Consider the following 112,956-nt stretch of genomic DNA (forward strand, 5'->3'; position numbering starts at 1 on the left):
CCCCGCCGCGGTCGACCTCAAACCCGATGTAGGAATCATACGCTCGTTGAATCGCGTGTTTTCCGATAAACAGCAGCGACGCCCAGTCGCGGGCATGAACAGTTTTGGACAGATCGATGAACAGCTCCGTCGTCATCGGTCCGGTCAGGATCCACACAAGCAACATAGCGAAAAAACTGACCTTTTTCGTTTCCAACAGCAGTGCGATGATGACGCCGTACAGGACGGTGAGCACGAGCGGTCCAAACTGATAGACGGCGAGAAACCGAAGCAGCGACAAATACAGATCCGAAGGCTCCACCCCAACGAAGAGATACACGATTGAAAAAACGCCGCAGCTCATCATCAGCATGATCCCTTGGTACAGCGCATGAACCGCAAGCAAGGCGCTCATTTTCTCCAGCAAAATCCGGTAGCCGTCGGCGAACCATGACGAAACGCCGTAACGAAGTTCGTTGGAGTAGAGAAGGTAGAACCACACGATGTAAAAGAGCGAAACGATTTGAACAAGCATGAACACTTCATGAGGGATATCCCCATAACTCTCCATATTGTACGGATCGGTAAAAAATAGTGTAAACCGTACGGCCAGCAAAAGAAAAAACGAGAAACTAGCACCAATGTATAACTTGCTTTTCAACAATCGTTTCCAATAAAAAACAAACAGCCATTTCCACCTCATCGCCGATCAACCGCTTTCTTTCCAAGAAGTTGACAAAAGAAAAAATGCGGTCAGGGACCGCTTTATTTTTTACGCGTATCCCTGACTCCTTTATCATCCGGATTCGGCATCGTTATTTGACCGTAATGGTCACGTATCCTCTTGAACCAACCGTTTGACCAACAATTTGGCCATAATATTTATCGCCTTCTTGTTGTGTAAAATTGCGCGTTTCTTCTTGCCTAGGATTGAGCCAGTTGGTGGAGGCGACGACGCTGTCGGGCCACCAATCAATCGATTTGTAAGCATAGCCTCTCGTTTGGGTATTGGCACCATTATTTACAGCATGAATATTCCCTGTACCATTTGTATTTGCTCTAATAGTTTTTGTATTGCTGTAAGTACTTGACCCATCTAAAAAGGCTGTTGCGGATTCTGCTCCCGCTGCACCGGCAGTGGCTATTACTGCTGCTGCAAGCGATAAAGATGCCCATTTTGATTTCCATTTCTTTTTTCGGTTCACGATCATGTTATCCCTTCTCCTCTCCAAATATTATATCGCTTGTTCTCGTCTTTACTGCGGTTCCAGTTCCATTTCGTAAGAGGCTATGGAACCAATAACGATGTTGGCTAGAATGATGGATTGGGAAGGAAGATTGACGGAACAATGATGCAAAATCAGTTGGCGACGGTGCTTGAGGGTCACATTTTTCAATTCCATCATTTGTCTCCTTTCCCCCTTTCTTGCGCTAGTTGAATCAATATGTTTTCTTTTTCTTTCATCGATAATGCCATGTAGTGCTCCCGAGCTGTTGAGTCGATGGAGGATTTTTCCGCTATCCTGTTTCCATATCCGATAGATGGAATATGTAGTTTTTCCATTAAATACAAGCCGGCGAAGAGACCGATCCGTTCGTTTTCGAACAATCGGTATGGGATGAAAAACGCAGCCAACTCCTGAATATGTTTGGTTGCCGGGCTGCCATTGACGTCCAAGAACGGATCAATGTAAAACGTGTAGTTTCCGTCAGCCACCGTGCTGTCATACAGCGAAAGATTTATTGTGTTGATGCTTTTCGGGATGATCGAGACGCTCTTGACTTCTTTTGTGCAGTAATCTATGTTTGCAAGATCCGGAAATACGTGACATAGCTCATTGCGGATGGAAACGAGTTGATGCTTCAATTCCATATAATTTCTTGCTGTGGTGAGAAACGGTTTATAAACAAGGAAACGAGTATGTTGCACTTGAATTTGTTTGTAAGGACCGTTGATCATGGAGAGACAAAGGGGATGGTCCCCACGCCAACGGTACTTTTCCTTTCCGACAATCATTTTGACTCGTGTACATGTTTTCGTTTCCACATTTGAATGAAGCGTTCCGGATGAGTCGATATAGTAAAGCTTTGAATCCACTGGCTGCGGATACCAGTTGGCTTCAAATGGCAACAACGTGACGCCCGATGTCAACGGATAAAAGGTTGAGCCGAACGTATGCCGATAATAGATCGTCATGGATGGCGCACCGTTGGTCTCCACCTGAACAACGTTTCCTTGTTGTTGAAAGGGTAAACGCTTCCCTCCGCCTTGGATGTGATCGATTTGAAATTGCTCGTTGATCGAAAAACGAACGGTGTGTTCTTTCGGATGCAGAGAGAGTGTGGCTTTGATCGGATACGTGGATTTCGGATTCACCTCGATCTCCTTGATTTTCCAATATCCATGCAACGGGATGTTCTTGGGCTGAGCCTGATGTTTAATTTGTTGATAGAGTTTGACGTCGTTTGCCAACAGAATGTCATCCAACTGGAATTTTGATTGTGCATGTTGAAGGAAACTTGTTGCGACAGTAAGGAAAATCGCACTAGCCGCAAGCCCCGCGAAGGATCGCCGCATGCTTCGAAAAACGCCATAAACGGCGATGGAAGAAAGGATATACGCCAACTTGATCAGCATGCGTTCTTTTTGAAAGGTTAAGCTGAATAACGGGTCAATGTAAGGCCAACGATGGTTTCCCCACAAGGAGAAGGATGGGTTGCGATATTCCAAAGAAAACAGCACGATGATCCACAAAACAAACACACCAACGAGCAACATCGCTTTTTTCGAAGAATGATAGGCGTAAACAGCGCCTGTGGACAATCCAATCATCCACGCCCATAGAAATGGAAGAAGAAAATGGATCACATATAGTGGAAACAGAAAAGCGAAAAGATCCCAACCCGCTGAATAGTTGATCACCACCGCACCGGCGATGATCCCGGCCAAGGCCAGTTGCAAAACGAAAAAACAAACAAACGCGATCAAAGCTTGGCAGAAGACAATCTTTTGTGGGTTTCGAATGATGTCGTTCATCGCGATCCAGTGAATCGGCATTGAGGCGAACAAGGAAAGGTGCAAACGAAAGCTGAAAAGCAGCCAGACCGCCATTCCAATCGGAACCAAGTATTTCGTATATAAGATCCATTCCGCTGGATTGATGGTATGGGGATTGAGGCAATCAAACATCAAAGCCCCGGAAAATACCAATATGAAAATGGCTTCTGCTTTTAAGCGGGACGCCATTCTTGAAATGAACACCCATTTCATATGGAATGCCCTCTCTAATCATGAATTTGAAATGTTTGTAAAATTCAATGGCATTATAAAAAAAAAAAAAGAAGATGTCAACCTTTTACATGGAAATTCACAGTATATTAACAAATAATAGGAAAATTGCGCTATAAACCTTATAATTTTAAGCAAACGTGTGGTCGAAGATAATGGAGTAAATGCGACGGAGGCTCATGAGACACGGAGTTTGACAGAATTCGTTCAACTATAGAATTGATTCAACTACACAACTATATACATGCAACATGAAGAGTTAACCTCTCCGTTATCCTGCACACCCTAAGCGCTGCATCATTTCCTCTAAAAATCTTGTAGGCTCAACCCGCAGGCTGCGCCATGGGGGAGGAAGCTCGTTGCAGGAGAAGTCAAATGTTAAGTTTTCAATGAGCATGTATATAAATTTATACACTGCAACATTCTGCACTTTTTCTTGACAACCCCCCTGATCCCTTTGCGCTTTTTACACCATCGTTTTGGTTTTTTCCTCCACCAAAAGCAAGCGGCAAGGCCGCCAGGAAGGCAGCCTTGCCGCTTTTCGTTATGCGGAATAATGTTCGTTCACAATGTGCGCGCAGCGCGGGCAAAGCGTCGGGTGGGACGGATCTTGTCCGACAGCTGGAGTCACCGTCCAGCACCGCTCGCACGTCTCGCCTTCCGCCGGGCGGACGAGGACGGCCACGTGGTCGAGCCGCTCGGCTTCGGCCGGCGCGGCGTCATACGGCTCATCGGCGATCGAAAAGGCGGAAACGATGAGAAGCTGGCGCAAGTCGGCATCAAGCGACGCCAATAGCTTCCGCGCCTCGTCTTTCGGGTAGACGATGACGCTGGCCGTCAGCGATTTGCCGATCACTTTTTCATTGCGCGCATTCTCGAGCGCTTTTAACATGTCATCGCGCACGTCCATAAACGCATCCCATTTCGCCAAGAGCGCTTCCTCGCCATCGATGGCGATCGGCTCCGGCATGTCGGTGAGCTGGACGCTTTCGACCGGCTCTTTCCGGTTCGGGATATGCTCCCACACTTCATCGGCTGTGTGCGGCAAAATCGGCGCGATGAGCTTCGCCAATGCGACGACCGTTTCATACAATACGGTCTGCACGGCGCGGCGGGCGCGAGAATTGGCCGCTTCGATGTACAAAATGTCTTTCGCCATATCCAAGTAAAATGCGCTCAGCTCGACGGTGCAGAAATGGTTCATCTCATGGTAAACCGCGGCGAAATCGTAGCGGTCGTAGGCCTTTTTCACTTTGGCGATCAGCTTGTTCAACTTCGCCAGCATGTAGCGGTCGACTTCGCCCAGCTCCCCGACCGGCACGGCGTTTTCGCTCGGGTCAAAATCGAATAAGTTGCCGAGCATAAACCGGAACGTGTTGCGGATTTTTCGGTACACTTCCGACACTTGTTTTAAAATATGGTCGGAGATGCGCACGTCCGCTTGGTAGTCGACCGACGCGACCCAAAGGCGCAAAATGTCGGCGCCGAACTGTTCCATTACTTTCGCCGGCACGACGACGTTGCCGAGCGACTTGCTCATTTTCCGCCCTTCGCCGTCCAAGACAAAGCCGTGGCTCAACACGCCTTTATACGGCGCTTTGCCGGTGACGGCAACGGCGGTGGACAGCGATGAGTTGAACCAGCCGCGGTATTGGTCGGACCCTTCCAAGTACAGATCAGCCGGACGCACGAGATCGTCGCGTTCGACCAACACGGCTTGGTGCGACGAACCGGAGTCAAACCAGACGTCCATAATGTCCGTTTCTTTCGTAAAGATGCCGTTCGGGCTCGACGGATGGGTGAATCCTTCCGGCAGCAAGTCTTTCGCCTCGCGTTCAAACCAGACGTTCGACCCGTATTGGCGGAACAGGTTCGACACATGCTCAATCGTCTCATCGGTGATGATCGGTTCACCGTTTTCGCCGTAAAAGACCGGAATCGGCACCCCCCAGGCGCGTTGGCGGGAAATGCACCAGTCGCCGCGGTCGCGCACCATGTTGTGGATGCGGATTTCCCCCCACTCCGGAATCCATTTCGTTTCCTTAATCGCTTGAAGCAGCTCGTTGCGGATTTTATCGATCGATGCAAACCATTGCGTTGTCGCCCGGAAAATCGTCGGCTGCTTTGTCCGCCAGTCGTGCGGATACGAGTGGGTGATAAACCCAAGCTTCAACAAAGCGCCGACTTCCTCAAGCTTCTGTGTAATCGCCTTGTTGGCGTCTTCGTAAAACATCCCGGCAAATCCCGGCGCTTCCTCGGTCATGTAGCCGCGTTCATCAACCGGACAAAGGACCGGAAGCCCATATTTTTGCCCAACGAGAAAGTCGTCTTCCCCGTGGCCCGGCGCCGTATGGACGCAGCCCGTGCCGGCGTCGGTCGTGACGTGTTCGCCGCAGACGACAAGCGAGTCGCGCTCATAAAACGGATGTCTCGCCACGACGTATTCAAGCTCTTTTCCTTTGACCGTTTTGACGACCGACCATGCGTCCCAACCGATTTCTTTCGCCACCGACTCCGCCAAGGCGGCAGCGACGACATACCGTTTTCCACTGACATCGACAACATGGTAATCCAAATCCGGATGAACCGCGATCGCCAAGTTCGCCGGAATCGTCCACGGCGTCGTCGTCCAAATGACGATTCGCTCATCGCCCTCAAGCACGCCTTTGCCGTTTTTCACCGGGAAGGCGACATAAATCGACGGCGAGCGCTTGTCTTTATATTCGATTTCCGCTTCGGCGAGCGCCGATTCGCTTGACGGCGACCAATAGACCGGCTTCAACCCTTTGTAGATGAGCCCTTTTTTCGCCATTTCGCCAAACACTTTAATTTGCTGGGCTTCGTACTCCGGTTTGAGCGTAATGTATGGGTTGTCCCAGTCGCCGCGCACACCGAGCCGCTTGAATTGCCGGCGCTGGTTGTCGATTTGTTCATACGCATATTGCTCGCACCGCTTGCGGAACTCGGCGACGCTCATCGATTTGCGGTCAACTCCTTGCTTGGCAAGGGCCGTTTCGATCGGCAAGCCGTGCGTATCCCAGCCCGGCACGTATGGGGCGCAATAGCCGCTCATGGATTTGTAGCGGACGATGATATCTTTTAAAATTTTGTTCAGCGCATGACCCATATGAATGTCGCCGTTGGCATACGGCGGGCCGTCATGCAGAACAAACAGCGGCCGTCCTTTCGTCCGCTCCTGCACTTTCCGGTAAATGTCCATTTCCTCCCATTTTTTTTGCATTTCCGGCTCCCGCTTCGGCAAGTTGCCGCGCATCGGGAAGTCGGTCTTCGGCATGAGCAGCGTTTCTTTGTAATCCATCCTTGCTCCTCCTTCGAACGATAGATTCCAAATAAAAAACCGTTCTCCCCCCGGCAAGGGACGAGAACGGTCTCGCGGTACCACCCTTCTTGGCCATGCAAACGACGCACAGCCCTCTTTTCATTCGTAACGGGAATGACGCGCCATGGCCTACTTGATGTTCGGCATGGAACTCCAGGGTGATGTTCACTCTTGCGCCGATGCCAGGCTTCCACCATCCCCGGCTCGCTGCGACCGGTCGTACAAGAGCTACTGTCCCTTTCATCGTCGATGGCTATTTCGCTATTCATCCTGAAAAAAGCCAACCGCCTCCCACGGCGGCTGATGCGGCGATTTTTGCCAATTATTATAACCGAAACGTCTTCGGTTCGTCAAGGCTGTGACAGCGGTTCTCTCGCCCCTTCTTCCAAATCCGGCGCCTCATACTCCATCAACTCGTCCCAATCGCGGCTGTTGATCATATCGAGCTGGGCCTCGACAAGCATGCGGAAACGGGCGCGGAACACTTTCGACTGCCGCTTCAGCTCCTCGATCTCGAGGGCGATTTTCCGCGATTTCGCTAATGCATCGCTGATGATGCGCTCGGCGTTTTTTTCCGCCTCTTTAATGATCAGCTTCGCCTCTTTTTGCGCATTCCGCTTCACTTCTTCCGCTGCTTCCTGTGCAACAAGAATCGACTTATTGAGCGTCTCTTCAATGTTCGCAAAGTAGTTCAGCTTTTCCGTCAGTTCGGCCACTTTTTCTTCCAGCTGCTTTTTTTCACGGATGAGCATTTCATAGTCTTTAATGACTTGATCGAGAAACTCGTTCACTTCGTCTTCATCGTACCCACGAAACCCGCGGCTGAATTCCTTGTTGTGAATATCCAATGGCGTCAACGGCACAACGGCCACCTCCGTCTCCATCATTCCTTTTCTTCACTTTCATTCGACATGGTTTGCCGATTTCCTGCCGTCATTTGCTTATTTTTGTCGGCCAATCTGAACGAGCCAGCGCTCTTTTTTCGTCGGCCCTTCCACCGAAAACAGCTTGCAGCGGCCAAAACCGCGCGCCGACAGGACATCGCCCGGTCCGCAGAGGAAATCCGGCTTGTCCACCACCTTCCAGTTGACTTTGACAAGCCCGCTTTCAACAAGCGCACGCGCTTTCTCGCGCGCAAGGCGAAACGCCTGAGCGAGCACAGCATCGAGCCTTAGAGAAGACACCGTGACCGTTCCTTCCTCCCACGTTTCGGCAAGCGGCATGGCTGCCGACAACGGAAGCGGCTCAAGCGCAACCGGAGCTTTGCCGATCGTTTCGACATGCAAGCGGACGTAGTCGGCGACTTCAGCAGCAACAAAAAACTGAATTTCCCCATCCCGAATGAGAATATCGCCAAACTTGCCGCGCCGCAAGCCAAGCGACATCAGCGCCCCCAACACATCGCGATGTTCAAGGGAAACGAATTTCGCCGGATAGCGGACGGCAAACAGTACAATGCCATAATCCTCTTCCTCAGGGTCGATATACGGCGGAGCGAGAAACACCCGCTTCCGCTCGACAAACGGGGCGCCGCCGAAAAAGAACGCGCGCACATCTTCCGCACCGCCGGCGATGCTTTGCACGATTTGCTGCTCGCGCGGATCGAGAAAATCGGTCAGCTTCGGAGCGTACTGACGGCTCACCATCTCCTTCCACTCGAGCACTTGATCAATGAACGGATGTTCCTCTTTGCGAAAATGCTGATACAGCTCCACTCGACGTCACCTTGCTTTCATGGAAGAAAGGAACCCACAACGGATTCCTCTCTGCGAGTTTCGCCCTTCCGCCTTTTTGCCTGCCGGGCGGAGAGCGGCGGCGCCGTGCGCGCAAAACGAAGTTAAAACTGCGACTGAAGAATGTCGAACAGGGCGTGAAGCCCTCTCGTCGCGAATTCAAGAACGATAAACGCGACGATTGGGGAGACGTCAATGATGCCAAGCGGCGGAATGACCCGCCGAAACGGCTCTAAATACGGCTCGCAAATAGCGGCCAACATCTGTCCGAACCGCGTTTCGCGCGCATTGGGAAACCATGACATTAAAATATAAATGATCAGCGCATACGAGTACACTTGAATCACTGTCGTCAAAAACGTGAGTACATAATCCAACAGCTACCACCTCTTCATCGGTCTGTCATCCTCGCCGTCGAGCGAAATCGAGCCGCTGACGTCGACGTTTTCCGGGGTGCATAAAAAAATTTTTGTGCCGACTTGCTGAATGTCGCCGCCAATGGCGTACACCGTGCCGCTTAAAAAGTCGACGATCCGCTTCGCCTGCTCATGCTGGATGCGCTGCAAGTTGACGATGACCGCGCGCCGGCTTTTCAAATGGTCGGCGATCTCCTGCGCCTCCGCATACACCCTCGGCTCAGCAAGCACGACTTTCGCCGATTTTTGCACGCTTTGCAGGCTGACGACGTTCGCCTTGCCTGCCGTCTTCGGCAGCGCCTCTTCTTCCGGCTGTGGCGCCTCATATTCTTCTTCATAGTCTTCGTAGTCTTCTTCTAAAAAATAATCACGGAATTTTTTCATCAATCCCATCCGGTTTCACCTCCTACAATGATCCAACAAGCGCGCTGCCTATGCGCACAAACGTCGCTCCTTCCTCAATAGCGATCGTGTAATCGTTTGACATGCCCATTGACAGTTCGGTGCATGGCGCATGGGCCATTCCCATCGCCTGAACGTGTTCCTTCAGCACTCGCAATCGGCGGAAGCAAGCGCGCAATACCGCTTCGTCGTCCGTGTGCGGCGCCATCGTCATCAATCCGACGACTTCGATGCGCGAAAAGGCGCGAAGTTGTTCAATAAACGGAATCGTTTCTTCGGGGGCGAGCCCGTGTTTGGTCACTTCCCCCGACACGTTCACTTGCACAAAACATTTTACTGGCCGCACCGCCCGTTTTTCAATTTCTTTCGCGAGCGACAAGCGGTCGAGTGAATGAATGTAATCGACTTTATCAATAATGTCTTTGACTTTGCGCGACTGAAGCGTCCCAATGAAATGCCACGTCGCTTGATTTCCGATCCGTGCATGCTTTTCAATCAATTGGTCGGAGCGGTTTTCGCCGAGGTCGGCAATGCCGGCGTCAAGCACCTCCATCGCCCGCTCGGCATCGACATATTTAGTGACCGCCACGATGCGCACGCCGGCCGGATCGCGGCCGACGCGAGCGCAGGCCGCCTCGATTTCTCGGCGAATGGCCGCCAAGTTGTCGCGCACCGTCATGCCGTCTCCTCCCTTCGGCCGATAAACGCCAACATCCTTCCAGTCGTTCCGCGGTCGCGGCGATGGGAAAAAAACAACGCTTCCTCACAGCTTGTACAGCGTTCTGACACATAAATATGGCTGTTCGGAACGCCAGCCGCGATCAACTGAAGCCGATTGGCTTCCTTTAAGTCGAGCGCATATTGCCCTGGGCTTGTTTCCCGCCATGGCAACGGGCTTTCCGGAGGAAGCGTCGGGCGCAGACTGTCCACGACACGGTCGTCAACCGTATAACAGCACGGACCGATGGCAGGTCCGATGGCAACATAGATGTCGCTCGGCGCGATGTGTTCGCGCGTTTGCCAAAGCCGCACCATGTGACCAGCGATGCCGCCCGCCGTTCCCCGCCACCCGGCATGAGCAAGGCCGACTAACCCAGCAGATGGCGCCACAAAATAAATGGGCACACAATCGGCAAAACAAAGCGCGAGCAACACCTCCGCTTCGTCTGTATACAACCCGTCGACCCCTGGAACCGCCGTGGCGAAATCTTGCGCTCCGTTCCCCCGTTCGTTTTTCGTCACCTTCCGAATGTCGGCGCCATGCACTTGTTCACAACATACCCATCGCTCAAGCGGGAATGAGAGCCATTGCGCCAAACGCCCGCGGTTGGCGACAACAACCGTGCGATCGTCGCCGACGTGCAGCCCCATATTCAGCGAAGCGAACGGCCCTTTGCTCTCCCCGCCATGTTTCGTCGTCAATCCAGCGACGGCTCCAGCAAACGGAGGCGCACCGCAGCGGAGCCAGCCGCGGGCTTCTTGTTGAAAAATGTCCGGCATTCGCGTCAACCTCACGCTGTTTTTTGTAGTTTTTTATCACTTTTTTTCCTATTTTATCATAGTTTGTTTGTCCATGATAACCTTTATTTATGATTTTGTCGAAACATTGCCGCAGAAATTGTCCAACCCTTATTGCCGCCCGAAAACCGCGCTGGCGGCATAGCCGATCTGCCCACGAAAAGCGGAAAGGTCTGCAACATCGTCCTGCCGCGTTGCAAGCGACGGGGCCAATCGTTGCACCAGCCGTTTAATCGGAATCATGAAGGCGGACTAAAATAACATCGGCTCCGATTTTGACGATGTTCTGCCATGGAATGACGACCGCCTCTTCGCGGCCGAACAGCCCGAGCATCTTTCCGGCGCCTAAAATAATGAGCGAGCGGATTTTTCCAGTATCTAAATCAATATCAATGTCCCCAATATTGCCAAGCTTCTTCCCATTGGCTACATTGACGACATCTTTCGTCTGAAATTCGGAAATTCTCATCACGGTTTTTCTCCCCGCCTTTCCTCTCTCCCTCTTTTTCATCTATATGAAGCCAAATGTGCAGTTATGTGCCAAAGAAAAAGGCTGCACCTGCAGCCTGTCATACTTGGATGTTTTTATTCATTTGCCGGATCGCCGCTTTTTCGAGCCTCGACACTTGCGCTTGGGAAATGCCGATTTCCTCGGCCACTTCCATTTGCGTCTTTCCTTGGAAAAAGCGTTTACGGATGATCATTTTTTCCCGCTCATTCAACCGCCGAAGCCCTTCCTTCAAGGCGATTTCTTCGATCCATTGGCTGTCACGGTTGCGCTCATCGCTCAGCTGGTCCATCACATAAATCGGGTCGCCGCCGTCGTTGTAAATCGGCTCAAACAACGAAACAGGATCTTGAATGGCATCGAGGGCAAAAACCACTTCCTCATGGGCGACGCCGAGTTCTTTGGCAATTTCCTCGGTTGACGGTTCTTTCGCCGTCTCGCTCATGAGCCGCTCTCGCACTTGCAACGCTTTGTAGGCGATGTCGCGCAGCGAGCGCGAAACGCGGATCGGGTTGTTGTCGCGCAAATAGCGGCGGATTTCGCCGATGATCATCGGCACGGCGTAAGTGGAAAACTTCACGTTTTGATTGAGGTCAAAATTATCAATCGATTTCATAAGTCCGATGCAGCCGACTTGAAACAAATCATCGACAAATTCGCCTCGGTTGTTGAAGCGCTGAATGACGCTCAACACGAGGCGCAAGTTGCCGTTTACTAATTTTTCTCTTGCCTCCAAATCCCCCTCATGCATCCGTCGAAACAGTTCACGCATTTCCTCATTTTTGAGGACGGGAAGCTTCGAAGTGTCTACGCCGCAAATCTCGACTTTGTTCCTCGTCAAGTTGTTCCCTCCCATCAGGAGATGCTAAGTCGTCAATTTTCAGTATCTCCTTGGAAGGGAAAAATATGCACAGCCTGTCCGACGCGGAAAAAGGCGGCGGAATTTCGCTCCCGCCGCCCGCTACATCATTTTATTGAATTCTTTGCGCAACCGTTTAATGATCCGCTTCTCGAGCCGCGATATGTACGATTGCGAAATACCGAGCAAATCAGCGACGTCTTTTTGCGTCTTTTCTTCGCCGCCGGAGAGGCCAAAACGCAATTCCATAATTTGCTTCTCGCGGTCGCTCAGCTGGCGCAAGGCGTTTAAGAGCAAGCGCCGGTCGACATCCGCTTCCAAATCTTTCGTAATCACGTCGTCATCCGTTCCCAACACGTCGGAAAGCAACAGCTCGTTGCCATCCCAGTCGATATTGAGCGGTTCATCAAACGACACTTCCGCCCGCACTTTGTTGTTGCGGCGCAAATACATTAAAATTTCGTTTTCAATGCAGCGCGACGCGTATGTCGCCAGCTTGATCTTCTTCTCTGGGTTGAACGTGTTGACCGCCTTAATGAGGCCGATCGTTCCAATGCTGATCAAATCTTCAATGTGAATGCCGGTGTTTTCAAACTTGCGCGCAATGTAGACGACAAGACGCAAATTGCGTTCGATCAAAAGCGATCTTGCCGTGTCATCACCGGCGGCGAGCCTGGCAATCAGCTGCTCCTCTTCTTCCTTTGTCAGCGGCGGCGGGAGGGCTTCGCTGCCTCCGATATAATAAATTTCATCCGCCTTCAGGCCAAGCTTGGCCAAAAGCTTATACAGCCAGTTCATGAAGCGAAGTTTCCATTTTCTCATGAAAATCCCCCTTCTAAACGGATCAAAAGTGAGTATGATATACTAACAAAACCTACGAAGCGGTCAGCTTTCTTCCCGCCTGCACCATTTTCGGATGGACGATGCAGTCGTACTCCCCATCCGTCGACAGCGGATCAGCGCTTAGCGCCACAAGCCCTTGCGCTACTTCCAACCATTCGTTTTCGTACCGCAGCATAATGCGGTCTGGCTTAACCGCCGCCATCATTTGTGGACCGCTGCCGACCGCACGGTACGGAATGAGACGGAGGCGATGGACCCACCGCTCCGGCGGGGAAGCCAGCATCATGGGAGAGCTGAGACAACCCAGTAGCTCCTCAGGAAGCACGGCCTTTGCTTTTTCCTGTTCGACTACCATCACCGGCGTTTTTGTCAACGGATCGACGAGCTGGTTGCCGCTGTCAATCAAGCCGCGCAGCATAAGCGGCCGCCCGTCCCATACGATCTTGACCTCAATGATATATTCAAACCGCAGTTTTTTTTCGCGAATCGCCTCCACCCTTCGGCGAGAAAAAAGCCATAAAACCGGAAACCCGATGACAACAAACAGCCAACTGACCGGATCGCCCGCTCCGGGATGATGCATGAGAAGCATTCCTTGGCGGACGGACAGTTGGTGCGCGAAAACATAATGAACCGCCAGCATGCCGCCGCCGACGGCGAACGTGGCAAAGTAAAACGCCAGCATATTCTCAAGCAAATAGCGCGGGCGCTTAAACCCGAAGGCGGCCCACACGATCAACACGGAAACAGCTACTTTTACCAACGGGTGCTGGGCGATGGCGGAAAACGGGGTAAACAGCAATATGACAAGCAGCGAACCGATCAACGCCCCAGCCAACAGACGCCACCAGACGATCGGCCGCTTGAGCATGAGCGCCGTCAGCCAAAGAAGCAACGCGTCAAAACAGACGTTCAACAGCCAAATCACATCGAGATAGACGACCAACCGTCAAGCCCCTCCCCCGCCCATATCGGCTTTGTCTGAAACAAGTATATAGCACCTTGCGAGGGAAAGTCTGTCAATCGGTGGCGGTGAAAAAGGAGATGTTTTGTCAAAACAGGGGGAACCACGGCGGATCAAATCGGCCGGCACGAAAGCCTAGCCCGCCTTCTCTTTTTCGCCCTTTCGTTGCGAGAGAGCGGGCGGCCAACGCGAGAAGTTTTTGGTCCTAATCGGAAAAGCGAGGCTGTCTCAAAAGATCGTCTTTCTTTAAGAGAGATACAATATATTGTTTCACCAAAGTGCTTCGTGCACGTTCGTGCATGCATCTTGTGATGAAGAAAGGGTGTCCCGTTGCTTTTGGGACACCCTCGTTTCGCCATCTAGCGGCGGCGGTTGCGGTTGCGCAAGAAAGCGGGAATGTCAAGCGGATCTTCTGCTTGCCCCGAGCGGAGCGCCGCATAGTCTTGTATCGGCTCTTCGCGCTTCTCCCGCTTTGGCGCCGGCGCCGCTTTCGGCACAGTGCCGATGCCAATGCGCGGCGGCCGCGGCTGCGAAGCGACGTTTTCGTTGAATCCGGTCGCAATGACCGTCACGATGATCTCGTCCTTTAAGTTCTCATTAATAACGGAGCCGAAGATCATGTTCACTTCTTGGTCGGCCGCCGAAGCGACGATGTCGGCAGCCTCCTGCACTTCGTACAAACTTAAGTTCATGCCGCCGGTGATGTTCATGAGCACCCCTTGCGCGCCGTCGATCGACGTCTCCAACAGCGGGCTGGAAATGGCTTTTTTTGCTGCCTCAGCAGCTCGGTTTTCGCCGCTGGCGATGCCAATCCCCATCAATGCCGAACCTTTATTCGACATGATCGTCTTCACATCAGCGAAGTCAAGGTTGATCAACCCCGGCACGGCGATCAAATCGGAAATGCCTTGCACCCCTTGGCGCAATACGTTATCCGCTTCACGGAACGCCTCAAGCATCGGCGTATTTTTGTCGACAATCTCAAGCAATCGATCGTTCGGAATGACGATGAGCGTATCGACCGCCTCTTTCATGGCGGCGATGCCGCTTGCGGCCTGCGTCGCCCGCTTGCGCCCCTCAAACGTAAACGGGCGCGTAACAACGCCGACCGTAAGCGCCCCTAACTCGCGCGCAATTTGGGCGATGACCGGGGCAGCGCCAGTTCCCGTGCCGCCGCCCATGCCAGCGGTGACAAACACCATATCGGCGCCGCGAAGCGCTTCTTCAATTTGCTCTTTGCTCTCCTCAGCTGCTTTTTTTCCAACTTCTGGGTTTGCTCCCGCGCCCAAGCCGCGTGTCAGCTTCGCCCCGATTTGCAGCTTGATCGGCGCCTTCGACAAGTTGAGCGCCTGTGCATCCGTATTGACCGCAATAAACTCTACACCTTGCACCCCATGCTCAATCATCCGATTGACGGCGTTGTTGCCGCCGCCCCCGACTCCAATCACCTTGATCGTTGCCAACTGATCGACTGTTGTCTCAAACTCCAACATGGCCAAATCCTCCTAAAATTTCAATCTCTATTCAAAGAAAGAACCAAAAAATCTCTTGACCTTCTTCCCAAAATGGTCTTCTTTCTTTTTCGGTTTCGACTGCTGTTTTGGCGAGGAGCGCTCGACCGGCTCCACCGCAACGGCAACCGGGACCGTTTTCCCTTGCAGCTGCGCCTGCCGGTAGGCGAACTTGAGCAAGCCAACGCCGATCGTATACTGCGGGTCGCGCACACCGATATAATCCGGCATGGCAATGCGGACGCTCGTCCCTAAAACGACGTGGGCCAGCTCAAGCAACCCTGGCATATTGGCGACGCCGCCGGTCAGCACATAGCCGCCGGGGAGATCGCGAAACCCGAGACGACGCACTTCCTGCTGAACCATTTGCAAAATTTCTTCCAGTCTCGCCTCAATAATATCGGCGATCTCCAGCTGGCTGAACTGCTGGTGTTGATCGGTGCCCATGATCGGCACGCTGAACACTTCTTCCTCCGAAGCGTAGTCGTAAAATGCATGTCCGTGCTTCAGTTTGATTTTTTCGGCATCGTCCGTTGTCGTCCGCAATCCGATGGCCAAGTCTTTCGTAATGTGCTCCCCGCCGACCGGCAGCGAAGAGACAGCTTGCAACGTCCCTTGCTCAAAGACAGCGACCGTTGTCGAGCCGCCTCCCAGGTCAACGAGCGCCGCCCCCAAATGCCGTTCGTCATCGGACAGCACGAGCGAACCGGCCGCCAGCGGCTGAAGACAAATATCGCTGATTTCCAAGCCTGCCCGCTCCACACAGCGAAGAAGATTATGTAATACCGTCTTCGCACCAGTCACCATAGTGCCTTCCATTTCCAAGCGAACGCCGAGCATGCCGCGCGGATCATGAATGCCGTCCAACCCGTCGACGATAAACTGGCGCGGAACGACGCCGATGATTTCCCGATCGGGAGGAATAGAGACAACTTGCGCGGCATCGATGACGCGGGCGACATCTTCATCGCTGATTTCCCGGTTTTCGCTCGCGACGGCGACAATGCCGTGGCAGTCATGGAGCTGAATATGGCTGCCGGCCACCCCGACGATCACACGGCGGATCGATAAACCGACCATCCGCTCCGCTTGCTCGACGGCCCGTCTGATCGACTGCACCGTTTTATCTATATCAACAATCGCCCCTTTTTTGAGCCCTTCCGCTTTGACATTGCCCACCCCGATAATATTGATGGAGCTGCCTAGCATTTCCCCGATGATGACTTTCACGCTCGATGTTCCGACATCCAGGCTAACGACGATCTCATTGCTGCTCATTTTTTGGCATCTGCCTACTAAAAACGCGCCGGTGCCGGCCGGCGTTTCAGTAAGCAGCGACACCTCCTTTTTCGGCTGAAATTTCCCATCTCTTTGTCTATTGGTCTATGTCTAGTTTGCGAGTTTCGCAACAACACTATATTTTGTTTTACCCTATATAATTCAACACGCGAAAACACTTTCCCTGTCTTTTGCCTAACTTTTTTCGCGATTGTACCGCCGCTTGGCCCACTCAGCAAGCCAAAGGCGGCGGATGATGGCAATGTTTTGAAACAAGCGGACGCCGAAGGCGAACACAGCCGCTAAATACAAGTCTACACCAAGATGCACCCCAAGAAAAGTTAAAGTTGCGGCCAGAACAATGTTGAAAAAAAACCCGGTTATAAATACGGTTTCGTCGTACGTCCGCTGCAGGTGGGCGCGCCATCCTCCGATTAATGTATCAAAGGCGGCCAAAATGGCAATCGACAAATAATTGGAATATTCATCGGGAACTTCCCAGCCGGCGAAAACGCCGATGGCAAACCCAAGAAGCAATCCGAGAAGCGGAAGCCACATGCTATTTCTCCTCCTTGCCGCCGTTTTCTGTCTCCATGTATTTCACATCAGGGCGGCTAGCCGCGGGCGGAATGACAACGAGCGGCTGGGGCTTGGATATTGACAGCTCCAAGTTTTCCACGGCGAAATCATCGCGGATCGGCGAAACGGCGAGCCCGCTGTACAGCTTGTCCGCATCATCGGCGATTGCTCTCACTTCGACTGGCAGCCTCACTGAGCGGCTCCCGACTTTCGTTGCGCCATTGACATCGCGAATGGCCGTCCGGTTCGTCAGTCGCTCACCGTCGATGGCGATTTCTTTCGCCCCGTATTTGTTCAACTCATTCACTAACCGTTGCAATAGCTCGGGCGATACGGCGGCAACGGCCGGACCAACGTAGCCGGCCGCCGAAAGCGGCGCGATCGTCAACACGAGACCGCTTCCTCTCACTTCTGTCAGCCCGGCTTCTTCCCTCAGCTTCGCGACTGTCGCTTCAAGCTCTGTCGCGCCGCCCGCCTCGTGTTCCCGCCGGTAGCGGCGCAATGTTTCCTCGTAACTCTCTAGCTCCTCAAGCAGCCGTTGTTCAAGCTTCTGCTCTTTTGTCAAATCGGCGCGCAACTCCCAAATGTCGCGCGTGTCGCGTCCTTCCGGATGCAGCGTCGTCCGAAGCCCGACGGCCAGCATCACACCGAATATGGCAGCTACGCCGGCAAAATAGAATCGATTTTTCCGTTCCAATGCGCTTCACCGCCCCTTTCCGCCCGTTTTACGGCTCGGGCGCAAACACCGGATCCAACACGATCGCTCCTTGCTTTTCCACTTTTACGTCGATATGGTCTTCGACAAGTTCGTCGACGATGCCGCCGGGAAGCTCTAGAGCGGACATGAGCACGTCCGGATTGCCAATGGCCGAAATGACAAACGGAGCGGCATGCTGCGTTCCATCGACCTCAATGACTGGGCCGTTGCAGACGATGTATGAACGGTGGGAAATGCGCTGCCCATTAATAGCGACCGCTTCGGCGCCGGAAATGAGCAACTCGTGAACAACTTTCCATACGTGCTGTTCATGAACGATATAATTGGTAGCGCTCGCTTCAGAGGGGATATAAGAGGAATCGGAAAGGGTGACTGCTACACCTTTCCCTTTCACCCTCGCTTTTCCGACATGCATGCGCAGCTGTTCCGCTTCTTTTGCCAATCCGGCCTCGTTCTCCTGCTCCTCGGCCAGCTTCTTCTCCCACGCAGCCAGCTCCTCCTGCTTTTTGACAAGCTGCTGCTTGAGCGACCGGTTTTCTTTTTGCAAAGCAAGAAGCGCCGAGCGATATTCGTACTCTTTTTTCCACTCGCTGTCGCTCCATTCGCGGCGGGATGCTTCGTTTTTCGCATGTTGGTACGAGAACCCGAGCATGGCGCCGAAGATCAAGCAGATCAACGTCAGCAGGAGGCGGCTACGGGCTTGTCGTTTCATCGCCATCCTCCTTTTTCGGGGGGGAGTAAGGAACAAAATAGCTGCCGACTTCCAAATGAATGACTCCTTTGACGTTTCGGTCAAGCGCGGCGGCAATCGCAGGATAATGCGACAGCTTGTCCGCAAATTGCCGGATTGTCGCGCTTACTTCATAACCGTCATTCATGTAGACGATGACGCGGTCTTCATATTCCCTCGTCGGCTTGTAGTGAATTTCCGACATGGCGCCCAGCACGGCCGCGGGCAGTTCGGCGAGCTGCCCCGTCATTTCAGCAATGGCGTCGCCGTCTTTCCAGCCGACAAGCACCGGCGCATCGCTTGGCGCCGTCTTCGTCCCTTCTTGCTTTAACAGCCGCCCGTTTTCAAGCAATGGAAAAAACGTTTGCCGGTCATACACATAAGCGATTCGCCGCCATTCGCGGACGTGGATGGCGATCGTGTTCGGCAGCTGTTTTTCCACTGTGGCCTCCTTAATTTCTGGATGGCGAGTGAGCTTTTTTTCCACGTTTTGTTCATTCACTTTCCAAAAGCTTGTCCGCTTCGTAATGCCGCTTAAGCTGATGATGCGCTCCGCTGTGAGATGACGGTTGCCGCTCACTTCCACATGCCCGACAGCGCCAAGCGGCGACTGGAAGTAAAGGACGCACAAAATAAATAGAAAAAAGAAAGATAAGTACGCAATGAGCCGGCGGTTCGCTTTCTGGCGGCGCCGCTCCTTCAGTTTCGGCACGCGGTCCTCCAAGACGACGACTTTTCCCTTTTCCATCGCATTCCCCGCTTTCTTCTTCAAAGCCCGCGCTGAAACGACCGGTATAAAAACAAACGGCATCCGCTGCCGTTTCTTTGTTTTTGCACTTATTTTCATTATATCACAAATGAATGCAAGAGAGAGCCTGTTTTTATCGCATTTGCCGGCACCGTTCGACGATGGGCTGCGTTCGAGAGACGCCAAAAAAACGGCGGACATCCGCCGCTTGCCTAATACCGGGCATGCCTGCTGATATTAAGCAGCACGCCGATGGCCATCAACATCAACGTCAGCGACGATCCGCCGTAGCTTAAAAACGGGAGCGTGATGCCGGTAACGGGCATCAGTCCCGTCACAACGCCGATATTGATCATCACTTGAATCGCGATCATCGAAATAATGCCAAGCGCCAAAAAACTTCCGTACAAGTCAGGGGCGCCAAGGGCAATGCGCACACCGCGCCAAAGAAGAAGAGCAAAGAGCAGGAGAACGAGTGAACCACCGATAAAGCCGAGCTCTTCAGCTAAAATGGCGAAAATAAAGTCGGTTTGCGGCTCCGGCAAGTAAAAAAACTTTTGTCTGCTCTGCCCGAGCCCAAGGCCGAACAAGCCGCCCGGCCCAATGGCGTACAGCGACTGGATGATTTGAAATCCGCTTCCAAGTGGATCTTCCCATGGGTTTAAAAACGATGTAATCCGCTTGATTCGATATGGAGCCGACAGGATGAGGGCGGCAAGCCCAGCGAGCCCCAAAACGCCAAGCCCGGCAAAATGGCTGAGACGGGCGCCGGCGACGAAAATCATCGTCACGCACGTACCAACCATAACGGTGCCCGTTCCTAAGTCCGGCTGCAGCATAATCATGCCGAACGCGGCAAACACAAGCAAAAGCGCCGGCAACAGTCCTTGTTTAAATGACGTAATTTTTTTTTGGTTTTCCGATAAATATTTGGCCAAAAAAGCGATCATAGCCAGCTTCATAAACTCGGACGGCTGGATCGAAAACGCCCCGACGCCGATCCAGCTGCGCGACCCGTTGCGAACCATGCCGATGCCGGGAATGAGCACAAGAACGAGCAGCACAAAACAGACGCCAAGCAGCACTTTCGACCAGTCGCGCCACACCCAATAATCGATGTTCATGACAAAAAACATAGCGATAATGCCGACGCCCGCAAACAATAGCTGGCGCTTGGCGAAGAAAAACGAATCGTTGAATTTGTATTCCGCCCAAATGGCGCTCGCGCTGTACACCATAATAAGTCCGATGGCCAAGAGCGAAAACGTCAAAAGAATGAGCAAAAAATCCGGCGCAGACTTTTTCCGCGGCAATGCCCAACACCTCTATTTTTGTAAACTAGAGGGGAAGGGCTGTCCCTTTCCCTCTATTTCAACTTATGCACGGCATTGATAAAAATGTCCCCTCTCTCCTCGAAAGTTTTGTATTGATCCCAGCTGGCGCATGCTGGAGAGAGCAAAATGACGTCGCCCGGTTCGGAAAGCTCGAAAGCAACCGGGACGGCTTTTTCCACATTATCGACATATCGGATCGTTTCTATTCCCGCTTTTTGGGCGATGCGGCCGATTTTATCCGCCGTCTGGCCGAACAGTACGACCGCCTTCACCTGTTGCAAATACGGGAGAAGATCATCAAACTCATTGCCGCGGTCAAGCCCGCCAGCGAGCAAAATGACCGGCTCGCCGGCAAACGCTGAAAGCGCCTTTTGCGTCGCTAAGATGTTCGTCGCTTTCGAGTCGTTGTAAAACCGCCGGCCGTCAATTTCCGCCACATACTGAAGCCGATGTTTCACGCCGGAAAACGTCGCCAGCACCTGGCGGATCGCCTCATCACTGGCGCCGGCCAGCTTGGCGGCCGCCACCGCCGCTAAAATGTTTTCCAAATTGTGCTGTCCAGGAAGAACGATGTCAGCGATTCTGATAACTGGATCACCGTTCCAATAGATGGCGCCATCTTGAACGTACGCCCCTTCGCCAAGAAGCTTCGTCGCCGAAAACAGCACTTTTTGCGATCGAACCGAGGAGGCAATGTTCATCACGAGCGGATCGTCGGCATTGACGACGGCATAATCGCGCTCCGTTTGATTGCGGAAAATGTTCGCCTTTGCCGCTGCATACGCCTCTTTCGTTCCGTGGTAGTCCAAGTGGGCGTCGAAAATATTGAGCAAAACCGCAATGGCTGGGCGAAACTTGTCAATGCCGGCAAGCTGGAACGAAGACAGTTCCGTGACAAGCCATTGCCCCGGCTTCGCTTCCCTCGCCACCTCGCAGGCGACAAGGCCGATGTTGCCGGCAAGCAGCGGATCTTGGCCGTCCGCTTTTAACATTTCGTAAATGAGCGTCGTCGTCGTCGTTTTTCCGTTGGACCCGGTGATGCCGATAAACGGCCCTTCGGAAATGTGATAAGCAAGCTCCACTTCGGTCACAACCGGAAGCCCCTTCTCAAGCGCCTTTTTCACCATCGGGTTCGTGTACGGAATGCCCGGGTTTTTCACGACAAGGTCAAACGGCTCATCAAGCAGTTCAAGCGGATGACCGCCGCAAACGACGCGAATGCCCAGCGGTTCAAGCTGCTTGGCCTCCATGTTTTCCGAAAGCGGCTTTTGATCATTGACGACGACCTTAGCGCCTAACTCCGCAAGAAGCCGAGCTGCCGCCGCTCCGCTTTTCGCCAATCCAATGACAAGCACACGACGATGTTGATAAAAACGAGTCGGTTTCAATTACATCCACACCTCGATATAAATTCCTAGCATCGCAAATAAAAGGCCGACGGCCCAAAACGTCACAACGATCCGCCATTCTGACCAGCCGACAAGCTCATAATGATGATGAAGCGGACTCATGCGGAACACGCGCCGTCCCGTCGTTTTGAACGAAGCCACTTGAATGATGACCGACAGCGTCTCGATGACAAACACACCGCCGATGATGACAAGCAACAGCTCAAGCTTCGTCAGGACAGCGACAGCGGCGATCGCCCCGCCAAGTGCGAGCGAGCCGGTGTCGCCCATAAACACTTTCGCTGGGTGGGCGTTAAACACTAAAAAGCCAAGCACGGCGCCAACAACAGCGACGCAAAATACAGCGACATCGTACTGGCCTTGATTCCAAGCCAAGACGGCATAAGCGCCAAAGGCGATCGCCGCCGTTCCGGCAAGCAGCCCGTCAAGCCCGTCGGTCAAGTTGACAGCGTTCGAACCGCCGACAAGCATGAACAACAAGAGCACGCCGTACGCCCATCCGAGGTCGACCGACCAATCGGCGCCGGGAATATGTAACACCGTCGAAAAGCCGCTTTGGCGGTAGACGGCAAAAAAGATGGCTGCGATAAGGAGCTGGCCGATAAATTTTTGCCGGCTCGTCAAGCCAAGATTTCGCTTCATCACGACTTTGATCATATCGTCGAGGAAGCCGAGCACCCCATAGCCGACGGTGACCAACAACAGCAAATACGTCCTCGTCGACAAGCCGGCGATTTTTGGTGTGATCCATAAGGTCGTTGCCACAATCGCCAACAAAATCATGATGCCGCCCATCGTCGGCGTGCCTGATTTTTTTTGATGCGACTTCGGCCCTTCCTCGCGGATGCTTTGTCCGAATTTCAACCGCCGCAAAAACGGGATGAACAGCGGCGACAAAACGACAGTGATGAGAAAGGAAACCGCCATGGCAATCACGATCGCTTGTTCTGGCATGCATCGTCACATCCTTTAAACGGCCGAGCGTCCAGCCATCGCTTCTCCAATTCCGCCAGTCGGCGGCGCACAGCCTCGCCAGCAAGGGGGCTGTCTTCAGGAAGAGCGAAGAAAAACTGCACACCCTCTGCACGGTCTTGCTCCAAGTATCGCTCGAACAATGCCGCTGCCGCCTCGAGCGGCGACGGAACGAAAAAGATCGGAAATTGATTTGGAATGTAGCGCGGCAACGGCTCTCCCAGACGCCAAAATGAAGCGATCGCTCCGTGTTCAATCGCCGTTTTCAATGTTTCCGCCCCGTTTTCGAGCGGAACGAACAACCCTTTTTTCACTTGTTTGGCTGGGTTGACGAACACGGCGTGAAAGCGGATCGTTTCATCAACAATGCCGCGCGCCTCCACCGCCATCGATTGCACCGTCCTGTATGCGATCATGGTCATCCTCTCTCCTTCACTGCCGCTCGGGCAACAGCGCGATCGTCAAACTCAATCACATCGTTGCCAATGATTTGATACGTTTCATGCCCTTTGCCGGCAATCAACACAACATCGCCTTCCTGCGCCTGGCCAATGGCGTAGCGGATCGCCTCTTCACGGTCAGGAATCGTCACATGCTTTCCGATCTCAGCGCTTACTCCCGCTTCCATGTCGCGCAAAATTTGCTTCGGGTCTTCCGAACGCGGATTGTCGGAGGTAAAAATAGCGACATCCGCATACCGCACCGCCACCTGCGCCATGAGCGGCCGTTTCGACCGGTCGCGGTCGCCGCCGCAGCCGATGACGACATACACGTTTCGCTTCGCCAATTGGCGCACCGTTTTTAAGGCATTTTCTAAACTGTCCGGCGTGTGGGCGTAATCGACGATGATCGTAAAGTTTTGCCCTTCATCAACCGTTTCAAACCGCCCCGGCACCGGCTCGACATCCGCAAGCGCCGCGGCGATCGTTTCAAGCGAAAAGCCAGAGGCAAGGCAGGCAGCGGCAGCGGCGAGAATGTTATAGACATTGAACGAGCCGACAAGTTTCGTTTCGACCGCCGCCGATCCGTGCGGCGTGCAAAGCCGAAACGCCATGCCGCCTGCGGTCATGCGGATCTGTTCCGCCATCACATCGCTTTTTTCCCTCATCCCGTATGTGACGATCGGCGCGGCCGTCATATGTTTATAATACTGCGAAACCGGATCGTCATGATTGAGAACGGCAAATTTCGGCCGCCGTTCGTCGTAGCGGTTGCCGAGCTGGGCAAACAAAAGCCCTTTGGCGTTCCGATATTCTTCCATTGTCCCGTGATAATCCAAATGGTCTTGCGTTAAGTTCGTAAAGACGGCCACATCGTAATCGCAGCCATGCACCCGCCCTTGGTGCAGCGCGTGCGACGACACTTCCATGGCGACAAACTCCACTCCTTCATCGACCATCTGTTTAAACGTGCGCTGCAAAATGAGCGACTCCGGCGTCGTATTGGCCGCCGGATAGGAGCGGTCGCCGACCTTGATGTGAACCGTGCCAATGAGCCCTGTTTTCTTGCCGGTTTTTCTCGCGATTTGTTCGATGATCGACGTTGTCGTCGTCTTGCCGTTTGTGCCTGTCACTCCGATTAAATGAAGGCGGTGGGTCGGCCGCCCGTAAAACGCGTCCGCTAAAATCGCCATCGCCCGCCGGCTGTCCGACACAAGAACGACGGGAACATCAACGGAAAGCGGCCGCTCGGCCACGATCGCCGCCGCTCCGCGCGCCACCGCTTCCTCGGCAAAGTCGTGTCCGTCTACTGTAAACCCTTTAAGGCAAAAAAAGAGAGAACCGGGGGCAACGCGGCGCGAGTCCATTTCGAGCGCCACGATATCGGGATTGCCTCCATGGTGCACCCAAAAACCGGGCAAGTGTGACAGCAGCGTCAGCAGTTTCATATTTCGTTCATCCCTTTCGCTTCGAAATCGTCCGCTCCGTTAGGCAGACAGCGGAAAAAGGGGCACAACCAACCCGATGTGTCATCGCATCGGTCGCCCCTTGCACGTTCGTCTTACCGTTCTTCTACCGCTTCGCGTTTCGCCAAATAAATGCGGACCGTTGAGCCTTCTTTCACTTTCGCCCCTGGCTTCGGGGATTGTTCAACAACGACATCTCCCTCGCCACTAACATCTAATTTTAAGTCAAAAAGCTGCTCTTGCAAATCATTTTTTGTCATTCCGATCAAGTTTGGCACTTCAATGACTTTCGGCTCGTTCCAGTCGCGCTCCTTCTCGAGCTGGTCTTTGCGGGGCTTCACGCCCAACGTGCGCAAACTATCTTCCATAATTTTTCCTACAATCGGGGCAGCGACCGTGCCGCCGAACTGAACCGTTCCTTTCGGGTTGTCGACGGCGACGTACACGACAAGCTTCGGGTCATCCGCCGGAGCGAAGCCGATGAACGAAACGATATGGTTGTTTTGCAAATAGCGGCCGCCTTGCGCCTTTTGCGCCGTTCCCGTTTTGCCGCCGACGCGGTACCCTTCGACATACGCCTTTTTCCCTGTTCCTTGAGCGACGACGCTCTCAAGTGCGTAACGGACTTGTTTCGATGTTTCCTCGGAAATGACGCGCCGTTTCGCTTTTGGCGTGTTGCGGCGGACGATCTCTCCTGTTTCCGGGTCGACCCACTGCTTGGCAATGTACGGAGTGTACAAAATGCCGCCATTGATTGCCGCCGACACGGCAGCGACTTGCTGGATCGGCGTCACCGACACTCCTTGGCCAAACGCCGTCGTTGCCAGTTCCACCGGCCCGACCCGTTTCAAATCAAACAAAATGCCTGTTCCTTCGCCTTGCAAGTCGATGCCCGTTTTCTCACCAAAACCGAATTGCTTAATGTAACGAAACAACGTCTCCTTTCCAAGCCGCTCGCCAAGCTCGACAAACCCCGGGTTGCACGAGTTTTGCACGACTTCCAAAAACGTCTGATCTCCGTGGCCGCCTTTTTTCCAGCAGCGAAGCGTAGCGCCGGCTACTTTGGCGTAGCCCGGGTCAAAGAAATGGTCTTTCAGCAAATTCACCTTATGTTCCTCAAGCGCTGCGGCCAGCGTAATGATTTTAAACGTCGATCCCGGTTCGTACGTGCTCCAAATCGGCAAGTTGCGGTTGTAAATTTCCGGAGGAACGCTCCGGTAATCCGCTGGATTGAACGTCGGCCGGCTCGCCATCGCCAAAATTTCACCGGTGTTCGGGTCCATGGCGATCGCGATGATGCCGTCCGGATTGTATTTCGCCTCCGCGATGTCAAGTTCGCGCTCAATGATCGTCTGAATGCGCGAATCGATCGTCAACACCAAATTCAAGCCGTCAGTCGGCGGCGTATAGTCATCAGCGATATCGGGCATGCGCCGCCCTTTCGCATCGGAATAAAACTGCACGGAGCCGCGCTCGCCCCTCAGTTCCTTGTCATAATACAGCTCCAACCCGGTGAGCCCTTGGTTGTCAATGCCGGTGAAGCCGAGCACGTGCGACAAATAGCTGCCAAACGGATAGTAGCGCTTCGTATCTTCCGCGATATACACCCCATCCAAGTCGAGGGAGCGCACATTCGCCGCTTTTTCATCGGAAATTTTCCGCCCTTCTTTCAGGCGGACGATCGACGTTTTTTGCGTGATTTGTTTATAGATGGATTCGATCGAACCACCCAGCACCCCGGCCAGCTTTTTCGCCGCCTCTGCCGGGTTTTTGACTTGCCGCGGAATGACATACACCGTCGGCGCGCTCATGTTCGTCGCCAGCGGGACGCCGTTGCGGTCCAAAATTTCGCCTCGCTTCGGCTCAAACGGAATGTTCCGGCCCCATAGCCCTTTCGCCCGTTCCGCTAATAGATCGCCGAGCCAAAATTGGACGTAGCCGAGACGGAGATCGATAATGGCAAAGATCAAAATCCCGATCAAAAACACGATCGTCAACCGCTTGCGCACGGTAACGTACGATACGCGCATATGGCGGAACCTCCTTCATGGTGGGCTCGTTCCACTATATGCTTGTACGCCCCGTTATAGAACGGCAAAAATCATTCATGCGGCTCGGCTTCTTTCCGTAAAGCCGCCTCTTTCTCCTTCTCCGCCGCCTCTTTCTCCCATTGGCGCGGCGGAGCCAATTCAACAATTAAATAATCGCCTTTGCGCACCTCCGCTCCCGGACGAATGTTTTGGCTGACGACATAGCCGGTCCCTTTCGTGCTCGGCCGCAAGCCGAGTATATGAGCCACTTTCATAGCGTCGCGCAGCGAGAAGCCGCGCAAATCCGGCATCGTTGCCGCCCCGTCCGTTTTCAACACGACCCGTTCGCCCAAAAGAACGTGATCGCCGCCTTGCGGAAGCTGCTGCTCAACATATTTGCCGCGGCCGATCACGACCGGCACATATCCCTTTTCCTTCAGCTGCTCTGCTGCCGAAGCCGCCGGCTGGCCGATCCATGAATCAAGCGCCTGCGGTTGGGCAGTCTTTGCTTTCATTCGTTTTTCCCCGTTCGGTTCAATATGCAAATATTGCAAACTGCTTTTCATCACCGTTGTAAAAATTTGCGAAACAGGCGCCGCTCCGGTTTCCGTCACATCCAACCGCGGCTGCTGAACAGCTACATACATGAGAAGGCGCGGATCATCCGTCGGCGCCATGCCTAAAAACGAGAAAATATAATTTTCCCGTCCGGTCAAATAGCCGCCGGAAGCGGATGGAATTTGCGCCGTCCCCGTTTTGCCGGCGACGCGGTAGCCGTCAATTTGGTACGGGCGGCCGGTGCCGTGCTCGGACGTGACGACCGTCTCTAAAATGGCGCGCACTTTGCGCGCGGTTTCCGCCGTAATCGGCTCGCCGACCACGGTCGGCCCATGATCGAGCACGACTTTGCCGCTGTCTGGGTCGACGACTTTCTCGATGACATACGGCTTCATCATTTTCCCATCGTTGGCGATCGCCGTCGCCGCTTGGATTTGCTGGATTGGCGTCACCGATGTCCCTTGGCCGAATCCGGTCGTAATTCGTTCAATCGGGTAGCGATAGCGGATTTGTCCGACCGCTTCGTTCGGCAAATCGATGCCCGTTTTCCGGTCAAAATGGAAACGATGCAAATACTGCAAAAACCGGTCTTCCCCGAGCTTTTCTTTCACCAAAATGGAAAAAGCGACGTTCGAAGAGCGCTGCACCCCTTCATTGAACGTAATCGTCCCCCAACCGACATCGTTATGGTCGCGGATGGTGTTCGGCCCCACTTTGTAGGAACCGGAGCGATACGTTTCGTTGCCGTTATACACTCCTTCGTTGATGGCCGCCGCGAGCGTGAACACTTTCATCGTCGATCCCGGCTCATACGGATAGGAAATGGCGTCATTTAAAAAGTTCGTAATATCACGCTTGTTTGGGTCAAAGCTCGGACGCGTCGCCATCGCCAAAATTTTCCCTGTTTTTGGATCAGCGACGATGGCGATCATTTTTTTCGGCTTGTATTGCTTCTCGACGCTGTTCATCGCATCTTCCAAAAACGATTGAATCTTTCCGTCAATCGTCAAATAGACGTTTGCCCCATTGTCCGGCTTGACAATGCGCTCTTTCCCCCCGGGGAGGCGGAAGCCGTTTATGTCGCCGGCAAACGACACATAGCCGTCTTCTTCACGCAAATACCGGTCAAGCTCTTTTTCCACTCCCATTTTGCCGACCGTTTCGTTGGCTGCATTTTTTTGCGCATAGCCGATGACGTGCGACGCAAACATGCCGTTCGGATAAAACCGGCTCGTGTCGCGGATGAAAGCGATGCCTGGCAAATGGAGCGCTTCGATTTTTCGCTTCAGCTCAAAACTGATGTTGCGGCCGTAGGCCCCAAACTCGACTTGCTTCGCTTTTTTGGTCAAAATGCGTTCCATCGCCTCGACGTCCATGCCAAGCAACGGGGCGAGTTGTTCCGCTGTTTTTTTCGGATCGACCACATGGTGCGGATGATCTGGATCGGTTGTCATCTTCGGATCCAAAATGGCCACAACCGTATACGACGGTACATCTTCAGCCAAAATGGCGCCGTTGCGGTCGAAAATCGTTCCGCGCTTCGCCTTGATCGTCCGCGTTTGTTGATGCTGCCGCTCCGCGATCACAGCCAGCGTTTGGCCGTCCGCTTTGCCGGTCCATTCAAGCTGCACAAAGCGGGCGAACAACAGAGAAAAGAGAAAGCCGAACAGGCAAAACAGGATGAACGCTCCCTGATGGGTGTTGCGATGCTTTCTTGCCTCCATCGCCGATCATTCCTGCACAACTTTCACATGGTTTTCGTTGAGCGACAAACCGAGCTCTTTTGCCTTTTGCAAAATGCGTTCGTACGCGCTCAGCCGTTGCACCTCGACATATAGGTCATTGTTCTCCTTTTTCTGCTCGTCAATCGACGCCTCGAGCTTTTGCACCCCTTTGTTCAATTCGTAAATGCGCACTTGGTTCGAGACGATATGAACCGCCGCATAGAAGACAAACAAGAAAAACAACACAAATAGCATCTTTTCAGCCAGCGACAGGCGAAAGCGCTGCTTCCGCCGCGTCTTCGGGCTTGGCGGTGCCGCCGGATGTCGTTGTTCACGCGCGACTTTGACTGCTGCATCGTTCACATTTTTCCCCTCCTGTTTCTCCATGCATTCGTTTTTCGCCGCAATGGGCGGCGCCCACATTGAAATTGGTTGTGTTTCCCCGCTATTTTCGTCATCTACAGCTTTTCGGCAATGCGGAGTTTGGCCGAACGGGCGCGGTGGTTTCGTTCGAGCTCTTCCTCGGAAGGAACGATCGGTTTTTTTGTAATGATTTTCAGCACGGGGCGGTAGTCGTCGGGGAGAACCGGAAGCCCCGGAGGCAATGGCGGACTTTCGCTCGCCTTTTTAAACGTTTCTTTGCAAATGCGATCTTCAAGCGAATGAAACGTAATGACGCTCACCCGTCCACCGGGTGCAAGCAGTTCGATCGCCTGCTCGAGCGCCTCGCGAAACGCCTCAAGTTCGTCGTTGACCGCGATGCGGAGCGCCTGAAAAATGCGTTTGGCCGGGTGTCCGCCGCTGCGGCGAGCCGGGGCGGGAATCGCCGCCTTGATCACATCAACGAGCTCCCCCGTCGTTTTAATCGGCCTCGTGCGGCGCACTTCCTCGATTTTGCGCGCCACTTGCTTCGAAAACCTCTCTTCGCCGTAACGGAAAAAGATGCGGACGAGCTCCTCGTATGGCCAGCAGTTGACAATCTCCGCCGCCGTCAGCCGCTGCTTGCGGTTCATCCGCATATCAAGCGGCGCATCGTGCTGATAACTGAAGCCGCGCTCGGGTTCGTCAAGCTGCGGTGAAGAAACACCCAAATCAAACAAGACGCCGTCGACGGACTTGACGCCAAGCGCCGAAAGCTCCTCTTGCAAAAACCGGAAGTTCCGGTGCACAAACTGCACTTGCCGGCCGTAGCGGGCGAGCCGTTCGCGCGCATGCATGATGGCGGCTTCGTCTTGGTCAAAGGCAAACAGCTTCCCATGTTCCGACAAACGGGAGAGCAAATATTCGCTATGGCCGCCGCTGCCCAGCGTACAATCGACGTAAATGCCGTCAGGGCGGATGTTCAGCCCATCGACTGCCTCTTTCAGCAACACTGTTGTATGTTGAAACACATGTCCACCACCTTCGTTGCGTAAAGCCACACTCACATCGGCCAGTGGCCGCCTCCTTATTATATCGCAAAGATGGACAAAATTTTAGCTTTTTTTGTAAAAAAACGTCCTTTTTTGTTTCTTTTTGTCGGACGGGCCAATCACAGCCATCCTGGCGGCTTCACCCCTTTACTTTTATTTCCATTTAATGAATGTTGTTTTTTTACAATTCATTTCACAAAAAAGAAAATCCTGCTCAAAGCAGGATGTTTCTTTTCGACTTTTTCTTTGAAAAAGCCTCACATATATACAATTTTATGCATTCCATTGCCAGGACTGCGAATGGCCAAAAGTTTTTCTACAAAATCAAATCCGTAGCGGTTGATGTAATAAAACACGTTCCAAACCCGCTCCTGGAGCGCGCCGTTCGGCCGAAGCGACGTCTCGATGCGCCAAAATTTCCGCCACTCCGTCTCATGTTTGCGCAACAGCGCCCGCTCGAGCGCGTGCTGAAGAAACTCGATTTGCGCCTGAAGGATGGCGGCATTTTTCGCCACCAATCCCTCCAATCCGCGGTCAATCGCCACCCCAAGCTCACGAAGCGGCCGGTGCGCCGCGTCAATGTCCGCCTTCGCTTTGGCAAACGCCGAAGCAAGCGGCGCTTGAGCGGTCGCCTCCCGCCACTCCCGCTTTGCTTCATCGAGCCGCCCAGTCAATACATCAGCCACCTCAAGGCCGATATCGGACAGGTCGGTTTGCAGCGAACGGCTGACAATCGTCGCCTGCAGACGCGGCACGACTGGAGGCATTTCTAGGTCGAAAAGCGGGAACGCCTCTTTCAATTCCGCCCAATAAGCGATCTCCCCCGGTCCGGCAACGAAAGCGAGCGTCGGCAGCAAATGCTCTTGCATGAGCGGACGGGTGACGACATTGTTGCTTAAACGGGCCGGATTCGTTTCGGCAAGCTCAAGCAGCTCTTCTCTTGTCCAAACGAGAGTTCCCGCTTTATTGTGAAACAGGCCGCGTTCCTCATCATACTGCAAAAGCGAACGTTCACGGCCGTCGTAATAAAACAAGTTGGCCGCGTCACGACCGATTTCAATCAGCGGCGCATATCCGAGCGTGCGCAACGCCTCTTGCTGAGCGAGCACCGCGGCCGTCACATCGCGATGGCGTTCAATGAGCGCAGCGAAAAAGCGGCGCTCAAGCGGCCGCACCGCCGCATCGCCAGCGTTCAAAACAACTAAACCGTGATCAGCGAACAACCGGAGCACAATGGCGGCAAAAAAGTCGACAAACGTGCGCGCCTCATCAAGACACGATGACAAAAAGAAGAGCAGCTCATTCGTCACGTCCGTTTCCCCATATGTTTTGACGACGCGCTCGATCCACTCTTTCGCAGCCATCCGGTCCAGCAGCACATCGGCGGCCATCCGTTTTTCGTTCGTTTTGTGTGGGTACGCTGCTTTTTTTACTTCTCCTTCCTCAACGACATAGACATGATCGATTTCCGCGATGTCATGATCTTCGCCGGCGATCCAAAACAGCGGCACGACCGGCACGCCCAATTTTCGTTCCTGCTCTTTGGCAAGCTGGATGATGGTGATGATCTTATAAATCGTATACAGCGGCCCAGTCAACAGCCCGGCTTGCTGCCCGCCGACAATGACGACGCTTCGCTCATTGCGCAGTTTCTCAATGTTTGCCATCGTAGCCACACTCGCCGAGAAGCGCCGGTGATAAGCACGCAAATAGTCGGCAAGCCCTTCTCGGTCATAGGTTCTTCCTTGCAAATAGGCCAACCGCCGACAAAACGCTTCATCGTCCGCCTGGGCATAAGCGAAGCCGCTCTCTGCTGGAAACGCGCCGGTTATGTAATCAGCCGCCAATTTCGTCGCTGCTGGCAACGGAATTTCGCGAACTTCCATGGCTAAAAACTCCCTTTCTTATGTATTCTTTCATGAGTATAGCACGTTTATTGCCAAGAGAAAAAAGGCTTGCTCGGCCACACTAAAGGCTCATCGCAACGCGAATGGCCATTCCGTATACAAGCAGCCCGGCGTAAAGGGAGGCAAAAATGAGAAAACTCGCCCGCCAAAAGACGCGGAACACCGTCCGCAACCGAAAGTCCGCCTTTTTCCGCCAATAGCCAAGCGCGATCGCCGCGTGCAGACCAAACAAAAAGAGAAGAAGAGGAACGAAGTACGATTTCCCAAACAGCACTGTCAGCAAAAAATAGACAGCGGCGATGAAAAAAACAGTCGCAGCGTTGACCGCGGCGTAAAACGCTGCCCGCCTCCGCCTGCCGACCAAGCGTGCTCCGAAGTAGACGAGCAAAAACAGCAGAAGCGGCGCGGTCACAAACGTCGCCAGCGTTGAAGCGAGCCAATCACCCATCCGTCTCTCTCCCTTCCTTCCCTTTCACCGCGCAAAAGACAAAGCGGACGACCGGCAGCATAGCGCCGCGCGCCTCCCCTTGTTTCAACACATAGCCCAAAATGGCGTCAATCTCCGTCCGGCGCCCGTTCGCCAAGTCCATATACATCGACGAATAGTTGTCCGCTGTTTTTTGGCATATGCGGACGACGCGCTCCCACGCCCGATTGGCGTCTTCAAGCGGCAGCACGTTCCGCACCTCATCAAACAGCTGCCTCATCATATCGCGGTACGGAGCCGTTTCTAGCAGCGCCCCGTTTTTCACTTGCAATAGAGCGGTGAGCGGATTGATGACGGCGTTGACGACAAGCTTGTCCACAAGAATGCGCTCCCAATCATCGGCCCATTCGATCGGAAAGCCGCGCTCCCCTTCCCGAAGCTCCCGGGCGTCGCCAAGTGAACCGTAGCGGGAAGCAAGTGTCAGCTTTCCGGCGCCCGTATGCGCCACCGTCCGGTCATCTAGCTTCATTGCGCCATGCTCCACGACGCCGACGAGGACATTTTTGTCGGCAAACATCGTCAACTGCTCGAGATGTCCCATGCCGTTTTGCAAAAAAACGAGCGTGCGAACGCGGCGAAACGCGTCGATTTGCGCACAGACGGAAGCGAGATCGTACTGTTTGACGGTCACAAACACGAGCGGCTCGTCCAGCTCCGCTCCAGCAAACGGCTGCGCGCGCACCGCCACGACCGATGTCTCGCCATCTTTTTTTAGCGCCACACCATGCTCGGCAAGCTGCCTTGCTTGGGACGGACGCCTCGTATAGACCGTCACCCCATGGCGCCGCCCAAGATAAGCGGCGAGCAGCAATCCGACTGCTCCGCCGCCGACAATCCCAATGTTCAATCCTTCTCCCCCGCTTTCTTGCAACATGGCGTTAGCCTTATTTTAGCAGAGATCTTCTTCTTCCGTTAAGAAAAAAAGCCGGCGAAAAGCCAGCCTTTACCCTTCGTCGACGCCTTCAGCCACTGCATTCGGCGCCGGTTTCCCGCTGTCTGTCACCATTTTGCGCGCCCGCTCCATAATGGAAAGCAGCGTTTTATACTCCTCCTGGATCGCAGCTAGTTGTTTTTGCAGCGATTCTTTTTCCATTTGCAACTTCGTTACCATTTGCTGCAGCTGCTCCATATCGTTTTTGAGCGCCCGGTTTTCATCGGCCGTCCGTCGAGCGTCGCGCGCCTTTTGCTCCTCAGCTTGCAAAAAGGCCAGCACTTCCGCCCATGACAAATGGCTTTTGACTGCCGCTTCCACCTTCTCCTGCCCCTCGCTTTCCTTTGTTGATGGGGTTTCTTTTTTTCGCATCTTCCGTTCTTGCTTGGCTTGCTCGATCTCCTCCTTGTACTGCTTGCGAACGCACGAATTCCAGCGAAATCCGCACGCTGCCGCCGTCCGCGACAAGCGCCGCCCGACTTCGGCAAACGCCTCCAGCTGGGTGCCGCCTTCGCGAATATACTGAAGCACAACATTCGCCAACAACTCATCCTCTTCTTTCGTCCATGCATCTTGACGTACTCCCGTCATCCCCTTCCCCCCTTATCGCCGCTTTGTCATTATATGTATGCGGCTAGTAGAAACGGTAGAAGGAAAAAATTACTTCTTACACAAAAAAGGACGCAATGCCTGTTCATGTTCAGCCGACCCCCACAGCTCGGCGCAACGGGCGATCTCGGCGAAAAACCGCTCTCGAAACCAAGCTGTTCGCCATTTTTCGCCGGCTGCGGCCTTATATGCCTGCAAGACGGAAAGCGACCGCTCCGCATAAGGCGCCAGCCGTTCACGCCATTGTTCGTGCCAATGTTCGGCTGGTAGGATGGCGTCAACCCAACCGCACGCTTCCATCGCCTCCGCCGTCATCGGCTCGGCGCGCAGCAATACATCAAGCGCCCGCCCGTACGGAAGTTTGGCAAACAGCATCGAAGCTCCTCCCCAGCCGGTCGTAATGCCAAGTCGACCTTGCACAAATCCGATCCGGCTTCCTTCTTTGGCAAAGCGAAAATCGCAAGCGGTCGCCAGCTCGCAGCCGCCCCCCATCGCTGTTCCGTTGACAAGGGCGGCCGTCGGCTTCGGAAACGTCAGCAGCCTGTACAGCAGCTCTCCCATGCGCATGAGCATCTGTCTTGCCTCCGTGCCGCGCAAATGCCCAAACTCACTTAAATCGCCGCCGGAGCAAAACGCCTCGCTGCCGGCGCCGGTAATGGCGAACACTTTCACCTGTGGATCAGCCGCCGCCTGTTCCATCGCCTCCTCAAGCGCCCCCATCACGGCAAAATTGATCGCATTCCGTTTCTCTGGACGGCAAATCGTAAACAGTGCAATGCCGTCATGATGCTCCAACATTGCTTCCATCAGCACGTCTCTCCTTTCTTCATCACATCAATGAATTGGGTGCGTTCTCTTCAATTTCCTGCCTCACGACGAAAAAAACTGCCGCCTAGACGAACAGCGTTGATTTTTTGCAGACAATCAAAAAGGCTGTCCTCTTTTCGGACAGCCTGTCGTTCGATGTCGGCCATTATTTGTTGACGACATCTCTTCCTTTGTATGTTCCGCATGCTTTGCAGACGCGGTGCGCCAATTTCCATTCTCCGCAGTTCGGGCATTGCACCATGCCTGGCACTTGCAGTTTAAAGTGTGTGCGGCGCAGCCGTTTTCTCGTTTTCGATGTTCTTCTAAAAGGTACTGCCATCATTCCCACCTCCTTGTCGGGCGCATTTTGGCATATCCATGCCGGCGAATCAGTCAACCTCGAGGCCGCCATCCGCCGGCACACAAGGCGGCTGCCGGACGGTGCGCAATATTCGGCGCCATCGGCCGGCAACGCCGACTCACGATCATTCCTCTCGTTTTTCCTCGAAAAACTTGGCCAGCCCTGCAAGGCGAGGATCTACTTTCTTTTCCCGCTCTTGCATCGCTTTCTCCCATTCTTCTTCCGACAGAACGTCCCATCCTTCCCCATGTTGCGGCGCTCCGCCGGCAACCGGTCCTTCGGCGATCAGCTGCAACGGGATTTCAAGCAAAATCAACTCGCGGATGATGGGATTCAAATCAATCGTGTCCCCCGCCACCATATGGGTGTCCTCATCGGTCTTCACGATGCCGCTGCCATCCGCAAAAAACGTCTCCGTCGTCTGAATGGAAAACGGATACGTCACATCGACAAGCGTCCGCGAACAAGGCAACACCATCGTTCCGGACAACGTCAAATGAAACGTGAATTTTGTCGACCCGACATCCGCTTTTCCTCGGACGTGCACCGGTGAAATATCGCGGATCAACGTGTCAATTTGTTTTAAATCGGACACATCGACCGTCTCATCAATCGCCATTTCCTTATGTTGAAAACGGCGAAGCTGTTGGACCGTCCATTTCATATCATCACCTCAAGGCAACGAATAAAATTATACGTTTCGTTTCTAGTTTTGTCAATGTTTTTTCTTTACAACCACTCATTCCTTGGGAAAAGAACGGCATACTCCCATCATTTCCAAATGCCATTTTGAACATGCACGGTCGGCGCGCGGACATCGGAAAACGGTCGACCGCTTCGTTTCTTTTGCTGTCCTCACCGCATGTTGCCGTTGATCTTCGCCGCTTTCTATTCCATACTAAGTTCAGATAGAATAGACAGCCATTTCGTTGCGGCCAAGCCGCGCGAATCGCCATGAAAGGAGCGAAAAAAGGTGAAAGCCGTCGGCGTGATCGTGGAATACAACCCGTTTCACAACGGTCATTTCCACCATTTGAACGAAACGAGACAAAAGACAGATGCGGACTGTTTGATCGCCGTCATGAGCGGAAACTTCTTGCAGCGCGGTGAGCCGGCCATCGTCTCCAAATGGGCGCGGGCAAAAATGGCGCTCGCCGCCGGCGTAGATGTGGTCATCGAGCTGCCGTACGCCTTCGCTGTGCAAGCGGCTGAACAGTTCGCACATGGGGCGGTGCAGCTGCTTGCGGCGATCGGCTGCCAAGAGCTTTGCTTTGGCAGCGAATCGGGGGAAATTTCCGCTTTTTTATCCGCGGCCAAAACATGGCTTGAACAGAAGGAAACGTTCGATTCCCTCATCCGCACCGGGCTGGCGCGCGGACAAAGCTTTCCGAAAGCCGCCGCTGAAGCGTGGCAAACGTTCGGCGCCGCTCCGCTTGATTTGTCCAAGCCAAACAACGTGCTTGGTTTTGCGTATGTGAAAGCCATTTGGCAAAACAAGCTGGCGATGATGCCGCGCACGATTCCGCGGCTGGCCGCCGGCTATCATGACGAATCATTTTCCCACCCGTCGATTGCGAGCGCCACCAGCCTGCGGAAAACATTGCGACAAACCGGTCGTCTCGAGTCGATCGCGGCGTACGTTCCGCCCGCTACGCTCGAACAACTCCGCCAATATCGGGAGACATACGGGCGCTTTCACGATTGGGAAGTGTATTTTCCGCTCCTAAAATATCGGCTGTTGACCGCCACAGAGGCCGACTTGCGCCGCATCGCCGGCGTGGAGGAAGGGATCGAACACCGGCTGAAGCAACACATCGCCCACGCCGAAACGTTTGCCGCCTTCATTGCCGCCGTCAAAACGAAGCGATACACCTGGACAAGGCTGCAACGCCTATGTGCGCATGTGTTGACAAATTTCACAAAGGAGGAGCAAGCCAAAGCGGCCAACCCGACCTATATCCGGCTGCTCGGCATGAGTGAAGCCGGCCGCCGCTACTTAAAGCAGGTGAAAAAAAGCGCTGCGCTCCCGCTCGTCGCCAGAGCATCCAAACTCAACGGCGACTCTCTTTATGAGCAAGAAAAAAGAGCGGCAGCTGTGTACGCCGCCGCTTTTCCGGAGCCGCTCTACAGCGCCGCGCTGAAAGAAGAATACGCCACGGCGCCGATTTACGCTTCCGGCATCGAACGCAAATAACGAACTGCCTCGTCGAACGTATCGACCGGGACGATTTTCATATGCGTCCCGATTTTTTTCGCCGTCCGCACCGCCTCGCGATAGTTCGACGTCGGCGCACCATGTTCGTTCGGGGCGAAAAACACCTCGGCTCCTTCGCGGTCAGCGGCCACGACTTTTTGCGAAACACCGCCGATCGGCCCGACGTTTCCGTCAAGATCAATCGTTCCGGTGCCAGCGATTTTATGACCTTTTGTAATATCTTCATCGACAAGTTGGTTGTAAATTTCAAGTGAAAACATGAGCCCAGCCGACGGTCCGCCGATTTGTTCCGACTCCACGTCAACCGGCGGGTCGGTGCGGACGTCATAATCGGTCATGAGTGTCACCCCAAGGCCGACTTGGTTCGGGTGCTGTCGAAACGGCTTCAGCTCGAGCTCTGTTTCCTGCCGCTTCCGGCCGCGAATGAATGCGACGCGGACGCGATCACCCGCTTGTTTTCCGCGAATGTAGTTGACCATCTGCTCCGATGTGCCGAGCGGCTTTCCGTCGATCGCGACGATGCGATCGCCGGTCTCTAGACGGCCGGCGGCCGGCATATCAGGGAGGACGCTCATGACATAAACGCCATGAGGTTCATACGACACCGGCTTTCCGGCGTGGCGATAAGCGACGACGATCGCCGCTTCCTTCGACTGTTCCATGAGCTCAAGCTGGCGCATCGTATATTCCTTGTCGCTCTCCCCTTCCTGCTTGATTTCCTCGACCGGATGAAGCTCATAAAAAGGGCGGATATGGGCAAACAAATACGCTATCACATTCGCCCGCCCCATCCGCACCGTCGTAAGCATAAACGTTCCCTTATCGCGGTCGCCGTTTTCCACGTGAACGAGCGGCTTTAAACTTTGCGCGCTTCCCGGCATCGTCACATAATACGGCAGCTTCATAAAAATAAGCAGAAAGGTGAGGGCGGCGCCAAAGAAAAACAGGGCAATATACGTCCGTTTTTTCATTCGTGTGATGGCTCCTTCCACTGTTCGATCGCTTGACGGATCGCTCCCACTTGCTTCCGCGCCTCCTCTTCCCCGCGAGCGATGATTTCCTCAATATCCTTGAACGCCCGCGAGCTATACTGTTCGACTCGCGGCCGGATCATAACGTCTGAGGCGAGCTGACGGTGAGCTACCAGTTCCGCTTGCAAAATATCGAGACTCTGCCAAATGACATCGGCGATCGACGCAATTTCCGCCTTTGTGTTGAGCGGAGAGACATCGACGGCGATGACAATATCCGCTCCCATCGCTCGGACGACCGACACTGGCACCCGGTCAACGACGCCGCCGTCGACAAGCAGTCTGCCATTCACCTCCGCCGGCACAAAAATGCCAGGAATCGAGATGCTCGCCCGCACCGCCTGGGCTGCTTCCCCTTGCCGAAACACGACTTTCTCCCCTGTCTGCAAATCAGCGGCGACAACAGCCACAGGCGGGGACATCTCCTCGATTCGTTTCCCTTTCGTCAACAAGCGAATAAACTGCGTGATGCGCTCGCCAGCGATCAGTCCCATTTTCGGCACCGTCCAGTCAAGAAAATCGTTGCGTCGAAACGATTGAGCCAACCGATAGAGACGATGGAGGCCATGGCCGCTTGCGTAAAGGACGGCGACGAGCGCGCCGATGCTGCTGCCGGCCAAATAGGAAATCGGAATATGCTCCTCCTCGAGCACTTTCAATACCCCAAGATGGGCGAACCCGCGCGCTCCTCCCGACCCGAGCGCCAATCCGACTTTTGGCGGCACGCCTCCTCCCCCCTTTGTCGCAGCGCTATCCGCTTTCATCTTATGGTCTAAAACGCCCCCCTATGCTCGTATATTAGGTTATATGAGGTTGTACTACAAGAAACCGCACGGCAAAAAAAGGGGGGGGAAAAGTGAAACAAAATTGGGGGGCGAAATGGAAAACCGTATTGCTCGCTTCCGCCGCCACCTTGTTTGCGTTTTCGCTCATTTGCTATCCAAAACAGTCGCTTGAAGCGTCCATTCGCGGTTTAAATATGTGGTGGGAGGTCGTCTTTCCATCGCTTTTGCCGTTTTTTATCGTCTCGGAGCTGCTCATCAGCTTCGGCGTCGTCAGCTTCCTTGGCGTCTTGCTCGAGCCGCTCATGCGCCCGTTGTTTCGCGTCCCGGGCGTCGGCGGATTCGCCTGGGCCATGGGAATGGCGTCCGGCTACCCGTCTGGAGCCAAGCTGACCGCCCGCCTGTACCAGGAAAAACAGCTGACGACGATTGAAGCCGAACGGCTCTCGTCGTTCACCAATTCATCCAACCCACTTTTTATTTTTGGAGCTGTATCAGCGGGATTTTTCAACAACCCGCAACTCGGCCTTGTGCTGGCCGTTTCCCACTATTTAGGAAACATTAGCGTTGGGCTGATCATGCGCTTTCACGGCATCCGAAAAGAACGGAGGCAATCGAAGCGGCAGCCACGCTCATTTTCGCTCCCGTATGCGCTGCGCACACTGCACCGCACGCGACTGAAAAACGAACAGCCGCTTGGCAAACTTCTTGGCGACGCCGTGCGCTCTTCTGTCCAAACACTGTTAATGATCGGCGGTTTTATTATTCTCTTTTCGGTTATGAATAAACTTCTGTATATGATGCATTTGACCGAACAGCTTGCCCCATTGCTGCGCCATCTGCTCCGCCTTGCCCAGCTGCCGGAGCAGCTTGACATCCCAGTGTTTTCCGGCTTGTTTGAAATTACACTCGGCAGCCAAATGATCAGTCAGACCGATGAGGCGATGCTGATGGAAAAAGCAGTGGCAACAAGCTTCGTCCTCGCTTTTGGCGGTTTTTCCGTCCAAGCGCAAGTCGCCAGCATTCTCGCCGAAGCGAACATCCGCTTTCAGCCGTTTTTCATCGCGCGCTTGCTGCACGGAGTGTTTGCCGCTTCCTTTACATACTTGCTTTGGAAACCGTTGTACATCAAAACAGCCGGCGGGATGCCGACCCACATCCCAGCGTTTCTTCACGCCGCAAAAGACAGCGCTTGGAATGAAGGCTGGCGGTTGCTGCAGCAATACGGGCCGCTCCTGACACTGTTGTTCCTTTGCCTTTATATATGGCTCGTCATCAAGGCGGTCAGTAAATCGCGCGGGCGCTCATAAGACGCTTGAGCGCCCAGCTTTTTGGCAGCAAAAAGCCATCGGGGCGGTTCGCGTCGTCTCAGCCGTGAGCCGCCCTTGACGGCAAAACCGGGCCGGCGCCGACTGCAATGTTCGCTTAAGCGGCTTTCATAAGGAAGCGTCAATCAGCGGCCGTGGACGCAAATTTCCGCTTCAGCGCCTGCTCAACAACCGGGGGCACGAGCTCGGAAATATCGCCGTTGTATTTCGCCACTTCTTTGACGATGCTCGAGCTTAAAAACGCATACTGGCTGTTCGTCATCATAAAAAACGTTTCAATGTTTTCATCAAGAACGCGGTTCATCGACGTAATTTGCATTTCGTATTCGAAATCGGACACAGCGCGCAAGCCGCGCAAAATGGCATTCGCTTTTTTGCTGCGGGCGTAATCAACAAGCAGGCCGTGAAACGCTTCGACATGGACGTTCGGAAGCGTCCGCGTCACCTCACGAAGCAGCTCGATCCGCTCCTCGACAGTAAACAGCGGCTTTTTCGACGAGTTGTTCAACACCGCCACATACACTTGATCAAACACTTTCGCCCCTCGTTTAATAATATCCAAATGCCCGTACGTCACAGGGTCAAAGCTCCCGGGGCAAACCGCAATGCTCGCCATCGCTTCCATCCCCTTCCCATCTATAAATCGTCACACCGGTGATACCGTATGTTTCCCGCTTCCATCGTGTCAGGCCGCCGACCTCCTCCGGCAGCTCCGCCTCCGCCGAGTGTTCAGCGACGACGACGCCGTGCGGTTCCAGCAACTGACGCCCGGCGATCGACGACAGCAACGTCGGCCACTGTTTCTCTTTGTACGGCGGATCAAGGAAAATAACCGCAAAGCGGAGGCCGCGCTTCGCTACCGCCTTCAGCGCCCGCTCGGCGTCGTTGCAGTAAATTTCCGCCCGCTTCTCAAGCCCGCAGGCCGCCACGTTTTTTCGGACCGTCTGCACCGCTTTCCTGTCTTGATCGACGAAAATGACGCGCTCGATTCCTCGGCTGAGCGCCTCGATGCCCAAGCCGCCGCTGCCAGCAAACAAATCAAGACCGTTGCCGCCTGAGAAATATGGCCCGATCATATTAAATATCGCTTCTTTGACTTTATCGGTCGTCGGCCGCGTCGACATCCCTGGAACCGCTTGCAGACGCCGTCCTTTGCATGTCCCGGAAATGACTCTCATCGCCTTCACCCAATTCACCGTTTCAAGGTGGCCTTGTCATCCATTTGATTCGTTGTTTTCATGGTAATCTTACCATAAAGTTGATGATCGTCAAACTACGGAATTTTTTCGCCATTCATGTATAGAAATCGGCAAACGGTCCATAATGAGTAATGGCAACACGCTTGACGCGTTGTTGCCAGTGACGGAGAAGACTTACGTTTCCCCATAAGTTCTTCCTCCGGTTTCTCCTCTCCCTTTTCTTTATTCTTTCCGATCCTTGTTCCGCCCTGCGCGGAGGCAAGGAACTGGAAAGGGCCTTGCGGGTTCATTTCCGCAAGGTTTTTTTTGATTGCAATTCGCGAGGATGGCCGGTAAAGTTAAGGGTGGACGATGCTTGCAAGGGGGAACGATTCATGATCCAACGATTTATCGAACTTGGCGAAGGATATTCCGATATATATGAGCTGATTGCATTGGCGAAGGCCAACCGCCATCGTTTGTCCGGATTCTTTGTCTTTCATACGGTGAAAAAAGGCCAGGCGGTCGTCTCCTTGGCCGTTGTCCTTCATCCGACGGATCCCGGCGATTTCCAACCACTTTACATTTGCCGTGAAGGCATTCCCGATCCGTCCGTCAAGCCAAACAAACGGTACGAACTATTTATGGAAACCGCAAAGGAGCTGGGCATGGACGTCATTCACCTTGATGTTAAGCCATCGACGATGTTCGCTGAACCCGATTTATATTACCAACATTTGATCGGCATTATGCGGATGAATCGCTTCATCCCGCCGTTGCAGTAAACAAAGAAACAGCGGGTCGAAAAGCCGGTGCCGGCTTTTTTTCGACCCGCTGTTTTCCTTCATCCAAGCGGATACGGGGAGTCTTTTTCCTTCTCCCCTTTCGATTCAAATTCCAGTTTTAAAAATGGGCGGTACGACGGCTCGACCCGCTTGACGAACGGAAGCGAGGCGAGCTTTTTCATTACATGGTCGACTTGCTCCATATCACAATACAGAACAGCATACTTCAGCCGTTTGGAAATGTAATGAATGTTGCCGAACTTGCGCAACTGTTTCCCATATTTCAGCGAATGAAGCCAAACGATAATCCCTTGCCGTTTTGGAAACATAGTCCCTTCCCCTTTTTTATGTGCGGCAGCCGCAGCTTCCGCCCGCCCCGCAGCCACCGGAACAGCCCGCCGACAAAAAGTACGGATTTCCGGTCGGCACTTTCACATGTTCGGACACCGCTTTGCCGATCAGCACGCTGATCTCATCAAGCAACTCTTGCATCGCCTTCTCCGCCTCCTTAAAGGCGGCGACCGTCTCATGCAAATCGAGCTCCCGCTTCGCTTCGCGCACTTCTTTCATCACGTCGCGGTAATCAGGATGGTATTTTCCGAAGCGCTGCACTTCTTCGTAGCGCTCCTTCAGCTTGACAAAGCGAGCGATCAGCTGCTGGGCGCGGCGGTCTTGCTTCAGCCGCCAAAAGGCGCGGCGGTATTCGTCCGCCACGTCCGACTCGACAATCATTTTGGCCAACGCTTCTGCTTTATCTAAAATCTCGATGCGCTCGAGAGTCGCAATCTTCACCAAATGGCACCTCCATTATCCATCATACCATGAACGAAAAGAAAATGAAAAGGAAAGAGATAGCAAAGAAGCAAACAAAAAAGGCGATCCAGACTGTGCCGAATCGCCTCTGTTCGCCTTTTAAACGATCGTCGTCATCTCTATCGGATGGCGACGTCAAATTCGTGCGTCATGCCGGTTGCTTTCCCATCATTGTAGACGAGCTCAAGACGGATGGTATGTTTCCCGCTCGGCAAACCGCGCACGATAAAGGCGGCCGTGTATACTTCCGTCATTTTTTGCCCGTTGACATAGACATTAATGTGTCCGCCGCCGCTCCCTTTGCGGAACGGAAAGTGGACGGCAACACATTCAATGAATACGTCGCTTCCTTTCACTTCATGCTTCACCTGAAGCGGACCGCCCACTGCTTCGGCGTGAGCGGAGGACGACGGCGCCGGCTCAAAGAAGGCATACGCCGCAAGCAATATGACAACCGCAAACCATGCAAACCACTTTGGCAAAGACATCACTCCCTTTCGAAACTAGTCTTTGCCATTGGCCGCCCGATTAGTCGCGCATGGCTTTAAACATTTGCCACATAAGCGACGCCATTTGCAACGATTGGGAGATTCTTTCCACTTTGTCAGGGATCGTCAGCTCATAGTGGCGCAAGGCGGCCAATTGGAACGTCGACAGTTCATGCGGACGGCGGGCAAGGAGCCGGTACCAGCGCGGCTGTTCGCGCAAAAACGCGCGCAACATCGGTGTTCCTTGCACATATTGCCATACATCTTTCCTCATCGCCACCACCCTTTAATCTTTGCGGAACGAAAACGGATGCGCTTCTTTGTTTCTTTGTTCTTGACCGGCCCCTTGAAATTCGGAAAGAATGCTTTGGATCGCCGCGATCGCCTGCTGGACGTTCGCCAAATGTTTTTGCACATCGGCTGCATCGATCTGTCCAAGCATAGACGCGAGCTTATCGAGCCATTTGTTCGTTCCTTTTTCCTCCTCTTTTGCCGCACCGTTTGTTTCCCGATACGGCTCCCATATGTCATCGTCTTCCCCGAACAAATACCAATCCTCATACACTTGTTTCCACGTCTTTTTGCCACTGCGCACCTCTTGGATGATTTTTGGATGTTTTTTCACAAACTGTTTAAACTGTTCAACGGAAGGATGCAGAGGCTTGACCATGGCGGTTCTCATCCCTTTCGTCCACTCATGCCTATCTGCCATATCATATCGCATCCAACAAAGAGAGGTGCGCCCAATTTTTAGAGCGGCGTAAAGAAGTTTTGCGTATAGTAATCGGCGTAGACGCCAACGCCCAAGCGGGTGAACTCTTCGTTCAACATAATTTTCCGATGGTTTTGGCTGTTCAGCCATCCGATGGTCGCCTCAACGCCATCGACTTGATGGGCGGCGATATTTTCCCCGGCAAGCTGGAACGGAATGTGAAGCGCGCCAAGCCGCTTCGATAAATCGCCATACTGCGGCGACTCGTGGGAGAAAAACCGGTGATCATGCATATCTCGGCTATGTTTTTCCGCAGCGGCAGCGGCCTTGTCATCCCACATGAGAGAGGAAAGCCCATGGCGACGGCGGATCAAATTCGTCCAGTCAAAAATTTGCTTCGCGTTGGCCGCATCAACAGCCTGTCGCTTTTCTTCCGACAGCGGCGCGGCCGCCGGCAGGCTGCCGCGGTAAACGAGCTCGTACGGCCGCAACTTGACGAACGTTTCTGCATCCATCAGGCGGATCGCCGCCACCTCGCCGGTAAAGCGGTCAACATACAGCTGAGCGTAGACGCTGCCAACTTTGACAACCGGCCTTGATGAGTAATCTTGTTCAGACAGCTCAAACCGGTATGTCCCGTTGCCTAGCTTAATCTCAATGTTCGATAGCACCGGCATCGTTTGAAAAATCGTCTGCAACCGCTGGCCGACCGCAAACGGTTCAACGTTCACCTTCTCTCCGCCGACAAGGGCGGTGACGACGCGACCGCGCAAGATGCCAATCTGCACGTACGACTCGGGTCGACGGCTGTACACCCACCAGTCATATCCGTAAGCTGACGGGTCGATTCGGTCTGGGGCGCCAAACAGTTTTTTCGCCTCTTGCGCCGATTGCCCGATCAACGCAACGATGCCGGCCGTCGCCTTCGGCTCTTTCAACATGTATCGATTCGTCTCTGGCTGCTCCGGGGGGCTCGGGGGCGGCGGACTCGGCACAAAATAATACAATCCAATCAAGAAAAACAAAAAAAGGAAAAACCATTTCACACGGCAACTCCCGCTTTCTGCGCAATCTCCTTATTGCCATTATAGCCGTTTTTTAGAGGCAAAAAAAAGAGGACACCCAAAAAGAGCGCTCCTCCTCGAAAGAAGCCGTGTCCGTTGCATTTGTCAATGGATGGCGTCTTGTTCGGAAATCTCGCTTAACGCACGACCCGCGCGTTCATCAGAATAGCGGTTCGTCGCCAAATCGCCGAGCGAGATGATGCCGACCAAACGCCCGTTTTCTACGACCGGGAGGCGGCGAATTTGGTGACGTGCCATCATATCTGCTGCCTTTTGCACCGAATCGTCCGGAGAAAGCGTGACGAGATCGCGGCTCATCACTTCCGTCACCGCAGTCGAACCAGGACGTTTTTCAGCCATGCCGCGCACGACAATATCGCGGTCGGTAATCATTCCGACAAGGCGGCCGTCATCGACAATCGGAATCGCCCCGACGTTGAAATCGCGCATTTTTACCGCCGCTTCGTAGAGATTGTCAAGGGGGGTGCAATATTGCACATCCGTTGACATGACGTCCCGTACCGTTTGCATTCTTCGTCTCTCCTTTCTACCCGTATTGTGCGCCGGATCACACAAAAAAATGCGAGCGAAACGGAAACAACGGCAAACAATTCGTTGAAAAGCAAACCGTTTTCGTACTATTATAAATGAGGGGATGATTTCCTGTTTGGCGCTTTTACATACTGTGTTGTTAGGAGGAAGAAGGATGAAGTTTGAAAATACCGGACTGGAAAATCAGACGGTCGAACTATCCCGCCTTGATGACATTATGGAGCGCCTCGGCTTTGTACGCGCGGCGCAATGGGATTATGAACGGGTCACATACGACCGGAAATACGTCGTGAAAGAAGGCACCTACTATTTGCGCGTTCAAGGATACGCCATTGAGGGAAACGTCGATTCGCGCTATGCACTCATTAAGCTGCTCACGCCGATTTTAGGGAAACATTACTATCCACACGGCGTCGAATACGGCGATGATGAGCATTTTCCGTCCTCTCTTGTCAGCCAATGCCAAAACGTGTTGGCGCAGGTCAAAAGCGAGCTTGAAAAAATCAAAGAATAATCAAAGAATAATCAAAAAACGCATGAGAGCGCGGTTCTCATGCGTTTTTTTCCGGCATGACAAGCCGTTTGACAACAATGTCGACCGCCTCGGCGACATATGGCGTCATCGCGGCGATCTCCTCGGCAATATGCTGTTGCAGCTGGCGGCAAACTTCCATCACCGGCGCCCCATATCGAATGGACATCTTTACCGTGACGCGGCACCGCCCGCCTTGAGCAACGGTGATGAACACCTCACAATCGTCAAGGGCGACCTCCGTCTGGCCGCGCACACACATCATGACAATTGTCAATAGCGTCGCCTCTACGGCGCTCCGTTTCCGATAGCGAAACGTGTTCACCGCCTTCCCCCCCCCCCGCTGCACAAAATCACGTCTATATAGGCGTGTTGTATTCTATGCTATGCAACCGCCGCTGCCCTTGCTCCTTGCCCGCCGGTTAAAAACCGAGCACCGCCTTGATGAGCGACGTCGTTTGGCCCCCTGGATAGAGGACATAAAGCAGCCAATAGACGACGACCCCGGTTGAGGCGCTGCCAAACCAAATGATGCTGGTGATCGGCCCAAGCCGACGATGGCGGGCCCTCTTGTCTTTCAATCCCGTCCAAATCGTGACAAGGCCAAATACGGCGCCAACTGTCGCCAGCACAATATGGAAAATAAGAAACAGCGTATAGTACACTTTGACGTTCTCCGGCCCGCCAAAGCTCGTATTGCCGATAAACAACGTCCGCGACATGTAAATGGTGAAAAACAGCAAAGCAAACACCGCTGCCGTCAGCATCACCTTTTTATGCGCTTCGATCCGCCTGCGGCTGATCAAATACCACCCATAAGCAACAAGCAAAGCGCTGATCACGATGCAGCTCGTGCTGATTGTCGGTAAAACGGCCATCGCTTCTCTCCCTTTCTTCTTTGTTCATCGTTGGCGGCCAACCGCGCTTTACAGTTTGGTCGGCCGCGGCTCCATATCCATGCTTGGCTCTTTCTCCCGCTCCTTCCGATACCATTCGGTGAAGATGAAGAACAGCATCGTCCCGTACACGATTTCCTGGATGATTTTCATCAACACTCCGCCGAGCTGCTGATCATGGAGCGGCGACATCGATAAAAACATTTGCGGCCCGGTCAAATCAAGCGAAGCCAGCGTCCCTTGAGGAACGCATAGAGCCAGCGCGGCCATCCATGCTTTCGGGTCAGTATACGTCGCATAAAGCGGCGTATCGGTAAAAATGATGAGCGCGCAAGCCGGGGTCAACAGCATGCCGTCAGCGAAAATGTAACCCATTTTTTTTAGGCCGGACAACGTTTGCCAATCGGGCAGCTTGTTGACAAGCGGCCACCACATGCAAAACGCGGCAACGAAAATGACCGAGGTAACAAACGCATGCAGCCACATATTCATTTTCACAGCGTCAAAAATGAATGGAACGTGATAAAGCGAAAACAAGCCGTTAAACAGCAGCAACGCCACAATTGGCTTTGTCAACAGCCGAAACACGCGGCGCACTGCTGTGATGCGGAATGCGCGCTCATAAAGCGGCGCCGGAATGCCTAAAATAAAACATTGCGGCACGATCAAATACAGCACTGCCATTTGCACCATATGGGCGGTGAACGTCAAATGGCCCATCAAATCCAACGGAGACCCTTTGCATATATAAAGAAGCGCAATCCCGGTCAAAAAATACGCTTTCTGCTTCTCCGAAACGGCATCACCGAGGCCGAAACGCTGCCGCCATGGCCCGGTGATCCCAATGTACAGCAACGCAACCGCCGCTAACATAAGCAAAAAAAACGGACTCCAAAGGGCAACGGGGCCAAACATTTGCAGCGATTGAAACATACGAATCCCCTCCTGATTTGTCCTTTCCCATTATACTATACGACGCCGCGCCAAGGCTATTGAAAAAGGGGAAACCGGTGCAAAAACCGATTCCCCCTTTTCTTACCACCAAACGACTGTTGTAAACGCCCAAACAAGTAGAAGCATAACCGCCACACCGCCGTAAATAAACATCGCCGGGAATTCGTGGCCTTTATGGCTCATGTGCATGAAATAATACAGCTGAAATGCGACCTGCACGGCGGCTAAAAGCAAAATAAACGGAACGACAAACCAATGGGAAAACTCTTCGTAACCAACGGCGGCGAAGGCAATGAGCGTCAACAAAATCATCAAAACGAATGCAATCATTTGATGGCGCATTTCTTCCGCATTTTTCCGGCGGCGATACGCTAAGTCGATGCGCTCATTTCCTGAATTCGTTTGGTTCGCCATACGTTCACCCCACCATTCCCATCAAGTATACAACGGTAAAAATGAACACCCAGACAACATCGATGAAGTGCCAATAAAGGCTCGCGACGTAAAACTTCGGGGCGTTGTATAAATTCAACCCACGCTTAGCGTTGCGAATCATGAGCGTCAAAATCCAAAGCAACCCGAACGCGACGTGGCTTCCGTGCGTGCCAACGAGCGTGTAGAACGCTGAAGCGAAAGCGCTGGTCGTAAACTTATGGCCTTCATGCACATATTCATTGAACTCGTAAATTTCCAAGCCCAAAAAGCCGGCGCCAAGCAAAACGGTAATGCCAAACCAGAGCTGCATCTTTTTAAAGTCAAAGTTTTTCATATGATAAATGGCATACACGCTCGTCAAGCTGCTGGTTAGCAGCAGCATCGTCGCCATGAACACGACCGGCATTTGGAACAGTTCTTCCGCCGAAGGGCCGCCGTTCGTTTTATCTTTGAGCGCCAAATAGGTGGCGAAGAGAGAGGCGAACAGCACCGTCTCTCCGCCTAAAAAGAGCCAGAAGCCAAGAAACTTATTTTTCCCCTCAAGGGTGGCGCGTTCCGGCGCGGCCGGAAACGTCTCGGCCGTCAATTTTTCCTCTGCATGCATCAGGCGTTCGCCCCCTTCTTCTCAAGTTCAAGCACTTCTTCTTTATGGATGTGGAAGCCGTGATCATCGATCACCGAGCGCAAGAACATCGAACCGAGCGTAATGAGCAGGCCAAGAATGCCGACCGGCAAGCCCCATCCAGCATCGTTATGATACGTAAAGCCGAAGGCGGCGACAAACAGACCGAACGCAATGACAAACGGCAGGAACGACGAATTCGGCATATGGATGTCGCCAAGCGGTTCGGCTGGCGTCAATTCGTTTTTGCCTTCCATTTTTTCGAGCCAGAAAGCGTCCAGCCCGCGGACGAGCGGCAGTTGGGCAAAATTGTACACCGGCGGCGGCGAAGCGATCGCCCATTCGAGCGTGCGGCCGTCGCCCCACGCATCGCCCGCCACTTTTTCTCCTTTTGCGGTTGTAATCACGATGTTAATGAGCAAAATGACCGTGGCGGCCGCCATAAAGAACGCGCCGATCGTACTGATCAAGTTGCCAGTCTCCCATCCTTGATGCGGCAAATACGTAAACACGCGCCGCGGCATCCCTGTCAAACCAAGGAAGTGCTGAATAAAGAACGTTAAATGGAACCCGATAAAGAACAGCCAGAACGTAATTTTGCCGAGCGTTTCATTCAGCATGCGGCCAAACATTTTCGGCCACCAATAATGCGTGCCCGCGAGCAAAGCGAACACAACCCCGCCGACGATGACGTAATGGAAGTGCGCAACGACGAAATAGCTGTCATGGTATTGATAGTCCGCCGCCGCCGACGCCAACATGACCCCGGTCACCCCGCCCATGACGAACGACGGGATGAAGGCGACGGCATAATGCATCGGCGTTGTGAATTTGATGCTTCCGCCCCACATCGTAAACAGCCAGTTGAAAATTTTGACTCCTGTCGGAACGGCGATCGTCATCGTCGCGACGGCAAAGATGGCGTTCGCAATCGGCCCCATCCCGACCGTGAACATATGGTGCGCCCATACCATGAACCCTAAGAAAGCAATAAGCACCGTCGCAAACACCATTGACGAATAACCGAATAGGCGTTTGCGCGAGAACGTCGCGAAAATTTCCGAGAAAATGCCGAACGCCGGCAAGACAAGGATGTATACTTCCGGATGGCCGAACACCCAGAACAAGTGCTCCCAGATGATCGTATTGCCGCCGGCAGCGGGGTTAAAGAAGTTGCCGCCAAACAATCGATCCATCATCATGAAAATCAAGCCGACCGTAAGCGGCGGAAACGCAAACAAGATGAGCGCCGACGTCACAAACGTCGCCCATGTGAACATCGGCATGCGCATAAACGTCATGCCCGGAGCGCGCATGTTGATGATCGTCACAAGAAAGTTAATGGCACCCATGATCGTTCCGAAGCCGGAAATTTGCAGCCCGAGCGTATAAAAGTCGATGCCATGATGCGCTTTTGAGTCAAGCGACAGCGACGCATACGACGTCCAACCAGCGTCCGGTGCGCCGCCTAAAAACCATGAACAGTTCAAAAACAAACCACCGAAGAAAAACATCCAGAATCCAAGAGCGTTCAAAAACGGGAACGCGACGTCGCGCGCGCCGATCTGCAGCGGCACGACTGCGTTCATAAAGGCGAAAACAAGCGGCATCGCAGCCAAGAAAATCATCGTCGTCCCATGCATCGTCAACACTTCGTTATACAACCCGCCGACAAGGAAATCGTTGTTCGGCTTGGCGAGCTGAATGCGGATGAACAACGCCTCGAGACCGCCGAGCAGGAAGAAAAACCCGCCGGCAATCAAGTACAGATGGGCGATTTTTTTATGGTCGACCGTTGTCAAATAATCCCACAAAACGGCGCCAACACCCTTTTTGCGCGCGATTGTACTCACGGTGAAACCTCCTTCTCATGCTTTATTCCACTTTTAAGCTCATCAAATATTTCGTCAATGCATCAATTTGCTCTTCCGTCAAGTGGCCATATGTACCCGCCATTTTATTTCCAGGCTTCACGCTGTTCGGGTCTCTCAGCCATTTTTTCAGATTTTCTTCATTATGCTCCAAAATACCGGCGATTCGTTCGCGATCGCCAAAGTTCGCCAAGTTCGGCGCCGTGCGCGCTTGCACCGGACGCTTGTCCACAGGCGTCACCGCATGGCAGCCAATACAGCTTTTATTGAAAATCGCTTCCCCTTCTTTGGCGACCGGATCGGTGACAACCGGTTTTTTCGCATTTTGCATCTTTTTCACCCAGGCGTCAAATTGGTCGCGCGGCAACGGCCGAACTTTAAAATCCATCAGCGCATGGGACGGACCGCAAAGCTCCGCACATTTGCCGTAAAAGACGCCGCCGGCTTTATCGGTCGCCTTTTGGTCAAAAACAAGCCAAAATTGGTTTTTGTTGTCGGTGTTCGTATCCATTTTGCCGCCGACCGCCGGAATCCAGAACGAATGTTTGACATCCGACGCAATCAAGTTGAAATACACTTTTTCATTCGTCGGCACGACCAAATCTTGGCTCGTGATAATGCCGTAATCCGGATATTCAAACTCCCACCAGTATTGGTTGGCGCGAACATTGACGACAACTGTATCCTTATCTCGTTTTTTGTCGTTCATCGCCTTGACATCGGCCAGTTTAAACGTGGTTGATACCGTCGGCACGGCCAAAATGAGCAAGAGGATGATCGGAATGACAGTCCAGATAATTTCCAGTTTATGGTTCCCTTCCACTTGCTTCGGGATTTTATTTTCTTCCCCCTTGCGCCGCCGGAAGCGGATGACAACGTAAACGAAGATGATCGCCACGACGACAATGACGAGCACCATGATCGATGTGCTCAACAGCATGAGCGAATACTGCATGTCCGCTACTTCACCGGCGGGCTGGAGCGTCGATAAAAACGGTTTGCCGCAACCGGCGAGCAACAGCGCCATCATCCCGAACAGGGAAAATAAGCGCCAGTTACAGAGCCCCTTGTTCATAGCCTAATCAAACCCCTCTTTCTTTGATGGATAAATGTATATAAATTCTTTCACTAAAGAAAGAATTTTATCTTAATTCACCAAAGCGTCGCGATGACCATCGCCACGAACAAAATCGTCAAGTAATTGAGCGAATAGACGAACATCCACTTCGCCCATTTGATGTCATCTTTCATTTTCAAACCTGCCAATCCCAGCAGCAGCCAGCCGACATTGAGCAGCGTGGCCACGATTAAAAATGGAACGCCAAGCGAGAACAAGTAAAACGGCAACGGCAGCAAACATGCCACCCAAACGATGATTTGCCGCTTCGTCATGGCGAATCCATGGACGACCGGCAACATCGGGATGCCGGCTGCACGATATTCTTCGCATCGCTTCATCGCCAACGCCAAAAAGTGCGGCGGCTGCCATAAAAACATGATCAAAAACAAGATGAGCGGAACAATATGAAACTCCGGATCGACCGCCGTCCAGCCGATAACCGGCGGCACCGCGCCGGAAATGCTGCCGACAACGGTGTTGATCGTGTAATGGCGCTTCGTCCAAAGGGTGTATAAAAAGACGTACGTCGCCATACCGATCAATCCAACGACGGCAGCCGTAACCGTTGTCATAAGCAGGCCCATCTCGCCGATTGCGACAAGACCAATCCCAAGCCAAAGCACCCGCCGCGGATCCATCGTCCCGGTGACGGTCGGGCGTGCTTTCGTCCGCTCCATATATTGATCAATGTCGCGGTCAATGTAGTTGTTGATGGCGCATGAACCCGCAATGACAAGCGCTGCTCCAAACAGTGTGAAAAAGACAAGATGCAGGTTCTCCAAAAAGTGTTCCCCAGTAAAATAAAACGCCAGCCACATTCCGGCGAACGTCGTAATCAAATTGGAATTGACGATTCCGATTTTCACAACAGACGACAACTCTCTCCAAACTGCCTTGACGCTCACATGCGAGCGATGCCCGGCATCGGCCGCATCCTGGTGCACCGCTTTCAATTCGGCCATGTCTCCTGTTCCTCCTCGCTGCGCCGCTCCTTGCCCGGCCGGCGCCGTGATGTTGCCTGAAATTCTTTCCAACGCCAAATAGCAAAAACGGGCTGTTTCCTCTTTATATTAAATCACATTTTTTCCTCATCATGTGAACTTTTTTTGAATAATTTGTGTCAAATTTTTGAATCCGTATGCCCCAAACGGTTCATTCGCTTGTCCCATTAATATTTCTAGCAAACTTAATCGACTTATTCAATATGCAAACGTCATTTTGTGTTTCCCGGCGCCATCGTGTAAAATAGACTTGGCTTAGCGACACGGTTGGCTGCAATAAAATCCATCACTTTACTAATATGGACAAAATCACAATTTCTCAATACAAGAAGGTGAAGATTTTGCAACGTTCACTGAAATGGTTTGCCTCGGCAACCACGTTGGCAATGTTGTTTGTTTTAATTGGCGGAGCGCTTGTGACCAAAACCGGCTCCGGCATGGGGTGCGGCCGATCATGGCCGCTGTGCAACGGCCAATGGGTGCCGGATCACATTACGCCTGAGCTCATCATCGAGCTGAGCCATCGACTCGTTTCCGGCCTTGCCGGCATCATGGTGCTCATCCTTTCCATCTGGGCATGGAGAGCCATTGGCCATGTGCAGGAGACGAAGTTTTTAGCGGTCATATCGTTTGTCTTTCTCGTCTTGCAAGGGCTGATCGGCGCCGCCGCGGTCGTGTGGGGGCAGTCCGATTTCGTCCTCGCCTTGCATTTCGGCATTTCGCTCATTTCGTTTGCCGCTGTGCTGCTATTGACGCTATTGATTTTTGAAATCGACAAAACGTTTTCCGCCGCTTCGCTTTCGCTTGACGGCAAAATGCGGTTTCATATTTACGGCATCACCATATACTCATACATCGTCGTCTACACCGGAGCGCTCGTGCGCCATACGAACGCCAGCCTCGCTTGTCCGAGCTGGCCGCTTTGCGCGAAAACGCGCCTCCTCCCGGTTCAGTTTCATGAATGGGTGCAGATGGGCCATCGATTGGCCGCTGCTGTCATCATCATTTGGATCGCCGCCGCCGCGATACATGCCGTCCGCCATTACCGCAGGCAGCCGGTCATCTACTACGGATGGCTCATCGCCCTTTTGCTCGTGCTCGCGCAAATGACGACTGGAGCGCTTGTCGTTTTTACGCAGCTGAATTTATACATTGCCTTGGCGCATGCCTTTTTCATTTCCTGCCTGTTCGGTGTGCTCAGCTATTTATTGCTTTTGGCGCTCCGCACCCGCCGCGCGCCGGTAAAAGCCGCCGACCATTCAGCTGGGGAAGCGGCGCCGGCGACGTTGAAATGACGTTCGTCGGTCAGCAAACCAAAAGGGGCTGACCCAAAAGGTTGTCTGTCTTCAAGATAGGCACAACCTATCGTGCAGCAGAAGCAGTCAGCACGTATATAGAGCAACGAAAGAGGGTATCCCGATCCTTTTGGGACACCCTCTTTTTGCGCGCGATGGACAGTTTCATTTGGACAGCTCAATTAGCAAATCCCCCGCTTGAATGGCATCGCCGCTTTTGACGTAAATATCTTTGACAATGCCGGCAAACGGCGCCTGCACCGTCGTTTCCATCTTCATCGCTTCCGTAACCATCAAATGGTCGCCTTTGTCAACTTTTTCCCCTTTCTCCACGAGCACTTTCACAACCGTGCCCGGCATCGTGGCGGCAATGTGGTTCGGATTCGTCCGATCGGCCTTGATGCGCTCAGCGACAGCGGCTTTGATGCTTTCATCGCGGATGATGACTTCGCGCGGCTGGCCGTTCAGCTCGAAGTAAACGACGCGCGTGCCGTCCGCCTGCGGCTGGCCGATGGAGACGAGTTTGACGATGAGCGTTTTCCCGCGCTCAATCTCCACTTCGATCTCTTCGCCGAGGCGCATGCCGTACAGGAACGTCGGTGTATCGAGCACTGAAATATCGCCGTATTTTTCGACCGTTTCGGCATATTCCAAAAACACTTTCGGATAAAGCGCATAGGCAATGGCGTCAAAGTCGGTCACTTCGCGGCCGAGCTTGTCATACAGCTCCCGCTTGATTTGCTCGAAATCAACCGGCTCAAGCAGCTCGCCCGGACGAACGGTGATCGGTTCGCGCCCTTTCAAAATAATGCGCTGCAACTCTTTCGGGAACCCGCCATGCGGCTGGCCTAAATAGCCTTCGAAAAACTCCACGACCGAGTCTGGGAAATTGAGCGTTTCGCCGCGTTCAAAAATGTCTTGCTCCGTCAAATTGTTTTGCACCATGTAAAGCGCCATGTCGCCGACAACTTTCGATGATGGCGTCACTTTGACGATGTCGCCGAACAAGTCGTTGACGCGGCGATACATTTCTTTCACTTCATCCCACCGATCGCCGAGGCCGACCGCTTTTGCCTGCTGCTGCAGGTTGCTGTACTGGCCGCCTGGCATCTCATGCATGTATACTTCCGTATGCGGCGCGTTCATGCCGCTTTCAAACTCCTGATAAAATTTGCGCACGTCTTCCCAATAGCGGGCCAACTGCTCAAGGCCGTAAATATCAACCTCCGGCGCCCGCTCCGTTCCTTCAAGGGCATAGTAGAGCGTATTGGCGCTCGGCTGCGACGTCAAGCCGGCCATCGAGCTGACGGCGACATCGACGATATCGACGCCGGCTTCGATCGCTTTGGCGTACGTGTAAATGCCGTTGCCGCTCGTATCGTGCGTATGCAAATGGATCGGAATGTCGACCGTTTCCTTGAGCGCGGAAATGAGCACGTACGCCGCCTGCGGCTTCAACAGGCCGGCCATATCCTTAATGCCTAAAATGTGCGCACCGGCTTGCTCGAGCTCTTTCGCCAAGGCTTTGTAATAATCCAAATTGTACTTCGGCCGGTTCGGGTCCAAAATATCGCCTGTATAGCAAATAGCCGCCTCGGCGATTTTGCCGCTTTGCCGGACGGCATCGATCGCCACCGTCATCCCTTTCACCCAGTTTAGGCTGTCGAAAATGCGGAACACATCAATGCCGGCTTGCGCCGATTTTTCAACGAACTCGCGGATGACGTTGTCGGGATAGTTTTTATACCCCACGGCGTTGGCCGAGCGAAGAAGCATCTGGAACAGCACGTTCGGGATGCGCTCGCGCAGCTTGAGCAGCCGGTCCCACGGATCTTCTTTCAAAAAGCGGTACGCCACATCAAACGTCGCCCCGCCCCACATCTCAAGCGAGAATAAGTTGGGCAGCAAACGCGCCGTCGGCTCAGCGATCCGCAACAAGTCGATCGTGCGGACGCGGGTCGCCAACAACGACTGATGAGCGTCACGGAACGTCGTATCGGTCAAGAGCACGCGCGGCTGCTCTTGGATCCAGCGAACAAGCCCTTCAGGTCCGCGTTCATCCAAAATTTGCTTCGTTCCCGCTGGGATCGGTTCCGTTTGGCTCACCTTCGGCACGCGCGGTTTGTCAAACACCGGCTTTTTCTTTTTGCCGATGCCAGGGAAGCCGTTGACCATCACGGTGCCGATGTACGTAAGCATTTTCGTCCCGCGGTCTTTTCGGCGCGGGAATACAAACAATTCCGGCGTCGTATCGATAAATGACGTATCGTATTCCCCCGACAAAAATTTCGGATGCTGCACGACGTTTTCCAAAAACGGAATGTTCGTTTTAATGCCGCGGATGCGGAATTCGCGCAAGTTGCGCAACATTTTTCTTGCCGCCTGCTCAAACGTCAACGCCCATGTCGACACTTTCACGAGCAGCGAATCGTAATACGGCGTAATGACCGCCCCTTGGAAGCCATTGCCGGCGTCCAAGCGCACGCCAAAACCGCCGCCGGAACGGTACGCCATAATTTTTCCCGTATCCGGCATAAAGTTGTTGAGCGGGTCTTCCGTCGTCACCCGCGACTGAATGGCGTAGCCGTTGATGCGGATGTCCTCCTGCTTGGGAATGCCGACTTCCGGGCTGTGGAGCGAAAATCCGTCGGCGATTAAAATTTGCGACTGGACGATGTCAATCCCGGTGATCATTTCGGTGATCGTATGCTCAACTTGAATGCGCGGATTGACTTCGATGAAATAAAACTCATCTCCGGAGACGAGAAACTCAACCGTGCCAGCGTTGACGTAGCCGACGCTTCTCATGAGCCGGACCGCCGCCTCGCAAATGCGCTCGCGCAGCTCGTCCGACAACGAGACGCTCGGCGCGACTTCCACGACTTTTTGATGGCGGCGCTGCACCGAGCAGTCGCGTTCATAAAGGTGAACGATGTTTCCTTCGTGGTCGCCCAAAATTTGCACTTCAATATGCTTCGGCTTTTCAATCAGCTTTTCGACATAAACGTCATCGCTGCCAAACGCCGCTTTCGCTTCCGACTTAGCCCGCTCAAACGCTTCTTTCACTTCAGACTTGGAACGGACGATGCGCATGCCCCGGCCGCCGCCGCCCAGCGCCGCCTTGATGATGATCGGATATCCGTGCGTCTCGGCAAAGCGGACGACATCCTCAAGGCCGCCGACCGGTCCGTCGCTGCCCGGGATGACCGGAATGCCCGCCTTCATGGCCGCATGCCGCGCTTTCACTTTATCGCCGAACATATCCAAATGTTCTTCATTCGGGCCGATGAAAATAATCCCCTCTTCGCGGCACCGTCTGGCAAATTGAATGTTTTCCGACAAAAACCCATATCCCGGGTGGATGGCATCAACATCGTGGGCTTTGGCGATCTCAATGATGCCTTCGATGTCCAAGTACGCTTCGATCGGTTTTTTCCCTTCCCCGACTAAATACGCCTCATCCGCTTTGTAGCGGTGGTACGATCCGGCGTCTTCCTTCGAATAAATCGCCACGGTGCGGATATCAAGCTCCGTGCAGGCGCGGAAAACGCGAATGGCGATCTCTCCGCGGTTGGCTACCAGCACTTTGCGAATTCGTCTTGTCCTCATTCTGTCCCTCCTCCTTTACTTAATAAAAGTATAAAAGTTTTGCCGATTTGTAAATACACTTTCTAAAAAGTCAGACCTCTTTTCTGTTTGCTGACCATCGTTTTTTCCGCTTTTTTATACCGTTGTTCGTACTTTGCAAACATAGAAATGTTCACAAGCAGACCGAGCGAAGCCATGGTCAGGACAAGCGACGTTCCCCCATAGCTGACGAGCGGCAGCGGCACCCCTGTAATCGGAATAAGGCCAACGATCCCACCAACGTTAATGAACGTTTGAAAGCCGATCATGACGGAGATGCCGATCGCAAGCAGACTCCCAAACGCATCGTGGGAGCGGCGGGCAATCCAAAGCCCGCGCAGCACGATAAACGCCAATAACCCAAGCGTGAACGCTACACCAAATAAGCCGAGCTCTTCGGCGATGACCGCCATAATAAAATCGGTGTGCGACTCTGGCAGGTAGCCGTATTTTTGAATGCCTTTGCCAAGCCCCACTCCTTTCAGCCCGCCAAGCCCGATCGCCAAATACGAATTCACGAGCTGGTAGCCATCGCCGTTTGCGTATTGAAATGGATCCAAAAAGCTGTAAAGACGCGATACCCGTTCAGGAGAAAAAATTTTTTTGCCGGCAACCGGGAGCCAAAACGGTGACAGCACCGTCCCGATCAATGTAAAAAAAAGCAGCTGCTTTAGAAGCAACACGAGGCGCAAACCGGACGAAACAATGATGCACATCGCGATGGCAAACACGATCGCCGCCGTTCCGAAGTCAGGCTGTATGGCAATCAGGAAACAAATCACCAATGTATAATAAATGGGGAACAAATTGCTTTTCGCCGGCTCGGCCAGCCGCTTCCGCTTGTTGGCAAACGCTGCGGCCAAGTATAAAATCAGACCGAGCTTCGCGAGCTCCGCCGGTTGGATCGAAAGCGCCCCGACGCGAAACCAGCTTGTTGCGTTGTTGGCCGTATGGCCGAGAAAAGCGACGGCGATCAGCATCAATGGAGAAGCAAAAAAGACGAGTTTCACCCATCGCTCCGCCCGCCACACTTTATACGGAATCGCCATCATGATGGCGAACGCGATGAATCCGGCAATCAGCCACAGTTTTTGCCGCTCGTAAAAATAGTCGCTTGGCACTTCAAAGCGGATGACAGCGGTGACCATGCTTGAGCTGTACACCATAATCAATCCGAACAACGACAGCATGATGACCGCGGTGATCAGCGGATAATCATAGCACTTCAATACTTTTTTCCATAATTGTCGTTCCATCGTTCCTCTTCCCTGTGAACATGTATGTACTTAAAATCATTCGCAGCGGCGCGCTGTTTTCCTGCCGAAAAACAGAAAAACTCAAACGACGGGAAACCAATCGTTTGAGTTGTTTTATATATCCTTTATCGCACGCGCTTTTTGGCCACGGCCTCGTGCAACGTGGAAAGTTCGCGCTCAAGCCGGTCAAGGAGCGCCTTTCCGTCTTTCGCCTCCACAAGCCCGAGGCGCACCGCAAAATCAATTTCCCGTGACAACCCGAACATTTGCGTGTCAAGCACTTCTTCATACACCGGACATTGCGGCATCGTCAAATGGTCCATTTGCACGCGGATGAGTTGGATGATTTTCTCTGCATCCGCTTGTAAAAGCGCGTACGCCTTCTCCCGATAGCTCATCGATTCGTCCGTCACATCGATCCCTCCGTTCTCTCCCCTATCCTTCTTTACATCTTAACGTGAAACAAGCCATTTTGCAAGTTGAAACCGTTGACAGCAACCGGGCCTGGAACATGACAAGCTCTTTCATTATTATTATACTAAAAACGGTGGGAACATGCAGAGGAGAGGTGTTTCATGAACGATATTATTGTGCTGACAGGAAAGGTGAAGTTTACGATCACGCTTGACCCCGGCGTCTGGATTTTCGACGACCGGAAAGTGGACATGGATGCGTATTTTTCGGAGCCGGCTCCACAGCCGACGGAAGCGGAGCAAGAGGACGAGGAAATCAAAAAGCTGTCGGCATTTTGGGACCGGGAAATTCAAGAGGGCGCGGTTTTTCCGCCGACGTTGAAAACGGAGCGGCGCTTTTTGAAGGAGAAAATCATCACCGGCTCGTTCGGCATGCCGTTCGCCCCATTTTTGCGAAACGCTGAGCCGCATGAAGACGCGTCTGAACTTGTCATTGAGACGGAACATGGAGAAACCGTGATCCCTCTGGAAAAGGCGTACGACCTGATTTTCGCTTTTTCCCAAAACGGAAAACCGTTGCGCGACGACGGTCCGGTGCACATTTATTTTGGCGACGGCTCCAACCGCGAGGCGCCGATTACTCATGTGCGTCGGCTCGTCGTCCGATGACCGGGCGCCCCATGAAGGGGCGGCCCGGTGTTTGAGCTTTTGACGCCTTCAACCGCCTTAAGCGCTTTGACCCCAGATGTTTTCCACAGCGCCCCAGGCGGCGGGCGCCTTTCGAAACGTTCGCGGCGTCGGGCCGCGCGCCTGGCACCCGTTCTTTAACGGCGGATGCTCTGAGGAACGCCTAGCTACAGCAAATCAGCGGCAAGCTGTGCGAGCGCCGAACGCTCCCCTTTGACGAGCCGGATATGGCCGGCGATTTTTTGGTCTTTAAACTTTTCGACGACGTACGTCAACCCGTTGTTATATTCATCCAAATACGGATGGTCGATCTGTTCCGGATCGCCCATTAAAATGATTTTACTTTTCTCCCCAACGCGTGTCAAAATCGTCTTCACTTCATGCTTCGTTAAATTTTGCGCCTCATCAATGATGATAAACTGCTCCGGCAGGCTCCGGCCGCGGATGTACGTGAGCGCCTCCACTTCAATCGAGCTCATGCCGGCTAAAATCGCATCGAGCTCCCCCGGTTTTTTCGTGTTGAACAAGTATTCCAAGTTGTCAAAAATCGGCTGCATCCACGGGCGCAGCTTTTCTTCCTTTTCCCCCGGCAGAAAGCCGAGATCTTTCCCCATCGGCACAATCGGCCGAGCGACGAGCAATTTTTTGTATGTGCGCAAATCTTCCGTTTGCATCAACCCCGCGGCAAGGGCAAGCAACGTCTTGCCCGTTCCGGCTTTGCCGATTAGCGTCACAAGCGGAATGTCGTCGCGCATGAGAAGCTCAAACGCCATCGTCTGCTGCACGTTGCGCGGGCGAATGCCCCATATATGTTCGTGATGGAAGATGAGCTTTTTCACTTTTTTGCCGTTTTGGTCGACAATGCCAATCGCTGACGCCGAGCTGCCAAACGCGTCTTTCATAATGATGAACTGGTTCGGATAAAACGGGTGGTCGGCGATATCAGCGAGCACGAGCTCCCCTTTGTCGTAAAACCGCTGCAGGTGGTCCTTTCCTATGTACAGCTCCAAAAATCCGCTGTAAATATGGTCGACATCAACGACGCGGTCGCTTAAAAAGTCTTCTGCCTGCAGCCCGATGGCATCCGCTTTGACGCGCACGAGCGCATCCTTGCTCACCAAAATGACAGAGCGTCCATCTTCCTTCGCCTGCTCTTCAAGCGATAAATTTTTCGCCACCGCCAGAATGCGGTTGTCATTTGTTTTTTCGACAAAAATTTCTTGCAGTTGATGAAACGAACGATGGTTCAACTCAATGCGAAGCGCCCCTCCGTTTTCAAGCGGAATTTTTTCATGCAGCTTGCCGTTTTCGCGCAGACGGTCGATGAGCTTTGACACTTGGCGGGCATTTCTACCAATTTCATCCATATACCGCTTTTTCGAATCCACTTCCTCAAGCACGACCGCTGGAATGACGACCTCATTATCCTCAAACGCGAAAATCGAATACGGATCTTGCAACAGCACGTTCGTATCGAGCACGTAAATTTTTTTTCCCAAATTCCGCTTCCCCCCATGTGAGTTTTTCACGTTTTTCCGTTGGATGGGAATGGCTGTAATACAACATATGAAAACATGTATAAAGATAGAAGGACATTTGCAAACTAAAGAAAAAAAGTCGAGGTGGCCCATTATGAAGAGAAACTGCTGGCTCGCCGTTTTCTTCCTTCCCCTTTTGATTTTCAGCGGCTGCACGTTTGGAAACGATCATGAAGCGAACGAGCCCAATCGTTCACTCGTGCGTGTCAAAAATACGGTCGATGAACGCGTCGAGAATAAATCCGGGCAAGAGATCGCCCGCCGGCTTGCAGAAATCGCCGACCGTGTTCCAAACGTTCACAATGCCGCCGCGATCGTCGTCGGCAAATATGCCATCGTCGGCATTGACGTCGGCGCCAATATGGATGCCTCGCGCGTCGGCACCATCAAATATTCCGTCGCCGAAGCATTGCAAAAAGATCCGTACGGCGCGAACGCTATTATTGTCGCTGACCCAGATCTTTACACCCGCGTGCGCAACATCGGCCGGCAAATCGATGAGGGGAGGCCGGTGCAAGCGTTCATGAACGAAATCGCCGACATCGTCGGACGAGTGATGCCGGAAGTGCCGAGCGACTTGTTTGAAACGACGCCGAAGCCGACCGAAGAAAATGACGGACAGCTGAACGAACGGGAGGAGCGGCAACTGAACGAACAGCAAAACAAGCAATCGAATGAACATTTAAATCGATAAACGGTTTCTGTGTGGGTTATAATGGAACAGAAAGCGCGGCTCATTTCCGAGGAAAGCGGGAGTGAAATGCATTTGAATCAACAAACGATGGCGGGAAATGTGGTATAATGGGAACGAAAGAACACTCTACCATTTCGCGTTTGGATGTATTGAGGTGAACAATGAGAGTCAAATGCGTGCTTTGCGACCAAATCGATACGATCGACGATGAATCGCCGCTCGCCAAGCGGCTGCGCAACCGCCCGATCCACACGTACATGTGCCGCGAATGCCACGACCGCATCGCCGAAAAAACGAAACAGCGGCTGGCAACAGGAAAGTTCCGCTTCTATCGCGGCCGCCGCGCAGGCGATGATTGGTGATCCCGCAAAAAAAAAACGGTGCGGAAGAGCGATCGCTTTTCCGCGCCTTTTTGGTTGTCATCATCCATACTTTTCCGGTTCGGCTTCGATCTGCCGCCACATCGCCTCAGCCAGCTCAAGCGGGAAACACGCCGCCTTTGTTTCCCCGCCGCGCACATATTCGACGATGTATTGCCCATTCGTTTCATCTTTGACGGCGTCTACGGCCGTCACACCAAAGTCGTTTTCCAAGATGGCGCGGAAAAACGAGGCCGTATCGCGCGCCGCCGCATCGTGCGGACGGGCTTTGGCGACGATGTGGATCGTCAGCCAGTTATAAAGGGCATCCTGCACGGATTTCATGACTTTTCTCCCTCTTTCGCCTGCTTCAGGCGCACTTTATAAATGATTAATACGAGGGCGGCGACGGCCAATCCTTCTGCCACCGGCAAAAAGACGGCAAAAAAGGTCAAAACCGTGCAGCCAAGCGCCAGCAAGACGTAAATGATGACGTTTTTCAACAGCGGCAGGCGGCGGGCAAAACCGAGTCGATACACAAGCGCGGCAAGCAACAACACTGTCACATACAATAGCCACATACCTCGCTCGGGATGATCGTGCACCTTATAAAGCGAGGCGAAAAACGTGAGCCGTTCGAGCACATTCACATCATTCCCCTCCCGTTCATCCTAATAGCGCCCTTCTCCAAGGCGTTTTCGATTGTTCGCAAACTAAAGACGCGCGCATGGCGCTTCCGGCTATTTCGCCTGCTCAACCGCTTTCTTTTTCTTCTCCGCCTTTTCACGCTCGCTTTTATTCAAGATTTTTTTGCGCAACCGGATCGAGGCTGGCGTCACTTCACAATATTCATCATCATTCAAATACTCGAGCGCTTCTTCAAGCGTCAACAGACGCGGCTTTTTCATCGTCACCGTCTGTTCTTTCGTCGATGAACGCATGTTGGTGACATGTTTTTCGCGGCAAATGTTGACGACCAGGTCGTTTTCGCGGTTATGCTCGCCGACGATCATCCCTTCGTACACTTCAGTGCCCGGCTCAACAAAAATGGCGCCGCGATCCTCAAGTTGCATGATGCTGTAAGCCGTCGCCTTTCCGGTTTCCATCGAGACGAGCACCCCTTGGCGGCGGCCGCCGATGGCGCCAGGCTGCACGGGGGCATAATGGTCAAACGAATGGTTTAAAATTCCATATCCGCGCGTCAACGACATAAATTCACTCCGATAGCCGATCAAGCCACGCGACGGCACAAGGAAGACGAGACGCACCTGCCCGTTGTCGCCGTGCACCATATCGACGAGCTCGCCCTTGCGGCTGCCGAGCGACTCCATGATCGCTCCCGTATATTCCTCCGGGATGTCAATGACGACCCGCTCGATCGGCTCGCACGTGACACCGTCAATCTCTTTTAGAATGACTTCCGGCTTCGATACTTGCAGTTCGTATCCTTCGCGGCGCATGCTTTCAATCAAAATCGCCAAATGAAGCTCCCCGCGGCCGGAGACAATCCACGCATCCGGCGACTCGGTCGGCTCAACGCGCAGACTGACATCCGTCTCCAGCTGGGTGCGAAGCCGCTCCTCCAGCTTTCTCGCCGTCACGTATTTGCCTTCGCGCCCCGCAAACGGGCTGTTGTTGACGAGAAACGTCATTTTCAACGTCGGCTCATCGATGCGAAGCGGCGGCAGCGGCTCTTGATGATCGGGCGGGCAAACCGTTTCACCGACATTGATGTCCTCCATCCCGGCGACCGCGACGATGTCGCCAGCGTGCGCTTCTTCAATCTCAATCCGCTTCAACCCAATAAAACCAAACAGCTTCGTGACACGAAACATCTTGACGGCACCGTCGCGCTTTAAGAGAGCGACTTGCTGGCCTGTTTTCATCGTGCCGCGGAAAATGCGGCCGATGCCGATGCGTCCGACATATTCATTATAGTCGAGCAGCGCCACTTGAAACTGCAACGGTTCGCTGCGGTTGTCCGCCGGCGCCGGAATATGCTCGATGATCGTCTCAAACAAGGCGGTCATGTCACCGTCCTGGCGATCCGGATCGAGGCTTGCCGTCCCGCGCAGCGCTGATGTGTACACGACTGGAAACTCGAGCTGCTCCTCAGAAGCACCAAGTTCGATAAACAGGTCGAGCACCTCATCAACGACTTCCGCCGGCCGAGCAAATTCGCGGTCGATTTTGTTGACGACGACGATCGGCACAAGCTGCTGCTCAAGCGCCTTTTTCAGCACAAACCGCGTCTGCGGCATGCAGCCTTCATACGCATCGACGACAAGCAAGACGCCGTCGACAAGGCGCATGATCCGCTCCACTTCCCCTCCGAAATCAGCGTGTCCCGGCGTATCCAAAATGTTGATGCGCGTTCCTTTATACAAGACAGCAGTGTTTTTTGCCAAAATCGTAATGCCGCGCTCCCGCTCCAAATCGTTGCGGTCAAGCGCCCGCTCCGCGACTTGTTCGTTTTCGCGGAACGTCCCTGACTGCCGAAGCAGCTGGTCAACGAGCGTCGTTTTCCCATGGTCGACGTGAGCGATGATCGCGATATTGCGAAGATCGATTCGTTTGTTCGTCAATGTCGGTCACTCCTGTTCGGCAAACTGCTTGTCTATTATATCACAACCGATAGAAAATCGGCATGTTTTCCGGTACACTAGAAAAAGACGCCCACTTTGCCAGAAAGGAGTCAACCCAATGAAACGGATCGAGCCTGTACCTCTGTTGCTCGCCATTCTTGCCGTCGCCGCCATCATGGCGATCGGCGTCTTCATCGCCGAGCAAAGTTTGATCGGCATCGCCGCTTCCACGCTCATCTTTATCGCCGCCATGGGCGCCGGGTTCGCCCATAAAAAACGGACGCGTTGAAAAACGGGACAAGCTGGATGCTTGTCCCGTTTTCGCGATTTCGCGCCCCATCAATCGTGAAGATAGCGCCGCAAAATTTCTTCGTGCACCCCAGGTTTCGCAGCAAGCACCGAATTGCGGCCAAGCAGATCCAGCGGCTTCCCGTCAAGGGTCGTCACCATTCCGCCCGCTTCTTCAATCAAAATCATCCCGCCGGCGAAATCCCACGGCGACAGGCGCGGCGAAATGTAGGCGTCCAAACGGCCGGCGGCAACATACGCGAGCTCAAGCGCCGCTGAACCATACGAGCGCGTGCCGCGCGCCTCTTTCGCCAGCCTCATGAGCGGGCGATGGTCGAGGCGCTTGTTTTCCATGAGCCATGTCCCGTTGATGGCAATGATCGACTCCGTCACTGGCGCGGGCTGCAGGAGGCCAAGCGGCTCCCCGTTCAAAAACACCCCTCGCCCTTTTTGCGCCGCATACAGTTCGTCAAACACGACGTCATACACGTAGCCGAGCTGTCCGATGCCATCTTCAAAAATGCCGATCGATACAGCAAAATGGCGCCGCTGATGAACGAAATTCATCGTGCCGTCGATCGGGTCAATCACCCAAACAACGCCGTCCAAGGCATCGATCCGGTCGCCAAATCCTTCTTCCCCCAACAGGCGGTGGCTAGGGAACTGGCGGCGGATGTGCTCGGCGAAAAATTGCTCAATGGCGCGGTCAACGTTCGTCACTAAGTCGTTCGGGTTCTCTTTCGCTTCCACCGTCAGCTGTTTTGCAAACGAGGCGCGGATGCGCTTTCCTGCTTCGTCGATCCATTGCCGGGCGTATCGGTCGATTTCTTCCCATTTTTCTGCCATATTGATTCCTCCTGCCTTCGGTTATGTATAGATCGCAACCGGAACGGGGGCGGACACCGCTCAAGAAAAAAACGAACCGGAAAGATGGTTCGCCTTGAATCAGAATCATACTTGAAGGCGCATCAGTTCTTGGCGCAACTTTTCAAGCCGCCGTTTGCACTCTTTTTTCTTTTCTTCATCGTTTTCCATCATGGCCTCGTACAGCGTCGCTAATTCGTAATCGAGTTCGAGCCGCAACACCGCCATGCGTTTGTCTCCATCTGGCCGCTTCAGCGAATTGGCGGTTTTTTTCATATTCGTCCGCACCCCTTTCTCGATCATCCGCTAAACTTCCGGCGCCCGTCACGAATGTGCTGCTTCATTTTGTTTTATATTATATTATGTGGAAAAAGGGGTGTATGCAACTAATTTGTGCGTTTACCTACCGCGCTTCCGTTGTGGCTCGAATGATACCACAGCGATAATCCAAGGGGAACTATGACCATCAATGATTTCTTGTGTTGACCAGTCGTAGGAAAATGGATAGGAATAACCCATTGTTCCACCTCCACCGTTAGTTTGCCCAACGGCGCCGAATTTGTTCCGCCTCTTCCATCATGCGGGCAAACAACTCAGCGACGGACGGAACGTCGTGAATGAGCCCGATCGCCTGCCCGGCCCAAGCGAATCCTTCGTCCACCTTTCCTTCGTAAATGAAGCGCCGGTTCGCTTCTCCGCTAATATATTCTTTTAAATCATCATACGTACCGCCTTGGCGCTCGATTTCCAATATTTTTTCCGCCCAGGCGTTGGCCAGCACCCGCCCTGGCGCCCCGAGCGACCGTTTAATGATGACCGTATCGTTTTCGGTGGCGTTGAGAATCATTTCTTTATATGCGGGATGAGCATGAACACATTCTTTCGTGGCGATAAACCGCGTTCCCATCTCAATCCCTTCCGCTCCAAGCGCCAATGCCGCCATCAACCCGCGTCCATCGGCGATGCCGCCCGAGGCGATGACCGGAATCGATACGGAGTCAACGACTTTCGGAATAAGGACGAACGTGCCAGTATCGTATTTGCCGAGATGCCCGCCCCCTTCCTGACCGACGACCATCACCGCATCAGCACCGAGCTCCTCTGCTTTCACTGCCTGGCGGACGGCGGCAACGAGCACGAGCTTTTTCACGTTCGTTCCTTTCAATTGTTCAAAAAACGGCGCCGGATTGCCGCCGGTGACCGAAACGACCGGCACCCCCTCATCAAGCGCTGCTTCAAGCATATGAGCAAACGGGCGGCCGTGCTGGCCAATGGCGAAATTGACGCCGAACGGCCGATCGGTTTTTTCCTTCACCTTGCGGATTTCCTCGCGCAGTTGCTCCGGTCCATCGAGCGACATCGCCGTAATTTGTCCGAGCCCACCGGCGTTCGAGACCGCTGCGGCCAAATCAGCGTACGCCAAGTAAGCGAGTCCCCCTTGAATGATCGGATATGTAATGCCGAGCAGCTCTGTCACCCTCGTTCTCCATTTCATTTCGATAACGCCCCCTTTTTGTTTTGTCTTTCTTTTATTTCTCTCTTGAACCGCTGTTTTCCTTTTTCAGCGTCCATTCATTTCTTCTTTGCAAACGGAAAAATCCATGCTATAATGCACTTGTTTTATCCTCGAGATAAAGAGGTGTGAAAAACCATTGTCGCAACTCGAGACACCATTGTTTACCGGTTTGTTGGAGCATATGAAAAAAAATCCGGTTCAATTTCACATTCCCGGCCATAAAAAAGGGGCCGGCATGGATCCGGAGTTTCGCGCTTTCATCGGAGACAACGCCTTGGCGATTGATTTAATCAACATCAGCCCGCTCGATGACTTGCACCATCCAAAAGGGATGATCAAACGGGCGCAGGAGCTCGCTGCCGAAGCGTTCGGCGCCGATTATACGTTTTTTTCCGTGCAAGGAACGAGCGGCGCCATCATGACGATGGTCATGTCGGTCGCCGGGCCGGGCGATAAAATCATCGTGCCGCGCAACGTCCATAAATCGGTCATGTCGGCCATTGTCTTTTCTGGAGCGACGCCGATTTTCATTCATCCCGAAATCGACAAGGAGCTTGGCATTTCCCATGGCATTACGCCGCAAGCAGTGGAAAAAGCGCTCCGCCAGCACCCGGACGCCAAAGGGGTGCTCGTCATCAACCCGACGTACTTTGGCATTGCCGGCGATTTGAAAAAAATCGTCGATATCGCCCACTCGTACAACGTTCCGGTGCTTGTCGACGAAGCGCACGGCGTGCACATTCATTTTCATGAGGACTTGCCGCTCTCAGCGATGCAAGCGGGCGCCGATATGGCGGCGACAAGCGTCCATAAGCTCGGCGGATCGCTGACGCAAAGCTCGATTTTGAATGTGCGCGAAGGACTCGTCTCCGCGAAACACGTGCAGGCGATTTTAAGCATGCTGACGACGACTTCAACGTCGTACTTGTTGCTCGCTTCGCTTGATGTCGCCCGCAAACAGTTGGCGACGAAAGGGCGTGAACTCATCGACAAAGCCATTCGACTCGCCGACTGGACGCGCCGGCAAATCAACGAGATTCCATATTTGTACTGCGTCGGCGAAGAGATTTTAGGCACGGAAGCAACGTACGACTACGATCCGACAAAGCTCATCATTTCGGTTAAAGAGCTCGGGCTGACCGGCCATGACGTCGAACGGTGGCTGCGCGAAACGTACAACATTGAAGTCGAGCTTTCCGATTTATACAACATTTTGTGCATCATCACCCCGGGCGATACCGAACGGGAGGCGAGCCTGCTCGTTGAAGCGCTCCGCCGCTTGTCGAAGCAGTTCAGCCATCAGGCAGAGAAAGGGATCAAGCCGAAAGTGCTCCTTCCGGACATCCCGGCGCTCGCCTTGACGCCGCGCGATGCGTTTTACGCCGAAACGGAAGTCGTGCCGTTTCACGAATCGGCCGGCCGAATCATCGCCGAATTTGTGATGGTGTATCCGCCTGGCATTCCAATTTTTATTCCAGGCGAAATCATCACGGAAGAAAACTTGAAGTATATTGAGACGAACTTGGCTGCCGGCCTCCCTGTCCAAGGGCCGGAAGACGACACGCTGCAGACGTTGCGTGTCATTAAGGAATATAAACCGATCCGCTGACCGCACAAGCCGGTTTGCCTGGCTTGTGCTTGTTTGCCAAAAATAAACGGCGCGCATGTGACTTGTCGACATGCGCGCCTCTATCCGTTCCTTTCCCCCATCGGTTTGACCGTTTTATTCTTTTTCTCCGCCCTCATTGTCATGCTCGCAGCAATCACATTTCCCATAAAGCGTTGTCACTTTTTCATCTTCGAAATACGCAATCGTCGCATCACACGTTTGACATACGATCGTGCCCATCCCCAAAACCCCTTTGTGATGATAAATTCGCTTGTTGATTTCATAATAATATATCACATTTCAATTGTCAATCCTAATTTGTATATCACATTTAATAAAAAAGAACTTTTTTGAAAACGCCCTTTTTCCATTTATTGTCCGCCAACATATGGTACAATAAGGATAAAGACGCAATGGAAATGGTGGGAGGGGAAGGAATGATGAACACCGATCTAAAGCTGCCTGCGGGGAAAACGATGACCATCGAGGACGTCAAACAGCTGCTCGAGCGCTACCAGATGGCGCTCAAAAAGACAGGGGAACAGCTTGGTTGGGCGTACGAACAGGCCGCCTTCCCGTATACGGTCCGCATACACGAATCCGTTCTCTACTTGCAAGGCGACGGCCGCTTGTACAAAGGGATGGCGATTTCCGTGCGAACAGCTGGAGAAGAGACATTCATTGACATCGCACTGCCGCCGGGGGCGACGCATGGGGATAAAGGGAAGGCCAATGAATTCAGCAAATGGCTGGCGAAAACGCTCGGCGGTGAACTGCACTTGTTCAGCGGCCGGACAATGGTGTTTGGCAGCGCGTAAACAGCGGGCATTCGACCGCTGTTTTTTATTGAACGGCCTGCCAAATGACATGCTGACCGGCAAAGTACACCGCCGCCGTCCCAATCGTCGTCAGCGCCGCCTTGCGCGTCGCCAAGCCGAGCTGGCGGGCCAGCAAAAACGCGATGTACATAAAGATGCACAGCATCAGCCCGCGGAAAAACAGGCGGTCTCTTCCTGACAGCCACTCGATCAATGAGAAACTGCTCCAAATCATCATCTGCATCAAAAATGCAACGTAAGCTTTCATTTCAACTCCATCTCCCGCTTGTTCTTTACCATAACGATATGAAGCGAGAGCGGAAAATAGTATGGGAAATTGGACAAGAAATGGACCAGGCCGCTCCTTTGGACAAAAGACTGTCGACCGGGCGCAGCAACAGGCGAACATACAGCTGTCGCCGCAGATTCATTTCTTTTCTGCCAATCATCTTGCTTCTGGATGATGTTCCCTGCTTATTGCACCGCAGGAAAAAGGTGCCCCGCTGTGTTTGGGGCACCTTCGTTTTCCGTTACTTCGCAATGATATGAATCGGCGTGCCAAGCGCCACTTCCGCCGCTTCCATGGCGATTTCGCCAAGCGTCGGGTGGGCATGAATCGTCAACGCGATATCTTCCGCCGTCATGCCGGCTTCAATGGCCAGCCCAAGCTCGGCGATCATATCCGAGGCGTTCGGGCCGATGATTTGCGCTCCAATCACAACGCCGTCTTCTTTGCGGACGACAAGCTTCAGGAAACCGTCCGTATCGTTGAGTGACAGAGCGCGGCCGTTGGCGGCAAACGGGAATTTCGCCGTAATGACGTCGATGCCTTCCTCTTTCGCCTGTTGTTCAAAGTAGCCGACCGAGGCGCATTCCGGATCGGAGAAGACCACAGCCGGAATGGCGATGTAATCCACTACCGACGGATGGCCGGCGATGGCTTCCGCCGCCACTTTCCCTTCATACGACGCTTTATGAGCAAGCGCCGGGCCTGGAACGATGTCGCCGATGGCGAAAATGTTCGGCACGCTTGTCCGGCATTGTTGGTCCACTTCAATCAAGCCGCGGTTCGTCATTTTGATGCCGATTTGTTCAAGACCAAGTTCATCTGTATTCGGTCGGCGGCCGACCGTCACCAACACATAGTCGGCGTCGATCGTTTTCGTTTCGCCGTTCGCCTCATACGTGACCGTCACGCCGTCTGCACGCTCTTCGGCTCCTTTTGCGAGCGCATTCGTCACAACTTCGACCCCTTTGTTCTTCAGACGGCGCTTAATGATGGACACCATTTGCTTTTCAAAGCCGGATAAAATCTCACCGGCCCCTTCAAGAATCGTCACTTTCGCACCAAAATTGGCGTAAGCCGTACCGAGTTCGATGCCGATGTAGCCGCCGCCGATGACAACGAGCGATTTCGGGATTTCCCCGAGGTTGAGCGCACCGGTCGAGTCGAGAATGCGGCCGGAAAACTTGAAGTTCGGCAGCTCGATCGGACGCGAACCGGTGGCCAGAATCGCGTTTTTAAACGTATACGTCTGCGCGCTATCGCCGTTGACCACGCGCACCGTATTGGCGTCGACGAAGTACGCTTCCCCCTTGACGATGTCGACTTTGTTGCCTTTGAGAAGTCCTTCGACGCCGCCCGTCAATTTTTTGACGATGCTCGCTTTCCATTCTTGCACTTTCGAGAAATCAACCGTGACGTTTTCCGCCTTGATGCCCATCTCTTCGGAATGCTTCGCCTGCTCGTAGCGATGGCTTGCCGAGATAAGCGCCTTGGACGGGATGCAACCGACGTTTAAGCAGACGCCGCCCAAATTTCCTTTTTCCACAATCGTCACTTTTTGGCCGAGCTGTGCGGCGCGGATGGCGGCGACATAGCCGCCAGGGCCGGCGCCAACGACGAGCGTTTCTGTTTCAATTGCAAAATCGCCAACTACCATCGTTTTACGCCTCCATTAATAATAATTCTGGATCGCTTAACAGCTGCTTGATATGGTTGAGCGCTTTTTGCGCCGTCGCTCCGTCGATCATCCGATGGTCAAAGCTCAACGAGAGCGCCAAGACCGGAGCAGCGACAATTTCACCGTCGCGGACGATCGGTTTTTCGGCAATGCGGCCGATGCCAAGAATCGCCACTTCCGGATGGTTGATGACCGGCGTAAACCATTGCCCGCCGGCTGAGCCGATGTTCGTGATCGTGCACGATGCGCCTTTCATTTCGTTTGGCATCAGTTTGCCTTCGCGCGCTTTTTCAGCGAGTTCGTTGATTTCCTTCGCCAGCGCGAAAATCGGCTTCCGGTCGGCATGTTTAATGACCGGCACGAGCAACCCTCGATCCGTATCAGCGGCGATGCCGATGTTGTAGTAATGCTTATGAATAATTTCCTCCGTCGCATCGTCGATCGACGTATTCAGCACCGGATATTCACGCAGCGCGGAAACAAGCGCTTTGACGACATACGGCAAGAACGTCAGCTTGATGCCTTTTTCCGCGGCAATGGCCTTGAATTTTTTTCGGTGAGCAACAAGCTTCGTCACATCGGCTTCGTCCATCAGCGTCACGTGCGGGGCCGTATGTTTCGAATGCACCATGGCCTTGGCGATCGCCCGACGGATGCCGCTCATTTTCTCGCGCGTTTCCGGGAATTCGCCTTCCGGCACAACCGGTTTCGCCGCTGGCGCTTGCGGCGCTGCCTTCTCTTCCGCCGCTTGCGGCGTCGGCTCAGCCGCGGCTTTCGCGCCGCCGGCGAGGAAGGCATCAATATCTTCTTTCAAAATGCGGCCGTTTTTCCCCGTGCCTTGGACGAGGCGGATATCGACGCCTTTTTCACGCGCATATTTGCGCACAGACGGCATCGCGATGACGCGGCGGTTCGGGTCGGCTTCCGCTTCGGCCGCCGGTGCGCTCGGAGCAGCGATCTCAACCATTTCCTTTTTCGACACCGTTTCCGCTTTTTCCTCTTTTTTCACTTCTTCGTGTTCTTGTCCTTTAAACGTCATGTTTTCATAGCCCGGCGCATCGAGCGTAATGAGCGTTTGCCCGACCGTCGCCACCGTTCCTTCCGGGACGAGAATCTCAAGCACTTTCCCCTTGACAGGAGATGGGATCTCGACGACCGCTTTGTCGTTTTGCACTTCGCACAACACGTCGTCTTCGTTCACTTCATCGCCCGGCTTGACGAACCATTTGACGATCTCGCCTTCGTGAATGCCTTCGCCAATGTCCGGCAGCTTAAATTCAAATGCCACTGTAGGTCGACCTCCTATCGTTTGCCGAAAATGAGCGGGGGAAGGCGCTTCGCTCCCCCGGACTTGTCCACATTAGAAGTTGATCACTTTTTTCGCCGTCTCGATCACGTCTTTAAAGTTCGGCAGCCACACCGATTCTGCTTGAGCGAACGGATAGACGGTATCCGGCGCGGCGACGCGCAATACAGGCGCCTCAAGGCTTAAAATCGCGCGCTCGTTAATTTCAGCAACGACGTTGGCGGCGATGCCGGCTTGCCGTTGTGCTTCTTGAACGACGATGGCGCGGCCCGTTTTTTCGACCGAACCAATGATCGTCTCAATATCGAGCGGCTGCACGGTGCGCAAGTCGACGACTTCGGCAGAAATGCCTTCTTTCTCTAATTCTGCCGCCGCCTTTAACGATTCATGCACCATGGCCCCGTACGCGATAATCGTAATGTCTTTCCCTTCACGCTTAATGTCTGCTTTGCCGATCGGAATTGTGTACTCTCCTTCGGGCACCTCTTGTCGGAACGAACGGTACAGTTTCAAATGCTCAAGGAAAATAACCGGGTCGTTGTCGCGGATCGCCGAGATGAGCAATCCTTTCGCATCATACGGCGTCGACGGGATGACGACTTTCAAGCCCGGCTGTTGGGCGACGAGTCCTTCTAAGCTGTCTGAGTGCAATTCTGGCGTATGGACGCCGCCGCCAAACGGCGAACGAATCGTAATCGGAACATGGTAGCGGCCGCCAGTGCGGTAGCGGATGCGCGCCATTTGTCCGCAAATCGCATCCATCGCCTCATAGACGAACCCGAAAAACTGAATTTCCGGCACTGGGCGAAACCCTTGCAAGGCCAAGCCGATCGCCAAACCGCCGATCCCCGATTCGGCCAGCGGCGTATCAAACACACGTTCTTCGCCAAACTCAGCTTGCAACCCTTCGGTCACCCGGAATACGCCGCCGTTGACCCCAACGTCTTCGCCAAACACCAGCACGTTCGGATCGTTTCTCATCTCGATGCGCAGCGCATCGGTGATCGCTTGAACCATTGTCATTTGCGCCATGGCTTACTTCGACTCCTTCTCTTTATAAATTTCATACTGCTCTTTTAAGTTCGCCGGCAGCTCTTCGAACATGATGCTGATTAAGTCGGTCACTTTTTGTTTCGGCGTTTCGTCCGCTTTTTTGATCGCTTCCTTGATGTCCTCTTTCGCCTGCTCGATGACGCGGTTTTCTTCCTCTTCGCTCCATAAACCTTTCGCTTCTAAAAACTTGCGGAAGCGGACAAGCGGGTCTTTTTTCGCCCATTCGTTTTCGAGTTCTTTCGAACGATAGCGCGTCGGATCGTCGCCGGACATCGTGTGCGGACCGTAGCGGAAGCAAAGCGTTTCGATGAGCGTCGGCCCTTCGCCGTTAATGGCGCGTTCGCGGGCTGCTTTCACCGCGGCGTAGACCGCAAGCGGATCCATGCCGTCGACTTGAATGCCCGGAATGCCGGCAGCGACCGCTTTTTGCGCCAATGTTTTGGCGATCGTTTGCTTCTCCACTGGCGTCGAGATGGCAAAGCGGTTGTTTTGCACAACAAAGATGGCCGGTGCCTTAAACGCCCCCGCGAAGTTGATCCCTTCATAAAAGTCGCCTTGCGATGTGCCCCCATCGCCGGTATATGTAATGGCCACCGCCTTTTTGCCCCGCATTTTCAAGCCGAGCGCCACGCCGGCCGCTTGAATGTATTGGGCGCCGATGATGATTTGCGGCGGCAAGACGTTGACGCCTTCAGGAATTTGGTTGCCATGAAAGTGGCCGCGCGAGAACAAAAACGCTTGATAAAGCGGAAGCCCGTGCCAAATGATTTGCGGAACGTCGCGATATCCCGGCAAAATGAAATCTTCTTTCTCAAGCGCAAAATGGCTGGCGATTTGGCTCGCTTCTTGCCCGGCGGTCGGCGCGTAAAACCCGAGTCGGCCTTGGCGGTTCAACGAAATGGAGCGCTGGTCGAGTATGCGCGTATACACCATGCGGCGCATCAGCTCTTTCAGCTGCTCATCGCTTAACTCCGGCATCGCCTCTTCGTTGACGATTTCGCCTTCTTCATTCAAAATTTGAAACGTCGGGAACTGCTCGGCTACTTTCTCGAGCTGCTCCGCAAATCGAAACTGGGAGGTTTTCACACCCATGTTATTCACCTCTGCCTTTCATTAGAAATTTTAGAAATGAGAATACATTCGCCCATATACTATTAATGTACCCAAAATGAAAGAGAAATAAAAAACGGCCGCCATCCGGCGCCAACACAAGCAACAAAGGCGCCGAAATCTGTTTCACTATTTTTCAAGACTGAATTAGTACAATATGCATTTGCAAGTTTTAGTTTACACGTTCTTGGATCAACCGTCAACGACTTTGATTTCTCATGTTTTTTCGCTTTATTTTTTGGGTGAAATTGGAATTGGCAATATTCCGCCCACAAACTGTTATATTACATTCCTCACCATCTGTATGAGTTCTGTATTATATTTTCACAAAATATAAAACACACAGTGGCTTGACAAGATAATGAAAACGTTTTCTCGAATTTGTCTTATTGTTTTCCTTATACTCGAATAATATATTCGTGCGGTTGCGTTTTTATTTACGATCGATGCTCATTTTGTTAGACTAAACGATAGACAGCGATGCCAAACGTAGGGAGTGAACGAAGCGAATGATCACGATGAAGGACATCATCAAAGAGGGGCACCCGACATTGCGGAAAATCGCCGAACCCGTTCCGTTGCCGCCTTCAGAGGAAGATAAGCGCATTTTGCAAAGCTTGCTTGACTACGTGAAAATGAGCCAAGACCCGGAGCTGGCAGCTAAATACGGCCTGCGGCCCGGCATTGGCCTTGCCGCCCCGCAAATCAACGTCTCAAAGCGGATGATCGCCGTCCATGTCACCGATGAAAACGGGACGCTGTACAGCTACGCCTTGTTCAATCCGAAAATCGTCAGCCATTCCGTCCAGCAATGTTACTTGACGACCGGGGAAGGCTGCCTGTCGGTCGACCGCGACGTGCCAGGGTATGTGCCGCGCTATGCCCGCATCACGGTCACTGGGACGACGATCGACGGCGAAGAAGTCACACTGCGCTTGAAAGGGCTGCCGGCCATCGTCTTCCAACATGAAATCGATCATTTAAACGGCATTATGTTCTATGACCGCATCAACCCCGATGACCCGTTTCAAGTGCCGGACGGGGCGATTCCAATCGGGCGCTAAAAAGCCCGCTGTCAATGGCGAGCGGCCTCGCCGAAAAGGCCAAGGCCGCTTTTTATCGGATGAGCTGCAGCTGTTTCAATCCGTACCAAATGCCTTCCTTATCGACCGGTTTCGTAACGAAGTCGGCGACCCTTTTCACTTCCTCATGGGCGTTGCCCATCGCCACCCCGGTTCCGACGAACGAGAGCATTTCAATGTCATTCAATCCGTCGCCGAACGCGTACACATCCTTCTTATCGATCCCGAGCTTTTCGATCATCATGCGGATGCCTTCCGCCTTCGAGCCCCCTGCCGGCAGCACATCCGTCGAGACGTCATGCCAACGGACGAAGCGAAATTCGGGATAGTTGCGCACATACGGTTCTTCTTCCTCGGCGCGGCAAAACAGAAGCGCTTGATAAATGTCTTTGTTCTCATAATAAAGAGGGTCGACAGGCGGGTGGGCGAATTTTAGACTCGCCATGCTGACGTGGATGTGCGGATGGTCGCCGATGCTCGCTCTCATTTTCTCCGCATCCATAAAGACGAGCGGATGGCCGTTTTTGTGGGCTTCCTCTGTCAGCGCCCTGACTTTCTCGCGCCGGAGCGGCTGCTTGTATAACACGTTCCCTTCAAAAACGACGTACTGACCGTTGAAGCTGACGAACGAATCGATGCCAAGCTGTTTGCGCACATGCTCAAACATAAACGGAGCGCGTCCGGTGGCGATGGCGACATAAACGCCCGACTGCTTCAGGCGGCGAACCGCTTCGATCGTTGACAGCGGCAGCTGCTTTTGCTCATCAAGAAGCGTGCCGTCGATGTCGAAAAAGACGATTTTTCTGCCCACGTTCACTTCCCCTTGTTAAAAAATTGTTCATTGTCTACCGTACTGAAAAACGCCCGGAATGTCAACCAAGAGGCACGATCTGTTCCATTTTTACCCATGAAAAACAAACCTCCGCCTACATATCATATATAATAGAACATTTACTTTCGCCGCAAAATGAGTACAATAAAAGGTAAGGAGTGATGAAACATGTTGAAAAAGCTGAAAAAAAAGCTGCTTCAACAGTGGAAAGACCTGCTCCGGAAAAAATTGATCGCCTGACCGTTACAACAACAGCCCTTCCATTCGAAGGGCTTCTTTCCCACTTTGGCGAATAAAGCGGGCAACATTCGTCAAAGATGATGCATATCGTCGGCACATCTCACGCCTGTTTTTTGCTTTTGGCAACAAAATACATGAAAAGAAAGTTACATTCTTATATAATAGATAGAGCAACCATTGTACGATAAGGAGAGATTTCACGATGATTTTCAAAGTGTTTTACCAAGAAAACGCAGACGAGGCGCCCGTGAGAGAAAAAACGAAAACACTCTACATCGAAGCAGAATCAGAGCGGGATGTACGCCGAAAACTCGAAGGCCGTCCGATCAATATTGAGTATATTCAGCCGTTAGAGGGAGCGCATCTAGAATACGAAAAGAAAAGCCCGAACTTTCAAGTATTGGAGATTTCATCATGAAGCTGTTGACAGATCAGCAAGTTGGCGTTTTTGCCCTCGGCGGACTGGGTGAAATTGGAAAAAATACATACGGCGTACAATTCCAAGACGAAATCATTGTCATTGACGCAGGCATTAAGTTTCCGGAAGATGAGCTGCTCGGGATCGACTATGTCATTCCAGACTACTCCTATTTAGTGAAGCACGCGGACAAAGTGAAAGGACTGTTCATCACCCACGGGCACGAAGACCATATCGGCGGCATTCCGTATTTGCTCCGGCAGGTGAACATCCCGATTTACGGCGGCAAATTAGCGCTTGGGCTGATTCGCAATAAGCTTGAGGAACATGGATTGTTGCGCCAAGCGAAACTCATTGAGATTCGCGAAGACGATGTCATCCGCTTTCAAAAAACGGCCGTCACCTTTTTCCGGACGACACACAGCATTCCGGACAGCTACGGTATTGTTGTGAAAACGCCAGTCGGGCAAATCGTTCACACTGGGGATTTTAAATTCGACTTTACGCCGGTCGGCGAGCCGGCCAATTTGACAAAAATGGCCGAAATTGGGAAAGAAGGAGTTCTTTGCCTGCTGTCGGACAGCACGAACAGCGAGATCCCGCATTTTACGATGTCGGAGCGGCGCGTCGGTGAAAGCATTCACGACATTTTCCGCAAGGTGGAAGGACGCATCATTTTCGCCACATTTGCATCAAACATCCACCGTCTCCAACAGGTGACGGAAGCAGCCGTCGCCAACAACCGAAAAATCGCTGTCTTCGGTCGAAGCATGGAAGCGGCGATTGAGATCGGACAAGACCTCGGCTATATCAAATGTCCGAAAGGCACGTTCGTCGACGCGAACGAAATCAACCGCCTGCCGGCCAACCGGGTGACGATTTTATGCACCGGCAGCCAAGGGGAGCCGATGGCCGCCTTGTCGCGCATCGCCAACGGCACGCACCGGCAAATTCAAATCATCCCGGGCGACACGGTCGTCTTTTCCTCATCGCCGATTCCGGGCAACACGGTGAGCGTCAACCGGACAATCAACATGCTGTACCGCGCCGGCGCAGAAGTCATCCATGGCCCGCTCAACGACATCCATACGTCCGGCCACGGTGGGCAGGAAGAACAAAAATTGATGATCCGGCTGATGAAGCCGAAATATTTCATGCCGATCCACGGCGAATACCGCATGCAAAAAATGCACGCCAAGCTCGCCATCGACTGCGGCGTGCCGGAGGAAAACTGCTTTATTATGGACAACGGCGAAGTGCTTGGCATCAGCGACAAAGAAGCGCGCATCGTCGGCAAGATCCCGTCCGGCTCCGTCTACATCGACGGCAGCGGTGTCGGCGACATCGGCAACATCGTCTTGCGCGACCGCCGCATTTTGTCTGAGGAAGGGCTCGTGATTGTCGTCGTCAGCATCAACATGAAAGAGTTCAAAATCGCCGCCGGCCCGGACATTATTTCTCGCGGCTTCGTCTATATGCGTGAGTCAGGTGACTTAATCAGCGAAGCGCAAGTGTTGATCTCCAAGCATCTCGAAAAAGTGCTGGAACGGAAAACGAACCAATGGTCGGAGATCAAAAACGAAATTACGGAAACGCTCGCTCCGTTCTTGTACGAGCGGACGAAACGGCGGCCAATGATTTTGCCGATCATCATGGAAATCTAAAGAAAAAAGGGCGTCCTTGTAAAAGGATGCCCTTTTTCCGTCATCATCATGCACAGGCCGCCTGCCAGCCGTCAACCGACCACTTTTTCCTCAAACCGGTCAATGTCGCTGTCAGCGCCGATGACGACCAACACGTCGCCTTTGCGGATGATTTCCGAGGCGAGCGGGGAGACGATGACGCTTGTTCCACGCTTGATGGCGACGATGTTGATGCCATAGCGGGCGCGGATGTCAAGCTCCAAAAGCGAATGGCCGTCAAGCCGCTCGCTTGCCACGATTTCGACAATGCTGTATTTGTCCGACAGCTCCAGATAATCTAGGACGTTGTTGGAAATCAAGTTGTGGGCGATCCGCTCGCCCATGTCCCGTTCTGGATGCACGATTTGGTCAGCGCCGATTTTTTTCAGCACTTTCTCATGGTAATCGTTCGTTGCCTTGACCGTAATATGGTTGACGCCGAGCTCTTTTAAAATCAGGGTCGTCAAAATGCTCGCCTGGATGTTGTCGCCGATCGCGACAATGACATGGTCGAAGTTGCGGATGCCTAAACTTTTCAGCACGTTTTCATCGGTCGTGTCGCCGACGACGGCGTGCGAAGCGATCGACGCAAATTCGTTTACCCGGTCTTCATCAATATCGATGGCCAATACTTCCATCCCTTGTTCGCTCAGCGTCCGGCAGATGCTGCCGCCAAAGCGCCCGAGGCCGATGACGGCAAACTGTTTCTTTTTCATTGACACTCCTCCATCGTTGATCAAGCATTGTTTCTCCCCTTATTTTAGCAAAAAAGAAAAAGGAACGAAAACGTTCTTCGTTCCTTTTCCACCATTCCTTTACGCTATGCGATTTTGCCATTTCGCCCAAAAGCGGGCTGCCAGCGCACACAGCCCGAACGTTCGTCATCAGCGAAGTTTTTCTTCGACTTTTTGGCAAATCTCTTCTGCGGTGAGCCCGCTCGCTTCAATGACCGGACCGGACGTCACGATGTTGTGAATGCCGGCGATATTGGCGTCCAGGCCGGTAATGACGCAGCAGTCGCAGCCTCTTGCGTCTTGCTCCCCTCGGAGCGGCACAACGTCATATCCTCGCTCTTTCAACGCTTCCTGTACGTCCGTCAACGATGGCTCAACACCAATTTTCGCCATCACAATCCACCTCCTCACACTCATTAATGTGTGTTGCTAGAGGCGGAACTATACTTCATTCTGCGTTTCCTTTCCATGAAAAATAGTCGATTAAAAACGCGATGGCGCGGTCGATCGCTTCCTCGTTCGGAGCCAGTTTTGCATGGTGCAGCCCATATGGTGAGGCGACGCCAAGCCAAAACATAAAACCCGGGATGTCCGCCAGCATATAGCCGAAATCTTCGCCAGTCATCGCTTCTTTGCAACGGATCACATTCACGCCGCCGTGCGCCTTGGCAAACTTCATAAATTCCGCTGTCAGATCCGGATCATTATACACTTCATGGTACATGGCACCGTAATCGATGGATGCTTCACATTCGTACGCGACTTCAATGCCATGCACGATCGCTTCAATCCGCCGCTTCACCTTCTGCATCGCTGCAGTCGACAGCGTCCGAATCGTTCCTTCGAGCCGGGCGTGCTCCGCAATGACGTTCTGCACCGTCCCGCCGGCAATTTTTCCGATCGTAATGACCGCGCTGTCGAGCGGATCGACGTTGCGGGCGACGATCGACTGCAGCTGCGTCACCAATGCGCAGGCGGCGACGACCATGTCATTCGCTAAATGCGGAAACGCCGCGTGGCCACCTTTCCCCTTCAGATCGATAAACAGCTCCGACGTATTGGCAAACAGCAACCCTTCTTTCGTTGCAATCGTGCCGACGGGATATTCCGGCGCAATATGCAAGGCGACGATGATATCCGGCTTCCATTCCCGCATGATGTCGCTTTCTAACATCGGCTTTGCTCCGCCCGGTCCTTCCTCGGCCGGCTGGAATACAAACAGCAAATCGTCTTTCAGTGGATGATGAGCAAAATGGGTGAGCACACCAAGAGCGATGCTCATATGCACATCGTGGCCGCACGCGTGCATGCGCCCTTCATGTTTCGACCGATACGGCAAGCCGGTCTCCTCGCGAATCGGCAGCCCGTCCATATCGGCGCGGTAGCCGATCGTTTTGCGCGGCGATGTTCCGTTGACTTTGACGAAAATCCCCGTTTTCCACGTCCGGACTTGAAGCCGCTCTTGCGGCAGGGACTGGATATAGCGAAGCAAATATTGCTGCGTCTTAAACTCCTGAAACCCAAGCTCCGGAATTTGATGCAAGTCGCGGCGAATGGCGACAAATGGGCTGATCGCAGACATCGTCTCTCCTCCATGGGCAAAAAAGCTGTCCTCGTGTGAAGGGACAGCTTTTATGATGATTATAATTGGCGAAGCTCCTGCTTAATCTCCGTTTTCGCCCGCGTTTGCTCGTCGATCTGCTTAATGACGCGCGCCGGCACGCCGGCCACGACCGTATACGGCGGCACGTCTTCGACAACAACGGCGCCGGCAGCCACAACCGCTCCTTTGCCGACCGTGACGCCTTCCAAAATAACGGCATTCGCCCCGACGAGCACATCGTCTTCAATGACGACCGGCTTGGCTGATGGCGGCTCGATCACGCCTGCCAACACCGCGCCGGCGCCGATATGGCAGTTTTTCCCGACCGTCGCCCGGCCGCCGAGCACCGCATTCATGTCGATCATCGTTCCTTCGCCGACGACGGCGCCGATATTGATGACCGCTCCCATCATAATGACGGCGTTGTCGCCGATTTCGACATGGTCGCGGATGATGGCGCCCGGCTCAATGCGCGCCTTGATGCCTTTCAAATCCAGGAGCGGAATGGCCGAGTTGCGGCGGTCGTTCTCGACGACATAGTCCTCGATTTTGTCTTGATTCGCTTCGATTGCCGCTTGAATGTCTTGCCATTCGCCAAACACGACGCCGACGTTGCCCGTGATAAATGTTTTGGCGCTTGAGCCGAAATCGATGCCTTCGAGATCCCCTTTTATGTATACTTTGACTGGTGTCGATTTTTTGCTGTTTTGAATAAAGGAAATGATTTCATTGGCGTCCATCATCTTCATGGGCGATATCCTCCTTTACACCTGTATTCTTTTTTACTTTAGCAAAACAGAGATCATTGTGACAAGCACAAATTCATCGAGCAAAATGCTGTAAATATCTTCTCGAAGGCTTGCACTTGCGGAAGTTGCCACGCAGCTTCCGAACTGATCAGCCAAAGCCAGCTGCTCTTGTTATTGCACACGATTATCTTTCTGCTCATTGTTCAGCCTCTTTTCGGCCTAGCTTCCGGCCGCCATTAGGCCTGTGCAGCTGTTTATTCAGTTGCTTCAGTACTTCCCGTCGAGTGAAAATGCCTGCAAAATATCCGTCGTCATTTTCCACACACACGAACGGATGATTGACAATAAGCCCCACTGCCTTCATCAGGCTGTCGTCAAGCCGCAGGCGCGGAATGTTTCGGTTCATCACTTCTTCGACCTTCATCGTCTCGAGACGTTCAAATTCGATGCGCTCCAATCCTAAAATTGCATCCATCATCATCGTCATGCTGATGAGCCCATGCAGTTTATACGATGTATCGAGAACTGGAATCGCTGAATAGCCGGTTTTCGTCAGGACGAGCAGCGCATGATCCAAATAATTTCCCGGCTGCACATGCGCCACTTTATCCGCCGGAATCAGAAATGGCTTGACAGTCATTTGCATGAATTCATTGTGTTCCCATGTCATGCCGATGTTCCGCCTTTCTTCTGCATCTTCTCCTCTCCACATTGTTATCATACCATAAAAAAGACTATCGCTTCCTGCGATAGCGATAGTGCACAACAATTTTTATCCTTCCTCTTCCTCTGTCAACAGTCGGTCGTATAAACGCAACAGCTGCCGGTACCGGTGTTCATCGACCTCCTTGTCTCCGTTTTCGATATCCGCCAGCTCGGAGCGGATGAGCTCGAGTGCATATTGCTGGCTGAACAAAACGTCAAGCAATAACGCCGCTTCCTCGCCCGACAGCCTTGTCGGCAGCCGCTTCGTCATCTCCATTCCCCCTTTGCCTCTTCCGCTTCCATATATATTCGCCGGCAAAGGAAAAAAGTCGTGGAAAAAAGCGTCATTTGCGGACAGGCAAAAAGGCCACCCATATGAATGGAATGGCCTTTTTTTCAATAATAGCGCAACGCCAAATAACCAATGGCAAAAATGGCGAGCAAGACAGCGAGTACGTAAGCGAGGAACACCGGGTTGCGCAAGTAGGCATGCTCCTCGACCGTTTTCGGAATCGGCCCGTCAAGCTCCCCTTGCCAACGCTGTTGGCGTCCGAGGCGAACCGTATAGACGAACCCAATGACCGCGATCAATACAGAGAGGGCGGATAACACAAAAGTTAACTGTGCCATAAGTTTCACCTCATGTTTACTTTGCCGCAATGAGGCGATTTTATGCAGTCAATAATGGGCGTCATGCTCAAACAAATAGCTGTACGACAAGTCAATAAACAAGTAATGGCGCTCATCGATCGGATACGAATACGTCCGGATCGTTTCCCCTGTTTCAATATCCGTGTATAAATCGGACAAAATCCCTCTTCGGCGCGAGCGCATGCGAATAATGTTTTCCAAAAAATACGGGCGCCAGCTCCAGTTTTTCATATAATATTGCGGCTGAAGCTCCCACCGGCCGCCGCGCTTGAACATATTGCCCGACTGCTGGAAGCCGTCCTCATCACAAACATAAATGCGGAAGCAAACATCGTCGAGCTCGCCGGCCAACAGGGAAATGAGCTCGTTAAAATCGGCGGCTTTTTTGTATTTGCCAAGCAGCGCGCTGATCCGCTGCTGAAACTGCTCAGCAATTTGATACAGCGTTTCAAGCTTTTTCTTTTCCTGCTGGATGAAGCGATGGCACTCTTGGCGGAGCAAGTCTTTCAACAAATCGCGCGGCACAACCTCTGGCGCCGGCTTGGCCAAATAATACCCTTGATAATAGCGGCCGCCATGCCGCCAAGCATACTGAAGCTGAAATGACGTTTCGATGTCCTCATACAGGAGCGTCGCTCCGATTTTGCGCGCCAACAGCGAAATCGAGTGAACGATTTCCTGGTATGCTTGATGAACGGACGTTTTCCGCAATTCACGCAAATCGATTTTTAAAATGTCAGGCGACAAGACGCCGATTCGCTCAAGATGAATGCTATGTTCGGCGATGTTGTCGACCGCCACTTTAACGCCGTATGTACGAAGATACGTCAATAAATGGCTGAGCTGATCGACGTCTCCCTTGAAATGCTGCTCGTTGATTTCCAAAACGATGCGGCTTGGCGCCAACCCTTTCGCTTCATAGGAGAGAAGCAGCTGCAAAAACGACTCGCCGCGGTCAAGCATCAGCAAGTTGGCGTCGCGGTTTAAAAAAATGAGCAGCGTTTGATCATCAAGCGACAGAAAATAGTCGAGCGCTTTTTTCGTGATCACATCATCCACTTCAATGCGAAATTCTTCTGGAATGGTTTCATCGTGAAAAAACGGCCCAAGGCTGACCGGCCCTGTTTCCGTTTGAAACCGACCGAGCACTTCATAGCCGACGACCCCATGCTCATCGGCGCTGAAAATCGGTTGATAGTGCGGAATCACTTGCGGCAAGTTGGCCATCACGTCTAATGCATCCATCGTGTTCACCTCATCCCCATCGACCATCTTTGCCTTTATTATAGCATAATTGCCCAATCGTTCCTGACTCGTAAAAAAAGCGGCTCCCCTGACAGCAGGGAATCCGCTTGTGACAAAGGCCGTTGCGTGCAATGAGCCGGTTGCCCGCGATAAATGAAGACATACCGCCTGCAATCCCTTTTGGGTGAGGACCATCTTGCTTTATGGCAAATTTGATTAAAACGGCCGCCGGTTCAGCCATTGGCCGCCGTCGACTGTGATGCAAGCGCCGTTAATGTAAGCGGCTTCATCCGAAAGCAAAAACGAAGCGACCGCCGCGATTTCTTCCGGCGTCCCGAGCCGCCCGAGCGGCACGCTTTCCAACGTCATCCGCTCCGCTTCCTCTGATTCCCAAAGCCGCTCCGCCCCGCCGGTCCGCTCAATCGGTCCGGGAGCGATCGCATTGACGCGGAAGCCGTACTTTTTCCCCCATTCCACAGCAAGCGTGCGCGTCATTGCCAGCACTCCAGCCTTGGCGCTCGCTGAATGAATGACCCCGGCGCCGGCATGCCAGGCATATGTCGCAACGATGTTGATAATGTTCCCTTTCAAGCCGCGCTGAATCCAGTAGTTGCCGACTTCCCGGCTGCAGTAAAACGTGCCGTTTAACACAATGTTAATGACGCTGTTCCAGCCGTTGATCGACAACTTTTCCGCCGGGCAAATGAAATTGCCAGCCGCGTTGTTGATGAGGGCATCGATGCGGCCGAATTCCGCATCAGTCCGCTCCACCATGTGCGCCACTTGTTCCGGGTTGCGCACATCCATCGGGATCGTAAGCACTTTCCCTCCATCCGGCGCGGCGATTTCCCGCTTGGCCTCTTCGAGCGCCTCGGCCCGCCTTCCCGTAATGACGACGTTGGCCCCATCAGAAACAAACCGCTTCGCCATATATTTCCCCATTCCGCTCGACCCGCCGGTCACAATGATCACTTTTCCGTTCATCCATTTCTCCTCCTATGACTGATTACTCATTCATTTTTATCATATCATAAAATAGTGGAATATTCGAACATCTTAGTCCTCCTATTGTCCTTTTCCCTCTCTTTTCGTTATAATAAAGCTGCTTGTGAAAGGATGGCGAAACGATGCACCATATCGAAACAACCAAACTAAGCCGGCGCGCCTTTTTGAAAAAGCTGGCGCGCACAAGTTTCAGCGCAGCGCTGGCGATGGCAGCCGCCTCTGGATACGCCCGCTGGATTGAGCCAGCCGAGCTGACCGTGACGCACCATGCGCTGTCGCATCCGCTGATCCCAAGGTCGTTTGCCGGCGTCAAGCTGCTGCAGTTCAGTGATCTCCATCTCGGCCATTATTACGGCTTGAAACGCTTTTACCGCATTATCGGCCGCATCAACGAACTCGGGCCCGATCTCGTCGTATTCACAGGTGATCTGCTCCATGAGGCGAACCGGTATCCGCACGTCAACGCGGTCGCTGAGGCGTTGGCTGGCGTCCGTGCTCCTCTTGGAAAATTTTGTATTTACGGAAACCATGATCACGGCGGCTACGGGACAGATATTTACCGTCAATTGATGGAACGAGCCGGGTTCCGCGTTCTCGTCAATGAGCATGCACTCGTCCGGCGCGGCCATGACGCGATCGCTATCGCCGGCAGCGACGATATGATGCTCGGACGCCCGGACTGGTCGAAAATGACGAACGGCATTCCGCGGGCGACATATACGATCGCCCTCGTTCATGAGCCGGACGGTGCCATTGAGGCTCGCCGCTTCCCTATTCACGTTCAACTCTCCGGCCATAGCCACGGCGGGCAAATTCAGTTGCCGTTTATCGGACCGCTCATCACGCCGCCGTTGTCTGAGCGGTATTATGAAGGGTTTTACCACGTCGGCGGACTCTTGTTGTACGTCAACCGCGGCCTTGGCACAACAAGGGTGCCGCTTCGCTTCTTCGCTCCGCCGGAGTTGACCGTTTTTTCGCTTACCCCCGGATAGAAGTAGGACAAACCGGGCAACAACACCGCTTCCTATGTTATAATAGAAAGAAAAAAGGAGACATGCCGATGAAACCGGTGCAATTGACGGTCGACAATATTGCCAAAGCGATTTTTACCGTCAACCGCCATGCCAAAACAGCATTGAACCCTTCGTTTCTTTATCTTCTGAAGAAAAAAGCGATCGAGAAGCTGCTTGAGGAGGGCAAGGCGAAAAAAGTGGGCCTCCATTTTTCCCGCAATCCGAGATACAGCCAACAGCAATCCGACGTGCTTGTCGCCGTCGGCGACTACTACTTCCACATCCCACCGACAAAACAAGATTTCGCCGCCCTTCCGCACCTTGGCTCTCTCAACGATTCATACCGCAACCCTCCAGCTCGGATGCCGCTGTCAGAGGCAAAAGCCATTCTCATCGCCTACACCGGACTGAAGGAAAAGCCGGAACAAAAGCCGAAACGGCTGACAAGACCCGTATTTAAACGGCTCGGCGACCGCTATTAAGCGGACGCCGAGCCGTGACCTGGCTTTTCTCTTTCAATTCATCATGTTTTCGTGAATATTCCTCTTTGGGTTCGATCACGATCACTTGGGGAGACATGCACTGATTCGTCAAGCCGAGGCGCACCCTTTTCGCTCTATTCTCTACCTATGTTTACACCGACACTCCTTTTCGCTTTATGCTCCCCCATTGCTTTTTCCGGCGAACAGCGTCGATCACCCCTTCGCACCGCCACCAAGCGGTAAGCGGACGGTACCAAAATGTCTCAGTCAACGCGAAGAAAAACAGCTTCACCAAATCAGAGATGCTCGGGAACTTCCGCTCAGTCCACTCTTCAAGCAAGACGGCTGCTGCTGATAACAGCGAACCGTACAAAACCGAAACCGTCAGCAAAAGAAGAGCGAATTCGACGTACAAGTTTCCGAGAAATAAGGAGAAAACAACGACAATATAGCCCATCAATTCAACGATCGGACCAAGAAGCTCAATGAACCAAAAATACGGCAGCGAAAGAAGGCCGATTGAGCCATATTTTGGATTGAATAGCATCGATCGATGCATCCATAAGCTTTCCAAAAGCCCGCGATGCCAGCGCCGCCGCTGCCTCCGCAAATCCCCATACGTTTCCGGCGCTTCTGTCCAGCAAACCGGGTCGGGGATATAGATGATTTTTTTCTCCTCGTTTTTTTCGCGCGCCAGTCGATGCAGGCGCACAACGAGTTCCATATCCTCTCCAGCTGTATCCGTATATCCGCCTGCTTCGATCACCCACGGCTTAAAAAAAACGCCGAATGCCCCAGAAACGATGAGCAGCAAGTTATGGCGGCTTAAGCCGAGGCGGCCGAGCAAAAACGCACGCAAATATTCAATTGTCTGCATAATGACAAGCGGCCGCCGCGACAAACCGACCTTGACGATTTCACCGCGTTCAATCCGACAGCCATTGGCGATCCGGACCGTCCCTCCAGAAGCAATGACCTCTCCGTCGGATTCAAGCATCGGTTTCATCACCTTCAAAAACGCGCGCCGCTCAAGAACAGAATCGCCGTCGATGGAGCAAATGTATGGATAGCGGGCGGCGTTGATTCCGGCGTTCAATGCATCGGCTTTCCCGCCGTTTTCTTTATCCAGCACAAACAAATGCGGGTAATCGGGCGACTGGTAAACCGCCTTGATTTCCTTCGCCGCCAGCTGACGGCGAATGACGCGATAGACCGGCTTCAGATGAAAATGATCGATCAACCGCTTAAGTGTCTTGTCAGTCGACCCATCATTAATGACAATGACTTCATACTCCGGGTATTCGATGGCTAGCAGTGAGCGAACCGAACCAACGATGCCGGCTTCCTCATTATAAGCTGGAACAAGGATCGATATCGGTTTTGCGTAGCTGGCATCGAGCAATTCTTCATACGGCTCCCAATCGTCAAGACGACGAGTGCGGCGCAAGTGAATGAAAGCTACCACAAGCAAAAACGTATAAAAGGCGAGAACGACAGCCATATAAATGAGCACGACATGCCCAATAGCCGATAGAAACGCTTGCCCCCCTTCCACCATCACCCCTCCTCTCCAATCCATTGCTTCGCCATGTCACGGGCATAACGGTCCTCCGCTGTGCACGCCGCTTTATGCAGCATCGCCCGACCGCCCGGCAGGCGCACGATGGAGGCAGCCGCTTCCGAACGAACGGCGAATGAACGGTCGGCCAGCCGCTCATAGAGCAAGGGAAGCAACCATTCTTCGCGGCATTTTCCGGCAAGACGGACTGCCATCAGCCTCTCTTGCCAATGCGGCGAGCGCAAGTGGCGATCAAGCTTTGTCGCTTCAATTGAAACGCCAATTTCTGCCATCGCCTTAAGCGCGCGAACACGAAGCTCCAACTCATCTGATGCCAACAGCTCCAGCAAAAACGATCGCTCCCCTCGTCGACGGATGCCGATCATATCGATGAACGCGCATTTCCCTGCCCGCGGCAGCTCATCAAATCGCTGTTCCACCTGTCGAAGAAGCCGCTCGCTCATATGGCCAAAAATGACCCGATAGGAAAACTCCGTTAACTTATATTTCGGTTCGAGCACATATGCAATCACTGGGCTGTAATCAAATTGGGCGAAAATGGCCAATAGTTTCGCCGCCTCACCTTTCGTCACCCGGTTGGAGCGATACAGCCGCTCCATCTCCGGCAGCATCGCCTTCACCTGCAAATCCTCGATCAAAAACAGCGCGTTCATCCGCTCGCTCCAATGACGGCTTGACAGCCTTCGATGCAGCCATCCTTGGAAATGCATCTCCGCCAATGTTCGAATTCGCTCCTGCACTTGCTCTCCGTTCAAGAGTGAAGCAAAATGGTCAAGAAGCTCCATCATCGCTTCACGCTCAAGAGGGGAAGCCGGCAAAAGCATCTGTTCCTCCTCGCCGAGCAGATACCGAAGCAACCAAAGCCGATGCCGTTCCTTATAAACTCGCAGCCGGGCTTGGCGCCGGTTTTCCCGCCATTTGCGCACGACTAAATAAAGAAACAGCCCGGCCAGCACCGCCGATAAGACAGCAACCATCAAGGCGGCGACAATGAGCGTCATTACTCATCAAGCTCCTTTAGCAGCCGGCGCAGGCGCGCCTCCAGTTCCAGCCATTTAAACGGCTTTGTCACATACTCGTCCGCTCCTTCGTCAATGGCTTGGGCGATGTCCCGCTCATCTTGGCGCGACGTCAACATTATCACCTTATACGGCTTTTGCTGGCGGCGGAGGCGGCGCAACACCTCAAGACCGTCCATTTTCGGCATCACCCGGTCCAAAATGACGACGGAGCGTTTCTCGCCTTTGTACACCGGCGATTCGAGAAATGAAAGCCCGTCGCCAAACTCGTAAATGTCCGCTTTCCCCCCCTGCTCATTGACGAGCTTGCGGACAAGATGAGCAATCATCATCCGCACGAGTTCATCGTCGTCTACGATGGCAATCGCCCATCGCCGCCGATCCGTTGATGCTTGGCTTGGGGCCTCATCCGAAGAACCGCTTTTCTCACGCGCCGCCTCTTCGATCCGATTGCCACCGCCTCGTTTCGCCGCATACAGCGCCTTGTCGGCCAGACGCAGCCAATAGTCAAGCGGCCGATCCGGTTCATCACACTCAACCAGGCCGGCGGAAAACGTACATGATAGAAGTGCGCCATCCGCCGCGATTTTTTCGGCGGCGAACTGGCGTTGCAGCCGCTCAAGCACTGCACGAGCCTCGCTTTTGGACGTTTTGGCCAGCCAAACGACAAACTCTTCGCCCCCAAAGCGAACGACGGTATCCACTCCACGTGTATGTTGGCGCAAAAAGGCAGCCAGCTTTTGCAATACCGCATCGCCTGCAAGGTGGCCGAAACGGTCATTGACTTGTTTGAAATGGTCCAAATCAAGCAACGCCAAACAGCTTGGCGCTCCGTAACGCTCGAGGTCGCTCCGAAGGCGGGCGTATACCCGCGGCAAATACTTCCGGTTATACACACCTGTCAATTCGTCAATGAGCACAAGGTCATCGATTTTTCGTTTTTTTTCAATGAGCCGGCGAACGCGAACGAACAGCTCATCTGCCGCTGGGGTGGTGATGACATCATCCGCGCCAAGCTCATAACCTTTCAACCGCCCCTCTTTGCCCTCGTCTCTCCTCACAATGACAACAGGAAGATAGGGGCGCTGTCCGGCGCGCTCAAGCAAAACCGTCAAGTCCGGATTCTCCCACTCTCCCTCCTTCACGCTGACGATGATGCAATCCGGGCTGAGACGAAACATCGACGCGGCCGCCTGCTCAAGGGAGGGAATCGTCGTGAAACGCCATGGCACGGTTTGCAGGGCGCCGCGGACGTAAGCAAAAAACAAGGGATCATTTCCACAGAGGAGAATAGCTGCTTTCGGCCCTTGGCGGTGCGAAGAGGGAATGGTGGCAGAAGCCGCTTCCCCGGCTTCATAGAAGCAGCGAAGGAGAGGAACCATCTCCATCAGCGCCTCCTCCGCTGTCCATTGCCGTTCCGTTTGGCCGTTCAACCGGTGAATGAGCCGCTCTGCTTCAGCAGCGATGTCGCTAAGGCCAATCACCGCCGCCGTCCGGCCGACAGCGCCTAAAAACCGGATCAGCTCCGCCCCCGCAAACGGCTCTTCCGTCTTCCATCGTTCATACTGTTCCTTCAATCGGCTTAATAACGAAGCAGTGTAAGAATCCAATCTCCCCCTCCTTTCCGCCCATCGTCCTGCCGTTCCGCCGTTTGTATTTTTACGTGCATCCTCCTTTTTTCCCTATTACTAATATAGTCGGCAGGGGCGAAAAACATTATCAAAAAAATGAAAGCAAAACAGCCTTTTTTCGTCCATGCATTCAAAAAGACCGTTGCTTCATGGCAACGGTCTCGATTCAATACAAAAAATCGAGAAGACGGCGGTCCGCCAAATTCGTATCGACCGGGCACACTTCGGCATCGCGCCCGTACTGCCACACCCACACATTTGCGCTGCAGGGCGGGGCCGCCGGCTGGTAGCGCGGCGCTTTTTGCTCTTTCGTCGTTCCCGGCCTTGGTGCGGCGCTCCAAATGACCGCCTGCACCGCCACTTGGTTGTTCCGGCTGACCGCCTCGCAATAGGCAACGGCGAAATCCCCTTTCGTCGGGTCCGCGTACAGCCCCGGCCGGTACCCGGTCGGATAGAGCGTTTCCACCCAAGCCGCGATCCAAGCCGCATCAACCGCAAAAAAGTCCTCGATATTGGCAAACAGCAGTTTATTTTTCGGAATGCCAAGCCGCCGCGCATGGAATACGGCGTTGCGCGCCGCCACCTGTCCGTTTGCATAGCCGACCGCCTCTCGGAAGGCGTTGTAGATCGGCAGCACTTTCACCCCATAGCTGCGGATGCGGGCGATCTCCTCCCGCGTCAATCCTTCCGATACGTTCGGCATCTCGACCAAATAGCGGCCCCAAAACTTCGGGTAGCCGAGCTCGGTTCGCACGCACTGAAACAGCTGATCCGTGACCACCTGCGCGGAATCGACTCCCCAAATGCCTCTTACCATCCTTCCCCCTCCTTTGCGGTCACGCTGCCATAGTTATGTATATGAGGGGGAGCGCTTGTTTTATACGGCTACCGGCGGCGCTTCCGTTCCTCCTTCGCCCAGTCGCCTTTCAACAACTGAAACCAGCCGTTGCGCTTAAACCAAACAAACATCGTCATGCCGATCACCGCCATGGTAGCCAATACAACAAAGTATCCGTACTTCCAGTGCAATTCAGGCATATAATCAAAGTTCATCCCATAAATGCCGGCAATAAAGGAGAGCGGCATGAAAATCGTCGTAATGGCCGTAAACGTCATCATAATGTTGTTCATTCGATTCGAGTTCAGCGACAAATAGCTGTCGCGGATATCTGCTGTAATCTCGCGGTTGGTCTCGATCATTTCCGACAGCTTCAATAAATGGTCGTAAATGTCGTGAAAATACAACTGTCGTTCTTTCATGCGCTGCAGGCGATCGGAGTGGATGATGCGGTACAACAAATCGCGCATCGGCACGATCGTCCGGCGCAGCTTCGACAAATCGCTGCGGATATCAAACACCTTTTCGATAATGTCGTGAATCGGTTCATTGTTCGTATTCTCCTCTAAATCGTTCAGCACGTCTTCAATATGGTAAAGCGGTGGAAAATAATCATCCACAAGCTTGTCGATCAGCCGGTACATGACGTGAAACGGCCCCTGCTGAACATCTTCTTCATGCTTCAATCGCTCCCACACCTCATCGACCGCGTGAATGGCCGACTTATGAAACGAAACGATGAAATTTTGCCCGACAAACAAATCGACTTCCTCAGCCTCCAGCGTCATCCCGGCAATGGCATGAAGCACAACAAACAAGTAGCGGTCATAAAAATCGAGCTTCGGCCGCTGCACATATTCGAGACAGTCTTCAATCGCCAGTGGGTGAAAACGGAAAAAGGAGGAGAGCAGCGCCGATTCCTCATCCGTCGGCTCATGAAAGTCAACCCAATACCATGAGACGTCCGGGCTGTTGACAAGCGTTACGTCAACATCATACAAAATCTCAAATTCTTTTGTCACGACACACGTGCGAATCATCGCCATCACCTTTGCCTTGTTCTCCTCTTATCATAACCGAAAAACTGTTAAGTCCCAACAAAAAACGGGTATAAAAATCATGTAGAGAAAAAATTGACAAAAAATATTTATCTAAATTTTCTTTACATTAGCATCAAAAACGACGATAATATAAGAAAGGGAACTGTTTCGTTCCCATATGGGAGGGACTGAATCATGTACGAAAAACAATACCCGAATGAAGGCGCCGTTTTGTTCAACCAGCCGGAAGAAAAAAGCAGCTACGGGCCGATGGCCGAACAAGTGCTGAAAGAAGCGATCTTCCAGTTTCAAAGAAAAAAACTGATGGAACAAATTGATGAAGCGCTCGCAGCCGGCAACAAGCCGTTGTTTTTCAAGCTTTCCGCCCAATATAACGACCTGTTGAAAAAATACGGCGCGTAAAAGGAGCGAACGAAGTTGGAAAGTGAATCGTCGATGACCAAGTGAGCCCCATTTCCGTTTGTGGGAACAATCCGGACGGAAAGGGGCTCATTTTTGTTTTTTCGTTTTCCTCGCCAATGGTACAATAGAAACAAAAAAGAAAGGTGGACAACCGTGAAACACCTCATTCAACCACGTGTTCAAGCCATTCAGTTATCAGGCATCCGCCAATTTTTCAACCTTGTCGCCGACCGGCCGGGACTTGTTTCCTTGACGATCGGCCAGCCGGATTTTCCAACACCCGAACATGTGAAAGCAGCCGCTCAGGAGGCGATCGCCGCCGATTTCACGACGTATACAGCGAACGCCGGCCTGCTGGAACTGCGCGAGGCGGCTTGCCAATTCGTCGCTGACAAGTACGGCCTTCGTTACACGCCGGACGAAGTCATCGCCACCGTCGGCGCCAGCCAGGCGCTTGATATTACGTTTCGCACCATTTTAGAGGAAGGAACAGAGGTGCTTCTTCCCGCACCAGTCTATCCCGGCTATGAACCACTCATTCGCCTGTGCGGGGCGAAACCGGTGTACATCGACACAAGGCCAAACGGTTTCCGTCTGTCGGCTGAGCTCATTGCGCCTTATTTGACGGAAAAGACGCGCTGCCTCGTTCTTCCATACCCATCAAATCCAACCGGGACGGCGCTGTCAGCCGAAGAGCTTGAGAACATCGCTTCCCTTTTGAAAGGACGGCCGATTTGGATCGTTTCCGATGAAATTTACAGCGAGCTCGTCTATCGCGGCCGCCATCACTCGATCGCCGAGTGGCTGCCGGAGCAGACGATCGTCATCAACGGTTTAAGCAAATCGCACTCCATGACCGGTTGGCGCATCGGGTTTGTCTTCGCTCCAGCGTTCGCCGTTGAACAAATGGTGAAAGTGCACCAATACAGCGTCTCGTGCACGTCATCGATCAGCCAAAAAGCGGCGGTGGAGGCGCTGACCGCCGGCAAACACGACGCCGAGGCGATGCGCGCCGCTTACGCCGAACGGCTTGAGTATGCCTATCATCGTCTCACCGCCATGGGGTTGCCGGTTGAGAAGCCGGATGGAGCCTTTTACTTGTTTCCGTCAATCGCCGCCTTTGGCATGTCTTCGTTTGATTTTGCCCTCGATGTCGTCGAAAACGCCGGCGTCGCCCTCGTTCCCGGCAGCGCCTTTTCCGAATACGGTGAAGGCCATGTCCGCCTGTCGTACGCTTATTCGCTCGATGTGCTCAAAGAAGGGCTCGACCGGCTCGAGCGGTATATCCAAACGAAGCGCCGCAGACCGTAATGGTTTTCAAAAATCGTATTGGCTTAGACCGCCATGCCCCCATAAGAAAAAGGCTGCTTTTCTTTCGACTTTTGTTCACCATTGGCTTTAGGGGAATATACAAGAAAAGGGGGTCCCAAAAGGATCGGGACACCCTCTTTCGTCTCTATATATACGCACTGACCGATTCTTCCGCACTATATTTTGTGTCTACCCTGAAGGCAGACAGCCTTTTGGGTCAGCCCCCTCTTCTTTACTTATGGCACAAGCAATAGCTTGCCATGCGTTTTCCGCCCCTGCAACAGCCGATGCACTTCAGAAGCCTGCTCAAGCGGGTAGACGCCGCCGATCATCAGCTTCAGGCTTCCTTCCTGCACCCACGCGAGCAATTCCCGCAAACTTTGTTCGTACAACGCCCGCTTTTTCATGATTTGCGGCAAGAAAAAGCCGATCACTGACCAGTTTTTCGCCATCAGCCGGACTGGATTGAGACGCGTCATTTCCCCGCTCGCCGCCCCATATACGACCAGGCGGCCGAACGGAGCAAGGCAATCGAGCGTCTGATGAAAGACATCGCCGCCCGCCATTTCCAAAGCGACATCGACGCCGCGCCCACCGGTCGCCTCCATCACGTCCGCAGCCCAGCTGTCTTTTGTATAATCAATGGTGACATCAGCGCCAAGCTGTTTGGCGAGCGCTCGTTTTTCCTCCGTGCTTGCCGTGGCGATGACCATTTTGGCGCCGAACCGTTTCGCCAATTGGACGGCAATCGTCCCAACGCCGCCGGCTGCGGCATGAACGAGCACCGTCTCCCCTTCTTCCAAGCGGCCCATCGTTTTGAGAATATGGTAGGCGCTTAGCCCTTGCACCGGCAAGGCCGCCGCCTGGCGGGCATCCATTCCATCCGGAAGCGGCACGACCGCCCGTTCATCGACAGCGACAAACTCAGCGTAGCCGCCGGATTCGATCAACGCGACGACGCGTTGCCCCGGGCGGATCGTTTGCACTTCCGGACCAACTTCACGGACAACGCCGGCCACTTCCGTCCCAGGGATGAACGGAAGCGGCGTCGGCACAACATAGCGGCCTTCCCGTCGGGCTGTATCCGCATAGTTGACGCCAATCGCTTCAGCTTCAATCACGACTTGCCGCCCCGTGGGTTTCGGACGTTCGCCTTCACAAACACGCAAGACATCCGGTCCACCGTATTCAACGAATTGGACAAATTTCATGGCGATATCCCCTCTTTCGTTACTTTTGTCGACGCCATATTGCGCAGTTCCAGGCCGAACGGCCCCAGCTCAAGTTTTGGAACGGCAGAAAGCGACCCGTGCCGGTTGATGTAGTCGATTTCTTTTTCCAAGCCGTACGCCGTCATCCAACGGCCGACGCGCGAGGCAGACAACACTTCTTTCGCCTTTCCTTCATCTGAATATTGCCGGTAAAAGAACCATGCGGCCGTCGCGCTGTCGGACAGCTCCGCCGCGTTGATCCCTTGCTCGATCAAGCAGTGCACAAAGTAGCCGGCGCCATAAAAGTCTTCTAGGCAAAAACGGCCCGACGAGCCGGAACAAATCACAATGATCGTCTCTTCCTGATGCAAACGGCAAATATGCTCGCTGACCGCCGGGCTGTTCAGCAAGCTCGCCGCGTACACCGCACGGGCTGGCTGAGCTCTGCGAATCGCCACCGTGCCATTGGTCGTCGATAGCACGACTGTTTTCCCTGGACAAACCGTTTGCAAAAATAGCGGCGCCGGCGGATGAAAACCGGCGATCGTCCGCCCTTCGTATTCGCCGACGAGCTCATAGCTGCCCTCTGGCAAGCGAAGCGCGATCTCCTTGGCCTCCTCGGCATCGCGCACCGGGATCACCGAACGAGCGCCGGCAGCGAGAACTGCTGTAATCGACGAGGTGGCAAGCAAAACATCGAACACGACAGCCACCTTTCGATCAGCAAGCGCCATCTCATCAATGTCTTCTTTGCGCAGCACGACATGCACTTTTGTCATCACGCCGCCTCACCGTCCTGTCGCCAGCTGCCATGCATGCTCAATGAGCGCTTCGACAAACTGGCCAAAATGGCGAAACCGCTCATCGTTCGTCTGTCCGCGGCGGTAGCGGTAATAAATTTGCTGGCAAATGACCGCTAATTTAAAGTAGGCAAACGTTAAATAAACGTGTATATCGGACACATCACGTCCACTTTTTTTGGCATATGCCTCAATAAACTGTTCGCGCGTATAAAAACCGGGACGGACGGTGACCGGCGCGCGGCCAAACCCACTTTTAATGAGTGGAGGATCGTCTTCCTCAATCCAATAACTCATGGCCACCGCCAAATCGGCAAGCGGATCCCCGACCGTCGACATCTCCCAATCAAACAGCCCAACCATTTTGGTGATGTCGTCTTTGGCAAACAAAGCGTTATTCAGCTTAAAATCGTAATGGATTACGGTTGCTTCGCGCTGCGGTGGAATATGAGAAGCGAGCCACTTCATCAGCGCCTCGGCTTCCGGAATATCATCCGTCTTGGCCCGCTCATAGCGCTGGATCCATCCGTGCACTTGCCGTTCCATAAATCCATCCGGCTTTACCATCTGAACGAGGCGTGTGTTCGTATAATCAATTTGATGGATACGGACAAGCGTCTCGACCATCGTCTCGGAAATGCCGCGGCAAACCTCCTCCGTCGGAGTGATGCCATCGGGAAAATCACTGTCAATCACGACGCCATGCCGCCGCTCCATGACGAAAAACGGACTGCCGATCACCGATTCGTCTTCACAAAAATAGAATGGTTTCGGGGCGAGCGGGAACAGCGGATGGATTTCAGAAAGCCACGTGCTCTCCCGCTTCATATCATGCGCTTTCGGCGGCACCGGGCCAAACGGCGGCCGGCGCAGCACCGCCTCCCACTCCCCACAGCGGAGCAAATACGTCAAATTCGACCGGCCGGCGGAAAATTGCTGGATCTCGAGCTCCCCATCCGGCATGTCCGGCAGCACCGTGCGCAAAAACTTGGCCAGCTTCCCTGCCGGCAGTTCTTCCCCCTTGCGCACTGGAATAATCGCTGTCATCTCCCTCTCCCCCTTGGTCAACAATTCAAGCGCGCCATTGCCGCCGCACGAACAGCATCCATCGACACACCTCGGATCAAACTTGTTTGTCTCTCTTTTCACTCGGCTTTCGAGACAGACGGCGCGCTCATGCCATCAAGCAGGATCTCCACCATCTGCTTCGCCACCTCGGCATCGGTCAGCTCTCCGTCCGGACGAAACCATTGGTAGCTCCAATTGGCCGCCCCAAGAACGGTAAGCGTGGCGATCGATGGTGACAAATCGCAGCGCAGTTCACCGCTTTTCATTCCTTCCTCAATCAACGACTGCAGCCGATAGCGGAACAAATCGCGCTTTTCTTTTACTTTTTGTAAATGCTCCTCACTCAAATGCTTCATTTCACGAAAAAAAATGCGAGCTTCCCTTCCTTGCCGCTCGACATTATGAATGAGCATGAAGATAATGTCATACAGCTTCTCCCGCAACGGGCGCCGTTTATCGCTTATAATGCGCTCCTCTTCGTCAAGCAGCCCTTCAATGTAGCGAAGGTGAATATCCATCAACAGTTCTTCTTTGCTTGTAAAATAGTAATAAAACGTCCCTTTTGTCACCCCGAGGGCGTCAACGATGTCTTGGATCGATGTTTCGCTGAACCCATTTTGTTCAAACAGCTCAATGCTGGCAGCCATAATTTTCTCCTTCATGTTTTTACACCTCTTGCCTAAAATGTAGTCGCTGCCAGCTATTGTACCATAAAACGGCCAAGCCTGCTTCGGACTTGGCCGAAAGCCCTCTGTTATTGCGGGCGGGACGCCTCTTCACGCAAGGCGCGGCGCAAAATTTTCCCGACGTTCGTCTTCGGCAGTTCGGCACGGAACTCGACAATGCGCGGCACTTTGTACGCCGCTAAGTTTTTTCGGCAATGGGCGATGATCTCTTCCTCGCTTGCTTGCATCCCCTCTTTCAGGACGATGATCGCCTTCACCGTTTCGCCGCGGTACGGATCAGGCACACCAACTGCCGCCGCCTCTTTCACCGCTGGATGTTCGTACAGCACTTCTTCGATTTCACGCGGATAAATGTTATAGCCGCCGGCGATGATCAGATCTTTTTTCCGGTCGACAATCGTCACATACCCTTCCTCGTCAATCGAAGCCAAATCGCCAGTGTACAGCCATTCGTCGCGCAGCGCCGCCGCCGTTTCTTCCGGCATGTTCCAATAGCCTTTCATCACTTGCGGTCCACGGATAATCAGCTCGCCGACTTCGCCTGGCGGCAGCTCTTGCGTGCCAGTCGCCACATCGACGACTTTGTACTCGGTCAGCGGCATGCCGATGCCGACCGTGCCTGGCTTGCGCGCCGCAAACGGCGGATTGCAATGCGTCACTGGCGAGGCTTCGGACAAGCCGTATCCTTCAAGGATAACCGCTCCCGTTTTCGCTTCGAAATCGCGCATCAATTCAAGCGGCATCGGCGCGCTGCCGCTGTTGCACGTTTTAATGCTACTGATGCCGTATTGCTCGACTCCAGGAGTATTTGTAATAGCGACATACATCGTCGGCACGCCTGGAAACACGGTCGGTTGCTTGTCGCGAATCGTCTCCAACACTTCTTTCAGCTCAAAGCGCGGCAGCAAAATGTTTTCCGCTCCTTGGTAAATGGCCAAGTTCATTCCCGACGTCATCGCGAACACGTGGAACAACGGGATGACAGTTAAATATCGCTCTTTCCCGAACTCAAATGTCCCTTTGAAAAATTCGGCGCATTGCAAGACGTTGGCGAAAATGTTGCGGTGGGTGAGCATCGCCCCTTTTGAGCGCCCTGTCGTCCCGCCAGTATATTGCAACACAGCGACGTCATGCGTTGATTCGATCGACACCGGGCGCACAGCTCCGCTTCCTGCAGCAAGAAATTCGTCAAACGTGACATCTCCTTCAGCCAGCGAAACGGATGGCGGCGCTCCGAAGCTGACAGTGATCGCTTGTTTGACGGCTGTCTCCCCTCTGACGGCGGCAAGGCGCGGATAAAGCGGTTCATAAATGACGATCGTCTCGGCGCCGGAGTCTTTGAGCAAATAGGCAAGTTCGCGCTCAACAAGCATCGGGTTCACTTGTGTGACGATCGCGCCCGCCTGCAAAATGCCGTAGTAAGCGATGACATACTGCGGGCAGTTCGGCAGCATAATCGCGACGCGGTCGCCTTTTTGCACCCCAAGCGCCTGCAGGCTTGAGGTGAAACGGTTGACCGCCGCCTCAAGCTCGGCATAGGTGATCGTCTTGTCGTAAAATGTCAGCGCCGGCTGGGAGCCGAATTCCGCCGCTCGTTCATGCAGTACATCGCATACCGTTTTGTCGGGAATATCCATATAGAACGAAATGTGTTCCGGATAAAGAGACAACGCCCGTTTTTCGCTCATTTGCGTTTCCCCCTTTTTTAATTAAATGCCGGTCGCATGGCTGCCGCCGTCAACGACGAGGAGCGCGCCCGTGACAAAGGCGGACGCCGGGGAAGCGAGAAACAAGACGGCCCCTTTCAAGTCATCTTCGCCGCCAAAGCGGCCGAGCGGCGTATGCTCGAGCACTTTTTTCCCAACGCGTTCAAGAACGACTTTTGACATTTTCGTCGGGAAAAAGCCCGGCGCCACCGCGTTGACGCGAATTCCGTGCTTCCCCCATTTGGCTGCTAGGTCCCTCGTAAACGTAATAACCGCCCCTTTGCTCGTGTTGTAGCCGATCGTATTTAAAATGTCCGGGTGCGTGCCGCCAAGGCCAGCGACGGAAGCGATATTGATGATGGAACCGCCGGTTTGTTTGGCGATCATCACCTTGCCGACCGCCTGGCTCATGAGAAACGTGCCGGTAACGTTGACGTTGATCACCTTTTGCCATGCCTCAAGCGGCATTTCCTCGACCGGCGCTCCCCACGTCGCTCCGCTGTTGTTGACTAAAATGTCGATGCCGCCAAACTCTTTGACGGTCGTTTCGACGACATGTTTGACCTCCTCCGGATTCGTCACATCGCACCGCAGCGCCAGCGAACGGACGCCGAGCTGTTCAAGCTTTTCTTTCACTTGCTCGCACGCTTCCACTTTCCGCGAACAAACGACGACGTTCGCCCCGGCTTCGGCAAGACCGACGGCAATTTGCTCGCCGAGCCCGCGCCCACCGCCAGTGACAATGGCGGTTTTCCCCTCGATTTTAAATAAGTCCAACACATGCATACGACCACTTCCTCTCCCTTATTGTTGATATTGCCGCAATTCAAGCTTGGCAACTTGCTCTTTATGCACTTCGTCCGGCCCATCGGCCAGACGGAGCGTGCGCGAGTTCGCCCACATGGCGGCAAGCGGAAAATCGTTGCTCACCCCAGCGGCGCCAAACGCCTGAATGGCACGGTCGATGACCTTCAAAGCGACATTGGGCGCCACCACTTTAATCATCGCAATTTCTTTGCGCGCCGCTTTGTTGCCGACCGTATCCATCATGTACGCCGCCTTTAGCGTCAGCAAGCGCGCCTGCTCGATCTCAATGCGCGACTGGGCGATCCACTCGCGGATGACGCCGTGTTCAGCGAGCGGCTTGCCGAACGCCACCCGCGACTGTACGCGCCGGCACATGAGTTCAAGCGCTCGCTCCGCCGCTCCGATGAGGCGCATGCAATGGTGGATCCGTCCCGGGCCAAGCCGGCCTTGAGCGATGGCGAACCCTTTTCCTTCGCCCCAAATGATGTTTTCTTTCGGCACGCGCACATGGTCATACGTAATTTCGGCATGCCCGTGCGGCGCATGGTCAAAGCCGAACACCGGCAGCATCCGTTCGATTTTCACGCCCGGCGTATCAAGCGGAACGATGATCATCGACTGTTGCTCATGTTTTGGCGCATCGGGGTTCGTTTTTCCCATCACGATGGCGACTTTGCAGCGCGGGTCGCCGGCGCCAGACGACCACCATTTCCGTCCGGTGATGACATACTCATCGCCGTCGCGAACGATCGAAGCGCGAATGTTCGTCGCATCGCTCGACGCGACATCCGGCTCCGTCATCGAAAAGCACGAGCGGATTTCTCCGTTCAAGAGCGGGATGAGCCACTTTTTCTTTTGCTCCTCTGTGCCATAGCGGACGAGCACTTCCATATTGCCCGTATCGGGCGCATTGCAGTTGAACACTTCCGGGGCGATGAGCGAACGGCCCATTATTTCGCAAAGCGGCGCGTACTCCACATTCGTTAATCCCGCGCCGTATTCGCTGTCTGGCAAAAATAAATTCCAAAGCCCTTCTTTTTTCGCCTTTTCCTTTAATTCTTCGATGATCGGCGGCACGCCCGACCATCTCGACTCTTGTGCGTTCAGCTGCTCCTCATACACCCTCTCGTTCGGATAAATGTAATCCTCCATGAAAGCGCTTAATTTTTTGATCAACTCTTTCACTTTTGGTGAATAAGAAAAGTCCATATGCTCCCCTCCCTTTTATACTAACCGGTTGGTATGTTGTTTCTACTTTTACTATACCTCTACCAAAGGAAATATTCAATATTTTTCGATAAATACATCCGAATTTGCGCTTCCCATCTCCCCTGCTTCGCTGAGAAGACAGAGAAGATAAAAAAGGGCGAACAACCGCCCCGATTACGCCTTAACATACCGCTTGTATAGCGCTTGCGTGCCGCTGTTTTCCTCACCGGCTTGCGCCAACTCTTCGTACAGTTGTTTGGCGAGCGCCAGGCCTGGCAGCGGCAAGTTCATCCGCTCGGCTTCCTCAAGCGCAATTTTCATATCTTTAATGAAATGCTTGACGTAAAACCCAGGAGCAAAATCTCCTGACAACATGCGCGGCGCCAAGTTGCTCAGCGACCAGCTGCCGGCTGCCCCTTTGGCGATGCTTTCAAGCACTTTGAATGGATCAAGACCAGCCCGCTTCGCATACGCCATTGCCTCGCACACCCCAATCATGTTCGTCGCGATGGCAATTTGGTTGCACATTTTCGTATGCTGGCCGGCTCCAGCTCCTCCTTGCCGCACGATGTTCGTGCCAAGCCGCTCGAGAATCGGCTTGCACGCCAAAAAGACGTCCTCATCACCGCCGACCATAATCGTCAACGTTCCTTCGCGCGCGCCGATGTCGCCGCCGGACACCGGGGCGTCCAAAGCATGGATGCCCTTTTGCTTGGCCGCCTCGTAAATCGATTGCGCGAGCGTCGGCGTTGACGTCGTCATATCGATGACATATGTTCCCGGCCGCGCATTCTCCAAAATGCCGCCCTCGCCGAAATACACTTGCTCGACATCGTGAGGATAGCCGACCATCGTGATGACGACATCCGACTCCCGCGCCAAATCAGCGACCGTTTCCTTCCAAACCGCTCCTTCTTGAAGCAAACCTTCCGCCTTTTCTCTTGTGCGCGTATAGACGAGAAGCGGATAGCCCGCCTTCAGCAAGTGGCGCGCCATGCTTTTCCCCATGACGCCAAGGCCGATGAATCCGATCGTTTTCATCCGGTCTCCCCTCCTGTCGGTTTGCCTTAAATCGCCTTCACCATGCCGCCATCGACAATGAGCGCTTGACCAGTAACGTACGAATTCGCTTCGGACAGCAAGAAGACGACGACATTGGCAAACTCTTCCGGGGTTCCGTAGCGGCCGAGCGGAATGGCGCTTTTCATGCGCGCTTCCATTTCTTCTTTCGTAATGCCGAGTTTCTCGGCATTCACTTTGTCCAAAAAGGCGACGCGCTCCGTCGCGATCCGACCAGGAGCCACCGTATTGATTAAAATGCCATCCGGAGCCAGCTCAACAGCAAGCGTTTTCGTCAGCCCAACGATGCCAGTGCGGAACGTGTTGGATAAAATAAGTCCCGGAATCGGCTCTTTAATCGATGATGAGGCGATGTTGACAATTTTTCCTCCCTTTTTCTTTAAGTAAGGGAGCGCTTCGCGAATGAGGCGAATATAGCTCAACAAATTGAGCTCAAACGCATATTGCCAGTCTTCGTCGCTCACCGTTTCAAACGTTCCCGCCGGAGGGCCGCCGGCGTTGTTGACGAGCAAATCGATCGTCCCAAACGTCTCGACCGTTTTGGCGACAAGCTGGCGAATGTCGTCGGCGTTGGTGACATCTGTGCGCGTATAAGCGACGCGTCCCTTATGTAAACTGTTCAATTCTTCCGCCACTTCGTGCAACTTTTCTTCGTTTCGGCTCGTGATCATCACGTTTGCTCCTTCAAGCACAAGCGCCCGGGCGATCGCCTTGCCAAGCCCTTGGCTCGAGGCAGCGACAAGCGCCGTTTTTCCCGCCAATCCAAGTTCCATCGTCATCCCTCCAACAAAAGAATGGTGTTACGTAACCATATTCGCGCTCATTCGTCATTTTCCTTCTTTCGATCAGCGAAAAAAGTGATCCGCTGGGCGGATCACCTCTCTTCGAAAAGCGACTGAAACCGTTTCATCCCTTCCTCGACGTCAAGGCGATCAACGTGAAACGGATTCGGATTGGCATCCTTCATCGGATCAGCATCAGTCCGCACCCCAATCGCCTCGGCGCCGTCGGCGGTCGGATCGTTGATGACGCTTTCGCGGGCGCCGTCGCGGTAAAACATGTGCGGGTGATCGTTTCGTCCACGCTCTGGCATCAAATTCCCCCCCTTTTTTCCGGTAGTGTTCCGTAAGACATGGAAAATCATTCACCGATCAAGGAAAGGCGGGGAAAAAGAAAGAGCCCGCGCATCGCAGGCTCCCCTTTTCCTTCCTAATCAACTTTCAAGCAGCAAATCTTCCGGATTTTCGATCAAGTCTTTCACCGTTTTTAAGAACCCTACGGCCTCTTTGCCATCGATGATGCGGTGGTCGTATGACAAGGCGACGTACATCATGGGACGGTTTTCGATCCGCTCTTCATCGACGGCGACCGGACGCAGTTTGATCGAATGCATCCCTAAAATGCCGACTTGCGGCCCGTTGAGAAGCGGGGTCGACAGAAGCGAACCGAACACACCGCCGTTCGTGATCGTAAACGTGCCGCCTTGCAAATCGGCGAGCGACAACTTGTTGCTGCGCGCTTTCGCTGCCAATTCGGCAATGTCGCGCTCAATTTCAGCGAAGTTTTTCCGGTCGCAGTCGCGCACAACCGGAACGACAAGCCCTTCGTCCGTCGACACGGCGACGCCGATATCATAATATTTTTTCAACAAAATTTCGTCGCCTTGAATTTCCGCGTTGACGTACGGATATTTTTTCAGCGCCGCGACAGCCGCTTTGACGAAAAAGGACATAAAGCCGAGGCGGACGTCATGCTCTTCGAAAAATTTATCTTTTTTCCGCTTGCGCAAATCGATGACCGCCGACATGTCAATTTCGTTAAATGTCGTCAACATCGCGGTCGTTTGCGTCACTTCCAGCAGCCGTTTGGCGATCGTTTGCCGACGGCGCGACATTTTTTCGCGGATGACCGGCTTGCCGGCCTCAGCGGTTGGAACGGCGGCCGGCGTCGACGTCGGCGCGGCTTGCGGCGCCGGCTGCGGAGCGGCGGCCGGTTGTGCGGCAAACGAGGCGACGTCTTGTTTGCGCACGCGCCCAAGCGGATCAACGGTCGGCACTTGCGTCAAATCAATTCCTTTTTCGCGCGCCATCTTTCGAGCGGCCGGCGAGGCGATCGGTCGTTGGCCCGGAGCTTGGGCGGCCGCGACTGGCTGCGGCGCTGGCTGTTCATTGCTGTCGGCCGGCGCGACCGTTTCCGTTTCATCGGCTGGCTGCGGAGCAGCTTGCAAAGCGGCAGTCGGTGCTGCCGCTCCTTCGCCGATAATGGCGATCGCTTGGCCAACCGCAACCGTATCGCCTTCATTGGCCAGCAGCTGCTGCAAAACACCCGACTCTTCTGCCATAATTTCCACGTTCACTTTATCCGTTTCAAGCTCGCAAATTGATTCTCCTTTTTCCACGTAGTCGCCCGGTTTTTTCAGCCATTGGGCGATCGTTCCCTCCGTGATGGATTCTGCTAACTCTGGGACTTTGATCTCAGCCACGTTGATGCCCTCCTCAAATGTTCCGTAGTCATCATTCATGCTTCGTCAATGCACAGCGGATGATGCGCTCTTGCTCTTTTCGGTGGACGACCGGATCGCCTTCCGCCGGGCTCGCCCGCCGGCGCCGCCCGATATAGCTGACATCGACACCGTCTGGGGCAACGGCACGCAGGTGCGGCTCCATATACGTCCACGCGCCCATGTTTTTCGGTTCTTCCTGCACCCAGACGAGCTCTTTGACGTTCGGATAGCGGGCGATGATGTCTCTCACTGCTTCTTCCGGGAATGGGTACAGCTCTTCAATGCGCACGATATGCAGCCAGTCAAGACCTTCCATTTTGCCGATTTGTTCCGCCAAATCGATCATCAATTTGCCGGTGCCAAACACGATGCGTTCCACTTTGCCAGCGTCAGCGCCCAATCCCGGCTGTTCCAGCACCGGCGAGAACGCACCGTCAACGAACGCTTCCGCATCCGATGCCGCCAGCGGATGGCGGAGCAAACTTTTCGGCGTCATAATGATGAGCGGGCGAACTTCTTCCCTTGTCAACAGCGCCGCCTGCCGCCGCAAAATATGGAAATATTGCGCGGCCGTCGATAAGTTGGCAACCGTCCAGTTGTTTTCCGCCGCCAGCTGCAAAAAGCGCTCGACGCGGCCGCTTGAATGTTCAGGGCCTTGCCCTTCGTAGCCGTGCGGCAATAGCATGACAAGCCCGGATTTTTGCCCCCATTTCGCCCGGCCGGATGAAATGAATTGATCAAACATCACTTGCGCCATGTTGGCGAAGTCGCCAAATTGCGCTTCCCAAAGCACGAGCGTCTCCGGCGCGTAAACGTTGTAGCCGTATTCATAGCCGAGCACGGCGGCTTCCGTCAGCGGGCTGTTGTACACGACAAACGACGCTTTGGCGCCGCTGATGTGGTGAAGCGGCACATACTCTTCTCCGGTTTTCACGTCATGGAGCACCAAATGGCGCTGCGCAAACGTGCCGCGCTGCGAATCTTGCCCGGTCAAGCGGATCGGCACGCCGTCTTGCAAAATCGTGGCAAACGCTAAAATTTCCGCGTGCGCCCAATCGACTTTGCCGTTTTGCGCAAACACGCCGCTTCGCCGTTTTAAAATGCGCTCAAGCTTGTTAAAGACGTTGAATCCGTCCGGAAACTGCAGCAATTCTTCATTCACCCGATGGAGCACGTCTTTCGCCACGCCCGTTTTCACTTCCGGCAGCCGATCGACGACCGGTTTGGGCGGATCCATGATGAAATCGAGCTCGTCTTCGTTTTTCGGCACCCGTTCGTAGGCGATTTTCAGCCGTTCGGCCACCTCTTGCTCCATTTCGTCGACTTCCCGCTCGGTGATGATCCCTTTTTCCATCAATTTTTGCGCATACAGCTGGCGCACGGTCGGATGTTGGTTGATGATCGCGTACATCGTCGGGTTCGTCGCCATCGGCTCATCCATTTCATTATGACCGAAACGGCGGTAACCGATTAGGTCAATGACAAAGTCTTTTTTAAACCGCTGGCGGTAGGCAAACGCCAAGCATGCGGCCGCCAAACAAGCCTCCGGGTCGTCGGCATTGACGTGCACAATCGGCACCTCAAACCCTTTCGCCATATCGGAAGCATACGTCGTCGAGCGTGAATCGTAGCTTTCCGTCGTAAAGCCAATCATGTTATTGGCGATGATATGGATCGTCCCGCCGGTCGTATAGCCGCGCAGCTGGCTTAAGTTGAGCGTTTCCGCGACGATCCCTTGTCCCGGGAACGCGGCATCGCCGTGAATCAAGATGGCAAACGACGCATCAGTATTTTGCACCGGCACTCCTGGTTTTGTCCGATCCTCTTGCGCGGCGCGCGTGTAGCCAAGCACAACCGGGTTGACCACTTCAAGGTGGCTCGGGTTGTTGGCGAGCGTGATCCGCATCGTATGCGCGCTTTTATTGCGAAGGCGGCGCGCCGCCCCTAAGTGGTATTTGACATCGCCCGTCCACCCGTACGTGATCGCCACTGACCCTTCAGACGGAATGAAATTTTTGCTTTCCGCATGCTGAAACTCGGCGAAAATCATTTCGTACGGCTTGCCGAGCACATGGGCAAGCACATTCAGCCGGCCGCGGTGCGCCATGCCGATGTTGACAGCGTCGATTTCATGTTCGATCGCTTGGCGGACGAGCTCATCCAAAAGCGGCACCATGGAATCAAGCCCTTCGATCGAAAACCGTTTTTGCCCGACATACGTCCGGTGGATGAACTTTTCAAACCCTTCCACTTCCGTCAGGCGGCGCAACAAAGCGACCCGCTCTTTGTTCGCCAAGCTCGGGTAATACGCTCCGGACTCGATTTGCTGAATGAGCCAGTTCCTCTCTTCGAGATTATGTACTTGCGAGAATTCGAACGCGATTTTGTCCGTGTAAATTTTGCGCAAATGCAAGATGGCATCCCAGCCGTTTTTGACATGCGCCGGAGCGTGCGGGCAAAGAAACGCGACCGGAATGCGCTTTAAGTCCTCTTCGGTTAAGTCGTATTCGTCAAGCTCCAAGCGGCGCAGCTTTTTCTCCTTTTTGACAAGCGGATTCGTATCGGCAACCAGATGGCCATAATGGCGAATGCTGTCCGCCAGCTTGACAGCGGCGACAAGCTTGCTGAAGGCGTTCGGCGTTTCCGGCAGCCGAAATGTTTGGTGTGTTTGTGCCACACCGCCGTCTGCCGGTGAAACCGGCTCTTCGACAACCGGCGCCCCCCACTGTTCGAATAATCGTTTCAGTTCCGGGTCGACACTGTCCGGGTCATCGAGATACTGTTCATACATGTCGATGACATAACCGAGGTTCGGCCCGTAAAACTGGCTCCACGGTTGAGCGTAGTTCGTCTGTTTTGCCATCGTGAAAAAACCTCCACCTTGTTTTCGCATCGTTTGGGCTGGCAACAGCTATGCATAAAAGTCCTCATTGCGCTGCCAGCATCCCCAAACGTACAGCAAAATAACGGTATAAACGTTTTCACTGTTTATTTTAGCACTATCGCCCACTAAAATCGACGAAGAAGCTGAAAAAATTTCACTTATTATCATTGTATGAATACAAAAAAGATCGTGACTGCACGGCGGCGGGACATTCATGATTTTAAGTAAACGCCGACCGACATTCATCTCCCGCTTATTTTGGACTGCACCCTGTACAAAGCGAAAGTGAAAGTCTCCTATTCGAAAATGATTGAACGCTCTCTTGCCTGCGCAAACGTTTAGCGGTGGGAGATTCTTTGGAACAACCGCTCCACGACAGGCTTGCCAGCCAAGCCATCCTCGTGTGTCCCACGGTTCCGTTGTCTTACGAAGACAGCAAGCGAAATCCTTCTTTTTTTGGGCGGCGTTAGGGAACATCCTTGATGCTTCATCCCCCACTTACGCACGCGGAAATGGGAGCCTTCTCGGCTGGAGATGATAAAAAAGGCGCCCCGTTGCCGCTAGGACGCCTTCCATTTTTTATGAAATCTTAAACTTCTCAACCAGTTGTTTCAACTGCCGGCTCATTTCGCTTAACGCCTCCGCCGATTCGGTCACCGTCGAAAGCGCCTGCAGCTGGTCATCAGCGGAAGCGGCCACTTCTTCCGCCGCTGCCGCTGCTTGTTGGGCGATGGCGGCGATGTTTTGCATCGCCCCGACGACATCGTCTTTGCTCGCGTTCATCCGCTTTGCTTCCTCCATAATCCCAGCGAGCGCTGTTGCCACTTGCTCCATCATGCCAGTGATTTTGACAAATGAATCGCCGGTCGTGTGCACCGCTTCCCGCTGTTCGTCGTACGCCTGCTTGGAGCGGCGGACCGCCTCCATCACCAGCCCGGCTTGCTGCTGGATGGCGGCGATCGTCGCGCGGATCATCTCCGTCGCTTTCGCGGATTGTTCGGCCAGCTTGCGCACCTCATCGGCGACAACGGCAAACCCTTTCCCATGCTCGCCAGCCCGCGCCGCCTCGATGCTGGCGTTTAACGCCAGCAAATTCGTCTGTCCGGAAATGGCCGTGATCGTTTGAATGACACCGTCAATTTCATCCATCTTTTTCACAAGGTCGCTAATGACATTTTCTACAGACTCGAGTTCATTTTTCGCTTCCTCCGATTTTTTCTGCAAAATGTTTAAATGCTCCAAGCCGTCGTAGCTCGCGGTTTTCGTTTCATCGGACAGCGACTCCATGCCAGCCGTCGCATTCGTGACCGCTTCGATTTGCTGCGACAGCGCCGTCGTCCGCTCATTGATCGTATCAAGGCTTCCTGCTTGATCGGTCGTTCCTTTGGCGATTTCGCCGATCGCTTTCGCCACTTGTTCGCTTGTGGCCATCGTTTCTTCGGAGACAGCGCTCAAATGGTCGGCCGAAACGGCCAATTCATTGACCGAGCGGTTCAC

The 112,956-nt window shown here is 53.5% G+C and carries 118 protein-coding genes, 1 pseudogene and 1 other annotated feature (1 of these 120 only partly in view); of the genes and pseudogenes, 19 read left to right on the forward strand and 100 right to left on the reverse strand.

Features of this window, described 5'->3' with window-relative positions:
- From ACVBDQ_RS03030 to ACVBDQ_RS03210, 37 genes and pseudogenes are all read right to left on the reverse strand, one after another.
- A pseudogene (locus tag ACVBDQ_RS03030) lies at positions 1–682 on the reverse strand (ABC transporter permease); the annotation flags it as partial.
- A 112-nt stretch (positions 683–794) separates the two neighbouring features.
- A complete protein-coding gene (locus ACVBDQ_RS03035) occupies positions 795–1,190 on the reverse strand; it encodes a hypothetical protein (protein WP_011230640.1) in 396 nt (131 codons plus the stop codon).
- Positions 1,191–1,235: 45 nt separating this feature from the next.
- A complete protein-coding gene (locus ACVBDQ_RS03040; RefSeq protein WP_165754826.1) occupies positions 1,236–1,382 on the reverse strand; it encodes a hypothetical protein in 147 nt (48 codons plus the stop codon).
- Positions 1,382–3,250 (reverse strand): hypothetical protein, encoded by a 1,869-nt coding sequence (locus ACVBDQ_RS03045; protein WP_446663040.1) that lies wholly within the window; start codon positions 3,248–3,250, stop codon positions 1,382–1,384. The genes ACVBDQ_RS03040 and ACVBDQ_RS03045 overlap by 1 nt, the downstream gene beginning before the upstream one ends.
- 562 nt (positions 3,251–3,812) lie before the next feature.
- Complete coding sequence (ileS, locus tag ACVBDQ_RS03050) at positions 3,813–6,587, reverse strand: isoleucine--tRNA ligase (RefSeq protein WP_021321518.1); 2,775 nt, start codon at positions 6,585–6,587, stop codon at positions 3,813–3,815.
- A 53-nt stretch (positions 6,588–6,640) separates the two neighbouring features.
- Positions 6,641–6,861 (reverse strand) — a binding site (T-box leader).
- 97 nt (positions 6,862–6,958) lie between these two features.
- Positions 6,959–7,471 carry a DivIVA domain-containing protein gene (locus tag ACVBDQ_RS03055; RefSeq protein ID WP_011230635.1) on the reverse strand — a complete coding sequence of 171 codons (513 nt, stop codon included), beginning with the start codon at positions 7,469–7,471 and terminating at the stop codon, positions 6,959–6,961.
- 78 nt (positions 7,472–7,549) lie between these two features.
- Positions 7,550–8,323: a YlmH family RNA-binding protein gene (locus ACVBDQ_RS03060; protein WP_021321516.1), complete on the reverse strand. Its 774-nt coding sequence runs from the start codon at positions 8,321–8,323 to the stop codon at positions 7,550–7,552.
- Positions 8,324–8,445: 122 nt separating this feature from the next.
- Positions 8,446–8,718, reverse strand: coding sequence for a YggT family protein (locus tag ACVBDQ_RS03065; protein WP_011230633.1), 273 nt, complete (start codon positions 8,716–8,718; stop codon positions 8,446–8,448).
- Positions 8,719–8,721: 3 nt separating this feature from the next.
- On the reverse strand, positions 8,722–9,150 hold the full coding sequence (locus tag ACVBDQ_RS03070; RefSeq protein WP_011230632.1) for a cell division protein SepF: 429 nt from the start codon (positions 9,148–9,150) through the stop codon (positions 8,722–8,724).
- Between the two features lie 13 nt (positions 9,151–9,163).
- A complete protein-coding gene (locus ACVBDQ_RS03075; RefSeq protein WP_014195381.1) occupies positions 9,164–9,838 on the reverse strand; it encodes a YggS family pyridoxal phosphate-dependent enzyme in 675 nt (224 codons plus the stop codon).
- Positions 9,835–10,659, reverse strand: coding sequence for a peptidoglycan editing factor PgeF (gene pgeF / locus ACVBDQ_RS03080; protein ID WP_011230630.1), 825 nt, complete (start codon positions 10,657–10,659; stop codon positions 9,835–9,837). Before pgeF ends, ACVBDQ_RS03075 begins: the two co-directional genes overlap by 4 nt.
- Positions 10,660–10,906: 247 nt before the next feature.
- Complete coding sequence (locus ACVBDQ_RS03085) at positions 10,907–11,149, reverse strand: YlmC/YmxH family sporulation protein (protein WP_025039063.1); 243 nt, start codon at positions 11,147–11,149, stop codon at positions 10,907–10,909.
- 97 nt (positions 11,150–11,246) lie between these two features.
- Entirely contained in the window at positions 11,247–12,026 is a 780-nt protein-coding gene (sigG, locus tag ACVBDQ_RS03090; RefSeq protein ID WP_011230628.1) for an RNA polymerase sporulation sigma factor SigG, read from the reverse strand.
- Between the two features lie 120 nt (positions 12,027–12,146).
- A complete protein-coding gene (gene sigE, locus ACVBDQ_RS03095) occupies positions 12,147–12,866 on the reverse strand; it encodes an RNA polymerase sporulation sigma factor SigE (RefSeq protein ID WP_011230627.1) in 720 nt (239 codons plus the stop codon).
- 52 nt (positions 12,867–12,918) lie between these two features.
- The gene (spoIIGA, locus tag ACVBDQ_RS03100) at positions 12,919–13,833 is read right to left on the reverse strand and encodes a sigma-E processing peptidase SpoIIGA (protein ID WP_014195377.1); all 915 of its coding nucleotides are present in this window, start codon (positions 13,831–13,833) and stop codon (positions 12,919–12,921) included.
- Between the two features lie 377 nt (positions 13,834–14,210).
- A complete protein-coding gene (ftsZ, locus tag ACVBDQ_RS03105) occupies positions 14,211–15,344 on the reverse strand; it encodes a cell division protein FtsZ (RefSeq protein ID WP_011230625.1) in 1,134 nt (377 codons plus the stop codon).
- Positions 15,345–15,371: 27 nt separating this feature from the next.
- Positions 15,372–16,640, reverse strand: coding sequence for a cell division protein FtsA (gene ftsA / locus ACVBDQ_RS03110; RefSeq protein ID WP_031205778.1), 1,269 nt, complete (start codon positions 16,638–16,640; stop codon positions 15,372–15,374).
- A 195-nt stretch (positions 16,641–16,835) separates the two neighbouring features.
- Positions 16,836–17,198 carry a small basic family protein gene (locus tag ACVBDQ_RS03115; RefSeq protein WP_011230623.1) on the reverse strand — a complete coding sequence of 121 codons (363 nt, stop codon included), beginning with the start codon at positions 17,196–17,198 and terminating at the stop codon, positions 16,836–16,838.
- Position 17,199: 1 nt separating this feature from the next.
- Positions 17,200–17,916, reverse strand: coding sequence for a DUF881 domain-containing protein (locus tag ACVBDQ_RS03120; RefSeq protein WP_015374360.1), 717 nt, complete (start codon positions 17,914–17,916; stop codon positions 17,200–17,202).
- 28 nt (positions 17,917–17,944) lie between these two features.
- Positions 17,945–18,649, reverse strand: coding sequence for a DUF881 domain-containing protein (locus tag ACVBDQ_RS03125; RefSeq protein WP_011230621.1), 705 nt, complete (start codon positions 18,647–18,649; stop codon positions 17,945–17,947).
- Entirely contained in the window at positions 18,630–19,415 is a 786-nt protein-coding gene (divIB, locus tag ACVBDQ_RS03130; protein WP_011230620.1) for a cell division protein DivIB, read from the reverse strand. Before divIB ends, ACVBDQ_RS03125 begins: the two co-directional genes overlap by 20 nt.
- Before the next feature lie 212 nt (positions 19,416–19,627).
- Complete coding sequence (spoVE, locus tag ACVBDQ_RS03135; protein ID WP_011230619.1) at positions 19,628–20,728, reverse strand: stage V sporulation protein E; 1,101 nt, start codon at positions 20,726–20,728, stop codon at positions 19,628–19,630.
- Positions 20,729–20,781: 53 nt separating this feature from the next.
- The gene (gene murD / locus ACVBDQ_RS03140) at positions 20,782–22,137 is read right to left on the reverse strand and encodes a UDP-N-acetylmuramoyl-L-alanine--D-glutamate ligase (protein ID WP_013145847.1); all 1,356 of its coding nucleotides are present in this window, start codon (positions 22,135–22,137) and stop codon (positions 20,782–20,784) included.
- The gene (gene mraY, locus ACVBDQ_RS03145; RefSeq protein WP_011230617.1) at positions 22,138–23,112 is read right to left on the reverse strand and encodes a phospho-N-acetylmuramoyl-pentapeptide-transferase; all 975 of its coding nucleotides are present in this window, start codon (positions 23,110–23,112) and stop codon (positions 22,138–22,140) included. It lies immediately after the preceding gene.
- Positions 23,091–23,552 (reverse strand): hypothetical protein, encoded by a 462-nt coding sequence (locus tag ACVBDQ_RS03150; protein WP_011230616.1) that lies wholly within the window; start codon positions 23,550–23,552, stop codon positions 23,091–23,093. Before ACVBDQ_RS03150 ends, mraY begins: the two co-directional genes overlap by 22 nt.
- Positions 23,549–25,018, reverse strand: a complete 1,470-nt coding sequence (locus ACVBDQ_RS03155; protein ID WP_446663041.1) for a UDP-N-acetylmuramoyl-L-alanyl-D-glutamate--2,6-diaminopimelate ligase — start codon at positions 25,016–25,018, stop codon at positions 23,549–23,551. Before ACVBDQ_RS03155 ends, ACVBDQ_RS03150 begins: the two co-directional genes overlap by 4 nt.
- Positions 25,019–25,131: 113 nt before the next feature.
- Entirely contained in the window at positions 25,132–27,066 is a 1,935-nt protein-coding gene (locus ACVBDQ_RS03160) for a stage V sporulation protein D (RefSeq protein WP_011230614.1), read from the reverse strand.
- A 71-nt stretch (positions 27,067–27,137) separates the two neighbouring features.
- Positions 27,138–29,348, reverse strand: a complete 2,211-nt coding sequence (locus tag ACVBDQ_RS03165; protein WP_446663042.1) for a penicillin-binding protein — start codon at positions 29,346–29,348, stop codon at positions 27,138–27,140.
- Positions 29,349–29,354: 6 nt separating this feature from the next.
- A complete protein-coding gene (gene ftsL, locus ACVBDQ_RS03170) occupies positions 29,355–29,711 on the reverse strand; it encodes a cell division protein FtsL (RefSeq protein ID WP_011230612.1) in 357 nt (118 codons plus the stop codon).
- A gap of 95 nt (positions 29,712–29,806) precedes the next feature.
- On the reverse strand, positions 29,807–30,739 hold the full coding sequence (gene rsmH / locus ACVBDQ_RS03175) for a 16S rRNA (cytosine(1402)-N(4))-methyltransferase RsmH (protein ID WP_011230611.1): 933 nt from the start codon (positions 30,737–30,739) through the stop codon (positions 29,807–29,809).
- 278 nt (positions 30,740–31,017) lie between these two features.
- Positions 31,018–32,646, reverse strand: coding sequence for a bacillithiol biosynthesis cysteine-adding enzyme BshC (gene bshC, locus ACVBDQ_RS03180; RefSeq protein WP_011230610.1), 1,629 nt, complete (start codon positions 32,644–32,646; stop codon positions 31,018–31,020).
- Positions 32,647–32,728: 82 nt separating this feature from the next.
- Positions 32,729–33,115, reverse strand: coding sequence for a DUF3397 domain-containing protein (locus tag ACVBDQ_RS03185; protein ID WP_011230609.1), 387 nt, complete (start codon positions 33,113–33,115; stop codon positions 32,729–32,731).
- Positions 33,108–34,028 (reverse strand): 2-dehydropantoate 2-reductase, encoded by a 921-nt coding sequence (locus ACVBDQ_RS03190; protein WP_014195370.1) that lies wholly within the window; start codon positions 34,026–34,028, stop codon positions 33,108–33,110. Before ACVBDQ_RS03190 ends, ACVBDQ_RS03185 begins: the two co-directional genes overlap by 8 nt.
- A gap of 69 nt (positions 34,029–34,097) precedes the next feature.
- Complete coding sequence (locus tag ACVBDQ_RS03195; protein ID WP_011230607.1) at positions 34,098–34,676, reverse strand: RsfA family transcriptional regulator; 579 nt, start codon at positions 34,674–34,676, stop codon at positions 34,098–34,100.
- A 69-nt stretch (positions 34,677–34,745) separates the two neighbouring features.
- The gene (locus tag ACVBDQ_RS03200) at positions 34,746–35,501 is read right to left on the reverse strand and encodes an enoyl-CoA hydratase/isomerase family protein (protein WP_138187210.1); all 756 of its coding nucleotides are present in this window, start codon (positions 35,499–35,501) and stop codon (positions 34,746–34,748) included.
- Positions 35,502–35,667: 166 nt separating this feature from the next.
- Positions 35,668–35,841: a 50S ribosomal protein L32 gene (gene rpmF / locus ACVBDQ_RS03205; RefSeq protein ID WP_011230605.1), complete on the reverse strand. Its 174-nt coding sequence runs from the start codon at positions 35,839–35,841 to the stop codon at positions 35,668–35,670.
- Positions 35,842–35,986: 145 nt separating this feature from the next.
- Positions 35,987–36,526 (reverse strand): YceD family protein, encoded by a 540-nt coding sequence (locus ACVBDQ_RS03210; RefSeq protein WP_011230604.1) that lies wholly within the window; start codon positions 36,524–36,526, stop codon positions 35,987–35,989.
- A gap of 309 nt (positions 36,527–36,835) precedes the next feature.
- On the opposite strand from ACVBDQ_RS03210, the gene ACVBDQ_RS03215 reads away from it, so the two are divergent.
- Positions 36,836–38,056 (forward strand): nucleotidyltransferase, encoded by a 1,221-nt coding sequence (locus ACVBDQ_RS03215; protein ID WP_138187208.1) that lies wholly within the window; start codon positions 36,836–36,838, stop codon positions 38,054–38,056.
- Here the strand turns inward: ACVBDQ_RS03215 and ACVBDQ_RS03220 are convergent.
- On the reverse strand, positions 38,029–39,048 hold the full coding sequence (locus tag ACVBDQ_RS03220; protein ID WP_138187206.1) for a SepM family pheromone-processing serine protease: 1,020 nt from the start codon (positions 39,046–39,048) through the stop codon (positions 38,029–38,031). The two genes, ACVBDQ_RS03215 and ACVBDQ_RS03220, sit on opposite strands and share 28 nt — an antisense overlap.
- Complete coding sequence (locus ACVBDQ_RS03225; RefSeq protein ID WP_011230601.1) at positions 39,045–39,833, reverse strand: patatin-like phospholipase family protein; 789 nt, start codon at positions 39,831–39,833, stop codon at positions 39,045–39,047. Before ACVBDQ_RS03225 ends, ACVBDQ_RS03220 begins: the two co-directional genes overlap by 4 nt.
- A gap of 131 nt (positions 39,834–39,964) precedes the next feature.
- Here ACVBDQ_RS03225 and ylbJ point away from each other — a divergent pair, with 131 nt between their 5' ends.
- A complete protein-coding gene (gene ylbJ, locus ACVBDQ_RS03230) occupies positions 39,965–41,200 on the forward strand; it encodes a sporulation integral membrane protein YlbJ (RefSeq protein ID WP_011230600.1) in 1,236 nt (411 codons plus the stop codon).
- Positions 41,201–41,339: 139 nt separating this feature from the next.
- Here the strand turns inward: ylbJ and coaD are convergent, their stop codons facing one another.
- Both coaD and rsmD read right to left on the reverse strand, forming a co-directional pair.
- On the reverse strand, positions 41,340–41,834 hold the full coding sequence (coaD, locus tag ACVBDQ_RS03235; RefSeq protein ID WP_011230599.1) for a pantetheine-phosphate adenylyltransferase: 495 nt from the start codon (positions 41,832–41,834) through the stop codon (positions 41,340–41,342).
- A complete protein-coding gene (gene rsmD, locus ACVBDQ_RS03240; RefSeq protein ID WP_011230598.1) occupies positions 41,800–42,396 on the reverse strand; it encodes a 16S rRNA (guanine(966)-N(2))-methyltransferase RsmD in 597 nt (198 codons plus the stop codon). Before rsmD ends, coaD begins: the two co-directional genes overlap by 35 nt.
- Before the next feature lie 395 nt (positions 42,397–42,791).
- Between rsmD and ACVBDQ_RS03245 the strand changes: the two genes are divergently transcribed.
- The gene (locus tag ACVBDQ_RS03245; protein ID WP_011230597.1) at positions 42,792–43,181 is read left to right on the forward strand and encodes a DUF7147 family protein; all 390 of its coding nucleotides are present in this window, start codon (positions 42,792–42,794) and stop codon (positions 43,179–43,181) included.
- 59 nt (positions 43,182–43,240) lie between these two features.
- Here the strand turns inward: ACVBDQ_RS03245 and ACVBDQ_RS03250 are convergent, their stop codons facing one another.
- From ACVBDQ_RS03250 to ACVBDQ_RS03280, 7 genes are all read right to left on the reverse strand, one after another.
- Positions 43,241–43,510 (reverse strand): YlbG family protein, encoded by a 270-nt coding sequence (locus tag ACVBDQ_RS03250; protein WP_011230596.1) that lies wholly within the window; start codon positions 43,508–43,510, stop codon positions 43,241–43,243.
- Between the two features lie 16 nt (positions 43,511–43,526).
- The gene (locus tag ACVBDQ_RS03255; protein WP_011230595.1) at positions 43,527–43,973 is read right to left on the reverse strand and encodes a YlbF family regulator; all 447 of its coding nucleotides are present in this window, start codon (positions 43,971–43,973) and stop codon (positions 43,527–43,529) included.
- A gap of 140 nt (positions 43,974–44,113) precedes the next feature.
- The gene (locus tag ACVBDQ_RS03260; protein ID WP_013145869.1) at positions 44,114–44,482 is read right to left on the reverse strand and encodes a hypothetical protein; all 369 of its coding nucleotides are present in this window, start codon (positions 44,480–44,482) and stop codon (positions 44,114–44,116) included.
- A gap of 40 nt (positions 44,483–44,522) precedes the next feature.
- Entirely contained in the window at positions 44,523–44,756 is a 234-nt protein-coding gene (locus tag ACVBDQ_RS03265) for a YlbE-like family protein (RefSeq protein ID WP_011230593.1), read from the reverse strand.
- 12 nt (positions 44,757–44,768) lie between these two features.
- The gene (locus ACVBDQ_RS03270; RefSeq protein WP_014195361.1) at positions 44,769–45,152 is read right to left on the reverse strand and encodes a YlbD family protein; all 384 of its coding nucleotides are present in this window, start codon (positions 45,150–45,152) and stop codon (positions 44,769–44,771) included.
- Between the two features lie 80 nt (positions 45,153–45,232).
- Positions 45,233–46,240: a CAP domain-containing protein gene (locus ACVBDQ_RS03275; RefSeq protein WP_081130476.1), complete on the reverse strand. Its 1,008-nt coding sequence runs from the start codon at positions 46,238–46,240 to the stop codon at positions 45,233–45,235.
- A gap of 123 nt (positions 46,241–46,363) precedes the next feature.
- A complete protein-coding gene (locus tag ACVBDQ_RS03280; RefSeq protein WP_023634054.1) occupies positions 46,364–46,789 on the reverse strand; it encodes a CBS domain-containing protein in 426 nt (141 codons plus the stop codon).
- Positions 46,790–46,964: 175 nt separating this feature from the next.
- Here ACVBDQ_RS03280 and ACVBDQ_RS03285 point away from each other — a divergent pair, with 175 nt between their 5' ends.
- Complete coding sequence (locus ACVBDQ_RS03285) at positions 46,965–47,324, forward strand: YugN family protein (protein ID WP_011230589.1); 360 nt, start codon at positions 46,965–46,967, stop codon at positions 47,322–47,324.
- 37 nt (positions 47,325–47,361) lie between these two features.
- Here the strand turns inward: ACVBDQ_RS03285 and ACVBDQ_RS03290 are convergent, their stop codons facing one another.
- The 8 genes from ACVBDQ_RS03290 to cyoE all read right to left on the reverse strand — a co-directional run bounded on the left by ACVBDQ_RS03290 (position 47,362) and on the right by cyoE (position 54,202).
- Entirely contained in the window at positions 47,362–47,667 is a 306-nt protein-coding gene (locus ACVBDQ_RS03290; protein ID WP_011230588.1) for an Asp23/Gls24 family envelope stress response protein, read from the reverse strand.
- 97 nt (positions 47,668–47,764) lie between these two features.
- The gene (locus ACVBDQ_RS03295; RefSeq protein ID WP_011230587.1) at positions 47,765–48,220 is read right to left on the reverse strand and encodes a DUF420 domain-containing protein; all 456 of its coding nucleotides are present in this window, start codon (positions 48,218–48,220) and stop codon (positions 47,765–47,767) included.
- 48 nt (positions 48,221–48,268) lie between these two features.
- On the reverse strand, positions 48,269–49,171 hold the full coding sequence (gene ctaG, locus ACVBDQ_RS03300) for a cytochrome c oxidase assembly factor CtaG (RefSeq protein WP_011230586.1): 903 nt from the start codon (positions 49,169–49,171) through the stop codon (positions 48,269–48,271).
- A 102-nt stretch (positions 49,172–49,273) separates the two neighbouring features.
- On the reverse strand, positions 49,274–49,606 hold the full coding sequence (ctaF, locus tag ACVBDQ_RS03305) for a cytochrome c oxidase subunit IVB (RefSeq protein WP_011230585.1): 333 nt from the start codon (positions 49,604–49,606) through the stop codon (positions 49,274–49,276).
- Positions 49,607–49,610: 4 nt separating this feature from the next.
- Positions 49,611–50,231, reverse strand: a complete 621-nt coding sequence (ctaE, locus tag ACVBDQ_RS03310) for a cytochrome c oxidase subunit III (RefSeq protein ID WP_011230584.1) — start codon at positions 50,229–50,231, stop codon at positions 49,611–49,613.
- Complete coding sequence (ctaD, locus tag ACVBDQ_RS03315; RefSeq protein ID WP_014195356.1) at positions 50,231–52,102, reverse strand: cytochrome c oxidase subunit I; 1,872 nt, start codon at positions 52,100–52,102, stop codon at positions 50,231–50,233. Before ctaD ends, ctaE begins: the two co-directional genes overlap by 1 nt.
- A gap of 22 nt (positions 52,103–52,124) precedes the next feature.
- Positions 52,125–53,195 carry a cytochrome c oxidase subunit II gene (gene coxB / locus ACVBDQ_RS03320; RefSeq protein ID WP_031205763.1) on the reverse strand — a complete coding sequence of 357 codons (1,071 nt, stop codon included), beginning with the start codon at positions 53,193–53,195 and terminating at the stop codon, positions 52,125–52,127.
- 77 nt (positions 53,196–53,272) lie between these two features.
- The gene (cyoE, locus tag ACVBDQ_RS03325; RefSeq protein WP_031205760.1) at positions 53,273–54,202 is read right to left on the reverse strand and encodes a heme o synthase; all 930 of its coding nucleotides are present in this window, start codon (positions 54,200–54,202) and stop codon (positions 53,273–53,275) included.
- Positions 54,203–54,582: 380 nt separating this feature from the next.
- Between cyoE and ACVBDQ_RS03330 the strand changes: the two genes are divergently transcribed.
- Positions 54,583–55,536, forward strand: coding sequence for a COX15/CtaA family protein (locus tag ACVBDQ_RS03330; protein ID WP_011230580.1), 954 nt, complete (start codon positions 54,583–54,585; stop codon positions 55,534–55,536).
- Between the two features lie 165 nt (positions 55,537–55,701).
- Here ACVBDQ_RS03330 and pyc read toward each other — a convergent pair whose 3' ends face one another.
- From pyc to ACVBDQ_RS03345, 3 genes are all read right to left on the reverse strand, one after another.
- Positions 55,702–59,145: a pyruvate carboxylase gene (gene pyc, locus ACVBDQ_RS03335; protein ID WP_096225580.1), complete on the reverse strand. Its 3,444-nt coding sequence runs from the start codon at positions 59,143–59,145 to the stop codon at positions 55,702–55,704.
- 62 nt (positions 59,146–59,207) lie between these two features.
- Positions 59,208–60,419, reverse strand: a complete 1,212-nt coding sequence (ftsW, locus tag ACVBDQ_RS03340; protein WP_138187204.1) for a putative lipid II flippase FtsW — start codon at positions 60,417–60,419, stop codon at positions 59,208–59,210.
- A gap of 125 nt (positions 60,420–60,544) precedes the next feature.
- The gene (locus tag ACVBDQ_RS03345; protein ID WP_011230577.1) at positions 60,545–60,832 is read right to left on the reverse strand and encodes a YlaN family protein; all 288 of its coding nucleotides are present in this window, start codon (positions 60,830–60,832) and stop codon (positions 60,545–60,547) included.
- A 162-nt stretch (positions 60,833–60,994) separates the two neighbouring features.
- Here ACVBDQ_RS03345 and ACVBDQ_RS03350 point away from each other — a divergent pair, with 162 nt between their 5' ends.
- Positions 60,995–61,501 carry a hypothetical protein gene (locus ACVBDQ_RS03350; RefSeq protein WP_011230576.1) on the forward strand — a complete coding sequence of 169 codons (507 nt, stop codon included), beginning with the start codon at positions 60,995–60,997 and terminating at the stop codon, positions 61,499–61,501.
- A gap of 185 nt (positions 61,502–61,686) precedes the next feature.
- Here the strand turns inward: ACVBDQ_RS03350 and ACVBDQ_RS03355 are convergent, their stop codons facing one another.
- Complete coding sequence (locus ACVBDQ_RS03355) at positions 61,687–63,018, reverse strand: PhoH family protein (protein ID WP_011230575.1); 1,332 nt, start codon at positions 63,016–63,018, stop codon at positions 61,687–61,689.
- Positions 63,019–63,151: 133 nt separating this feature from the next.
- On the opposite strand from ACVBDQ_RS03355, the gene ACVBDQ_RS03360 reads away from it, so the two are divergent.
- Both ACVBDQ_RS03360 and ACVBDQ_RS03365 read left to right on the forward strand, forming a co-directional pair.
- Entirely contained in the window at positions 63,152–63,751 is a 600-nt protein-coding gene (locus tag ACVBDQ_RS03360; protein ID WP_013145886.1) for a YhcN/YlaJ family sporulation lipoprotein, read from the forward strand.
- A gap of 161 nt (positions 63,752–63,912) precedes the next feature.
- A complete protein-coding gene (locus ACVBDQ_RS03365; RefSeq protein ID WP_021321494.1) occupies positions 63,913–64,113 on the forward strand; it encodes a YlaI family protein in 201 nt (66 codons plus the stop codon).
- A gap of 60 nt (positions 64,114–64,173) precedes the next feature.
- Here ACVBDQ_RS03365 and ACVBDQ_RS03370 read toward each other — a convergent pair whose 3' ends face one another.
- The 3 genes from ACVBDQ_RS03370 to typA all read right to left on the reverse strand — a co-directional run bounded on the left by ACVBDQ_RS03370 (position 64,174) and on the right by typA (position 66,695).
- Positions 64,174–64,455 (reverse strand): hypothetical protein, encoded by a 282-nt coding sequence (locus ACVBDQ_RS03370; protein WP_011230572.1) that lies wholly within the window; start codon positions 64,453–64,455, stop codon positions 64,174–64,176.
- Complete coding sequence (locus tag ACVBDQ_RS03375) at positions 64,452–64,760, reverse strand: YlaH-like family protein (RefSeq protein ID WP_011230571.1); 309 nt, start codon at positions 64,758–64,760, stop codon at positions 64,452–64,454. The genes ACVBDQ_RS03370 and ACVBDQ_RS03375 overlap by 4 nt, the downstream gene beginning before the upstream one ends.
- Before the next feature lie 90 nt (positions 64,761–64,850).
- Complete coding sequence (typA, locus tag ACVBDQ_RS03380) at positions 64,851–66,695, reverse strand: translational GTPase TypA (RefSeq protein WP_033025018.1); 1,845 nt, start codon at positions 66,693–66,695, stop codon at positions 64,851–64,853.
- 118 nt (positions 66,696–66,813) lie between these two features.
- On the opposite strand from typA, the gene ACVBDQ_RS03385 reads away from it, so the two are divergent.
- On the forward strand, positions 66,814–66,984 hold the full coding sequence (locus ACVBDQ_RS03385; RefSeq protein ID WP_011230569.1) for a DUF5325 family protein: 171 nt from the start codon (positions 66,814–66,816) through the stop codon (positions 66,982–66,984).
- Between the two features lie 50 nt (positions 66,985–67,034).
- Here ACVBDQ_RS03385 and ACVBDQ_RS03390 read toward each other — a convergent pair whose 3' ends face one another.
- The 3 genes from ACVBDQ_RS03390 to ACVBDQ_RS03400 form a co-directional block, all read right to left on the reverse strand.
- On the reverse strand, positions 67,035–67,829 hold the full coding sequence (locus tag ACVBDQ_RS03390; RefSeq protein ID WP_011230568.1) for an inositol monophosphatase family protein: 795 nt from the start codon (positions 67,827–67,829) through the stop codon (positions 67,035–67,037).
- A 105-nt stretch (positions 67,830–67,934) separates the two neighbouring features.
- Positions 67,935–68,150: a hypothetical protein gene (locus ACVBDQ_RS03395; RefSeq protein WP_013145893.1), complete on the reverse strand. Its 216-nt coding sequence runs from the start codon at positions 68,148–68,150 to the stop codon at positions 67,935–67,937.
- Positions 68,151–68,382: 232 nt separating this feature from the next.
- Positions 68,383–69,342 (reverse strand): NAD(P)H-dependent flavin oxidoreductase, encoded by a 960-nt coding sequence (locus ACVBDQ_RS03400; protein ID WP_015374337.1) that lies wholly within the window; start codon positions 69,340–69,342, stop codon positions 68,383–68,385.
- A gap of 157 nt (positions 69,343–69,499) precedes the next feature.
- Here ACVBDQ_RS03400 and ACVBDQ_RS03405 point away from each other — a divergent pair, with 157 nt between their 5' ends.
- The gene (locus ACVBDQ_RS03405) at positions 69,500–70,972 is read left to right on the forward strand and encodes an aminotransferase class I/II-fold pyridoxal phosphate-dependent enzyme (protein ID WP_011230565.1); all 1,473 of its coding nucleotides are present in this window, start codon (positions 69,500–69,502) and stop codon (positions 70,970–70,972) included.
- A gap of 114 nt (positions 70,973–71,086) precedes the next feature.
- Here the strand turns inward: ACVBDQ_RS03405 and ACVBDQ_RS03410 are convergent, their stop codons facing one another.
- Positions 71,087–71,212 (reverse strand): GapA-binding peptide SR1P, encoded by a 126-nt coding sequence (locus ACVBDQ_RS03410; RefSeq protein WP_011230564.1) that lies wholly within the window; start codon positions 71,210–71,212, stop codon positions 71,087–71,089.
- 197 nt (positions 71,213–71,409) lie between these two features.
- Between ACVBDQ_RS03410 and ACVBDQ_RS03415 the strand changes: the two genes are divergently transcribed.
- On the forward strand, positions 71,410–71,790 hold the full coding sequence (locus ACVBDQ_RS03415; RefSeq protein WP_013145895.1) for a DUF1885 family protein: 381 nt from the start codon (positions 71,410–71,412) through the stop codon (positions 71,788–71,790).
- Between the two features lie 25 nt (positions 71,791–71,815).
- Here ACVBDQ_RS03415 and ACVBDQ_RS03420 read toward each other — a convergent pair whose 3' ends face one another.
- From ACVBDQ_RS03420 to pdhA, 5 genes are all read right to left on the reverse strand, one after another.
- Positions 71,816–72,058 carry a hypothetical protein gene (locus ACVBDQ_RS03420; protein ID WP_011230562.1) on the reverse strand — a complete coding sequence of 81 codons (243 nt, stop codon included), beginning with the start codon at positions 72,056–72,058 and terminating at the stop codon, positions 71,816–71,818.
- Between the two features lie 262 nt (positions 72,059–72,320).
- Complete coding sequence (gene lpdA / locus ACVBDQ_RS03425; RefSeq protein WP_011230561.1) at positions 72,321–73,733, reverse strand: dihydrolipoyl dehydrogenase; 1,413 nt, start codon at positions 73,731–73,733, stop codon at positions 72,321–72,323.
- 4 nt (positions 73,734–73,737) lie between these two features.
- Positions 73,738–75,042 (reverse strand): dihydrolipoamide acetyltransferase family protein, encoded by a 1,305-nt coding sequence (locus ACVBDQ_RS03430; protein ID WP_011230560.1) that lies wholly within the window; start codon positions 75,040–75,042, stop codon positions 73,738–73,740.
- Between the two features lie 72 nt (positions 75,043–75,114).
- Positions 75,115–76,092: a pyruvate dehydrogenase complex E1 component subunit beta gene (pdhB, locus tag ACVBDQ_RS03435; RefSeq protein ID WP_011230559.1), complete on the reverse strand. Its 978-nt coding sequence runs from the start codon at positions 76,090–76,092 to the stop codon at positions 75,115–75,117.
- Positions 76,093–76,095: 3 nt separating this feature from the next.
- The gene (pdhA, locus tag ACVBDQ_RS03440; RefSeq protein WP_014195342.1) at positions 76,096–77,205 is read right to left on the reverse strand and encodes a pyruvate dehydrogenase (acetyl-transferring) E1 component subunit alpha; all 1,110 of its coding nucleotides are present in this window, start codon (positions 77,203–77,205) and stop codon (positions 76,096–76,098) included.
- 527 nt (positions 77,206–77,732) lie between these two features.
- Here pdhA and def point away from each other — a divergent pair.
- Positions 77,733–78,287, forward strand: a complete 555-nt coding sequence (gene def, locus ACVBDQ_RS03445; RefSeq protein ID WP_011230557.1) for a peptide deformylase — start codon at positions 77,733–77,735, stop codon at positions 78,285–78,287.
- A 52-nt stretch (positions 78,288–78,339) separates the two neighbouring features.
- Here the strand turns inward: def and ACVBDQ_RS03450 are convergent, their stop codons facing one another.
- Entirely contained in the window at positions 78,340–79,122 is a 783-nt protein-coding gene (locus ACVBDQ_RS03450) for a Cof-type HAD-IIB family hydrolase (protein WP_020278630.1), read from the reverse strand.
- A gap of 176 nt (positions 79,123–79,298) precedes the next feature.
- On the opposite strand from ACVBDQ_RS03450, the gene ACVBDQ_RS03455 reads away from it, so the two are divergent.
- From ACVBDQ_RS03455 to rnjA, 3 genes are all read left to right on the forward strand, one after another.
- Positions 79,299–79,433 (forward strand): hypothetical protein, encoded by a 135-nt coding sequence (locus tag ACVBDQ_RS03455; RefSeq protein ID WP_014195339.1) that lies wholly within the window; start codon positions 79,299–79,301, stop codon positions 79,431–79,433.
- Positions 79,434–79,579: 146 nt separating this feature from the next.
- Complete coding sequence (locus ACVBDQ_RS03460; protein ID WP_011230554.1) at positions 79,580–79,795, forward strand: DNA-dependent RNA polymerase subunit epsilon; 216 nt, start codon at positions 79,580–79,582, stop codon at positions 79,793–79,795.
- Positions 79,792–81,459, forward strand: coding sequence for a ribonuclease J1 (gene rnjA / locus ACVBDQ_RS03465; protein ID WP_011230553.1), 1,668 nt, complete (start codon positions 79,792–79,794; stop codon positions 81,457–81,459). Before ACVBDQ_RS03460 ends, rnjA begins: the two co-directional genes overlap by 4 nt.
- A gap of 71 nt (positions 81,460–81,530) precedes the next feature.
- On the opposite strand, the gene ACVBDQ_RS03470 is transcribed toward rnjA, so the two are convergent.
- The 9 genes from ACVBDQ_RS03470 to fadH form a co-directional block, all read right to left on the reverse strand.
- A complete protein-coding gene (locus tag ACVBDQ_RS03470) occupies positions 81,531–82,193 on the reverse strand; it encodes a potassium channel family protein (RefSeq protein WP_011230552.1) in 663 nt (220 codons plus the stop codon).
- 168 nt (positions 82,194–82,361) lie between these two features.
- Positions 82,362–82,604, reverse strand: coding sequence for a YkuS family protein (locus ACVBDQ_RS03475; protein WP_011230551.1), 243 nt, complete (start codon positions 82,602–82,604; stop codon positions 82,362–82,364).
- Between the two features lie 55 nt (positions 82,605–82,659).
- On the reverse strand, positions 82,660–83,793 hold the full coding sequence (locus ACVBDQ_RS03480) for an N-acetyldiaminopimelate deacetylase (RefSeq protein WP_011230550.1): 1,134 nt from the start codon (positions 83,791–83,793) through the stop codon (positions 82,660–82,662).
- 59 nt (positions 83,794–83,852) lie between these two features.
- Positions 83,853–84,563 carry a 2,3,4,5-tetrahydropyridine-2,6-dicarboxylate N-acetyltransferase gene (gene dapD / locus ACVBDQ_RS03485; RefSeq protein ID WP_011230549.1) on the reverse strand — a complete coding sequence of 237 codons (711 nt, stop codon included), beginning with the start codon at positions 84,561–84,563 and terminating at the stop codon, positions 83,853–83,855.
- Positions 84,564–84,759: 196 nt separating this feature from the next.
- A complete protein-coding gene (cbpB, locus tag ACVBDQ_RS03490; RefSeq protein WP_011230548.1) occupies positions 84,760–85,233 on the reverse strand; it encodes a cyclic-di-AMP-binding protein CbpB in 474 nt (157 codons plus the stop codon).
- Positions 85,234–85,335: 102 nt separating this feature from the next.
- Positions 85,336–85,539, reverse strand: a complete 204-nt coding sequence (abbA, locus tag ACVBDQ_RS03495) for an antirepressor AbbA (protein WP_013145903.1) — start codon at positions 85,537–85,539, stop codon at positions 85,336–85,338.
- 125 nt (positions 85,540–85,664) lie between these two features.
- Positions 85,665–85,898: a hypothetical protein gene (locus tag ACVBDQ_RS03500; protein ID WP_011230546.1), complete on the reverse strand. Its 234-nt coding sequence runs from the start codon at positions 85,896–85,898 to the stop codon at positions 85,665–85,667.
- 48 nt (positions 85,899–85,946) lie between these two features.
- Positions 85,947–87,164, reverse strand: a complete 1,218-nt coding sequence (locus tag ACVBDQ_RS03505) for an EAL domain-containing protein (RefSeq protein WP_011230545.1) — start codon at positions 87,162–87,164, stop codon at positions 85,947–85,949.
- Positions 87,165–87,380: 216 nt separating this feature from the next.
- Positions 87,381–88,148, reverse strand: coding sequence for a 2,4-dienoyl-CoA reductase (fadH, locus tag ACVBDQ_RS03510; protein WP_011230544.1), 768 nt, complete (start codon positions 88,146–88,148; stop codon positions 87,381–87,383).
- A 143-nt stretch (positions 88,149–88,291) separates the two neighbouring features.
- Between fadH and ACVBDQ_RS03515 the strand changes: the two genes are divergently transcribed.
- Together ACVBDQ_RS03515 and ACVBDQ_RS03520 are read left to right on the forward strand one after the other, a co-directional pair.
- Positions 88,292–89,161 (forward strand): metallophosphoesterase, encoded by an 870-nt coding sequence (locus ACVBDQ_RS03515; RefSeq protein ID WP_138187202.1) that lies wholly within the window; start codon positions 88,292–88,294, stop codon positions 89,159–89,161.
- Between the two features lie 68 nt (positions 89,162–89,229).
- Positions 89,230–89,664, forward strand: coding sequence for a YkyB family protein (locus tag ACVBDQ_RS03520; RefSeq protein ID WP_014195334.1), 435 nt, complete (start codon positions 89,230–89,232; stop codon positions 89,662–89,664).
- Positions 89,665–89,815: 151 nt separating this feature from the next.
- Here the strand turns inward: ACVBDQ_RS03520 and ACVBDQ_RS03525 are convergent, their stop codons facing one another.
- The 5 genes from ACVBDQ_RS03525 to corA all read right to left on the reverse strand — a co-directional run bounded on the left by ACVBDQ_RS03525 (position 89,816) and on the right by corA (position 95,777).
- A complete protein-coding gene (locus tag ACVBDQ_RS03525) occupies positions 89,816–91,222 on the reverse strand; it encodes a glycosyltransferase family 2 protein (protein ID WP_033007559.1) in 1,407 nt (468 codons plus the stop codon).
- On the reverse strand, positions 91,222–92,244 hold the full coding sequence (locus ACVBDQ_RS03530) for a HEAT repeat domain-containing protein (RefSeq protein WP_138187200.1): 1,023 nt from the start codon (positions 92,242–92,244) through the stop codon (positions 91,222–91,224). The genes ACVBDQ_RS03525 and ACVBDQ_RS03530 overlap by 1 nt, the downstream gene beginning before the upstream one ends.
- A complete protein-coding gene (locus ACVBDQ_RS03535) occupies positions 92,244–93,872 on the reverse strand; it encodes a diguanylate cyclase (protein ID WP_138187198.1) in 1,629 nt (542 codons plus the stop codon). The genes ACVBDQ_RS03530 and ACVBDQ_RS03535 overlap by 1 nt, the downstream gene beginning before the upstream one ends.
- Positions 93,873–94,059: 187 nt before the next feature.
- Entirely contained in the window at positions 94,060–94,710 is a 651-nt protein-coding gene (locus ACVBDQ_RS03540) for a glycoside hydrolase domain-containing protein (protein ID WP_138187323.1), read from the reverse strand.
- Between the two features lie 68 nt (positions 94,711–94,778).
- Positions 94,779–95,777, reverse strand: coding sequence for a magnesium/cobalt transporter CorA (gene corA / locus ACVBDQ_RS03545; protein ID WP_138187339.1), 999 nt, complete (start codon positions 95,775–95,777; stop codon positions 94,779–94,781).
- A gap of 189 nt (positions 95,778–95,966) precedes the next feature.
- Here corA and ACVBDQ_RS03550 point away from each other — a divergent pair, with 189 nt between their 5' ends.
- Both ACVBDQ_RS03550 and ACVBDQ_RS03555 read left to right on the forward strand, forming a co-directional pair.
- Positions 95,967–96,194: an IDEAL domain-containing protein gene (locus ACVBDQ_RS03550; RefSeq protein ID WP_011230536.1), complete on the forward strand. Its 228-nt coding sequence runs from the start codon at positions 95,967–95,969 to the stop codon at positions 96,192–96,194.
- Positions 96,195–96,347: 153 nt separating this feature from the next.
- On the forward strand, positions 96,348–97,505 hold the full coding sequence (locus ACVBDQ_RS03555) for an aminotransferase A (RefSeq protein WP_138187325.1): 1,158 nt from the start codon (positions 96,348–96,350) through the stop codon (positions 97,503–97,505).
- A gap of 236 nt (positions 97,506–97,741) precedes the next feature.
- Here the strand turns inward: ACVBDQ_RS03555 and ACVBDQ_RS03560 are convergent, their stop codons facing one another.
- From ACVBDQ_RS03560 to ACVBDQ_RS03620, 13 genes are all read right to left on the reverse strand, one after another.
- Positions 97,742–98,716, reverse strand: a complete 975-nt coding sequence (locus ACVBDQ_RS03560) for a quinone oxidoreductase family protein (protein ID WP_011230534.1) — start codon at positions 98,714–98,716, stop codon at positions 97,742–97,744.
- Positions 98,713–99,495, reverse strand: coding sequence for a 2-phosphosulfolactate phosphatase (locus ACVBDQ_RS03565; protein WP_033008456.1), 783 nt, complete (start codon positions 99,493–99,495; stop codon positions 98,713–98,715). The genes ACVBDQ_RS03560 and ACVBDQ_RS03565 overlap by 4 nt, the downstream gene beginning before the upstream one ends.
- A 9-nt stretch (positions 99,496–99,504) precedes the next feature.
- On the reverse strand, positions 99,505–100,563 hold the full coding sequence (locus tag ACVBDQ_RS03570; protein ID WP_011230532.1) for a phosphotransferase family protein: 1,059 nt from the start codon (positions 100,561–100,563) through the stop codon (positions 99,505–99,507).
- A gap of 98 nt (positions 100,564–100,661) precedes the next feature.
- Positions 100,662–101,246 (reverse strand): TetR/AcrR family transcriptional regulator, encoded by a 585-nt coding sequence (locus ACVBDQ_RS03575; RefSeq protein WP_011230531.1) that lies wholly within the window; start codon positions 101,244–101,246, stop codon positions 100,662–100,664.
- Between the two features lie 92 nt (positions 101,247–101,338).
- On the reverse strand, positions 101,339–102,958 hold the full coding sequence (locus ACVBDQ_RS03580; protein ID WP_033025005.1) for a long-chain-fatty-acid--CoA ligase: 1,620 nt from the start codon (positions 102,956–102,958) through the stop codon (positions 101,339–101,341).
- Between the two features lie 21 nt (positions 102,959–102,979).
- Positions 102,980–103,762, reverse strand: coding sequence for an SDR family oxidoreductase (locus ACVBDQ_RS03585; protein WP_011230529.1), 783 nt, complete (start codon positions 103,760–103,762; stop codon positions 102,980–102,982).
- A gap of 18 nt (positions 103,763–103,780) precedes the next feature.
- Positions 103,781–104,992: an acyl-CoA dehydrogenase gene (locus ACVBDQ_RS03590; protein ID WP_033008446.1), complete on the reverse strand. Its 1,212-nt coding sequence runs from the start codon at positions 104,990–104,992 to the stop codon at positions 103,781–103,783.
- A 174-nt stretch (positions 104,993–105,166) separates the two neighbouring features.
- Positions 105,167–106,033 (reverse strand): NAD(P)-dependent oxidoreductase, encoded by an 867-nt coding sequence (locus ACVBDQ_RS03595; RefSeq protein ID WP_138187327.1) that lies wholly within the window; start codon positions 106,031–106,033, stop codon positions 105,167–105,169.
- 26 nt (positions 106,034–106,059) lie between these two features.
- Positions 106,060–106,845, reverse strand: coding sequence for an SDR family oxidoreductase (locus ACVBDQ_RS03600; RefSeq protein ID WP_013523290.1), 786 nt, complete (start codon positions 106,843–106,845; stop codon positions 106,060–106,062).
- Positions 106,846–106,946: 101 nt separating this feature from the next.
- Positions 106,947–107,165, reverse strand: coding sequence for a hypothetical protein (locus ACVBDQ_RS03605; protein ID WP_138187329.1), 219 nt, complete (start codon positions 107,163–107,165; stop codon positions 106,947–106,949).
- Positions 107,166–107,285: 120 nt separating this feature from the next.
- Positions 107,286–108,554, reverse strand: a complete 1,269-nt coding sequence (odhB, locus tag ACVBDQ_RS03610) for a 2-oxoglutarate dehydrogenase complex dihydrolipoyllysine-residue succinyltransferase (RefSeq protein WP_138187331.1) — start codon at positions 108,552–108,554, stop codon at positions 107,286–107,288.
- Between the two features lie 31 nt (positions 108,555–108,585).
- The gene (locus ACVBDQ_RS03615; RefSeq protein ID WP_138187333.1) at positions 108,586–111,438 is read right to left on the reverse strand and encodes a 2-oxoglutarate dehydrogenase E1 component; all 2,853 of its coding nucleotides are present in this window, start codon (positions 111,436–111,438) and stop codon (positions 108,586–108,588) included.
- 600 nt (positions 111,439–112,038) lie between these two features.
- On the reverse strand, positions 112,039–112,956 hold the 3' end of the coding sequence (locus ACVBDQ_RS03620; RefSeq protein ID WP_042380206.1) for a methyl-accepting chemotaxis protein. 1,059 nt of this gene lie beyond the right edge of the window; 918 of the gene's 1,977 nt are visible here — the last part of the coding sequence; its start codon lies off the right edge, out of view; it ends in the stop codon at positions 112,039–112,041.

This window comes from Geobacillus sp. CCR (assembly GCF_052906625.1).

What these genes read in the sequence shown, in the direction of transcription:
- ACVBDQ_RS03035 (WP_011230640.1), bottom strand. Translation starts at nt 1,190, where the DNA reads ATGATCGTGAACCGAAAAAAGAAATGGAAATCAAAATGGGCATCTTTA.
- ACVBDQ_RS03040 (WP_165754826.1), bottom strand. Translation starts at nt 1,382, where the DNA reads ATGGAATTGAAAAATGTGACCCTCAAGCACCGTCGCCAACTGATTTTG.
- ACVBDQ_RS03045 (WP_446663040.1), bottom strand. Translation starts at nt 3,250, where the DNA reads ATGAAATGGGTGTTCATTTCAAGAATGGCGTCCCGCTTAAAAGCAGAA.
- ileS (WP_021321518.1), bottom strand. Translation starts at nt 6,587, where the DNA reads ATGGATTACAAAGAAACGCTGCTCATGCCGAAGACCGACTTCCCGATG.
- ACVBDQ_RS03070 (WP_011230632.1), bottom strand. Translation starts at nt 9,150, where the DNA reads ATGGGATTGATGAAAAAATTCCGTGATTATTTTTTAGAAGAAGACTAC.
- ACVBDQ_RS03075 (WP_014195381.1), bottom strand. Translation starts at nt 9,838, where the DNA reads ATGACGGTGCGCGACAACTTGGCGGCCATTCGCCGAGAAATCGAGGCG.
- pgeF (WP_011230630.1), bottom strand. Translation starts at nt 10,659, where the DNA reads ATGCCGGACATTTTTCAACAAGAAGCCCGCGGCTGGCTCCGCTGCGGT.
- sigE (WP_011230627.1), bottom strand. Translation starts at nt 12,866, where the DNA reads ATGAGAAAATGGAAACTTCGCTTCATGAACTGGCTGTATAAGCTTTTG.
- ftsZ (WP_011230625.1), bottom strand. Translation starts at nt 15,344, where the DNA reads ATGTTGGAGTTTGAGACAACAGTCGATCAGTTGGCAACGATCAAGGTG.
- ftsA (WP_031205778.1), bottom strand. Translation starts at nt 16,640, where the DNA reads ATGAGCAGCAATGAGATCGTCGTTAGCCTGGATGTCGGAACATCGAGC.
- ACVBDQ_RS03115 (WP_011230623.1), bottom strand. Translation starts at nt 17,198, where the DNA reads ATGTGGCTTCCGCTTCTCGGATTGCTTCTTGGGTTTGCCATCGGCGTT.
- ACVBDQ_RS03125 (WP_011230621.1), bottom strand. Translation starts at nt 18,649, where the DNA reads ATGAAACGACAAGCCCGTAGCCGCCTCCTGCTGACGTTGATCTGCTTG.
- divIB (WP_011230620.1), bottom strand. Translation starts at nt 19,415, where the DNA reads ATGGAAAAGGGAAAAGTCGTCGTCTTGGAGGACCGCGTGCCGAAACTG.
- mraY (WP_011230617.1), bottom strand. Translation starts at nt 23,112, where the DNA reads ATGCCAGAACAAGCGATCGTGATTGCCATGGCGGTTTCCTTTCTCATC.
- ACVBDQ_RS03150 (WP_011230616.1), bottom strand. Translation starts at nt 23,552, where the DNA reads ATGACCATGATCGCATACAGGACGGTGCAATCGATGGCGGTGGAGGCG.
- ACVBDQ_RS03155 (WP_446663041.1), bottom strand. Translation starts at nt 25,018, where the DNA reads ATGAAACTGCTGACGCTGCTGTCACACTTGCCCGGTTTTTGGGTGCAC.
- ACVBDQ_RS03160 (WP_011230614.1), bottom strand. Translation starts at nt 27,066, where the DNA reads ATGCGCGTATCGTACGTTACCGTGCGCAAGCGGTTGACGATCGTGTTT.
- ACVBDQ_RS03165 (WP_446663042.1), bottom strand. Translation starts at nt 29,348, where the DNA reads ATGGAGGCAAGAAAGCATCGCAACACCCATCAGGGAGCGTTCATCCTG.
- bshC (WP_011230610.1), bottom strand. Translation starts at nt 32,646, where the DNA reads ATGGAAGTTCGCGAAATTCCGTTGCCAGCAGCGACGAAATTGGCGGCT.
- ACVBDQ_RS03185 (WP_011230609.1), bottom strand. Translation starts at nt 33,115, where the DNA reads ATGGGTGATTGGCTCGCTTCAACGCTGGCGACGTTTGTGACCGCGCCG.
- ACVBDQ_RS03190 (WP_014195370.1), bottom strand. Translation starts at nt 34,028, where the DNA reads ATGTTGCAAGAAAGCGGGGGAGAAGGATTGAACATTGGGATTGTCGGC.
- ACVBDQ_RS03195 (WP_011230607.1), bottom strand. Translation starts at nt 34,676, where the DNA reads ATGACGGGAGTACGTCAAGATGCATGGACGAAAGAAGAGGATGAGTTG.
- ACVBDQ_RS03200 (WP_138187210.1), bottom strand. Translation starts at nt 35,501, where the DNA reads ATGGAAGCAATGTTGGAGCATCATGACGGCATTGCACTGTTTACGATT.
- rpmF (WP_011230605.1), bottom strand. Translation starts at nt 35,841, where the DNA reads ATGGCAGTACCTTTTAGAAGAACATCGAAAACGAGAAAACGGCTGCGC.
- ACVBDQ_RS03210 (WP_011230604.1), bottom strand. Translation starts at nt 36,526, where the DNA reads ATGAAATGGACGGTCCAACAGCTTCGCCGTTTTCAACATAAGGAAATG.
- ACVBDQ_RS03220 (WP_138187206.1), bottom strand. Translation starts at nt 39,048, where the DNA reads ATGAAAAAACGGACGTATATTGCCCTGTTTTTCTTTGGCGCCGCCCTC.
- coaD (WP_011230599.1), bottom strand. Translation starts at nt 41,834, where the DNA reads ATGGCGAGCATTGCGGTTTGCCCCGGGAGCTTTGACCCTGTGACGTAC.
- rsmD (WP_011230598.1), bottom strand. Translation starts at nt 42,396, where the DNA reads ATGAGAGTCATTTCCGGGACATGCAAAGGACGGCGTCTGCAAGCGGTT.
- ACVBDQ_RS03245 (WP_011230597.1), top strand. Translation starts at nt 42,792, where the DNA reads ATGATCCAACGATTTATCGAACTTGGCGAAGGATATTCCGATATATAT.
- ACVBDQ_RS03250 (WP_011230596.1), bottom strand. Translation starts at nt 43,510, where the DNA reads ATGTTTCCAAAACGGCAAGGGATTATCGTTTGGCTTCATTCGCTGAAA.
- ACVBDQ_RS03260 (WP_013145869.1), bottom strand. Translation starts at nt 44,482, where the DNA reads ATGTCTTTGCCAAAGTGGTTTGCATGGTTTGCGGTTGTCATATTGCTT.
- ACVBDQ_RS03265 (WP_011230593.1), bottom strand. Translation starts at nt 44,756, where the DNA reads ATGAGGAAAGATGTATGGCAATATGTGCAAGGAACACCGATGTTGCGC.
- ACVBDQ_RS03270 (WP_014195361.1), bottom strand. Translation starts at nt 45,152, where the DNA reads ATGGTCAAGCCTCTGCATCCTTCCGTTGAACAGTTTAAACAGTTTGTG.
- ACVBDQ_RS03280 (WP_023634054.1), bottom strand. Translation starts at nt 46,789, where the DNA reads ATGCAAACGGTACGGGACGTCATGTCAACGGATGTGCAATATTGCACC.
- ACVBDQ_RS03285 (WP_011230589.1), top strand. Translation starts at nt 46,965, where the DNA reads ATGAAGTTTGAAAATACCGGACTGGAAAATCAGACGGTCGAACTATCC.
- ACVBDQ_RS03295 (WP_011230587.1), bottom strand. Translation starts at nt 48,220, where the DNA reads ATGGCCGTTTTACCGACAATCAGCACGAGCTGCATCGTGATCAGCGCT.
- ctaG (WP_011230586.1), bottom strand. Translation starts at nt 49,171, where the DNA reads ATGTTTCAATCGCTGCAAATGTTTGGCCCCGTTGCCCTTTGGAGTCCG.
- ctaF (WP_011230585.1), bottom strand. Translation starts at nt 49,606, where the DNA reads ATGGCGAACCAAACGAATTCAGGAAATGAGCGCATCGACTTAGCGTAT.
- ctaE (WP_011230584.1), bottom strand. Translation starts at nt 50,231, where the DNA reads ATGCATGCAGAGGAAAAATTGACGGCCGAGACGTTTCCGGCCGCGCCG.
- coxB (WP_031205763.1), bottom strand. Translation starts at nt 53,195, where the DNA reads ATGAACAAGGGGCTCTGTAACTGGCGCTTATTTTCCCTGTTCGGGATG.
- cyoE (WP_031205760.1), bottom strand. Translation starts at nt 54,202, where the DNA reads ATGGCCGAATTGAAAGCGGTGCACCAGGATGCGGCCGATGCCGGGCAT.
- pyc (WP_096225580.1), bottom strand. Translation starts at nt 59,145, where the DNA reads ATGAGGACAAGACGAATTCGCAAAGTGCTGGTAGCCAACCGCGGAGAG.
- ftsW (WP_138187204.1), bottom strand. Translation starts at nt 60,419, where the DNA reads ATGGAACGACAATTATGGAAAAAAGTATTGAAGTGCTATGATTATCCG.
- ACVBDQ_RS03350 (WP_011230576.1), top strand. Translation starts at nt 60,995, where the DNA reads ATGAACGATATTATTGTGCTGACAGGAAAGGTGAAGTTTACGATCACG.
- ACVBDQ_RS03360 (WP_013145886.1), top strand. Translation starts at nt 63,152, where the DNA reads ATGAAGAGAAACTGCTGGCTCGCCGTTTTCTTCCTTCCCCTTTTGATT.
- ACVBDQ_RS03365 (WP_021321494.1), top strand. Translation starts at nt 63,913, where the DNA reads ATGAGAGTCAAATGCGTGCTTTGCGACCAAATCGATACGATCGACGAT.
- ACVBDQ_RS03370 (WP_011230572.1), bottom strand. Translation starts at nt 64,455, where the DNA reads ATGAAATCCGTGCAGGATGCCCTTTATAACTGGCTGACGATCCACATC.
- ACVBDQ_RS03385 (WP_011230569.1), top strand. Translation starts at nt 66,814, where the DNA reads ATGAAACGGATCGAGCCTGTACCTCTGTTGCTCGCCATTCTTGCCGTC.
- ACVBDQ_RS03390 (WP_011230568.1), bottom strand. Translation starts at nt 67,829, where the DNA reads ATGGCAGAAAAATGGGAAGAAATCGACCGATACGCCCGGCAATGGATC.
- ACVBDQ_RS03395 (WP_013145893.1), bottom strand. Translation starts at nt 68,150, where the DNA reads ATGATCGAGAAAGGGGTGCGGACGAATATGAAAAAAACCGCCAATTCG.
- ACVBDQ_RS03400 (WP_015374337.1), bottom strand. Translation starts at nt 69,342, where the DNA reads ATGAAATGGAGAACGAGGGTGACAGAGCTGCTCGGCATTACATATCCG.
- ACVBDQ_RS03410 (WP_011230564.1), bottom strand. Translation starts at nt 71,212, where the DNA reads ATGGGCACGATCGTATGTCAAACGTGTGATGCGACGATTGCGTATTTC.
- ACVBDQ_RS03415 (WP_013145895.1), top strand. Translation starts at nt 71,410, where the DNA reads ATGATGAACACCGATCTAAAGCTGCCTGCGGGGAAAACGATGACCATC.
- ACVBDQ_RS03420 (WP_011230562.1), bottom strand. Translation starts at nt 72,058, where the DNA reads ATGAAAGCTTACGTTGCATTTTTGATGCAGATGATGATTTGGAGCAGT.
- lpdA (WP_011230561.1), bottom strand. Translation starts at nt 73,733, where the DNA reads ATGGTAGTTGGCGATTTTGCAATTGAAACAGAAACGCTCGTCGTTGGC.
- pdhB (WP_011230559.1), bottom strand. Translation starts at nt 76,092, where the DNA reads ATGGCGCAAATGACAATGGTTCAAGCGATCACCGATGCGCTGCGCATC.
- pdhA (WP_014195342.1), bottom strand. Translation starts at nt 77,205, where the DNA reads ATGGGTGTGAAAACCTCCCAGTTTCGATTTGCGGAGCAGCTCGAGAAA.
- def (WP_011230557.1), top strand. Translation starts at nt 77,733, where the DNA reads ATGATCACGATGAAGGACATCATCAAAGAGGGGCACCCGACATTGCGG.
- ACVBDQ_RS03455 (WP_014195339.1), top strand. Translation starts at nt 79,299, where the DNA reads ATGAAACATGTTGAAAAAGCTGAAAAAAAAGCTGCTTCAACAGTGGAA.
- ACVBDQ_RS03460 (WP_011230554.1), top strand. Translation starts at nt 79,580, where the DNA reads ATGATTTTCAAAGTGTTTTACCAAGAAAACGCAGACGAGGCGCCCGTG.
- rnjA (WP_011230553.1), top strand. Translation starts at nt 79,792, where the DNA reads ATGAAGCTGTTGACAGATCAGCAAGTTGGCGTTTTTGCCCTCGGCGGA.
- ACVBDQ_RS03470 (WP_011230552.1), bottom strand. Translation starts at nt 82,193, where the DNA reads ATGAAAAAGAAACAGTTTGCCGTCATCGGCCTCGGGCGCTTTGGCGGC.
- ACVBDQ_RS03475 (WP_011230551.1), bottom strand. Translation starts at nt 82,604, where the DNA reads ATGGCGAAAATTGGTGTTGAGCCATCGTTGACGGACGTACAGGAAGCG.
- ACVBDQ_RS03480 (WP_011230550.1), bottom strand. Translation starts at nt 83,793, where the DNA reads ATGTCTGCGATCAGCCCATTTGTCGCCATTCGCCGCGACTTGCATCAA.
- dapD (WP_011230549.1), bottom strand. Translation starts at nt 84,563, where the DNA reads ATGAAGATGATGGACGCCAATGAAATCATTTCCTTTATTCAAAACAGC.
- cbpB (WP_011230548.1), bottom strand. Translation starts at nt 85,233, where the DNA reads ATGACATGGGAACACAATGAATTCATGCAAATGACTGTCAAGCCATTT.
- abbA (WP_013145903.1), bottom strand. Translation starts at nt 85,539, where the DNA reads ATGACGAAGCGGCTGCCGACAAGGCTGTCGGGCGAGGAAGCGGCGTTA.
- ACVBDQ_RS03500 (WP_011230546.1), bottom strand. Translation starts at nt 85,898, where the DNA reads ATGGCACAGTTAACTTTTGTGTTATCCGCCCTCTCTGTATTGATCGCG.
- ACVBDQ_RS03505 (WP_011230545.1), bottom strand. Translation starts at nt 87,164, where the DNA reads ATGGATGCATTAGACGTGATGGCCAACTTGCCGCAAGTGATTCCGCAC.
- fadH (WP_011230544.1), bottom strand. Translation starts at nt 88,148, where the DNA reads ATGAACGGAAAAGTGATCATTGTGACCGGCGGGTCGAGCGGAATGGGG.
- ACVBDQ_RS03515 (WP_138187202.1), top strand. Translation starts at nt 88,292, where the DNA reads ATGCACCATATCGAAACAACCAAACTAAGCCGGCGCGCCTTTTTGAAA.
- ACVBDQ_RS03520 (WP_014195334.1), top strand. Translation starts at nt 89,230, where the DNA reads ATGAAACCGGTGCAATTGACGGTCGACAATATTGCCAAAGCGATTTTT.
- ACVBDQ_RS03525 (WP_033007559.1), bottom strand. Translation starts at nt 91,222, where the DNA reads ATGGTGGAAGGGGGGCAAGCGTTTCTATCGGCTATTGGGCATGTCGTG.
- ACVBDQ_RS03530 (WP_138187200.1), bottom strand. Translation starts at nt 92,244, where the DNA reads ATGACGCTCATTGTCGCCGCCTTGATGGTTGCTGTCTTATCGGCGGTG.
- ACVBDQ_RS03540 (WP_138187323.1), bottom strand. Translation starts at nt 94,710, where the DNA reads ATGGTAAGAGGCATTTGGGGAGTCGATTCCGCGCAGGTGGTCACGGAT.
- corA (WP_138187339.1), bottom strand. Translation starts at nt 95,777, where the DNA reads ATGGCGATGATTCGCACGTGTGTCGTGACAAAAGAATTTGAGATTTTG.
- ACVBDQ_RS03550 (WP_011230536.1), top strand. Translation starts at nt 95,967, where the DNA reads ATGTACGAAAAACAATACCCGAATGAAGGCGCCGTTTTGTTCAACCAG.
- ACVBDQ_RS03560 (WP_011230534.1), bottom strand. Translation starts at nt 98,716, where the DNA reads ATGAAATTTGTCCAATTCGTTGAATACGGTGGACCGGATGTCTTGCGT.
- ACVBDQ_RS03565 (WP_033008456.1), bottom strand. Translation starts at nt 99,495, where the DNA reads ATGACAAAAGTGCATGTCGTGCTGCGCAAAGAAGACATTGATGAGATG.
- ACVBDQ_RS03570 (WP_011230532.1), bottom strand. Translation starts at nt 100,563, where the DNA reads ATGACAGCGATTATTCCAGTGCGCAAGGGGGAAGAACTGCCGGCAGGG.
- ACVBDQ_RS03575 (WP_011230531.1), bottom strand. Translation starts at nt 101,246, where the DNA reads ATGAAGGAGAAAATTATGGCTGCCAGCATTGAGCTGTTTGAACAAAAT.
- ACVBDQ_RS03580 (WP_033025005.1), bottom strand. Translation starts at nt 102,958, where the DNA reads ATGAGCGAAAAACGGGCGTTGTCTCTTTATCCGGAACACATTTCGTTC.
- ACVBDQ_RS03585 (WP_011230529.1), bottom strand. Translation starts at nt 103,762, where the DNA reads ATGCATGTGTTGGACTTATTTAAAATCGAGGGGAAAACCGCCATTGTC.
- ACVBDQ_RS03590 (WP_033008446.1), bottom strand. Translation starts at nt 104,992, where the DNA reads ATGGACTTTTCTTATTCACCAAAAGTGAAAGAGTTGATCAAAAAATTA.
- ACVBDQ_RS03595 (WP_138187327.1), bottom strand. Translation starts at nt 106,033, where the DNA reads ATGAAAACGATCGGATTCATCGGCCTTGGCGTCATGGGGAAAAGCATG.
- ACVBDQ_RS03600 (WP_013523290.1), bottom strand. Translation starts at nt 106,845, where the DNA reads ATGGAACTTGGATTGGCGGGAAAAACGGCGCTTGTCGCTGCCTCGAGC.
- ACVBDQ_RS03605 (WP_138187329.1), bottom strand. Translation starts at nt 107,165, where the DNA reads ATGCCAGAGCGTGGACGAAACGATCACCCGCACATGTTTTACCGCGAC.
- ACVBDQ_RS03615 (WP_138187333.1), bottom strand. Translation starts at nt 111,438, where the DNA reads ATGGCAAAACAGACGAACTACGCTCAACCGTGGAGCCAGTTTTACGGG.